The sequence below is a fragment of the Bacteroides cutis genome (assembly GCF_900241005.1).
In the GTDB taxonomy this organism is placed as follows: domain Bacteria; phylum Bacteroidota; class Bacteroidia; order Bacteroidales; family Bacteroidaceae; genus Bacteroides; species Bacteroides cutis.
The window spans coordinates 115,344-230,686 of the sequence record NZ_OEST01000001.1 but is presented as its reverse complement, the minus strand read 5'-3'; the positions used below and the strand labels follow the sequence as shown (position 1 = coordinate 230,686).

General features: G+C 41.7%; 73 protein-coding genes, 3 tRNA genes and 1 pseudogene (2 of these 77 cut by a window edge). 52 read left to right on the top strand and 25 right to left on the bottom strand.

The genetic code is table 11. The annotated features are described in order from the left end of the window. Positions 1-2,356 carry the 5' portion of a SusC/RagA family TonB-linked outer membrane protein gene (locus C1A09_RS00900; RefSeq protein WP_101541870.1) on the bottom strand. Its footprint begins 872 nt before the window's first position, so the window shows 2,356 of its 3,228 coding nt (coding positions 1-2,356); it begins with the start codon at positions 2,354-2,356; its stop codon lies off the left edge, out of view. A 514-nt stretch (positions 2,357-2,870) separates the two neighbouring features. Further along, positions 2,871-4,091 carry a DUF2264 domain-containing protein gene (locus tag C1A09_RS00895; RefSeq protein WP_101541869.1) on the bottom strand — a complete coding sequence of 407 codons (1,221 nt, stop codon included), beginning with the start codon at positions 4,089-4,091 and terminating at the stop codon, positions 2,871-2,873. A gap of 845 nt (positions 4,092-4,936) precedes the next feature. Between C1A09_RS00895 and C1A09_RS00890 the strand changes: the two genes are divergently transcribed. From C1A09_RS00890 to C1A09_RS00870, 5 genes are all read left to right on the top strand, one after another. After that, positions 4,937-5,146 (top strand): hypothetical protein, encoded by a 210-nt coding sequence (locus C1A09_RS00890; protein WP_233519838.1) that lies wholly within the window; start codon positions 4,937-4,939, stop codon positions 5,144-5,146. Next, a complete protein-coding gene (locus tag C1A09_RS00885) occupies positions 5,146-5,640 on the top strand; it encodes a 3'-5' exonuclease (protein ID WP_101541868.1) in 495 nt (164 codons plus the stop codon). Before C1A09_RS00890 ends, C1A09_RS00885 begins: the two co-directional genes overlap by 1 nt. A 92-nt stretch (positions 5,641-5,732) precedes the next feature. Beyond that, positions 5,733-6,185 carry a hypothetical protein gene (locus C1A09_RS00880; RefSeq protein ID WP_180949155.1) on the top strand — a complete coding sequence of 151 codons (453 nt, stop codon included), beginning with the start codon at positions 5,733-5,735 and terminating at the stop codon, positions 6,183-6,185. Between the two features lie 14 nt (positions 6,186-6,199). Then, positions 6,200-7,003 carry an inositol monophosphatase family protein gene (locus C1A09_RS00875; RefSeq protein ID WP_101541866.1) on the top strand — a complete coding sequence of 268 codons (804 nt, stop codon included), beginning with the start codon at positions 6,200-6,202 and terminating at the stop codon, positions 7,001-7,003. Positions 7,004-7,018: 15 nt separating this feature from the next. After that, a complete protein-coding gene (locus C1A09_RS00870; protein WP_101541865.1) occupies positions 7,019-7,723 on the top strand; it encodes a ComF family protein in 705 nt (234 codons plus the stop codon). Positions 7,724-7,800: 77 nt separating this feature from the next. Here the strand turns inward: C1A09_RS00870 and C1A09_RS00865 are convergent. Both C1A09_RS00865 and C1A09_RS00860 read right to left on the bottom strand, forming a co-directional pair. Next, a tRNA-Asn gene (locus C1A09_RS00865) sits at positions 7,801-7,874 on the bottom strand. A gap of 22 nt (positions 7,875-7,896) precedes the next feature. After that, a tRNA-Asn gene (locus C1A09_RS00860) sits at positions 7,897-7,970 on the bottom strand. An 81-nt stretch (positions 7,971-8,051) separates the two neighbouring features. Here C1A09_RS00860 and C1A09_RS00855 point away from each other — a divergent pair. Beyond that, positions 8,052-9,035: an adenosine kinase gene (locus tag C1A09_RS00855; protein WP_101541864.1), complete on the top strand. Its 984-nt coding sequence runs from the start codon at positions 8,052-8,054 to the stop codon at positions 9,033-9,035. 5 nt (positions 9,036-9,040) lie between these two features. Beyond that, the gene (locus tag C1A09_RS00850) at positions 9,041-10,711 is read left to right on the top strand and encodes a S41 family peptidase (protein ID WP_101541863.1); all 1,671 of its coding nucleotides are present in this window, start codon (positions 9,041-9,043) and stop codon (positions 10,709-10,711) included. A 115-nt stretch (positions 10,712-10,826) separates the two neighbouring features. Here C1A09_RS00850 and C1A09_RS00845 read toward each other — a convergent pair whose 3' ends face one another. The 5 genes from C1A09_RS00845 to rpoN all read right to left on the bottom strand — a co-directional run bounded on the left by C1A09_RS00845 (position 10,827) and on the right by rpoN (position 15,923). Further along, positions 10,827-12,686, bottom strand: coding sequence for a 4-hydroxy-3-methylbut-2-en-1-yl diphosphate synthase (locus C1A09_RS00845; RefSeq protein WP_101541862.1), 1,860 nt, complete (start codon positions 12,684-12,686; stop codon positions 10,827-10,829). Positions 12,687-12,688: 2 nt separating this feature from the next. Then, positions 12,689-13,198, bottom strand: a complete 510-nt coding sequence (gene purE / locus C1A09_RS00840; RefSeq protein ID WP_101541861.1) for a 5-(carboxyamino)imidazole ribonucleotide mutase — start codon at positions 13,196-13,198, stop codon at positions 12,689-12,691. 60 nt (positions 13,199-13,258) lie between these two features. Further along, positions 13,259-13,639: a glycine cleavage system protein GcvH gene (gene gcvH, locus C1A09_RS00835; protein ID WP_101541860.1), complete on the bottom strand. Its 381-nt coding sequence runs from the start codon at positions 13,637-13,639 to the stop codon at positions 13,259-13,261. Between the two features lie 72 nt (positions 13,640-13,711). Then, positions 13,712-14,380, bottom strand: coding sequence for a hypothetical protein (locus C1A09_RS00830; RefSeq protein ID WP_101541859.1), 669 nt, complete (start codon positions 14,378-14,380; stop codon positions 13,712-13,714). A 52-nt stretch (positions 14,381-14,432) separates the two neighbouring features. Further along, positions 14,433-15,923, bottom strand: coding sequence for an RNA polymerase factor sigma-54 (gene rpoN, locus C1A09_RS00825; RefSeq protein WP_101541858.1), 1,491 nt, complete (start codon positions 15,921-15,923; stop codon positions 14,433-14,435). Positions 15,924-16,096: 173 nt separating this feature from the next. Between rpoN and C1A09_RS00820 the strand changes: the two genes are divergently transcribed. Then, on the top strand, positions 16,097-17,470 hold the full coding sequence (locus C1A09_RS00820) for an aminopeptidase P family protein (protein ID WP_101541857.1): 1,374 nt from the start codon (positions 16,097-16,099) through the stop codon (positions 17,468-17,470). Between the two features lie 246 nt (positions 17,471-17,716). On the opposite strand, the gene C1A09_RS00815 is transcribed toward C1A09_RS00820, so the two are convergent. Continuing rightward, on the bottom strand, positions 17,717-19,222 hold the full coding sequence (locus C1A09_RS00815; RefSeq protein ID WP_101541856.1) for a sensor histidine kinase: 1,506 nt from the start codon (positions 19,220-19,222) through the stop codon (positions 17,717-17,719). 73 nt (positions 19,223-19,295) lie between these two features. Beyond that, positions 19,296-20,969 carry a nucleoside kinase gene (locus C1A09_RS00810; RefSeq protein WP_101542406.1) on the bottom strand — a complete coding sequence of 558 codons (1,674 nt, stop codon included), beginning with the start codon at positions 20,967-20,969 and terminating at the stop codon, positions 19,296-19,298. Positions 20,970-21,052: 83 nt separating this feature from the next. Here C1A09_RS00810 and C1A09_RS00805 point away from each other — a divergent pair, with 83 nt between their 5' ends. Continuing rightward, on the top strand, positions 21,053-22,750 hold the full coding sequence (locus C1A09_RS00805) for a Na/Pi cotransporter family protein (protein ID WP_101541855.1): 1,698 nt from the start codon (positions 21,053-21,055) through the stop codon (positions 22,748-22,750). On the opposite strand, the gene rd is transcribed toward C1A09_RS00805, so the two are convergent. Continuing rightward, a complete protein-coding gene (rd, locus tag C1A09_RS00800; protein WP_101541854.1) occupies positions 22,747-22,908 on the bottom strand; it encodes a rubredoxin in 162 nt (53 codons plus the stop codon). The genes C1A09_RS00805 and rd overlap by 4 nt on opposite strands. 110 nt (positions 22,909-23,018) lie before the next feature. Here rd and C1A09_RS00795 point away from each other — a divergent pair, with 110 nt between their 5' ends. The 10 genes from C1A09_RS00795 to C1A09_RS00750 all read left to right on the top strand — a co-directional run bounded on the left by C1A09_RS00795 (position 23,019) and on the right by C1A09_RS00750 (position 32,400). Then, positions 23,019-24,143, top strand: a complete 1,125-nt coding sequence (locus C1A09_RS00795; protein WP_101541853.1) for a sensor histidine kinase — start codon at positions 23,019-23,021, stop codon at positions 24,141-24,143. A 126-nt stretch (positions 24,144-24,269) separates the two neighbouring features. Beyond that, positions 24,270-26,951, top strand: a complete 2,682-nt coding sequence (locus C1A09_RS00790) for a calcium-translocating P-type ATPase, PMCA-type (RefSeq protein ID WP_101541852.1) — start codon at positions 24,270-24,272, stop codon at positions 26,949-26,951. 3 nt (positions 26,952-26,954) lie between these two features. Next, complete coding sequence (locus C1A09_RS00785) at positions 26,955-27,572, top strand: HAD family hydrolase (RefSeq protein WP_101541851.1); 618 nt, start codon at positions 26,955-26,957, stop codon at positions 27,570-27,572. Positions 27,573-27,605: 33 nt separating this feature from the next. Then, positions 27,606-28,532, top strand: coding sequence for a bifunctional riboflavin kinase/FAD synthetase (locus C1A09_RS00780; protein WP_101541850.1), 927 nt, complete (start codon positions 27,606-27,608; stop codon positions 28,530-28,532). Between the two features lie 392 nt (positions 28,533-28,924). Further along, positions 28,925-29,413 carry a DUF3836 domain-containing protein gene (locus C1A09_RS00775; protein WP_101541849.1) on the top strand — a complete coding sequence of 163 codons (489 nt, stop codon included), beginning with the start codon at positions 28,925-28,927 and terminating at the stop codon, positions 29,411-29,413. Between the two features lie 163 nt (positions 29,414-29,576). Then, entirely contained in the window at positions 29,577-30,374 is a 798-nt protein-coding gene (locus tag C1A09_RS00770; RefSeq protein WP_101541848.1) for a CPBP family intramembrane glutamic endopeptidase, read from the top strand. Beyond that, positions 30,371-31,036, top strand: a complete 666-nt coding sequence (locus C1A09_RS00765; RefSeq protein ID WP_101541847.1) for a DUF2975 domain-containing protein — start codon at positions 30,371-30,373, stop codon at positions 31,034-31,036. The genes C1A09_RS00770 and C1A09_RS00765 overlap by 4 nt, the downstream gene beginning before the upstream one ends. Positions 31,037-31,070: 34 nt before the next feature. Further along, on the top strand, positions 31,071-31,538 hold the full coding sequence (locus tag C1A09_RS00760; RefSeq protein ID WP_101541846.1) for a DUF2975 domain-containing protein: 468 nt from the start codon (positions 31,071-31,073) through the stop codon (positions 31,536-31,538). 19 nt (positions 31,539-31,557) lie between these two features. Next, entirely contained in the window at positions 31,558-32,160 is a 603-nt protein-coding gene (locus C1A09_RS00755; protein ID WP_101541845.1) for a DUF2975 domain-containing protein, read from the top strand. A gap of 18 nt (positions 32,161-32,178) precedes the next feature. Continuing rightward, positions 32,179-32,400: a helix-turn-helix domain-containing protein gene (locus C1A09_RS00750; protein WP_101541844.1), complete on the top strand. Its 222-nt coding sequence runs from the start codon at positions 32,179-32,181 to the stop codon at positions 32,398-32,400. 15 nt (positions 32,401-32,415) lie between these two features. Here the strand turns inward: C1A09_RS00750 and C1A09_RS00745 are convergent, their stop codons facing one another. Genes C1A09_RS00745 through C1A09_RS00735 form a run of 3 tightly spaced genes read right to left on the bottom strand, consistent with a single transcriptional unit; the run spans position 32,416 to position 34,849 of the window. Beyond that, entirely contained in the window at positions 32,416-32,838 is a 423-nt protein-coding gene (locus C1A09_RS00745) for a SufE family protein (protein WP_101541843.1), read from the bottom strand. Between the two features lie 50 nt (positions 32,839-32,888). Further along, positions 32,889-33,890, bottom strand: coding sequence for a M20 family metallopeptidase (locus C1A09_RS00740; RefSeq protein ID WP_101541842.1), 1,002 nt, complete (start codon positions 33,888-33,890; stop codon positions 32,889-32,891). Next, positions 33,887-34,849: a S66 peptidase family protein gene (locus C1A09_RS00735; RefSeq protein ID WP_101541841.1), complete on the bottom strand. Its 963-nt coding sequence runs from the start codon at positions 34,847-34,849 to the stop codon at positions 33,887-33,889. Before C1A09_RS00735 ends, C1A09_RS00740 begins: the two co-directional genes overlap by 4 nt. A 228-nt stretch (positions 34,850-35,077) precedes the next feature. Here C1A09_RS00735 and C1A09_RS00730 point away from each other — a divergent pair, with 228 nt between their 5' ends. After that, the gene (locus C1A09_RS00730) at positions 35,078-35,998 is read left to right on the top strand and encodes a phosphate acyltransferase (protein WP_101541840.1); all 921 of its coding nucleotides are present in this window, start codon (positions 35,078-35,080) and stop codon (positions 35,996-35,998) included. After that, entirely contained in the window at positions 35,995-37,056 is a 1,062-nt protein-coding gene (buk, locus tag C1A09_RS00725) for a butyrate kinase (protein WP_101541839.1), read from the top strand. Before C1A09_RS00730 ends, buk begins: the two co-directional genes overlap by 4 nt. Before the next feature lie 258 nt (positions 37,057-37,314). Here buk and C1A09_RS00720 read toward each other — a convergent pair whose 3' ends face one another. From C1A09_RS00720 to pnp, 5 genes are all read right to left on the bottom strand, one after another. After that, positions 37,315-38,964 carry a SusD/RagB family nutrient-binding outer membrane lipoprotein gene (locus C1A09_RS00720; RefSeq protein ID WP_101541838.1) on the bottom strand — a complete coding sequence of 550 codons (1,650 nt, stop codon included), beginning with the start codon at positions 38,962-38,964 and terminating at the stop codon, positions 37,315-37,317. A 13-nt stretch (positions 38,965-38,977) separates the two neighbouring features. Then, complete coding sequence (locus C1A09_RS00715; RefSeq protein ID WP_101541837.1) at positions 38,978-42,433, bottom strand: TonB-dependent receptor; 3,456 nt, start codon at positions 42,431-42,433, stop codon at positions 38,978-38,980. A gap of 184 nt (positions 42,434-42,617) precedes the next feature. Then, positions 42,618-43,553 carry a FecR family protein gene (locus C1A09_RS00710; protein WP_101541836.1) on the bottom strand — a complete coding sequence of 312 codons (936 nt, stop codon included), beginning with the start codon at positions 43,551-43,553 and terminating at the stop codon, positions 42,618-42,620. Between the two features lie 137 nt (positions 43,554-43,690). Further along, entirely contained in the window at positions 43,691-44,251 is a 561-nt protein-coding gene (locus tag C1A09_RS00705; protein ID WP_233519837.1) for an RNA polymerase sigma-70 factor, read from the bottom strand. 169 nt (positions 44,252-44,420) lie between these two features. After that, positions 44,421-46,565: a polyribonucleotide nucleotidyltransferase gene (pnp, locus tag C1A09_RS00700; protein ID WP_101541834.1), complete on the bottom strand. Its 2,145-nt coding sequence runs from the start codon at positions 46,563-46,565 to the stop codon at positions 44,421-44,423. Positions 46,566-46,842: 277 nt separating this feature from the next. On the opposite strand from pnp, the gene C1A09_RS00695 reads away from it, so the two are divergent. From C1A09_RS00695 to C1A09_RS00685, 3 genes are all read left to right on the top strand, one after another. After that, positions 46,843-47,994, top strand: coding sequence for a thioredoxin-like domain-containing protein (locus C1A09_RS00695; RefSeq protein ID WP_101542405.1), 1,152 nt, complete (start codon positions 46,843-46,845; stop codon positions 47,992-47,994). Positions 47,995-48,175: 181 nt separating this feature from the next. Continuing rightward, entirely contained in the window at positions 48,176-48,640 is a 465-nt protein-coding gene (greA, locus tag C1A09_RS00690) for a transcription elongation factor GreA (RefSeq protein WP_101541833.1), read from the top strand. A 55-nt stretch (positions 48,641-48,695) separates the two neighbouring features. Then, the gene (locus C1A09_RS00685; protein WP_101541832.1) at positions 48,696-49,088 is read left to right on the top strand and encodes an HIT family protein; all 393 of its coding nucleotides are present in this window, start codon (positions 48,696-48,698) and stop codon (positions 49,086-49,088) included. A 98-nt stretch (positions 49,089-49,186) separates the two neighbouring features. On the opposite strand, the gene C1A09_RS00680 is transcribed toward C1A09_RS00685, so the two are convergent. After that, positions 49,187-50,272, bottom strand: coding sequence for a mannose-1-phosphate guanylyltransferase (locus tag C1A09_RS00680; protein ID WP_180949154.1), 1,086 nt, complete (start codon positions 50,270-50,272; stop codon positions 49,187-49,189). A 159-nt stretch (positions 50,273-50,431) separates the two neighbouring features. On the opposite strand from C1A09_RS00680, the gene C1A09_RS00675 reads away from it, so the two are divergent. Next, positions 50,432-50,515: transfer RNA gene (locus tag C1A09_RS00675), tRNA-Leu, on the top strand. Here C1A09_RS00675 and C1A09_RS16450 read toward each other — a convergent pair. Beyond that, positions 50,481-50,798: pseudogene (locus C1A09_RS16450) on the bottom strand (recombinase family protein); the annotation flags it as partial. The gene C1A09_RS00675 and the pseudogene C1A09_RS16450 overlap by 35 nt on opposite strands. Before the next feature lie 322 nt (positions 50,799-51,120). Here C1A09_RS16450 and C1A09_RS00665 point away from each other — a divergent pair. Further along, entirely contained in the window at positions 51,121-52,281 is a 1,161-nt protein-coding gene (locus C1A09_RS00665; protein ID WP_101541831.1) for an acyltransferase family protein, read from the top strand. A gap of 41 nt (positions 52,282-52,322) precedes the next feature. Here C1A09_RS00665 and C1A09_RS00660 read toward each other — a convergent pair whose 3' ends face one another. Continuing rightward, positions 52,323-53,285: a FimB/Mfa2 family fimbrial subunit gene (locus C1A09_RS00660; RefSeq protein WP_101541830.1), complete on the bottom strand. Its 963-nt coding sequence runs from the start codon at positions 53,283-53,285 to the stop codon at positions 52,323-52,325. 116 nt (positions 53,286-53,401) lie between these two features. Here C1A09_RS00660 and C1A09_RS00655 point away from each other — a divergent pair, with 116 nt between their 5' ends. From C1A09_RS00655 to C1A09_RS00635, 5 genes are all read left to right on the top strand, one after another. Continuing rightward, positions 53,402-55,909, top strand: a complete 2,508-nt coding sequence (locus C1A09_RS00655) for a GDSL-type esterase/lipase family protein (RefSeq protein WP_101541829.1) — start codon at positions 53,402-53,404, stop codon at positions 55,907-55,909. A 212-nt stretch (positions 55,910-56,121) separates the two neighbouring features. Further along, positions 56,122-59,307, top strand: a complete 3,186-nt coding sequence (locus C1A09_RS00650) for a SusC/RagA family TonB-linked outer membrane protein (protein ID WP_101541828.1) — start codon at positions 56,122-56,124, stop codon at positions 59,305-59,307. Between the two features lie 3 nt (positions 59,308-59,310). Continuing rightward, entirely contained in the window at positions 59,311-61,011 is a 1,701-nt protein-coding gene (locus C1A09_RS00645; protein WP_245874946.1) for a RagB/SusD family nutrient uptake outer membrane protein, read from the top strand. Between the two features lie 42 nt (positions 61,012-61,053). Further along, on the top strand, positions 61,054-63,099 hold the full coding sequence (locus C1A09_RS00640) for a hypothetical protein (RefSeq protein ID WP_101541827.1): 2,046 nt from the start codon (positions 61,054-61,056) through the stop codon (positions 63,097-63,099). A gap of 16 nt (positions 63,100-63,115) precedes the next feature. Continuing rightward, a complete protein-coding gene (locus C1A09_RS00635) occupies positions 63,116-65,728 on the top strand; it encodes a hypothetical protein (RefSeq protein WP_101541826.1) in 2,613 nt (870 codons plus the stop codon). A 431-nt stretch (positions 65,729-66,159) separates the two neighbouring features. Here the strand turns inward: C1A09_RS00635 and C1A09_RS00630 are convergent, their stop codons facing one another. Then, positions 66,160-70,212 carry a hybrid sensor histidine kinase/response regulator transcription factor gene (locus C1A09_RS00630; protein WP_101541825.1) on the bottom strand — a complete coding sequence of 1,351 codons (4,053 nt, stop codon included), beginning with the start codon at positions 70,210-70,212 and terminating at the stop codon, positions 66,160-66,162. 252 nt (positions 70,213-70,464) lie between these two features. Here C1A09_RS00630 and C1A09_RS00625 point away from each other — a divergent pair, with 252 nt between their 5' ends. The 14 genes from C1A09_RS00625 to C1A09_RS00560 all read left to right on the top strand — a co-directional run bounded on the left by C1A09_RS00625 (position 70,465) and on the right by C1A09_RS00560 (position 96,284). Beyond that, the gene (locus tag C1A09_RS00625; protein ID WP_101541824.1) at positions 70,465-71,676 is read left to right on the top strand and encodes a glycoside hydrolase family 88 protein; all 1,212 of its coding nucleotides are present in this window, start codon (positions 70,465-70,467) and stop codon (positions 71,674-71,676) included. Between the two features lie 340 nt (positions 71,677-72,016). Further along, positions 72,017-75,181 (top strand): SusC/RagA family TonB-linked outer membrane protein, encoded by a 3,165-nt coding sequence (locus C1A09_RS00620; RefSeq protein WP_245874945.1) that lies wholly within the window; start codon positions 72,017-72,019, stop codon positions 75,179-75,181. Positions 75,182-75,199: 18 nt separating this feature from the next. Continuing rightward, complete coding sequence (locus C1A09_RS00615) at positions 75,200-77,032, top strand: RagB/SusD family nutrient uptake outer membrane protein (RefSeq protein ID WP_101541823.1); 1,833 nt, start codon at positions 75,200-75,202, stop codon at positions 77,030-77,032. A 34-nt stretch (positions 77,033-77,066) separates the two neighbouring features. Further along, positions 77,067-79,829 (top strand): SusC/RagA family TonB-linked outer membrane protein, encoded by a 2,763-nt coding sequence (locus C1A09_RS00610; RefSeq protein ID WP_101541822.1) that lies wholly within the window; start codon positions 77,067-77,069, stop codon positions 79,827-79,829. 22 nt (positions 79,830-79,851) lie between these two features. After that, a complete protein-coding gene (locus C1A09_RS00605) occupies positions 79,852-81,525 on the top strand; it encodes a RagB/SusD family nutrient uptake outer membrane protein (RefSeq protein WP_370448195.1) in 1,674 nt (557 codons plus the stop codon). 260 nt (positions 81,526-81,785) lie between these two features. After that, positions 81,786-83,333, top strand: coding sequence for a sulfatase family protein (locus tag C1A09_RS00600; protein ID WP_101541820.1), 1,548 nt, complete (start codon positions 81,786-81,788; stop codon positions 83,331-83,333). Between the two features lie 43 nt (positions 83,334-83,376). Further along, the gene (locus tag C1A09_RS00595) at positions 83,377-84,927 is read left to right on the top strand and encodes a sulfatase family protein (RefSeq protein ID WP_101541819.1); all 1,551 of its coding nucleotides are present in this window, start codon (positions 83,377-83,379) and stop codon (positions 84,925-84,927) included. A 12-nt stretch (positions 84,928-84,939) separates the two neighbouring features. After that, positions 84,940-86,838: a heparinase II/III domain-containing protein gene (locus C1A09_RS00590; RefSeq protein ID WP_101541818.1), complete on the top strand. Its 1,899-nt coding sequence runs from the start codon at positions 84,940-84,942 to the stop codon at positions 86,836-86,838. A 32-nt stretch (positions 86,839-86,870) separates the two neighbouring features. Continuing rightward, entirely contained in the window at positions 86,871-88,352 is a 1,482-nt protein-coding gene (locus C1A09_RS00585; protein ID WP_101541817.1) for a glycoside hydrolase family 30 protein, read from the top strand. 100 nt (positions 88,353-88,452) lie between these two features. Further along, complete coding sequence (locus C1A09_RS00580) at positions 88,453-90,522, top strand: hypothetical protein (protein ID WP_117737167.1); 2,070 nt, start codon at positions 88,453-88,455, stop codon at positions 90,520-90,522. 26 nt (positions 90,523-90,548) lie between these two features. Further along, entirely contained in the window at positions 90,549-92,879 is a 2,331-nt protein-coding gene (locus C1A09_RS00575; protein ID WP_101541815.1) for a GH92 family glycosyl hydrolase, read from the top strand. A 24-nt stretch (positions 92,880-92,903) separates the two neighbouring features. Continuing rightward, a complete protein-coding gene (locus C1A09_RS00570; protein WP_101541814.1) occupies positions 92,904-94,352 on the top strand; it encodes a sulfatase in 1,449 nt (482 codons plus the stop codon). 42 nt (positions 94,353-94,394) lie between these two features. Further along, entirely contained in the window at positions 94,395-95,912 is a 1,518-nt protein-coding gene (locus C1A09_RS00565) for a beta-N-acetylhexosaminidase (RefSeq protein WP_101541813.1), read from the top strand. A gap of 84 nt (positions 95,913-95,996) precedes the next feature. Further along, positions 95,997-96,284, top strand: coding sequence for an alpha-L-fucosidase C-terminal domain-containing protein (locus C1A09_RS00560; protein ID WP_180949153.1), 288 nt, complete (start codon positions 95,997-95,999; stop codon positions 96,282-96,284). 107 nt (positions 96,285-96,391) lie between these two features. Here the strand turns inward: C1A09_RS00560 and C1A09_RS00555 are convergent, their stop codons facing one another. Beyond that, positions 96,392-97,969, bottom strand: coding sequence for a glycoside hydrolase family 43 protein (locus C1A09_RS00555; protein ID WP_101542401.1), 1,578 nt, complete (start codon positions 97,967-97,969; stop codon positions 96,392-96,394). Positions 97,970-98,210: 241 nt separating this feature from the next. On the opposite strand from C1A09_RS00555, the gene C1A09_RS00550 reads away from it, so the two are divergent. The 7 genes from C1A09_RS00550 to bas-suc form a co-directional block, all read left to right on the top strand. After that, positions 98,211-99,725, top strand: coding sequence for a cellulase family glycosylhydrolase (locus tag C1A09_RS00550; protein ID WP_101541811.1), 1,515 nt, complete (start codon positions 98,211-98,213; stop codon positions 99,723-99,725). A 249-nt stretch (positions 99,726-99,974) separates the two neighbouring features. Beyond that, a complete protein-coding gene (locus C1A09_RS00545) occupies positions 99,975-104,042 on the top strand; it encodes a hybrid sensor histidine kinase/response regulator transcription factor (RefSeq protein WP_101542400.1) in 4,068 nt (1,355 codons plus the stop codon). 135 nt (positions 104,043-104,177) lie between these two features. Next, positions 104,178-107,060 carry a TIM-barrel domain-containing protein gene (locus C1A09_RS00540; protein ID WP_101541810.1) on the top strand — a complete coding sequence of 961 codons (2,883 nt, stop codon included), beginning with the start codon at positions 104,178-104,180 and terminating at the stop codon, positions 107,058-107,060. Positions 107,061-107,221: 161 nt separating this feature from the next. Next, positions 107,222-109,807: a glycoside hydrolase family 2 TIM barrel-domain containing protein gene (locus tag C1A09_RS00535; RefSeq protein ID WP_101541809.1), complete on the top strand. Its 2,586-nt coding sequence runs from the start codon at positions 107,222-107,224 to the stop codon at positions 109,805-109,807. Between the two features lie 62 nt (positions 109,808-109,869). Further along, positions 109,870-112,101: a beta-glucosidase gene (locus C1A09_RS00530; RefSeq protein ID WP_101541808.1), complete on the top strand. Its 2,232-nt coding sequence runs from the start codon at positions 109,870-109,872 to the stop codon at positions 112,099-112,101. Between the two features lie 75 nt (positions 112,102-112,176). Further along, positions 112,177-114,618: a glycoside hydrolase family 95 protein gene (locus C1A09_RS00525; RefSeq protein WP_101541807.1), complete on the top strand. Its 2,442-nt coding sequence runs from the start codon at positions 112,177-112,179 to the stop codon at positions 114,616-114,618. Positions 114,619-114,687: 69 nt separating this feature from the next. Further along, positions 114,688-115,343 carry the 5' end (the start) of a 3-succinylated cholic acid synthase gene (gene bas-suc / locus C1A09_RS00520; RefSeq protein WP_101541806.1) on the top strand. 850 nt of this gene lie beyond the right edge of the window, so 656 of the gene's 1,506 nt are visible here — the first part of the coding sequence; it begins with the start codon at positions 114,688-114,690; its stop codon lies off the right edge, out of view.

Below are 115,343 nucleotides of genomic sequence, written 5' to 3'. Positions count from 1 at the left end.
TGGTTTTGAAGCCGGCGATACTGGGAATATCGGCACGTTCTTGTAAAATGTTGGTTCTGCGTTCCTTGAAATATTCCGCATTTACTTCTAAGTCGTTAAATAGTGTAGTTTCAAAACCTACATTTAGTTTGTGTGAAACTTCCCATCCGATGGAGGGATTGGCATAACGTTCGATTTTAACGCCACTGTAACCGTTATTGAAACTGGTTCCGAAATTGATACCGCTACCGCTCATACTTACCTGGGACAGATAGAAAAATCGGTCCTTACCGATGTTGTCATTACCTACCAAACCATAAGAACCTTTCAACTTCAGTTTGTTCACAACTTTGGAGATGCCACCGTTTTGCCAAAAGTTTTCATTGGAGACAACCCATCCTAAACCACCTGAGGGGAAGAAACCCCAACGGTGGCTCTTGTCAAAACGCTCTGAACCATTATAACCGAAATTGAATTCGGCTAGATAACGGCTGTCGTAATCATAAGTGAAACGACCTGCTAATCCCATGTTACGTTTAGGTAGTGATTTGATTAATGAACCGGCATTGGCATTCTTTTCTTCACGTACCGTATATACTAACATGGAACTAATGTTATGGCGTTCTTTGAATTTACGATCGTAAGAAAGGGAAGCTTCCATATAAATAGAACTTTCCACGTTTTTACTTCCCGGATCGAATGACAAATAATCTGTACCCTTATCAGGATTTAGATCAGATAAAATGTATTGATCTGTAAACTTGTCATATGTACCTATAGAATACCAAAACGGGTTGTATGAACGGCTGGCGTCGTAAGAAGCCTTACGAGTGGCGTTTCCCATTAAACGGGCTCTTAAACCTTTTGTAATGAAATCAAGGTTTTGTTTTAATTCTAATTGGGCTATGATTGATGTGTTTTCTGATTCCTTGTATCCACGACACATTTCGGCGTATGGGTTTAGGTATTCACCACCTTCGCCATAGTTACCAAAGAGCACGTGCTTTGCATGAATATGGCTGGGCTGATTGTCCGGGAGGAATGTAGCGGGAAATAATACCGGGTTAGCGTTCAGTGTTTGGTTATACATGTCAGAACCACCTTTCAAAGGACCTTGATAAGAGTCAAATGTACCGCTGACACGCACTGCCAAGTCTGTCTTCTTGGTTAATTTAATATTTACGTTAGTACGTACCCCATATTTGTTATTGTTGATGTTATTGTTGAATTTGTTATTCTTATTCTGTCGCATGATACCATTGTCTTTTGCATAGGTAAGCGCAATATAATAACGAGCCACATTACCACCACCACTGATGTTTAAGTTAGCACGTTGATTGGTTGTAGACCTCTTGAATAACATATCTTGCCAATTTACCATCGGATAAACATATGGGTTCTTCCCTTCTTCGCGTGCAGCAATCGCACTTTCCAAATAAGGTAATTGGGCAAATGGGTCTCTGGTGCGTACTGCCTCATTGTGCAACTTCATGAAAGTAAGCGGATCAGCAATATCCACATCTTTGGCAGAACCAGAGAAGGAGTTTTCAATACGGAAAGATAATTTGGCTCTACCCTCCTGCCCTTCCTTGGTTGTTACTAAGATTACACCATTGGCACCGCGTGCACCATAAAGGGCTGTGGCTGTAGCATCCTTCAATACGGAGAAACTGGCGATATCGTCCGGATTTAATCGGGAGAGGTCGGAAGACTCAAGTTCTACATTGTCAATCAAGATCAATGGATTGGCACTACCATCACCAAAAGTTGTGATACCACGAACAAAGAATTCTGCATTATCCTGACCCGGTTCACCACTTCGTTGGTAAGCGATGACTCCCGCTAATTTACCGGCAAATCCAGTGGTAAGATTACTGCTGGTAGTTTTTAGTTCTGCCGGTTTAATGGTAGATACAGATCCTAATACTGATTCTTTTTTCTGTTTGGCAAAAGCAACGACTGTTACCTCTTCCAGTTGGTCTGCCTGATCTTCGAGAGTGATTACGAAATTAGTCTTTTTGTCTACAGAAATAGTTTGTGATTGCATTCCCAAGTATGAGATTTCTAGTTTGTCTGTTTTTTTACATTCAATGCTGAAGCTACCGTCTGTATCTGTAGTCACTCCTCGTGGAGTGCCTATTACTTGAATAGTAGCGCCTGGTAATGGCTCACCGTTGGTATCCAATACTTTACCTGTGACTTTTACTGTTGCTTGTTGAGTAGAAGAAACAGTAGCGTTTTCGTATTTATTATATATACTGTTATTGGTTGCTCGTGACAAGGAAGGTGTCAAGCATAAAGCACCGAATATCGTCATATATAAAAAATATTCCCTATGGGATAGTTTTACCCCATTTTTGATGTTTTTCTTATACATTTGTGTTTAATTAGTGTTAGTAATAACAGGATATTCTTACCTGTTTGATTTGATTTAAGATTTTGAGATCGTGGAATGCCTGCTCTCTCCATAAAAAGGTCATGTTTTCATACTGTGCATCATAAATTTTAAGGTTTAACATAGTTTTAATTCACTCTTAAAGTCCCTGCAGATTGTCACAATGTCGTGAAGGCTGGAGGTGTATTATTTTATTCAGAAATGAATTCGACTATTGAATTGGATGCAAAAATATACAATTATTAATATAAAACAAATAATTATTAAAAGAAAATTAAAAAGTATTAAATTATGGAGGGTTAAATAAAGTAAATAATGTTTATTTGTTTTAAAAATGTAAAGTGCAGTATTAAAGCTTTATAGTTATCATTTTTATGAAATACCCTCCTGTCACCAGATAAATGTAACAGGAGGGTATTGGTGCTTTTTTTAGGGAAAAAAAGTTATATTTTCAGATTATAATATTGAAATAACGAGATTTTTAAAAAGTAAGATACTATTTGAGTGCATGATCCGCTTTGACATCTTCTCCATTCCAAGCTTTCAATCCGGTCCATGGAGTAAAAGAATTACTCCAGAATTCATCGTTGGCAGGTAGTCCTAAAGCTACAAAACCTGACAGACAAAGGTAAGAACTGCCGGTATTGATATATCCTTCGGACATATTTATTTGACTACCTGCAAAACCGATACGCAGCCAGCCTTTATCATCAAAAGTCCGGGGGGCTGCAAATTGTCGTTCGATGACAGCAGATAGTGCACAACGTACCTGAGCTGGTTTTACAGTAGAAGGTAGTTTGTGTAATAATGCAGCTTGAGACAAAGCATGAAATGCACCGACACGGTATACGATAGATCTACCGACAACCGGATAAGCTCCTTCGGGCGAAATTATGCGTTCCAATTGTTCGGCATAACGGGTAAAACGTTTCTCCTGTACAGGCAGGAAATCCGAAACTTCAAGCTGGTGTTTATCCATAATCAACACAACGTCTGTAAGCATGGGGTGAATTACGAAGCTGTTATAATAGTCGGCGTGGTATTGTGGACCGTCACCATATATGGCATCTCCTTTGTACCACTCGTCTCTGAAAGCAAAAACGCCTTGAGTCAGACGTTCTATATCACATTCTCCTGTGAATTCCAGTAAAGCGGCTTCGACCATAGAAGCGAAGAGTAACCAGTTGTTCTGAAAAGGTTTGATATCCCTACTACGTTTGAGTTCGGTAATCATTCTTCTTTGGGTTTTCTCATCCAGTTGTCCCCATACTTGCTTAGGGGCACGTAGAAGTCCTTGTGCCAGGAATGCTGCGTCGACCAAAGGTTGAGAGGGTGTTCCAAAGTCAAGATAATCAGGAGAAGAAGGGTCTACGGCATTTGCTAATCCTTTCAATGCCAGTTTGATGTACTTTTTGCGGAGTTGTCCTTCTTGGCTATCATCGACTCCTAGTTCAAGCCAGGGGGCTATTCCACAGAATGTTCTTCCGACTGCTTCCAGATGTGCCGACCATAGGCGCTTATTGTTCAGGCCTTCTAACGGCATCTTTGCTTTTAGTGTTCCGTCTGCTAAGTTTGATAATACCGGATCTGCAATTTTTATGAGTGTATTCACCCATAATTCGCGTTCCTCTGTTCCACTCGCTGTTTGATTATTGTTCTTGGCATAAACAGCCGATAGCAATCCTGCAAATAATAAAAATAGAAATACTTTCTTCATAATAATATAGTTGTGTGTTATTGGTAATTATGTTAGTCAAAAAATAAACGGTAATTGTTTAATTGTAATGGTTGTGTAATTTGCGGTAAAGATATAACAAATTTGGGAATATTCTGAAGGTATGTCAAAACAGATTTTTCATTATCATTCTGCTCTGGCATACTTTTAATCACAGTTTATATTACTTCAATGAAACTATTATCCTAAGGGATTTTCATTTTGGTCTTCTCTCGGATCGTTACTGCTTCCGCTGTTATTTTCGTTTCCTGAACTTATTTCGTTTCCATTGGTTGAGATACGTGTGATTCCTACATCCTTAATCATTGTTGTCAATCGTTTTCCCGGGGTAAGGGTGATTTTCTGCCGCTAAATATTTTCGGAAGTTACTTCCTTGGCATTTGCAATTTCGTCCCGGACGAATAGTCCCGAAATCGTCTAACTTTACGATAGTTCCTATACTGACGTAGGTACAAAGCGCATCATTAATCCATCCATTACTATCTTTACAACGCCACGAAATGGACAGGTGCTTCAATTACGGATAGGGAAATAGAAAAATTGTAATGGTGATTAGAATAGTAATTATTATTAAGTGAACCAATATCCTTGCTATGATTGAGATTTAAAGCTATGCACCATTTATTCTGTTAACTGTTGTTTTTGATTTTAGATGTGTTAAATTGGGAGAAGAGAGAAAAAAATAAGAACAGATAAGTAGTTTAGCGACTTTTGGAAAGAATTACTTGATTTATTCAATTCCTTGGTATTTATTAGTACCTTTGACTGCAAATAAATTATTATTCTTTTGTTAAACAATTATCTAACAAAATAAATATAGCTGTGTAGTGGAAAAACAACATCTGTCTAACGAATTATTATTTGCAACTCCGATACTTAATATCAACGGATGTATCACCCGGACAGATTATGAGACAATGACCGGACAGACGAAGTATCAAGCTGTGGCCGATTTGAACCGTTATCTTTCGGAAGGATTGATACGCAAATATGGCAGTAGAAAGACAGTGGTATATCTCAAACCTAATATTTCCTGATGGATACTTTTGCTGCTATTGATTTTGAAACAGCCAACGAACAGCGTACCAGTGTATGTAGCGTCGGGGTAATTATAGTACGGAGTGGTGAGATCGTAGACAGTTATTACAGTCTTATTCGTCCTGAACCGGAATACTATACCTATTGGAATACTCGTGTGCATGGATTGACTCTGGCGGATACCGCCCGTTCTCCTATTTTTCCTACTGTATGGAAGGAGATTGCTCCCCGGATTGAGGGATTGACCCTTGTAGCTCATAACAAGGCTTTTGATGAGAGTTGTCTAAAAGCAGTTTTCAGGACTTATAGTATGGATTATCCTGATTATGACTTTTGCTGTACTTTGCTGGCTTCACGGCGTGTCATTAAAGGATTGCCCAATTATCAGCTACATACAGTGGCGGCTTACTGTGGATATCAACTGGAGCGACACCATCATGCGCTGGCTGATGCCGAAGCATGTGCTTGGATAGCAAGACGGGTTTTTCAATAAAAAGTTATCCTTGATTATAAGACCTAAAATGAACTTATTGATTATTTCTTTTTACTTTTGTGAGTAATTAGTAATTCAACTAAACTATAAGTATGAAAAAGAGATCTTTTTATTTAATGTGTGTTTGTTTTTTGTTGGTGAGTTGTGGCGGTAGCCGTGAGAAAAAGGTGGAAGCTGAAGATGCGGCGGAGAAAACAGCTGTAGTTGGAAATGATAAAGACGAACACGGATGTATTACTTCTGCCGGATATACTTGGTGTGAAGTACAGAGAGACTGTATTCGTTTGTGGGAAAAAGGTATTCGTATGACTTCGGTGGCCGATGCGCAGAGGACGTTATTCCTGGTATTCAGTCCAGACTCTACACAAGTGGAGTTGTTCTTCTCGGAAGAAAGTGTTCCAAATGAAATTCTGGATCGTCGTGGTCTTCCTTCCGGTGGATATGCTTGGAATGTAGAAGATGACGATACAAAGAATGTTCATCAGGAGAATGGTGAATGGACTGTCAGCCGGCGGGGTAGAGTTATTTATAAACAAGTTGAATAAATAGAGCCGGATATATGGAAGATTTCAAAGTTTTGACTGAAACGGTTTGTTGCATTGCCCGCGAGACGGGATACTTCCTGAAACAGGAGCGGAAAGGTTTCCGCCGGGAGGCAGTGGAGGAGAAACATGCACATGATTATGTTTCTTATGTGGATAAAGAATCTGAAAGAAAGGTTGTTGCGGCGCTTAAGGCACTACTACCCGAGGCCGGATTTATTGTGGAAGAAGGTTCGGCAGTTTATCGCGACGAACCTTATTGTTGGGTGGTAGACCCGTTGGATGGAACAACGAATTATATTCATGATAATGCACCCTATTGTGTCAGTATTGCCCTGAGAACTGAAAAGGAATTGTTGCTGGGTGTGGTTTATGACCCTTGTCGTGACGAATGTTTTTATGCTTGGCAGGGCGGAGGTGCTTATATGAATGGGGAACGGATGCGGGTGTCGTCAATACAGCGTATAGAAGAAGCTTTTGTAGTGACGGAACTTCCTTATAATTCCGGACAATATGCCCGTACCGGAGAACATTTGATACACGAACTATACGGTAAGGTTGCAGGTATACGTATGACAGGTTCGGCAGCATTGGCTATCTGTTATATAGCAGCGGGGCGTTTTGACGGCTGGCTGGAAGCATTTCTGGGTAAATGGGACTATTCGGCTGCGGCGCTTATCGTATTGGAGGCAGGAGGAAAAGTTACGGATTTTTATGGTAACGACTATTTTATGGACGGTCATCATATTGTGGCAACCAACGGACTGTTGCATCCGATATTTTTAAATCTTATCAAAGAGGTACCTCCATTGGATATGTAAATTGTATTCTTTGTTATGGAAAACGCATTTAAAACTTGGTTTTTGTCTTTTCTTCAACTCTTATTCCCACGTCACTGTGTTGTATGCGGCTCTCCTTTGCAAGAGGGTGAAGAGGCTATTTGTGTACGATGTAATATGGATATGCCACGTACAAACTATCATCATGTGGCAGATAATCCTGTGGAACGTATGTTCTGGGGGAAAATTCCTCTGGGACGTGCCACTTCTTATTTTTTCTATCACAAAGGGAGTGATTTTCGCCGTATTCTGCATCAGTTAAAGTATGGTGGGAGAAAAGATATTGGCGAGGTAATGGGGCGTTTCATGGCAACTGAATTAGCGCTTACGGATTTTTTCTGCGGGATAGATGTTATTCTGCCTGTTCCTTTACATCCACGCAAACAGCGGATGCGTGGATATAATCAGAGTGAATATATTGCCCGGGGAATCTCTTCTGTGACGGGTATTCTTGTAGATACATCTTCCGTAACGCGTAAAAGACATACGGAGACGCAAACTCGCAAATCGGCTTATGAACGATGGGAGAATGTAAATGGTATTTTCTGGCTTCGTTATCCCGATCGTTTTACGGGTAGGCATATTCTTATTGTGGATGATGTTTTGACTACGGGAGCTACCATAACCGCCTGTGCTGATACTTTCCAGGGGATAAACGGTATCCAAATCAGTATATTGACCCTTGCGGTAGCCGATGCCTGATCTTTCAGAAACGGTAACAATTTAAATAAGAGAAGATTGAAAATAAAAAAGGTTCATCATTATGATGAACCTTTTTGCTCTTCCTCTTGGACTTGAACCAAGGACCCTCTGATTAACAGTCAGATGCTCTAACCGACTGAGCTAAGGAAGAATATGCATTCAAGTTTCTTTTGCTCTTCCTCTTGGACTTGAACCAAGGACCCTCTGATTAACAGTCAGATGCTCTAACCGACTGAGCTAAGGAAGAATGTTGTTTTTTCTCAAATGCGCTGCAAAAGTAATAGGATATTTTGAAATATGCAATATCTTTGCAAAAAAAATATCAAGAATGGACAAAATAATAGGATTGGGTAACGCCTTAGTTGACGTGCTGGCAACCCTTGAGAATGATGAAATATTAGCGGAAATGAGGTTACCGAAGGGGAGTATGACTCTAATTGATGAAGATAAACTGTTGAAAATCAATGAGTGTCTTAGCGGGGTGAAGACGCATTTAGCTATCGGAGGGTCTGCCGGGAATGCAATTCGCGCAATGGCACAGCTTGGAGCGGCAACCGGATTTATCGGTAAGGTAGGTGATGATGCTTACGGAAACTTTTATCGGGATAGTCTGTTAAAGCGTGAAACGGAAGCAATTTTACTCCTTTCCGGTACTCTTCCTTCAGGTGTGGCTTCTACTTTTATTTCTCCGGATGGAGAACGTACTTTTGGTACTTATCTGGGAGCAGCCTCTACGTTGAAGGCAGAGGAGTTGTCGCTGGAAATGTTTAAAGGTTACGCTTACTTGTTTATTGAAGGATATTTGGTACAAGACCATGATATGATTCTCCGGGCTATTGAGTTAGCAAAGGAAGCAGGACTGCAAGTTTGCCTGGATATGGCAAGTTACAATATTGTTGCCGAAGACTATGACTTTTTTTCGTTATTGGTAAATAAATATGTGGATATTGTTTTTGCTAATGAGGAGGAGGCAAAGGCATTTACGGGTAAGGAACCGGAAGAAGCATTAGACGTTATAGCCAAAATGTGTAGTATTGCTATTGTAAAGGTGGGAGCCGATGGGTCTTTAGTACGTAAGGGTACTGAAGAAGTACATGTGAAGGCTGTTCCGGTGAAAAAGGTGGTAGACACCACGGGAGCTGGTGATTATTTCGCTGCGGGTTTTCTCTATGGCCTAACGTGCGGATATTCTTTGGAGAAATGCGGAAAGATTGGTTCCATTCTTTCGGGTGAAGTTATCCAGACGATTGGGGCGGAGCTTTCTCCTGCTAAATGGGATAAGATTAAGGAAGAGATAATAATGATAAACTAAGATATATGAAACGTTATTTAAAAATACGTTGGATAGCTGCTTTTCTGTTATTGATAGGAGTTACCTTCTTTTGGGGATTTAAGAGTGGTGATAACCGCAGTTTCCAGATTGCAAAGAATTTGGATATATTCAACTCTATTGTGAAGGAGTTGGATATGTTCTATGTGGATACAATCGATCCTAATAAAACTATCAGGGGGGGAATCGATGCTATGCTTTATTCGCTTGATCCTTATACCGAATATTATCCGGAGGATGACCAGACCGAACTGGAACAAATGTTGAAGAACTCATATGGTGGCATCGGTTCCATCATTCGTTACGATCCTAAGCTGAAACATACAGTTATAGCTGAACCGTATGAAGGTATGCCTGCGGCTAAAGCTGGATTGAAAGCCGGTGATGTCCTGCTGGAGATTGATGGAAAAGACCTTACTGGAAATACTAATGTGGCTGAAATGTTGCGTGGACAGGCTGGTACAGGTTTCAAACTTAAAGTGCAACGTCCCGGGGTAGAAAATCCCTTAATGTTCGATATTGTGCGCCGTTCCGTTCAACTGCCTCTTATCCCTTATTATGATATGTTGGATAATAATATAGGTTACATCAACCTGAGTACGTTCTCCGGTAATCCTTCCAAAGAGTTTAAACAGGCTTTTCTCGACTTGAAGAAGCGTGGTATAACTTCATTGGTAATTGATTTGCGTAACAATGGCGGTGGTTTGCTGGATGAGGCTGTAGAGATTGCTAATTTCTTTTTACCCCGTGGTAAAACGTTGGTAACGACAAAGGGAAAAATCAAGCAGGCTAGTAATACCTATAAAACTTTGCGTGAACCGTTGGATCTTGAAATCCCATTGGTCGTATTAGTGAACAGTGGTACGGCTTCTTCATCAGAAATCCTTGCAGGTTCTTTACAAGATCTTGATCGGGCTGTAATAATCGGTAACCGTACATTTGGAAAGGGGTTAGTTCAGACTACCCGCCCATTGCCATACGGGGGTACGATGAAGCTTACTACTTCCAAATATTATATCCCGAGTGGACGTTGTGTGCAGGCCATTGACTATAAGCATCGAAACGAGGATGGCAGTGTAGGGCGTATTCCTGATAGCCTGACGACTGTATTCCATACCGCAGCTGGACGTGAAGTGCGCGACGGTGGTGGGGTAACCCCGGACATCGTAGTGAAACAGGATAAATTACCGAATATCCTATTCTATCTGGTAAATGATAATTTGATATTCAATTATGCTACCGAATATTGTCTGAAGCATCCTGCAATTCCTGTTCCTCAGGATTTCAAAGTTACGGATGCCGACTATGCCGATTTCAAAGCGATGGTAAAGAAAGCCGATTTCAAATATGACCAGCAGACTGAGAAGATGTTGAAGAGTCTGAAGGAAATGGCCGAATTTGAAGGCTATTTGACGGATGCTTCCGATGAATTCAAAGCTTTGGAGAAGAAACTTTCCCATAATCTGGATCGTGACCTCGATCATTTCTCTAAAGACATTAAAGAAATGATTGCCATAGAAATCATTAAACGTTATTATTATCAACGCGGCAGCATCATTCAGCAGTTGAAGGATGATGATGATTTAAAGGAGGCGGTGAAAGTTCTGGGTGATTTGACGAGGTATAAAAAGATGTTGAGCGTATCGGAAACTAAATAAATAGGATTTAGGCACGGGTTACGCGGATTTCACAGATCTATAGTGCAGCTCTTAATCCGCGAAATCCGTGCCCAATCTTATAACAGCCTTTTAATTCTCAATATTCTTTTATTCCTCATTTTTCAGTATAGTCTCCGTTTGCTTTTATCAGTTCAATCAGTTTTTCTACAGCTTCATCTTCGGGAATATTTTTTTCAATACATTCTTTTTTCTTATAAAGGCTGATTTTACCACGTCCGGCACCTACATATCCATAGTCTGCATCGGCCATCTCGCCGGGACCATTGACGATACAACCCATAATACCGATTTTCAATCCCTTCAAATGGCTTGTTGCCGCTTTGATGCGTGCAATGGTGCTTTCTAAATCGTAAAGTGTACGTCCGCAACCGGGGCAAGAAATATATTCTGTCTTGCTGGTACGGATACGTCCGGCTTGCAGAATTCCGAAAGCAGTGGCGTCCACAACTTTATCACTTATCATCTTATCACCTTTTTTACTTCCTTGATTGAACAAGAAAATGCCATCGCAAACCCCGTCGAAGATAAGAGCCCCCATATCGGCAGCAGCCTTGATTTGTAGGTTCTCCGCTTCATTTTCGGTATAGTGCTGGAAGAAGATAACCGGATTTTTTAATCCCTCGTTCATCAACTGATGTACCAAAGCACGTTGTTCACCCAGCCGGTTGGGATGGTTACTTTGGGAAATCAGTACTACTTCAGGATGAAACTTCAGGCAGGCGATAGCTTCGTCATTCAAGCCCATATAAGTAATGAACAGGAATTTCAACGAAGCATTGCAGCCACTGATAAATGGCAGTTGCTCACTGCTGAATGCAGGCCAAGTATTGACTTTACCTTCCCAAATGTTTGCATCCACGATATATTGCATATCTTCAATGGGCTGTTCCGTTAGTTGATGTCCCACATATACATAGTCCGGCATGAATTGCGGATCAAATTCCATTGTTCCGTCTAGCCGTGCGGCAATGACTACAGGTAAATGTTCTCTACCGATATTGTGTACAGCCACCGTCTTCCTGCGGGTAGGTGATAAGTAATTGAATTCTGGTGCCACTGCTCCCGGAAGATAGGGATGATCATGGCGTTGAGCGATGTAATCGACCAATTTACGGGCAACGGGTATTTCAGCCTCCGGCGCCTCACTCAAAGAAACACGGATGGTGTCACCCAGTCCGTCGGCTAGCAGGGCGCCGATACCCAAGGCTGATTTGATACGTCCGTCTTCACCGTCACCGGCTTCCGTTACGCCAAGGTGCAGTGGAAAATGCATACCCTCTTTCTCCATAATATCAGCCAGCAAGCGTACGGTTTTCACCATCACTACCGTATTGGATGCTTTGATGGAGATAACGACATCAGTAAAGTTTTCCGCAACACAGATACGAAGAAACTCCATACACGATTCTACCATTCCTTCCGGGGTATCGCCATAGCGCGACATGATACGATCGGACAGCGAACCGTGATTAACACCGATACGGATGGCGGTATGGTTTTCCTTACAGATGTTCAGGAATGGAATGAAACGGTCACGAATTTTCTGTAATTCTTGTGCGTATTCTTCATCAGAGTACTCCAGATGTTTGAAAGTACGTGCCGCATCCACGTAGTTTCCCGGATTGATACGTACTTTTTCTGCATAGTGTGCCGCCACATCTGCCACTTTCGGGTTGAAGTGTACATCGGCAACCAATGGTGCCATATAACCGTCTTGGCGCAGGGCGGCATTGATATTCTTCAGGTTCTCGGCTTCCTTTATACCCTGAGTGGTGAGGCGCACATATTCTCCTCCCGCATCAACAATGCGTTTGACCTGTGCCACACAGGCATCTGTATCCTGCGTAAAAGTATTAGTCATACTTTGTATGCGGATAGGATTGGAGCCGCCCATAGGGGTGGCTCCAATATTTACTTCCGATGTTTCACGTCGGGAATAGTTGAATATGTCCATTATCAATTAACTTTATACTCGTACTTTACTTCTTTCAAATCCTCGTTAGCTTTAACAATTTTCTTTTTCAAGCCTTCCTTGTAGGCTGCAAAAGCTTCTGCCAGTTCGGCATTACTCAAAGCCAACATTTGTATGGCAAGGATGGCGGCATTCATCGCGCCGTTGATAGCTACGGTAGCTACAGGAATGCCCGGAGGCATCTGAATGATAGAATAAAGTGCATCTACACCGTCGAGTACGGAACCTTTTATGGGCACACCGATAACCGGTAACGTTGTATTGGCGGCGATTACGCCGGGCAATGCGGCAGCCATTCCGGCGGCAGCGATAATCACTTTGATACCGCGTTGGCGTGCGCCTTTGGCAAATTCTTCCACAGCTTCCGGGGTGCGGTGTGCGGAGAGAGCGTTCATTTCGAACGGTACATGTAAGTCATTAAGCAGTTGTGCAGCCTTTTCCATGACAGGAAGGTCTGAAGTGCTACCCATGATGATACTAACGATCGGAGACATATTGTTTAGTGTTTAAAGATTAGTGTTTAGCACTTGGTACTAAATACTGATTGTTAATAATTAATTATTGATCAAAGCTTTGTATGCTTCTGCATCCATCAAACTGTCAAAGTCTGCATCGGCAGCTGGTTTGATTTTGATAAGCCAGCCTTCACCGTAAGGATCTTTGTTCACCAGTTCGGGTTGGTCTGCAAGAGCTTCATTCTGTTCCAATACTTCTCCGTTCACCGGCAAGAAAAGATCAGAAATGGTTTTTACTACCTCAATGGTACCGAATACTTCGTCGGCAGCCAATGTTTCACCCTCTGTCTGGATGTCGACGAATACGATATCGCCCAGTTGTTCTTGTGCATAGTCGGTGATTCCTACATAAGCTACATCACCTTCCAAGCGGATCCATTCATGTTCTTTAGTGTACTTTACGTCATTTGGGAAATTCATAATTGTTAGTTTTAAGGGGTTAATACTATTTTGAATTTAAAAAATTAAAATTAATGCTGTACCGGAACTGACTCAAAAGAGGAAGATACGGAACATGATATTACTCAACGGATGAAGTACCAATAGGGAGCATATCAGTCCTACGGCAAAACCGCCTGTTACTTCTCCAAGTGTGTGATGCTGTAAAATGATACGTGCGGTTCCCAATATACCCGCAATGAGAATAAACACACACAACCACCAAATGGGGTTGTATCCGAATAAATCACTGAAAGCTACCAATCCGCCGATGACGGCGCCCGCCCCTGCCATGTGTTCACTGAGTTTCCACTTCAAATTCATCACAACACAAATAATCATCATCACGAGAGACGCAAAAATAATACCTGTCATGTACCATGGAATATTCAGCCTATACATCATAAGCAGGCAGAATACATATGAAGTGATAGTCAGGATAAAAGGGACAAACCTCCGTTTCCGTTCTATTAGATCATCAGGGCTGAAACCATTGATCTTACGAAAAAGAAAAATGGTCAAAGTAGGCATAAGGATGGTGAAACAATATACTACTCCCAATACGATGAGTTTGTATTGTATAGGCATAATACGCAAGTACGAAAACAAAAATAAGATAAGAAAAGCCAGGAACGGTATGGAAAACGGCGTGAATAAAGCCGAAATCACTTTGGCTGTCCGAATCAGAGTCTTATCTGCTATAATATGTTGCTCTCCTGTCATTTCCTTGTTCCCTTTATTATGTTAATCACCTTATCGTTTTACCCCTCTATCACTACTTTCTCAATCTTGCCACCGGGATATTTAACTGCTGACGGTATTTTGCCACTGTCCGGCGGGCAATCGGATATCCTTTCTCTTTCAGTATATCGGTGAGTTCATCATCGGTATAAGGCTTTTTCTTGTCCTCATTGTCGATACACTCTTTTAAAATTCTGCGTATTTCGCGTACAGACATCTCCTCGCCGTCTTCCGTGGTATACCCGTCACTGAAAAAGTATTTCAGAGGATAGATACCATAGTTGGTCTGTACATATTTACTGTTACTGACACGCGATATAGTTGAAATGTCAAGCCCGGTACGTTCGGCAACGTCTTTCAATATCATCGGACGGAGCAAAGACTCGTCTCCGTCAAGGAAAAATGGGCGTTGCAAATCTACGATGGCTTGCATGGTAGTCATCAGAGTATTCTGGCGTTGTTTTACGGCATCTATAAAACCTTGGGCTGCATCCATCTTTTGTTTCAGGAACATCATCGCTTCTTTAGACTCTTTGGATTGATTGGCCTTGTTCTTGGTGTGCTCCTCAACCATTTCAGTAAAATCCCGACTCATACGTAGTTCGGGTACGTTACGGTTGTTCAGGCTGATATTTATAGTACCGTCATCATAGGTATCTATGATGAAGTCCGGCACAATCTGTTGCATGTTTTTGCCGATAGTTTCACCCAATGAAGCGCCCGGACGTGGATTTAGTTTACAGATTTCTTTGATGGCCCGTTGGAAGGCGTCTTCTTCCAGATCAAGTTTCTGCTGTATCTTATCCCAATGTTTACGGGTAAACTCCTCATAGCATTCGGAGATAATGGCTTCTTCTATATAAAGCAGTGGATTGGGCGTGAAATGTTGTTGCTCTATTTTACGACGTATCTGGATGAGAAGGCATTCTTGCAAGTCGCGTGCCCCCAACCCGGCAGGGTCGAAATCCTGAATAATTTTTAAAGCTTCTTCCAGTTCCTGCGGAGTAGCTTCAATACCGGCGTAAATAGCCAGCTCGTCGCTGATACTGTCCAGAGATTTTCGTAACAAACCATCGTCATCCAGGGAACCGATCAGATATTCCGTCAGTTCGCGCTGATGTTCGGTAAGATTGCGCTCACCCAGTTGCTCTTTCAGGGTTTCGTAAAAAGAAGTGGCATCGGAGAAAGGTATTTCTTCGGCTTGCTCTCCCTTACTACGGTTGTTTTCCTGTAATTTATAGTCGGGTATGTCATCTTCTGACAGATAATCACTCAGAGAATCATAATCGGTATCTCCTCCATCTTCAGAACCCGCTTCATCATTGGAGGTATCAGCGTATTCGTCACCGGCAGCATCGTCTTTACCTTCTTCCAATGCAGGGTTTTCCAGTAATTCGGCACGCACACGGTCTTCCAACTCGATGGCCGGAAGTTCCAGTAGCTTTACTACCAGAATTTGCTGCGGCGACAACGTTTGTATCTGTTGTTGCGCCTGCGTTTGTATCTGTCGGGAACCTTGTGCCATATTGGGTTTGATTACAAATTATGAATATAAGAAAATTCTTGCTTTAATTCTACCGCAAAAATAGTGAATAGTTCGGGAACGTGAAATCTTCTCTTATTATATTTAACAAGAAAGCAGGTGTATGGTTGCATTTTTGTTATTATCTTTGCCTGTAAACTAAAAAACAAAGCGTTATGTTTGCTAAAGAAACGTATGTGCAGCGTCGGGCCCTGCTGAAGAAAAACATTGGCTCGGGAGTTTTACTGTTCTTGGGTAATGATGAGCAAGGGCTTCATTATGAAGATAATACATTCCGTTATCGCCAGGATTCTACTTTCTTATATTATTTTGGTTTGTCCTTTGCCGGATTGTCGGCCATTATTGATATCGACGAGGATAAGGAAATTATTTTCGGTGATGAACTGACTATCGATCATATAGTCTGGATGGGTACACAACCCACTTTGAAAGAAAAAAGTGAACGCGTGGGGATTAATGAAACCCGGCCTGCCGCCGAAATAGTCAGCTATCTGCATAAAGCGGTACAAAAGGGGCATACGGTTCATTATCTCCCTCCTTATCGTGCCGAACATAAGCTGAAACTGATGGACTGGTTGGGTGTTCCGCCTGTACGCCAGGAAGGTTCCGTTCCGTTTATCCGTGCAGTGGTGGCACAACGCAACTATAAGTCGATGGAAGAGATTGCCGAGATTGAAAAGGCATGTAATGTAACTGCCGATATGCATATTGAAGCAATGAAAGTGCTTCGCCCGGGAATGTACGAATATGAGGTAGTGGCGGCAATGAACTACGTCGCAGAATCTAATAACTGTGAACTTTCCTTTGCTACAATTGCTACAGTAAATGGTCAGACTTTGCATAATCATTATCATGGCAATAAGGTGAAACCGGGAGATTTGTTCCTGATTGATGCCGGTGCGGAAGTTGAATCTGGTTATGCCGGTGATATGTCTTCCACTGTTCCTGCCGATAAAACTTTTACGCCTCGCCAGCGTGCCGTTTACGAAATTCAGAATGCGATGCATCTTGAATCAGTAAAAGCGCTTCGTCCTGGTATTTCTTATATGGATGTTTACGATTTATCTGCCCGTGTCATGGTAGAAGGACTGAAGGAATTGGGCCTGATGAAAGGTAATGCGGAAGATGCTGTTCGTGAGGGTGCGCACGCTTTGTTCTATCCTCACGGCTTGGGACACATGATGGGACTGGATGTGCATGATATGGAAAATCTTGGAGAAATCTGGGTAGGTTATAATGGTCAACCTAAGAGTACGCAGTTTGGTCGTAAAAGCCAGCGCCTTGCTATTCCTTTGGAACCGGGTTTTGTACACACTGTTGAACCGGGCATCTATTTCATCCCTGAATTGATAGACCTGTGGAGAGGTGAAAAGAAATTCACCGATTTCATCAATTATGATAAAGTGGAGGGTTATCGTAACTTTGGCGGTATCCGTAATGAAGAAGATTATCTGATTACCGAAACCGGAGCGCGCCGTTTAGGAAAGAAAATCCCATTGACACCGGAAGAGGTGGAAGCATTGAGGTAATACTGTACAGACTTTTTTAGGATAGTATCTGTGAAGAGGAATGCTCGTTCCCCTTATAGGGAATGTCTGTTTCCATGAGGAGAAACTGTAGTTCCCATGATAGGAAACGCCCGTTTCTATGAAGGGAAACTACAGTTCCCATATAGAGGAATTCCCGTTTCCATACGTAGAAACGGGAATTCCTCTTATGGGAACAATATTATATTGTTTCTCTATCGGTTGCTATATGATTTGTTTCCGGATATTTTATGCGTGTAGTTCCAATATAAACCGTGCACCCTTGGTATAACTACTGTCCAATATCAGGCTACCATTCATCTTGGTTGCAATAAGTGAACAGATGGGCAAACCTAAACCGTCACCCTGCGTCAAGTCTTTTACTTCGGTAAAAGGTTTGAATATGTTTTCACGTTGTTCTTCGGGAATACCGGAACCTGTGTCGCTAATGATGAATTGATGGGTATGTGCTCCGCGTTTTTTGAAGTCCAACCAGATTTTTCCACCGGCAGGAGTATATTCCGCTGCATTTTCCAATAAATGTAATAAAATACGCTCTAAATGTTCCGGGTTGATTTTTACATTCAACTTGGGAGCATTGACTGCAAGGGTTACATCTTCCTGCGTCTTATTCCTGATTTTATCCATAACACTTTCACAGAAAGTCGATATATTCTTTTCCTGCATCTCATAAGGTTCGGATATTGTATTTTCCAATTCGGATAACTCTTGAATATGATTGGAGAAAGTGCGTAGAGCCTGTACACCGGGAAGTTTCGAATCAAGTGTATCCAATGTTGGCTCCATTTGGGTGGAAATGTTTTGAATAAATTGGGTCTTTAACTCGTTATGTTCGTTGGCAATACTGATAGCCTTCTTTTGCTTGCGTGTCAACAAAATGAAGCGCATTAAGATAATGGCGCCTAATACTAAAGCGACGGCAAGAATAATTACTAATACGCATAGTCCAATAATGATATATTGTTTGGAAGAAAGAGAATTGTCCTTTTCCTGAATGGTTACCAAACTTTCATCATATTTGTTTTTCAGCATATTCAGTTCATCCTGGGCTGTGAGAGCCTTTACAGAATCAGTCCATATGATATATTTGTCATAAGTACGTGCTACCAGTCCGGCATTACCTGCTTTACGTGCAATATCAATGAGGGTTTTATAGCATTCGTCTACTTTTGAATAATTCTTTTGTTGCTTGTACTGTTGTATTAGTTTCTTAAACGCGGCATCTCCTTGCGTATTCATACCGAAGGTATAGTAGTAATTGGCTTGAGTGTAGAGCAGATCATTGCTTAAAGAATCGTTGTGTACCGTTTTAGCTGTTTCTTCCAATTTGTTCAGTTGCTCTTTGGCGCGAACCGGATTTTTGGTTTTGATGTACATTTGTAGACGTTCTTTGTTGATACGGAAACGCAATTCGGGAAGTCCTTTCTTTAACTTTAGTTCACCTGTTCCTATTAATTGCTCGGAATTACGCAATAATTCAAAGGCCTCTTTGTAATAATTTTCTCGATGATATAGTGCGCTGGCATTTATACCGCACTCCACTGCCTGATTGTATTTTTCTTGGGCAGCGAATGCATTGTATGCTTGCAAGAAAAGATAACGGGCTTTGATATATTCTTTTTTTGCAAGATTTTCTTGCGCTTGTTTCATTAATTCATCGGCACGGCTTTGTGCATATGCTTGACTAAGAGAGCATAAAATGGCTAAAAAGAGAACGGTTGTTATTTTCTTCATTATGTAATTTCTGTTTGTTTTGTATACAAAGGTAAAAACATTCTTTCTGATTATACAAGAAAGAGGGCTATTTTTAGTATTTAAAGCTACTTCCTCCTAAAAATTCCCTGAGTAATGAGGTCGGAGGAATTTCTTTATCTTGTACGGGTGTAAAGTATTTAATGAACTTCATTAACCGGTAAGCTTCTGCATATTCGGGGCAGTTACGTGGTACGCTGGTGAGAATGGGTTCGGCATGGCAACGAAGTACGGCGAATTCAAATAGTAATGCGGAATTGAACATGACGTCGGCATTCTCCTGATAAGGGAATATCCATTTATCCTCGCCTGAGCGTACACTGGGCCAACGTGAAATCGTTTCTTGGGCAGAATAACCGCGATAATTGAAATCACGAATAATGCGGCGCAACAGACGGTTGTCCGTAGTCGGTATCCAGTTGTGATCGTCCAGTGAAATTGTTGTTAGGGCGGAAACATATATCTTATATTTGTTCTCAGCGGGAATTTGCGGTGTCAGTTCTGGATTTAGGGCATGGATACCCTCTAATATCAGAATAGTATGTTCGTCAATGCGTAATTTATCTCCCTTGTATTCTTTTTTGCCGATGGTGAAATTAAAACGAGGTAATTCTACTTCTTCACCACGGAGCAATGCCTGTAGTTGGTTATTGAACAACTCAAGATCGAGTGCATACAGCGATTCGTAGTCATAATTACCATTTTCGTCTCGTGGAGTTTCTTCACGGTCTACAAAGTAATTATCCAGAGAAATGGGGTATGGACGCAGTCCGTTGGTCATTAATTGTACAGAAAGCCGTTTGCTGAAAGTTGTTTTCCCCGAGGAGGAAGGACCTGATATGAGGACAAGCTTTACACGGTTCCCATTTTCTCCCCGGTGATAAATCTCATCGGCTATCTGGGCTATTTTTTTTTCTTGTAGGGCTTCTGCGACATTGATAAGATCGGTGGCATGTCCTTCTTCGCAAGCCAGGTTAAAATCGCCTACATTACTCAATCCCATAATGTAATTCCAACGTAGATGTTCTTTAAACACATCAAGCATTTTTTCTTGTTTCACCACTTCTTCCAGTACAGTAGGGTTCTCTTTATTGGGAATACGAAGGAGCAGGCCATCGTAATATTTTACGATATCGAACAGGTTGATAAATCCGGTGCTTGGAAGCAGGTTCCCATAATAATAGTCTACGGTATCTCCCAAAGTATAATAATAGGTATATAAGGAACCGGAAGTTTCCAACAATTTTACTTTATCGTTCATGCCCCGTTCACTAAAGACGCGTACAGCCTCGGTAGTGTGGCATTCAATACGGTGAAAAGGGATGTTTTCGGCTATAATTTCCTGCATTCGTTTCTTAATGGCGGTTACATCTTCCAGCTCGATAGGGCGCCCGATGCGCAGGTTGCAGAAATAACCTTTGGATACAGGATGTTCCACAAATAGTTTTCCTTCAGGAAATAGCTCGTTGACGGCCTTGTATAATATAAAACAAAGAGAGCGGACATATGTACGTATACCTGAAGAGTCGCGTATGTCCAAAAATTCTACATCCTTATTATTGTATACCCGGAAATTTAGTCCTTCGGAACGGTTGTTTACTTTGGCACTGACAACCGGATAGGGGAAATTTAGATTAAAACCGTAATAAATATCCAAAAGTGAACTTCCAATAGGGAATTCTTTAGAAATATTATTATTTTTGCAACAAATTTGTAACATGTGTTTCATGATGTCTTTTTTTGAGGTGATTAGCACGTTAAATATAGAGCATAATAACAAATGACACAAAGAAACCCTTTAATTAATTAGAGATGGAATACTCTTTTTATGATTTTTTAAAGTTGCTTGGCTCATTGGCCTTGTTCCTTTACGGAATGAAAATTATGAGCGAAGGACTTCAAAAGTTTGCTGGCGACCGCTTGCGGAAGATATTGACTGCAATGACAACCAACAGAGTGACAGGTGTGTTGACAGGCGTGTTGATTACGGCGTTGATCCAATCTTCTTCGGCTACCACGGTGATGGTGGTGAGTTTTGTGAATGCAGGCCTTCTGACCCTTTCTCAGTCTATCGGCGTAATTATGGGTGCCAATATCGGTACTACTGTCACGGCATGGATTATTTCAGCTTTGGGTTTCAAAGTGGATATTGCTGCTTTTGCCCTTCCACTTCTTGCGTTCGGCATTCCTCTGATGTTTTCTCAGAAGAGTTCGCGTAAGTCTATCGGGGAGTTTATTTTCGGTTTCTCTTTTCTTTTCATGGGACTTTCCCTGTTGCAGGCAAATGCGCCCGATCTGAGACATAATCCTGATATGTTGGCTTTTGTACAGGATTATACGGATATGGGTTATCTGTCTATTTTGTTGTTTGTGGTCATTGGTACGATCCTGACAATGATTGTGCAAGCCTCTGCCGCCACGATGGCCATTACACTTATTATGTGTGCTAATGGCTGGATTAGTTTTGAGTTGGGGGCGGCATTGGTTTTAGGAGAAAATATCGGTACTACCATTACGGCCAACCTTGCGGCATTGACCGGTAATACCCAGGCGCGGCGAGCTGCTTTGGCTCATTTAGTGTTCAATGTGTTTGGTGTGATATGGGTGTTGTGTCTATTCAAGCCTTTTACAGAAGGTGTGTCGTGGCTTATAGACAATATGATGGGTGCTAAGGATCCGGCTGTAGCGGTATCTTTTAAATTATCTGCGTTCCATACTTGTTTTAATATCTGTAATGTGTTGATATTGATTTGGTTCGTGAAACTTATAGAACGTACGGTTTGTGCCATCATTCCTATGAAAGAGCAGGATGAGGAATACCGTTTGCGTTTTATCTCAGGTGGTATGCTTTCTACGGCCGAGCTGTCCATAGTGCAGGCCAGTAAGGAAATCCATCTTTTTGCCGAGCGCACTCACCGTATGTTCAGAATGGTGCAAGATTTGCTGCATACGGAAAAAGATGATGATTTTAATAAGTTGTTCAGTCGTGTAGAGAAGTATGAGAATATAAGTGACAGCATGGAATTGGAAATTGCTAATTATCTAAACCAAGTGTCCGAAGGACGTTTGAGTTCGGAAAGTAAATTGCAGATACGTGCTATGCTTCGTGAAGTGACTGAAATAGAAAGTATTGGTGATAGCTGTTATAATTTGGCACGTACTATTAACCGTAAACGCCAGACCAATCAGGACTTTACGGAAAAGCAATATGAACATGTTCATTTTATGATGAAGTTGACGGATGATGCGCTTGCCCAAATGATTGTGGTAGTGGAACGTACCGAACATCAAAGTATTGACGTGAACAAATCGTTCAACATAGAAAATGAAATCAATAATTACCGTAATCAGTTGAAAAATCAGAATATCCTTGATGTAAATAATAAGGAATATGATTATCAGATGGGTGTTTATTACATGGATATCATTGCGGAATGTGAGAAGCTTGGTGATTACGTAGTAAATGTAGTGGAAGCCAGCTGCGATATAAAAGAAAAGAAAGCGTCTTAAGACGCTTTCTCAAACTCTTCTTTGCCTACTCCGCACAGTGGGCAAACCCAATCATCAGGAATGTCCTCAAAGGCTGTTCCTGGTTCGATACCATTCTCGGGGTCACCCTTTTCCGGGTCATAAACATATTCGCAAACGGTGCAAATGTACTTTTCCATAACGTTCTTTTTTAAGTTCTTTAAGTAAGAACAAATAATTTTGCCTTTTTGTTTTTTGTGTAGGCGGAAAAAGATAACTTTGTTGTCATATTACTTAAAAATATATCTTTATGAAGATGACCGATGAATTATTTCAGGCAATTATGCGGAATATTCATGCTTATGTCTTATTGATAAAACGTGATCTTACCGTGTTTTATACTAATTATTATGACATAACGGGAGCTGTAAAACCTGTAAAGTCACAACGTGTCGGTGATCTGTTGCAATGTACCAATGCTCTGTCTGCTCCCGGTGGATGTGGTACTCATAGTTTATGTAATCATTGTCCTGTGAGGAATGCAATAGAAGATGCTTTTCGTACCAAGCATAATTTTATTGATCTGGATACGGTACTGAATGTCAGGAAAGGTAATGGTGCTGCAGAGGAGTGTAAGGTACATATTTCAGGTGAATATATGTTGATTGAGGGAGAGGAGAGTATGGTAATCACCGTGCATGATATCACTCATCTGAAGCGTGTGGAAACGGAGTTGAATCAGGCTAGAAAAAAGGCAGAAAAAGCCGATAAGTCCAAGTCCGTTTTTCTGGCGAACATGAGTCATGAAATTCGTACTCCATTGAATGCGATTGTCGGTTTCTCTGAACTATTGTCTTCTGCAACTACTGATGAGGAGAAACGGCAATATATGGAAATAGTACGTACCAATAATGAGCTGTTGCAACAATTGATAGCAGATATATTGGATCTCTCTAAGATTGAGGCCGGAACATTGGAATTTGTATTTTCGGACGTAGATATTAATCAGCTTATGTCTGATTTGGAACAACTGTTCCGTATGAGACTGTTTGAACAAGGTATTTCGGTGAAAGTAATTCGCGAAGTATCCTGTGAACAATATTTTATACATACAGATCGTAACAGAATAGCACAAGTCCTCTCTAATTTTATGACAAATGCCATGAAGTTTACTTCACAAGGGAGTATCACGTTGGGATGTAAACCCAACGGAGATGGTCTGTACTTTTATGTGAAAGACACTGGAACCGGTATTGCCAAAGAAAAATTGGGACAAATATTCGACCGCTTTGTGAAATTGGAACGGGAGAAGAAGGGTACAGGTCTCGGGCTTTCCATTTGTCAGACTATTGTTCATAAATTGGGTGGTGAAATAGGGGTAGAGTCTGAAGTGGGTGTAGGTTCCACATTTTGGTTCACATTACCTGGAAATTGAAAGTAAGTCTTAAGCTTGTATTGGGAAAAGGACTGATATCACAAACTTATAAAAAGATTTAATAACTCGCCATATACCGGATTATTATCGTATTTTTGCGTTTCAAAATTAAACCTAAAGACTTGCATGATTGCATCAAAGGATGATTATCGTGTCGGACTAACCGACGAAGAGGTACGGAAGAGCCGTGCTGAGTATGGTGTAAATTTATTGACGCCTCCCAAGCGGCCGTCTTTATGGAGGCTATATCTGGAGAAATTTGAAGATCCGGTAGTAAGAGTGCTGCTGGTTGCTGCGTTTTTCTCCTTGATTATTTCCGTGGTAGAGAACGAATATGCTGAAACCGTAGGTATTATAGCTGCTATTTTGCTTGCTACGGGTATTGGTTTCTTTTTTGAATATGATGCCAATAAAAAATTCGACTTACTCAATGCCGTGAATGAGGAGACGTTGGTAAAGGTTATCCGTAACGGGCATATACAAGAAATTCCACGTAAAGATGTGGTGGTGGGCGATATCGTCGTGCTCGAAACCGGTGAAGAGATTCCTGCCGACGGTGAGCTACTGGAAGCTATCTCTCTGCAAGTCAATGAATCGAACCTGACAGGGGAACCTGTTGTTTCCAAAACCATTGTAGAAGCCGATTTCGATGATGAGGCTACGTATGCTTCCAATCGCGTGTTGCGTGGAACAACTGTGGTTGACGGTCATGGCACCATGTGTGTAGAGTGTGTGGGTGATGCTACGGAAATCGGAAAAGTGGCACGACAGAGTACGGAGCAAAGTACTGAACCTACTCCACTGAATATTCAGCTGACGAAACTTGCCAACCTTATAGGTAAAATTGGTTTCTCTGTAGCGGGACTGGCTTTTGCCATTTTCTTTATAAAGGATGTATTGTTGGTTTATAATTTTAGCTCTCTCCATACTTTTGAAGAATGGTTGCCTGCCTTGAAAGCAACCCTACAATACTTCATGATGGCAGTGACTTTGATAGTGGTGGCTGTTCCGGAGGGCTTGCCGATGAGTGTCACGCTCAGTTTGGCACTGAACATGCGCCGTATGCTCTCTACCAATAATCTGGTACGCAAAATGCATGCCTGTGAAACGATGGGAGCAATCACTGTTATCTGTACGGATAAGACTGGTACATTGACACAAAATCTGATGCAAGTATACGAGCCGAGTTTCTATGGATTGAAAAATAATGGTGAAATTGGTGAAGACGACCTCAGTAACTTAGTAGCGGAGGGTATCAGTGTCAATTCCACTGCCTTCCTTGAAGAAACGGCTCCCGATGAAAAACCCAAGGGGGTAGGAAATCCTACAGAAGTGGCTTTGTTGCTGTGGCTCGACAGTCAGAGACGTAATTACCTTGAACTTCGTGAAAGCGCTAAAATCATAGACCAACTGACTTTCTCTACCGAACGGAAATTCATGGCAACTCTGGTGCAATCTTCTTTTATGGGAAAACGCATACTTTATGTGAAGGGTGCACCGGAGATTGTTTTAAGTAAATGTAAAAATGTCCTTTTAGACGGAAAGCAAGTTGATACGGTGGAATATCGTTCGACGATAGAAACGCAATTGTTGAATTATCAGAATATGGCGATGCGTACACTTGGTTTTGCTTTTAAGATTGTGGATGAGGCGAATACGGAGGACTGCGTAGAACTGATTTCTAAAAATGACTTATCATTTTTGGGTGTAGTTGCCATTAGTGATCCTATCCGTCCGGATGTTCCGGCAGCGGTTGCCAAATGCCAGTCGGCTGGTATTGGGGTGAAGATTGTAACCGGTGACACTCCTGGAACTGCAACTGAAATTGCCCGCCAAATTGGTTTGTGGCAACCGGGGGATATGGAACGTAATCGCATCACTGGTGCGGCGTTTGCCGAACTGACCGATGAAGAAGCGCTCGACCGAGTGATGGATTTGAAAGTAATGTCACGTGCCCGTCCCACTGATAAACAGCGTTTAGTGCAGTTGTTACAACAAAAGGGTGCGGTAGTAGCTGTTACTGGTGATGGTACGAATGATGCTCCTGCATTGAATCACGCCCAGGTGGGGCTCTCTATGGGAACAGGCACTTCCGTTGCCAAGGAAGCGAGTGATATCACTCTGTTGGACGACTCTTTCAACAGTATCGGTACAGCCGTTATGTGGGGACGTTCACTTTACAAGAATATCCAGCGTTTCATTGTATTCCAGTTGACTATTAATTTTGTAGCATTGTTTATCGTGCTGCTTGGTTCGTTAGTCGGTACTGATTTGCCGCTGACCGTTACGCAAATGCTTTGGGTGAACCTGATTATGGATACATTCGCTGCTCTGGCATTAGCTTCTATCCCACCTAGCGAAAGTGTGATGAAAGAGAAACCTCGTAAAAGTACGGATTTCATTATTTCCAGATCTATGAGGAATTATATCCTTTCTATGGGTACCGTATTCCTTATATTACTGATGGGAATGCTATTCTGGTTTAATAATGAGGAAGGTGGTATGACTCCGCAACGCTTGACTATATTCTTTACCTTTTTTGTTATGTTGCAATTCTGGAATCTCTTTAATGCTCGGGTATTTGGAACCTCTGATTCTGCTTTCAAAGGTATCTCCAAGTCATACGGAATGGAACTTGTGATATTTGCTATCTTAGGAGGACAGTTCGTTATCGTACAGTTTGGTGGGGCAGTGTTCCGTACCGTGCCACTTGACTTGACTACCTGGATAATTATCATCGTCTCTACTTCATTGGTATTATGGGTAGGAGAGGCAATTCGTTTCATCCGGCGTTTAACTCAGAAATAAGAAATGAAGAGAAAAGGAATTAAAAACCTTATTATTGATTTAGGCGGTGTATTATTGGATTTAGACCGCCAGCGTTGTCTTGAGAGTTTCCGTAAATTAGGTTTAGCGGATGTGGAACATACGCTGGATTTCTGCCATCAACAGGATTTCTTTCATAGTTATGAGAAAGGTTTGATGACTAGTACCGATTTCAGGAATATTATTCGTGATAAGATTGGGAAGATGATTGATGATGCACGTATAGATGCTGCTTGGAACAGTTTTCTGGTGAGTATACCTACTTATAAGTTGGAACTATTGTTGGAGTTGCGTAAAGATTATGTAGTTTATCTATTGAGCAATACCAATGAAATACATTGGAAATGGGCTTGTAGCCATGCTTTCCCTTATAAGACTTTTCGTGTGGAAGATTATTTTGAACATATATTCCTTTCCTATGAAATGAATATGGCGAAGCCCGATACGGAGATATTCCAAAAAGTGTTGAAAGATGCCGGTTTAGATCCTAAAGAGACTTTTTTTATCGACGATTCTGCTGATAATTGTCGTGTAGCAGAAACATTGGGTATTTCTACTTATATGCCAAAGGCCGGAGAAGATTGGAGCCATTTGTTCAAATGATTTGTTATAATAGGTGAGATGGAGTAGGTGAATATGCAACTAATTGATGAAATATCGGATAAGGTTCTTCAGCCAAGTGTAGCAACTATCGGCTTTTTCGATGGAGTGCATTGTGGTCACCGTTTTTTGATAGAACAGGTGCGTGTGACGGCCGTTTCGCGTGGCTTGGCTTCATCTGTAATTACCTTTCCGGTACATCCTCGTAAAGTGATGCAATCCGATTTTCACCCAGAACTGTTGACTACTTGCGAAGAAAAAATACGTTTGCTGGCTGATACAGGAATAGATTATTGCGTTATGCTTGATTTTACTCCCAGTTTGGCACAACTTTCCGCCCAACAATTCATGGCTGTATTGAAAGAAAAATATGAAATACAAGTTCTTGTTGTGGGGCACGATCATCGTTTCGGACACAATCGTACAGAAGGATTTAATGATTATGTGCGCTATGGCCGTGAGTTAGGGATGGAAGTGCTGTTGGCACATGCATATTTTAATAAAGAGGTTACTGTCAGTTCTTCAGTTATCCGTCACCTTTTATTGGAAGGTAATGTATTGGAAGCTGCAGATTGCTTGGGGTATCATTATTTTCTAGAAGGTACTGTTGTAGGTGGCTATCGTGTGGGGCGTACCATAGGATATCCGACGGCCAACTTACAGGTGGAAAATCCCGATAAATTAGTGCCTGCCGATGGTGTTTATGCGGTATATGTCCATGTTGGCGGACAAAAATATATGGGAATGTTGAGTATTGGTTGTCGTCCCACTCTGAATAATGGTACCGACCGTAGCATTGAAGTGCATATTTTTCACTTTAATGCTGATATTTACAATCAGCCCATGCGTATTTCTTTTGTTCAGCGTACACGTCCCGAACTGAAATTCGATACGATAGAAGAACTTATTGCGCAACTTCGGAAGGATGAGGAAGAAATCGGGAGAATTTTTGCTTGTATTTAATAAGTGTATTTCAGAGATCCGTCTTCAAATCTAATTCATATCTGTAACTATCCACACTGACAGAACATTGTTTGTTCCTCTGATATTCTCTGTCCCTATATAAGGGATTACGTCATCATCAATAAGTTTTTTGCTACTTATTGCCCTGTACTAATTCTTATCCATATTACTGTTTTATTAGTCTTTTATTTCTATTTATGATATGTCAAGATAGACTTTGATTATATATAAAAAACTTGTTATTTATCGATAAGCATATTTTTTTTATTGTTTTTCGATAAATAATTATCGTTTTATTTGGTGGTATCAAAAAAACGTTCTTTCTTTGCATATCGAAAAACGATAAATGATTATCGAATAACAGAAGTAATAACCATTAAAACAATAAGAGTATGAAAACTTTAGTAATGACAACAATCTTTGTGATGACAGCAGTGGTAAACGCATTTAGTGCTAACATTCAGCAGAAATTTGCTTATAACACCATAACGAATGACACACAGCAGGTAGAGACGCAAATGGTATATAAGGTAGAAGAAGGTAAGTATCTGCACAATCATTTGAAGTATAATTTTAAGTACGATGCCAATAATCGTATTCTTCAGAAAGAAGTCTTGAAATGGAATGAAATAGAACAAGTATTTGAACGTTACTATTGCTTGAATTACAATTACTCTCAAGCCGGTGTAGATTTGGAATATGCTTTATGGGACAACAAGACAGGCGCTTATTCCGACGTAAAAGAGAAAGCCGTTTATCTGTTGGAAGGGGAGAATGTGAATTATCTCAGCTATAAATGGAATGAGGCAAAGGGTGACTGGAATTTACTGGTAGAAAATAGTTCTGCCGATGAAGAAGTACGGTTACTGGCAGGGAAATAATAAAATATAAAGGTGAACGCTATGAGACGAGCATTTATGAGTATTACATTATTGATATTGTCACTTTCTATGGTAATGATGATATTGGTAGGAGTTGTAACTGCCGGTTGACGATTTGACAAAAAACGAGTATCTTTGCAAAGATATTAAGAAAAAAGAAACTATGAAAACAGCTATAAAATTAGTCTTACTTTACTTTCTGATGCAGATACTGGCGGCATTGGTTGTTGGACCTTTCAGTATGTTGTACGTATATATCGCCGACGGTGCATTGAATTCGGATAAGGCGGAAGAGATAGGGTTGGCGCCTACCATGTTGTTAGGTTTCGTCTTTATGGGAATTTATCTGTGGCGTAAGAACTATCTGGCCGATGATAAGCGCCTATATTCTCCTCTGACTGCTTCTTATCTGGTGTGGAGTCTGCTTGCCGGGCTTTCTGCTATCTTCCTGATAAGTGCCTTGGCATCCCAACTTTCCTTTTTGCCCGATTGGTTGAACCAGACATTCAGTGTGCTTCAATCCGGTTGGCTGGGTATTGTCTGCATTTCGGTGTTGGGACCTATATTGGAAGAGCTGCTGTTTCGTGGCGCTATTACGAAGGCATTACTCCGGAAGTATAGTCCTGTAAAAGCTATACTGATTTCCGGTCTGATATTCGGACTCTTTCACGTAAATCCGGCTCAGGTAGTGAGTGCGGCCCTCATCGGTTTCTTTCTTGCCTGGCTCTATTATAAGACGCGGAGCCTCGTCCCTTGCATCCTGATACATATCCTGAATAATAGTTTGTCTGTTTATTTAAACCTGAAATATCCGGAGGTAGAAGAACTGTCCGACTTGATGGGGAACACCTCATTTCTTATTTTCCTGTTGGTTTCTGTCCTGTTGCTTTTCTTGTCCTTGAAGAAACTGAATGAATATAAACTTTCTGATATTAACATAAATACAACCACCGAAGTATGAAAAGAAGATTGAATGTCCTTTGTCTGATAGTGTTGCTTGTGCTGAGTTATTCGGTACTCGAAGCCGGTTACTATTTCTTTGTGGGTGCAAAAGCAGGTATAGAGGCGGCGACTGAAAAAGGTGTTTCTCCCATGAAACAGAAGGAACTGATGAATATGAAGTACATTAGTCTGGTGTCTCATAGTTTCACAATGGCGGGAGGTAACATTCTCCCGGATTCGGTTTACAATGAAAAGACCGGTAAATATCTTCCTGCCGTTTATGCTTCTATGGCAGTGAGCATTGACACTCATCCGGCTATGTGGGAGGTAATTACAGAGAAAGCATTAGGTTTCCTGCAAATAGGTTTATCCATTTGGGCTGCCGTGCTGTTTATACGCTTGATAATAGCCATCAATAAGTCCAACATATTCAACTGGAAAAATGTACGCCGTCTGCGCCGTTTGGGATTAGCGTTGATTGTCAGTTTTTGCTGTACGTTCTTTGCGGCATATCTTAGTGTCCTGAGTATTGAAGAGGTGTTCTCACTTCACGGCTACAGTTTGTGCCTTTCGGAGGTTGTCAGCATTACTACCCTTGTATTGGGGTTGTGTTCTCTGATTGTAGGCGAAGTTTTTGCCATCGGGTTGAAGATGAAGGAAGAACAGGACTTAACGATTTAGATTATCATATTAATATCTTATATAAAGTACTATTATGAAAAAAATATTGGGAAAATCAATAAACTCAAAGCAAGAACTTGAATTTATAATGACTTGTCTGGCAATAATATGCGGTTCTTGTCTGTTGATTGGTTTTTTGCGTAACCTGACTTTGAGCTATCAGTTGGGAAAGGACGACACGGATAATTTCATCTGGCAAATTCTTCCGGAAAACATAACGTTGACGGCAATGACGATTTGCAGTGTTCTCATATTCTTGCTATTGCGTAATGTAAAGAAAGGGCAGGTTTTTACAAAATGGAATTCTGATTTGATTATGCTTATCGGGATTGTTACTGAGTGTAACGGACTGGTACAGATGATTATGAGGACATTCATTTCCGGCGGTAGTGGAAATTCAACCTATATGATTTATGTTTTATTGGGGGTATTCATTCTTTTTATTGCCTGTCTGTTTAAGTTAGGCATTCGCATGCAGGAAGAGCAAGATTTAACCGTTTAGTTTAGAGGAGAGTATCATTATGAAGAAAATTAGGATATTGGCCGTATTATTAATCATTGTATTCTTATTTACAAGTTTAAGAAGCGGAATAAAAGGTTTTACCGAGGGTTGGAATGAGGCAGAAGATAGTAGAGAGTTTATTTATCCTACTGTAAGTGTGTCTGTAAAGGCGGATAAAGCATTGGTGACCGACTCAGTGTTTAATAGTGCGATCAAACAAAATGTGCCTTATCGGATTGAAACGTTGGAAACAGAAATAGATGAGTCTGCATGGTGCACGATTTTGTATATGCTGATAGTTCCCATAGGGCTGGTATGTTTGTATGGCATCTATAACTTGGCAAGATTGGTAGTAGCGGTTACCCGTAAAGAAGTATTTATCCGTAAAAATGTAAAACGTATGCGCATCTTTGTCTATACATTGATATTTACAGCAGTACTATTGGAATTGAACCGCTATTGCCAATATTGCGATATCGTTTCTCAAATTCATCTGACCGGTTATGAAATAGAAGCCTATTCACCTAAATATCCTTGGGTTTCTTTTCTGATCTTTGCTCTTTTTACAGAGATATTCGCTGTAGGAGTGAAAATGAAGGAAGAACAGGACTTAACCATTTAACCACTAATTAATGTACCTATGGCTATTATAGTAAACCTTGACATAATGATGGCTCGAAGAAAAATATCTTTGAGTGAACTGGCGGAGAAGATTGACATTACGCCCGCCAACCTTTCCATTCTCAAGACTGGAAAGGCAAAAGCTATCCGCTTCTCCACCTTAGAGGCAATCTGCAAAGAGCTGGATTGCCAGCCGGGGGATATTTTAGAATATCAAGAGGAAGACCCCTCGTCTTCCTAAAAGGGAACTGAGGGATTACTTTTCTTTTGCCTTATACGCCAGTGCATACATCCGCATCTGTTTTACCATTGACAATAAACCATTACTACGGGTAGGAGAGAGATGTTCTTTCAATCCAATCTTATCGATAAAATAAAGGTCAGCATTTAAAATCTCGTCAGGAGTATGTCCTGAAAGAACCTTAATCAGCAGTGATATGATACCTTTCACGATTAAGGCGTCACTTTCCGCTTGAAATATAATTTTCCCGTCCACATCGTCGGCTTGTAGCCATACTCGACTCTGACAACCTTCAATCAAATTTTGTTCCGTTTTATACTTATCGTCAAGCGCTTCCTGTTCATTGCCCAAATCAATCAGAAGTTGATACCGATCCATCCAATCGTCAAAATCATTGAATTCGGCAATCACTTCATCTTGTACTTCATTGATACTCATATTCTATTATTTTTTAGGTTATTGCATAATTTATTGTCTTTATCACTCTGTCACTTCTCCTTATATATCACCTCCATCACCGTCTGTCCCACAGCCTTTAGCGTGTTCCGGTCAATGCCATCCATATTATCCTTCAGAGTATGCCAATTCTCATAAAATCCGGTTTCTTCACTATATTGAATGATGTCTACAGTCGGTATACGTGCATACTTATAGACAAATAAATGATCGTCCGTAACCATAGTTCCTTTTTCTTTTACAAAATAACGTCCATAACCCAGGTCATTTGCCGCATTCCACACTTTGCGGTTAATGTTCTTGGCATATTGTTCAGAATATATTTCGTAAAAGAAAGTGGCATCCTTGGCACCGACCATATCCAGTAAAATACCGAAACGTGCGTTATAATTCTGTACATGAGGATTGCGTGCCCAATATTGTGCACCGAGCGCCCAATATTCCTCTCTATGGTCTCCCTTGTAATCCTGATGCGGTCCATAATCCTCGGCATCTACAAAAATAATGTCGATGCCCAGCTCCGGTTGCTGCTGTTGGATTTGCCGGGCAATTTCGAGTAACACACCTACACCACTTGCACCATCATTCGCACCTAGAATAGGAGTATAACGGTTCTTTGCATCTGGGTCGGCATCTGCCCATGGGCGGCTGTCCCAATGTGAAAAGAGAGCGATCCTCTTTTTGGCTTCCGGTTTATAGGCACCGATGATATTACGTGCCTTCAACATTGTACCGTCGTATGTTATTAAATCTACCTTTTGGTTATAAACTTTTGCACCGAATTGTTCCAATTTTTTCGCTAAATATTCTCCACAAGCCTTATGAGCCTCTGTATTGGGTACACGTGGGCCAAAATCTACTTGAGCCTTTACGTAATGATAAGCACTGTCCGCGTCAAATTGGGGGACATTAACGACTGTTTCGGGCTTTTTCCCCTCACTGTCGGCTGTTGTAGACTTACTGTTATTGCTACATGCCACTACTGCGACAAGCAGTAGCAGGAATAACGGGATGAATGTATAATTCCGTTTCATTCTTCTTTTATATTAAAACTCAATTTTACTTCTTTTCGTCCAACTTCAAGTACCACTTTAGCACCATTAATCAAAGGTATATTCATGTTGACATGTCCTACTGGGAACCCGAAACATACCGGATAATCATATTCTTTCACCAAGTCGGCTAATGCTCCATATAAATCTTTTCCTAACGAATGATTTTCCACATATTCGGTGAATTGCCCGATGATGAGTCCCGAAAGTTTTTCGAGTACACCACCCAGTTTTAGATTGTACATCATACGCTCTACGGCATGAGGACGTTCACCCACATCTTCAATGAAAAGAACGGTGCCTTCCGCCGGAATATCATAAGGTGTACCTCTCAACCCATAGAATACGGACAGATTACCACCTCGTAAAACACCTGTACCTTTACCTTTGTGATTTAATTTATGAACCGGACAAACATAACTGAATTTATCTTCCGAGGTTTCAACTGTTTCTGCCGTTTTCGGTGAAAGATGCCCGAATAGAATATCTTTCAATGCCAACGTGCAGAAATCATCTTCCGCTTCCACCGTCAGATGGCGTGCCATCAACGCATGTAACGAAGCAAATCCGTGCTGTTGAAATACGTTGTGCAAGGCAGTTATATCGCTGAAACCGATGAGCCACTTAGGATATTTGCGAAACTTGCTGAAATCCAGTTTATCTATTAGATGAATAGCTCCGTATCCGCCACGGCTACAAAGAATAGCTTTCGCTTTTTCGTCATCCATTGCATCTTGTAAATCCTCCAGGCGTTGCCGTATGCTACCGGCATACGTCCCGTGCGAACTTCCGGCATGTTTTGCCATGATAACTTCCAATCCCCAGGATTTTAGCCGTTTCTTGGCTCCTTTCAAGAAGGATTTGTCAATCTTGCTGGAAGGGGAAACGATAATTACGCGGTCACCTTCTTGGATATGTGGAGGAAAAATAAGATTGCTCATAAATAACTTGAGTGTATTCAGTGCAAAAATACACAATTCACCACAGATAATGCAGGGTCTCATGGAGTTTTTATTGTTAATCTGCGTTTAGTAACTTCCTTGGTTCTCTGTAAAACTTTGTATCCTCTGCGACGAACTTTCAAAATGATATTAAACATATAAAAAATCATATCCTGTTATCCTTTGTTTTTCGACTATTTTTCGGATATTTGCTAAAAATCTAACGTTATGGAACCAATCCGGAACTTCAGTCAGCTGACTGCCCACCTAAAAACCTTGAATAAGCGGAAACGTATCGTAGTGGTATGTGCTAATGATCCCAATACAGAATATGCTATTGCCCGTTCTTTGGACGAGGGTATTGCGGAATTTCTGATGATTGGCGACTCTGCTGTCTTAAAGAAATATCCCACTTTGAAGAAATATCCCGAGTATGTGCATACCCTGCATATCGAAGATCCTGATGAAGCCGCCCGTGAAGCTGTGCGTATAGTTCGTGAAGGTGGTGCGGACATTCTGATGAAAGGAATTATCAATACCGATAATCTGCTTCATGCCATACTTGACAAAGAAAAAGGATTGCTCCCTAAAGGTAAAATTCTGACTCATCTTGCCGTCATGCAGATACCTACGTATGATAAACTGTTGTTTTTCTCGGATGCGGCAGTTATTCCGCGTCCCACCTTGCAACAACGCATCGAAATGATTTCCTACGCCATCCGTACCTGCCGTCACTTTGGAATAGAACAACCGCGTATTGCGCTCATCCATTGTACCGAAAAAGTAAGCGCCAAGTTTCCCCATTCACTGGATTACGTCAACATCGTAGAGCTTGCCGAAGCGGGCGAGTTTGGAAATGTCATTATCGACGGTCCGTTGGACGTGAAAACAGCCTGCGAAAAAACGAGTGGGGATATCAAAGGAATTGTTTCCCCCATCAACGGAGAAGCGGATGTCCTGATTTTCCCTAACATAGAGTCCGGCAATGCTTTTTATAAAGCTGTCTCTCTATTCTCTCATGCAGATATGGCGGGATTGCTTCAAGGACCTGTTTGCCCTGTCGTATTGCCTTCGCGCAGTGATTCCGGTCTGTCCAAATATTATAGTATCGCTATGGCTTGCCTTACAAGCGGAGGGAAAGAATTATGAAAATACTTGCCATCAATCCCGGTTCCACTTCCACCAAGATTGCCGTTTATGAGGACGAAACTCCCCGTTTGGTAACTAATATCCGGCATTCGGTAGAAGAACTGTCCCAGTTCCCCCGTACTATCGACCAGTTTGAGTTCCGCAGGAATTTAGTCTTGGAAGCATTGGAGGCGAATGGCATTCCTTTTGAATTTGATGCCATCGTAGGGCGGGGAGGTTTGCTGAAACCTATCCCGGGCGGGGTATACGAGGTAAACGATGCTATGCTCGATGATATTGCTCATGCCATGCGCAGCCACGCATGCAACCTGGGATGTCTCATTGCTTCCGAATTGGCAGAACTTCTTCCCGGTTGCCGTGCCTTCATTGCCGATCCCGGTGTAGTGGATGAACTGGACGAGATAGCCCGCATCACAGGTTCTCCCTTGATGCCCCGCATCACTATCTGGCATGCTTTGAACCAACGCGCCATTGCCCGTCGCTATGCTGCCGAGCATCATACCCGTTACGAAGATTTGGATTTGATTATTTGTCATTTGGGAGGCGGCATATCCGTCGGCACTCACCGCCACGGTCGAGCCGTCGACGTTAATAATGCCCTCGACGGTGAAGGCCCTTTTTCGCCGGAGCGTGCCGGTACGCTTCCTGCCGGTCAGTTGATAGACCTTTGTAATTCCGGTCGTTTCACCAGAGATGAATTGAAAAAGCGTATTTCCGGTCGTGCCGGACTGACGGCACATCTGGGTACTACCGATGTCCCTGCCATTATCCGGCGGATTGAGGAGGGGGACGAACATGCCGAACTGGTACTGAATGCCATGATTTACCAGATAGCTCGTAGCATCGGTGCAGCTTCCGTTGTGCTTTACGGCAAGATAGATGCTATTCTCCTGACAGGAGGTATGGCGCATTCCGATTATATCATTTCCCGCCTGAAAGAGCGGATATCTTTCCTTGCTCCGGTTCACGTCTATCCCGGTGAAGATGAATTGGAGGCTCTTGCCTTGAATGCTCTCGGCGCTTTGCGGGGAGAATTGCCCATACAAGTCTATAGATAAAATTTATTTCCCTATAATTTGCAAGATATTCCCACCGTAGTGGGTATTTATTCTCGCTACGGTGAGAATGTGTTCCCGCAGCTTTGAGAATAAATACCCAATGCGGTGGGAATAAATTCTCAAAGCTTTGAGAATAAGTTGCAACTATAATATAAAGAAGGAGCAACGCCCCCCAAGACATTGCTCCTTACAACCTTTTCCCTCGTAAAAACTAATACGGAGAAAACACCACTAATCAAAAAATATACCTTGGTCTAATTAAAAATTATTCTTACCGGCATCCCACCAGAGACGGGTTGCTCCGTTATCTGCACCACCTAACTTGCTAACCAGTGCATCGTACAATGCCTTGTTACCAGTTTTGTAGTCCTGATTGAAGAATACGCGACGTATCATATCATCGGTACTGATTGCATTTTCTCCACCACTGTTGTTAACAACTACCTTAAAGAGTTTCGGGTAACCGGTGCGGCGTTGTTCTGCCCATGCTTCACAACCTTCGGGATAAAGTGCCAACCACTTTTGAGTGATAATTCTTTCCAGTTTAACTTCCGGTTCGGCAGATTCATCCCATTTCGGAGTGATAGCGGTAGTAGGCTGACCATCAAATTTCTTGTCGAAAGCATCTACATAAGGTGCAGGAGTATTTTCGCTTTCCAGATAATCACTGACGCCATTGGCATCCCATTGGGCAAAAGATGTGGTAACACCTTGCTTGTAACAGTTCTCAGCATTTTCTCCAAGGTCAGTTGTATAGCCTCTCAAAGCTGCTTCTGCACGCAGGAACCATACTTCGGCCGCACTCATCACGATAATCTTACTATTAACATTGATAGTAGTTTTTGAATGAGTAAGGTAGCGATTGTCGGCTACGCCTGTTCCTTGGCGTACACCTTTAAATTGGTCCTCGATACTGATTATTTGTTTTACCCCCTCTACTATTTGAGTGATTTTTACATTTTCACCTTCTCCTTCTCTACCATCTTTGGCAGTATTGAAATAAGAGCTGATACGTGGGTCATTATATCCTTTCAAGAATGATTCCAAACTTGCATTCATAAATACTTCATCCCAACCGGCAACACCTCCCAGCGGATTGCGGATACCATATTGACCTACGGTTTCATTAGCAGTTGTTAGTACACCGCCGTTCTCCGGTTTCAAAGCTTCTCTTGCCTGTTCTCTCGCTACCTCAGGTGCTACGTTAGATACACGCATTGCCAGACGCAGGCGGAGTGAATTGGCAAACTTCAACCATTGTGCAGGAGTACGTTTGCCTTCCGGCATCATGAAGTCGGCACTTTCAAAAGAAATTCCACCTTTGTAATCTTTTAATATATTGATGGCTTTTCCTAAGTCCTCGAAGAAACGTGTGTAAACTTCTTCCTGGGATTGAGGAGTTTGTGCGGCTGTACCGAATCCGTCATAAAGGATAGGACCATAATAGTCGCTGACCCGGTGAAGGACGGCTACCTTCAGGATTTTAGTGATGGCATGATATAAAGGCCAATCTTTCTCTGTGTTCAGTTCTTCGGAGTCTGCAATAGAAGGCATTATGTCTCCATAAGTATACGTCCACATGGCGCTTGTCCAACCATTGTTCAAGTTGTAAGTGGAATTGTTGGCATTGAATGAACCGTTCATATCGTGGAAGTATCCACAGAACATATCAGCTTCCAGGTTTTGTATAACCTGATATTGCCAGTCTGTCCCGTTCACTCCAGTTTGATAAATGATACCTTTTTGGATGGTAGAGAAAGGTACAAGGTTCGTTTGATTGTCATATTTTTGTAAATCGTCAGTATAAGCTCCTTTGGTATCATTGAATGCTGAGAAATTATCAGTACAAGATGAAAAGCTCAAGAGTCCGCCAAGAAGCAGTGCGGTAGTATATTTTATCTTATTCATATTATTCAGGTATTTAGAAAGTAAGTTTAATATTGAATCCTATGTTTCTCGTTGAAGGCATACCGAAGGTATCCAAACCTTGGTTATCGTTGCCTACAGACATGGTAGCATCCGGATCAAACGGAGCATCTTTGTAGATGAAGAACAAGTTGCGTGCTACCAATGAAAGGTCTACACCTTTGATGAAGCCGGTCTTTTCAAGCATCTGTTGCGGGAAAGAATAGCCTAATGAGATTTCACGCAAACGGATGTTGGTTCCGTCGTATCTATAGAACTCGGTAGTACCATTACCACGGTCACCTACCATCTGGAAGAACTTCTGTGACATGTCTACCACTTTACCATCTTTGTCAGTACGGTTTGCAATCTTATGACCTTCTAATGTATAGCCACCTGCCATACGGGCTTCACCCGTTACTTTACTAACACCTGCATAGTCTAAACCGGCTTGTGTCAATGAAATTACGTCACCACCTACACGTGCATCAATCAAGAAATAAAGAGAGAAACCTTTGTATGTCAATGTATTGCTCCATCCCAGTGTCCAATCAGGATTAAAGTTACCAATCTTGGTAGCTTTGTCGGTAGTTACCTGTGGAAGACCAGCTTTGTCATTTTCTGAACCGTCTTTATTAGTTTCCGACTCCATCATGATCTGACCGTTTGCATCACGTACAAATACGTTACCGTAGATGTCACCCAATGAACCACCTTCTACAACCATCATCTTGTATGGTATACTTACATCACCAGAAGCGTATTGGAAACTGGGAGTACCACCCAGAGAAACGATCTTGTTCTTATTGGTAGCGAAGTTGAACTGAGTTTTCCAACGGAAGTTGTCATTCATAAGCGGAGTGCCACCTAAAGTAACTTCAAAACCGGTATTACGGATTTTACCTGCGTTAATCCAACGATAAGCACGCTTTTCTGCGGTTGTTTTAACGCGAATCAACTGGTTTTTAGTATCTGTACGATAGAATGTGAAGTCAAAGTCCAAACGGCTGTTCAGGAATTTCCATTCAGTACCGATTTCAATAGAATTACTGATTTCTGGTTTCAAGTCTTCTGCGAAGTAATAATCGATAGGTTTCACAACACCACCTGCTGTAATTGTTTGAGCCGGACTGGTGATACCGATAGGAAGGTCATTACCTACTTGTGCCCAAGAACCGCGCAGTTTACCGAAGCTAACCCATTCCGGCAAGTTCAGAGTCTTGTTGATAATCCAAGAAAGACCTACTGACGGATAGAAGAAACCGGAGTTTTCGCTCTTTGTATTAGCCAGGGTAGAAGACCAGTCGTTACGAGCGGTTACATCCAAGTAGATGCTTTCTTTCCAACCAATCTGTGCAGTTGCGAATACAGACTGTATAGTGCGTCTTTGGTTGGCTATTTCATCGATGAAAGAAGTGCCTGCGCCAGCCAAGTTCATGTTAGGAACTGTAAATACATTTGCCTTGTATAAACCGGACTTACCGGAGTCGAGGCTTAAAGAATTAACGGTGGTAGTGTTGATACTGCTACCGATAGCTGCATTCAGTGACCAGTCGTTCCAGGTTTTGTTGAACATAGCCATAACGTCACCGTAAATCATGAATTCCTGACGGTTCATCTTGATATAACGTCCGTTTTCGTGGGCTACATCAGTAGCTGTACCGGCGTACATTTTCTGTTCATAGTTATCATTGATATAGTCTACATTACCACGTGCCTGAACACTGAACCAATCGTTAACCTTCAAATTAGCGCTCAAAGAAGCCAATGTACGGAAACGCTTGTCAATACTGTTTACTCTGTTTGTCAACCAATAGGGGTTTTGTGTAAATCCGCTGATTTTAGTATACCAGTTCTGAACGGGCATAGATCTGTCTGCATCGAATTTCTCAAAACCATTATTGTCACGATATACACTGAGGTCTTCGCCGCGTGGGAAAACATACAAACCTACCAATGGGTTCATATAATAACCACCTGAACTGGGACGGTCTTTGATTTTCTGGGTCATCAGGTTTACATTGGCATCCAATGTCAAACGGTCGTTGAATAAAGAAGCGGTTTCACGGAAAGTCATGTTATGCTTCTGCAATTTGTTCACTTCAACAATACCTTTGGCGGTGGTATTTGCATAAGAGAAGTATGTTTGCATTTTCTCTTTACCTGCCATTACAGACAATGAGTTGGTAGCAGTTACTCCGTTGCCAAAGTAATCACCTACATTGTCATAAACCTTCATTCCGGCATTTTCCGCACCCCAGCTTGTTTCACCACTGGCACCATATCTGTTCTGATATTCGGGCAGACAGATGGCGTGGTCTACTGTCAGGTTAGAAGAGAATGTAACGCGTTGCATACCGGCTTTACCTTTCTTGGTAGTAATCAAGATAACACCATTGGCAGCTTGTGAACCGTAGAGAGCGGCAGCGGAAGCACCTTTCAAAATGCTCATGCTTTCGATGTCATCGGGATTTAAGTTGGAGATACCATCACCGGAGTCACGGTTGCCTGCATCATTGTTACCACCCATAGCAGAAAATGCTTGTTCGGAAACGCTGTTCAGCATAGGAACACCGTCAATCACGTAAAGAGGTTGGTTGTTACCGTCAGAGTTAGCGGAACGGATACCACGGATAGATACCTTGGCAGAACCACCTAAACCGGAAGAGTTACGAGTGATAGATACACCGGCCGTCTTACCTGCCAATGCGTTAATCATGTTCGGGTCTTTGGCACGAGTCAATTCGTCACCACCTACCTGTTGGGTAGAGTAAGTCAAAGAAGCTTCTTTTTTCTTGATACCCATAGCCGTTACAACTACAGTCTCCAAAGCCAGTGCTTCTTCTTTCATTTGGATATTCAGGGAAGTTTTGCCATTGAGGGCTACGGTAACCGGTTCGTAACCGATATAAGAAATAACTAATGTAGCATTGGAGGGTGTGTTGAGTACAAATTCACCGTCCAGATTGGTGATTACACCATTGGTAGTACCTTTTTCCAAGACATTGGCTCCGATAATCGGTTCACCTTTAGAGTCGGTGACAATACCTTTAACAGTGTTTTTATCTTGTTGAATTCCGGAAATTTTGTCAATGTTTACATCGTTTTCCGTTAAGATAATATTTTTACCTTCCATCACGTATCTGATGTTCGTTCCCGCGAACATTTCATTGAGAAGTTCGGACACAGCTTTATTTTCTGCATTCACGTTTACGGTGCGGCGTACGTCTACGCTTTTCTTGTTGTACACAAACAAATACTCAGTTTGTGCCTCGATTTTAGCAAGTACTTGCCCTACTCTCAGTTGAGAATTGGGGATATTGACTTTTACATTTTGGGAGTAACTATTCCCGCAATAAGCTTGGAAAGTTACAAACAAGAGAAGGAATAGTGTGATCTTCATAGTTCGCAATAATTGCTTAAATTCTAAACTTTTTGGACAAAAAAGTCCATTCAAAGAAATATTTCTCATATCTTTGTCACTGTGTTAAGTTAATAAATTGATTAAGGTCGATTTTTGACTGTTTCGGATCGGGAAGTATGGGGGTACTTTCCGATCTTTTTTATCAAAAAGGGGGAAGTTGGTTTTTGACTGTTTCGTTTATACTTTCATGATATCGGAGGTTTTAAAGGGTTAGTACTAAATTTATAGGTTTTTATTTTTCATATATGACTATCGAATCTTTAGCCTCGTTGATGGTAAACCGGAATGGATGATCTTTGGAGATAGCCCGTAGGATATGTTCAATACCGTCTTGTTCTCTGAACTTACCGGTAAGACCTTCATGATTTAGTAACTTGGGACTGGTTACGGTAATTTTTACATTATAATATTTTTCCAGTTTATCCAGAATGCCACTGAACGGTACATCGTCAAAGCAATACAAACCTTCTTTCCAACGCAAATATTCGTATGAAGGGAGAACCGTTTTTTTTAAATGTCCATCATAGTTGGCAAAGAATTCATTCTTTTGCAAGCGGGTAATCGCCTGATCGTTACATGAAGGATAAATATCTACGATGCCTTCTACCAGAGTGGTTTCAAATTCTTTACTACCGTTATAGGCACAAACGTTGAAGCTGGTTCCTACTACTCTGACTTTATTCATTTCGGTATTTACATAAAAAGGTATGTTTTTATTTTTTGTAACCTCGAAATAAGCTTCACCATCTAAATTTACATTACGGTCTTTGCGACCGAAGTTGCTGGCGTAAGTCAAGGTAGACTTTGAATTCAGCCAAACTCGTGTACCGTCGGCCAGTATGATTTGTGCGCGTTGTCCGGCAGGAACAGTGATAGTTTGGAGTTGTGCTCCTTTATTATATAGATAGTCTATAGTCATAAAATAGCCGGATACGGCTACAATAATCGCTGCGGCGATGCGTACTGTCCAGCGGAATATCGGGATAAGGCGTGTTGTCTTCTTTTTTGTTTCTTGCTTTTCAGAGAACAGGGATATATCGAACAGCATACGTTCTTTCAGGAAGGCTTCGCGATTTTCGTCTGCGGCTTCTACCCAATCCAGAATTTGCTTTTCTTCTTCGATGGAAGTGGTTCCTTTGAAATATTTATATAATAATTCTTGGTTCATCTTTGAAAATGATTTGATTAAAATAAAGAAGTTATTTATCCTCTCTCTGTATATATAACCGACGAGACGAAAATAACCCTATCGGAAAATGAATTTTTTTCAGACTTTTTTTAGAAAAGATGGGAGAGGAGGTGATTTTATAGGAGAATAGATGCGAGATAATCTTTCAGTTCCAGCCGTAGGATACGCAGAGCCTTGGTTATGTTGGCCTCTACTGTTTTTATTGAAATATCCAGTTGTTCGGCAATTTTTTTATTAGGTAGGTTTTGATAACGGCTGAGAATAAAAATCTTCCGACTTTGTTCCGGCATTTCTTGCAGGGCTTTGTGAACGATATGTTGTATTTCAGTATTGAAAATCTGGTCGGGTTCGCAGGCTTTTAAAGTGGAGATACGCAAATCCAGTTCGCGCTGACTGTGGCTGTTGATGTCTTCTTCGGCGCGTAGGCGAATTTGCAGATGTTCCAGATGGTTGAGGGATTTGTTTTTAATGATGGTAAGCATTAATGCGTTCAGATTACTACCTTCTTCCCATCGTTCACGGTTTTCCCATAAAGCAATCATAGACTCCATTAATACATCTTCTGCTTCCGCCCTGTCCCTGAGGTACGAATAAGCAAAAGACAAAAACTTTTCTTGATTTTCTTGAAAAAAATGAGAGAAAAGATTCATAGTATGTAAATCTCCGGGCTTGGACATACTTTAAGGAGTTTTATGCTATTTAAGGTTTCATTTGGCAAAACAACATAATCTTTTTGGAATATGCAAGTAATATAAGTTGTTTTTCTGTACATCTCTTTGATCTAAAGATAAAAAGAAAGCCCGGAGATGTACTGCCGGGCTTTATCTTTTAAAGGAAAAAAGAGGTTTATTGCTTTTCCGGTCTTTCTTGCCTTTCCGGACGAGGAAGTAAAACTTTACGGGAAAGTTTAAACTTGCCTGTCTTAGGATCAATGTCGAGCAACTTCACATCAATTTCGTCGCCTTCCTTGATACCGGCTTCTTCTACAGTTTCCAGACGTTTCCAGTCTATTTCAGAGATATGAAGCAAACCATCTTTACCCGGCAGGAATTCAATGAACGCACCGTAAGGCATGATAGAACGTACTTTACCTTTGTAGACTTCACCTACTTCTGGTACGGCTACGATACCTTTGATAATGCGCATCGCATCATCAATGCATTTCTTATTGGTTCCGGCAATTTCAATTCTACCGATATTGTCAACTTCTTCAATAGTGATGGTTGCACCAGTCTCTTCCTGCATACCTTGAATAATCTTTCCACCCGGGCCGATTACAGCACCGATGAATTCTTTAGGAATAGTCATGGTCTCAATGCGGGGAGCATGTGGCTTCAGGTCGTCATGCGGTTCTGCGATACATTCGGTGATTTTATTCAGGATATATTCGCGACCTTCTTTAGCTTGTAACAATGCTTTTTCCAGAATTTCATATGACAGACCATCTACCTTGATATCCATTTGTGTAGCGGTAATACCGTCTTTTGTACCAGTCACCTTGAAATCCATATCGCCAAGGTGGTCTTCATCACCGAGGATATCGGACAATACGGCATATTTATCTTCACCGGCATTTTTGATTAATCCCATTGCGATACCTGATACCGGCTTCTTTATTTTTACACCCGCATCCATCAGTGCCAATGTACCGGCACATACGGTAGCCATAGAAGAGGAACCGTTTGATTCGAGAATATCGGATACTACACGTACTACGTATGGATAGTCAGCAGGAATTTGTCCTTTCAGTGCCCGCCATGCCAGATGACCGTGACCGATTTCGCGACGTCCTACACCACGCTGTGCCTTAGCTTCCCCCGTAGAGAACGGAGGGAAGTTGTAGTGTAATAAGAAACGTTCTTTCCCGTGTTCCAGTACATCATCGATAATTTTCTCGTCTAACTTGGTACCTAGAGTTACGGTAGACAAAGACTGGGTTTCACCACGTGTGAAGATAGCGGAACCGTGAGGACCTGGCAAGTAACCGATCTCACACCAGATAGGACGGATTTCGGTGGTCTTGCGTCCGTCAAGACGTTTACCTTCGTCCAGGATAGAACGGCGCATAGCTTCTTTCTCAACGTCGTGATAGTAACGGTCGATAAGCGGAGCTTTTTCTTCCAGCTCTTCTTCGCTGAACTGTGCTTTGAATTCCTCACGGATAGCATCGAAAGCATCCATGCGTTCGTGTTTGTTTTTGTTTCCGGAAGCAGCGATAGCATATGCTTTGTCATAGCAAGCATCGTGAACAGCTTTACGGAGTTCTTCGTCGTTTACTTCATGGCAATATTCGCGTTTTACGGTAGAACCAACTTCTTCTGCCAGTTCCATCTGGGCCTTACATTGTATTTTAATTGCCTCGTGAGCAGCCTTCATGGCTTCCAGCAAATCTTTTTCCGATACTTCGTTCATTTCGCCTTCTACCATCATGATGTTTTCATATGTAGCACCAACCATGAGGTCCATGTCGGCTTTTTCCAGCTGATCGAAAGTAGGATTAATAACGAATTTACCATCAATACGTGCTACACGTACTTCAGAGATTGGCCCATTGAAAGGAATATCTGAAACGGCAAGGGCAGCAGAAGCTGCAAGTCCTGCCAATGCATCGGGCATATCGACACCATCTGCTGAGAACAAGATGATGTTTACATATACCTCTGCATGGAAATTGTCGGGGAATAGAGGGCGGAGAGCACGATCAACAAGGCGGCAAGTCAGGATCTCATAATCAGAAGCGCGTCCTTCACGTTTGGTGAAACCACCGGGAAAACGTCCGAATGCTGAAAATTTTTCTTTGTACTCTACCTGTAACGGCATAAAATCTGTTCCGGGAACTGCGTCCTTGGCGGCACAAACAGTAGCTAAAAGCATGGTGTTACCCATACGAAGCATTACAGAACCATCTGCCTGTTTTGCCAGCTTTCCCGTTTCGAGCGTGATGGTTCTGCCATCAGGAAGCTCGATCGTCTTAACAATTGGGTTAATCATAAAAAATGTTTTATATCTATTTTTCTTTCAAAATTCGGGCAAAGATACATATTTTATTTATGCAATGCGGTGGAAATGAGATAAAAAGTTTATAATTAGTCGCTTTTTTCAATTTTCTGAGTGGAAGAAACGGGAAAATGCTTTGACTAAACTTGAAAAGAAGTATATTTGCAAGCGAATTGGACATTGCCTGAAATGTTTTCGTGGAACGAAAATCGGAAGAAATGACCAATTTGTACTTATAAAATACACCGGAAAAATAAAATTGAATGATAATATGAAGAAAATCTTATTTGTAGTACTTGTGGCAATTGTTTTGGGTGCATGTGATTCCGAACCGAAATTCAAAGTGGAAGGTGAAGTGTCGGGTGCTGACGGAAAAATGCTTTATCTGGAAGCTTCTGCTTTAGAAGGTATTGTTCTTTTGGATTCGGTAAAGCTGAAAGATGACGGTTCGTTCTCATTCAAACAAACACGTCCGGAATCTCCGGAATTTTATCGTTTGCGGGTGGATGATAAGGTAATCAATTTCTCTATAGATTCAACGGAAACGGTTCAGTTGAAAGCTCCGTATGCCGATTTTTCTACTGCTTATATTGTTGAGGGATCAGTAAATAGTCTTAAAATGAAAGAGTTGACTTTGAAACAGATGCAACTCCAGACTAAGGTGAATACTTTGCTTCAGAGTATGCAAGCTCATAAGATAGGTGCCGATGTGTTTGAAGATAGTTTGTCTACCTTGTTGAAAAACTATAAAGATGAAGTGAAGATAAACTATATTTTTGCAGCTCCTAATACGGCTGTTGCTTATTTTGCTTTGTTCCAAAAGTTGAATAACTATCTGATTTTTGATCCGTTGAATAATAAGGATGATATTAAGTGCTTTGCTGCCGTGGCAACCAGTTTGAATAATTATTATCCGCATGCCGATCGTTCTAAAAATCTTTATAATATTGTAATAAAAGGAATGCAGAATACGCGTGCTCCGCAACAGAAGGTAGTGGAAATACCTGAAGAAGTGGTGAGTGAAACCGGTATTATCGATATTAACCTACGTGATATGAAGGGGAATATGCGTAAATTGAGTGATTTGAAAGGTAAAGCCGTGATTTTGGATTTCACAATCTATCAGAGCGCAGTTTCCGCTACGCATAATTATATGTTGCGTGACCTGTATGACAAGTATGCAAGCCAAGGATTGGAGATTTACCAGGTTTCTTTGGATGCCGACGAACATTATTGGAAAACGACGGCCGATAATTTGCCGTGGATTTGCGTGCGTGATGCTAATGGAATTTATTCGACTTTTGCGGGTGCATATAATGTGAAGGCTGTTCCGGAACTGTTCCTTATCAATAAGAAAAATGAGTTGAGTGCGCGTGGAGAGACTATTAAAGATTTGGATGCAGCAGTGAAAGCTCTGCTTTAGTGTTATAAATTAGATACTTTTATGTAAAAGTGTTACAAAACAGCATTTTTTGCTTGACACGCATTATTTAAAAGCCTATCTTTGCAAAGGAAATAGGAAAGAGGGTTCCAGCATGCTGACCATGTTGGAATTCTTTTTTGTTTATAGTACCATTAAAAACTAATATAAGGAGGAAAAAACTATGGCTTATATGTCGGAAGAAGGCTACAACAAATTGATGGCCGACTTGAAACAACTTGAGACAGTGGAACGCCCTAAGATTGTGGCAGCCATTGCTGAAGCCCGTGATAAGGGCGATTTATCTGAAAATGCGGAATATGATGCTGCAAAAGAGGCTCAAGGTATGCTTGAGATGAAAATCAATAAATTGAAAGCGGTGATTGCCGATGCTAAGATTATTGATGAGTCTAAGTTGAAGACTGACAGTGTGCAGATACTGAACAAAGTGGAACTGAAGAATGTAAAGAATGGTATGAAGATGACTTATACCATTGTGTCGGAAAGTGAAGCTAATCTGAAAGAAGGTAAGATCTCAGTAAATACCCCAATTGCTCAGGGTTTGCTTGGTAAGAAAGTGGGCGATGTTGCTGAAATCAAGGTACCACAAGGTATAATCAATCTAGAAGTAGTAAACATATCATTTTAAAGGTAAGGCAGGTCCGTATGCGGGCTTGCCTTATTTTATATAAACTATATAAGTTATGGCAACAATATTCAGCAAAATTATTGCAGGTGAAATTCCCTGTTATAAGGTAGCGGAGGATGATAAGTTCTTTGCATTCCTTGACATCAACCCGTTAGTGAAAGGCCATACATTGGTCATTCCCAAGCAAGAAGTGGATTATATCTTTGATTTGAGTGACGGAGATTTGGCGGCAATGCATGTTTTTGCCAAAAAAGTGGCGCTCGCCATCGGTAAGGCTTTTCCTTGCAAGAAGGTAGGTGAGGCTGTTTTAGGTTTAGAAGTACCTCATGCTCATATTCATCTGATTCCGATGCAGAATGAAAAAGATATGCTCTTTTCCAATCAGAAGTTGAAACTGACGGATGATGAATTTAAAGCGGTGGCTGAAGCCATCCGTGCTGCACTCTAAACAATTTATTTTCCTCCTTTAGATAAAGAAAAGCGGGAATTGGATATTATCCAATTCCCGCTTTTCTTTATCTTCCACCTTTCAATTTTTTATTATTTTTAAATATACTCATCTCCAAGTTTGATTTGTGTATCATTTACGTATTTACGAATGGAATGCTCTTCATCCTTTTTACAAATCAACAGTACATTATCTGATTCGGCAATTAAATAACCTTCCAAACCATCGATAACGGCAAGCTTGTTTTGAGGAAGTACCACGATATTATCCTTACTATTGTAAATCAGAGATTGGCATTTTAAAGTTACATTACCTTCCCTGTCTTTGGATGAGAGGTCGTAGAGTGATCCCCAGGTTCCTAAGTCAGACCAACCGAAATCACCGAGTGACACATATACATTATCTGCTTTTTCCATAATTCCAAAATCAATGGAGACGTTGGGACATGCAGGAAAGTTCTCATCTATGAATTTCTTTTCTTCCGAGGTACCATACAGATCTTTTCCGGCTACTAATTTGGTTGTAAGTTCTGGGAGTAAAATTTCACAGGCTTTAATAATGCTGTTCACGTTCCACATAAACAAGCCGGAGTTCCAATAAAATTCTCCGCTTTCAACAAAAACCTTTGCCAACTCCAGTTCCGGTTTTTCTGTGAAAGTTTTTACTTTGTAGAAGTTATCACCGGTCTGTTCGGCAATCTGGATATAGCCGTAGCCTGTTTCGGGACGGTTGGGTTTGATACCGAGTGTCAGTAATTTATCCGATTGTGCAACAAAAGACAAGCCTTTCTCGATAGCTGTCAGAAATTCTTCTTCTTTCAAAATGAGATGATCCGAAGGAGCTACCACGATATTGGCATTGGGATTTAATGCGCGAATATGATAGGAAGCCCATGCGATACACGGAGCTGTATTTCTACGTGTAGGTTCTAGTAATATTTGTTCAGATTTTAACTCGGGAAGTTGCTCTTTTACTAAGTCGGCATACAAATCATTTGTGACAACGAGTATATTTTCGGTAGGTATCACTCTATTAAAACGATCGAACGTTTGTTGTAATAATGAACGTCCCGTACCAAAGAAATCCAGGAATTGTTTCGGAAGTGTTTTACGGCTGAATGGCCAGAAACGGCTGCCTATTCCCCCACCCATGATTACACAGAAATTATCCTTATTGGTTATCATATCAATTGTTTTAAAAGTTTCTGCTAATGTACTGCATATTTTACAAACAAGGAATGTTTACCTAATGTTTTCTCACTTTTTTCGCCTTTTTTTGTGAAAAGTATTGCAGGTTTCGAAAAAAGCCGTATCTTTGCACCGCAATTGAGAAATCAATTATGCGCCCAGATGGCGGAATCGGTAGACGCGCTGGTCTCAAACACCAGTGGATTCACTTCCATCCCGGTTCGACCCCGGGTCTGGGTACTGAGGCGGAGAAAGTTGAAAAACTCTCTCCGCTTTTCTTTTCTACTCCTCGTAACTCGTTGGTTTGCTGATAGATTAAATCAAAAACTTTATTGTAAGAATTGGTTCGATATGTTTTTCCGTCAAATTCGATTTTTTCGGGAAACATCGAACTTATTAGCTTAATTTTCACCCCTACAGACGCATTTCTTATATAGCTATCTATATTGTTTATCAGATTGATAGAGTAGTTTAGTTTGGGTTCGATATTGCCACGGTTAGGGTTTTCACGGATCATTATTTTTAGACATCTGTCTTTATATTAGAAACTCTATTATTTATAGGATATTATATCCTATAAATCCACTTTTATCTTTTACGCTTGTAGTATTATGTCTATTATGGTCAACAGTTTTGTGACAATTACCTTCTTATTCATATAAATTTGCATGATATAGATATGAGATTTATAATTGAATATTTTACCTGTTTATAAAGAGTAGTAAGAGTGAATTTCGGTATTTACATGCTTATAAAATATCTTCAGATAAGATATTGCTAGTATTTAATATATTTTCTTACTTTTGTCATTTTCTATATAAGAAACTTTCATTACCGTAAATATTATGCAACACATACAAACCTCTACAACGATTTTCGCAGATACAAAACCGCATTACGACCTTCTTGACGGACTTCGTGGCGTGGCTGCCCTTATGGTTATATGGTACCATATATTCGAAGGTTACGCTTTTGCCGGTGGGGGTATGATTGAAACCTTCAATCACGGATATCTCGCCGTGGATTTTTTCTTTATTCTGTCAGGGTTCGTAATCGGTTATGCATACGATGACCGTTGGGGCAAGAGTCTTACGATGAAAAACTTCTTTCAACGACGTTTGATACGCCTTCATCCTATGGTAGTGATGGGTGCTGTTCTGGGTGCCGTTACGTTCTGTATTCAAGGAAGCATGCAATGGGATGGAACACATGTACCCTTGTCAATGGTGATGTTGTCACTGCTCTGTACGATATTTTTTATTCCTGCAATGCCGGGTGTCGGTTATGAAGTCCGTGGTAATGGTGAAATGTTCCCGTTGAATGGGCCATGCTGGTCACTGTTCTTTGAATATATCGGTAATATTCTTTATGCTTTGTTTATCCGCCGTCTGTCAAATAAGGCGCTGGCTGTACTGACTGGGTTGCTGGGAATAGCATTGGCATTATTTGCTATTTTCAATGTCTCCGGTTATGGAAATATGGGAGTGGGTTGGACATTGGATGTGATAAACTTTACGGGAGGATTGTTGAGAATGCTTTTCCCTTTCTCCATGGGCATGTTGCTGTCACGCAACTTTAAACCTATCAAGTTGAGAGGTGCTTTTTGGATATGTTCCATTATGTTGATAGCTTTATTTTCCGTACCTTATTTGGAAGGTACGGAACCTGTTTGTACAAACGGTATTTACGAAGCTTTTTGTGTCGTCGTAGCTTTTCCTGTTCTTCTTTGGGTAGGGGCGTCAGGAACTACTACTGACAAGAAATCAACCAAGATATGTAAATTCCTGGGAGATATATCTTATCCTATTTATGTGATACATTATCCATTCATGTATTTGTTCTATGCATGGTTAATTAAGAACCAATTCTTTACTTTAGGACAGACTTGGGAGGTTGCTTTATGTGTCTACGCATGGAACATACTCTTGGCATATCTATGTCTGAAAGTGTACGACGAACCGGTACGAAGATATTTGGCTAAACGCTTCTTGAATAAAAAGCATTAGCCAAATAAATTTATATTTCTTTTTGTTCGAAATATCCTTCGTTACTCAATGGTTGGAACATCTATATTTTCGTTTTCCTCTTTCCAGTTGTCAACATTAAAATCACCGGAGGTTTGATCGGAGAAAATATCCCCCAAACTTAAAGTTAAGTTTAATCTTGTATTGGCTGTAAATGGAGAGGTCAATGTTTGCTTGAAACTTTTTACTGCACCATTTTTCAGGATTATCGATAACTGAAACTCTGATTTTCCCGCAGAAGGGAATAACATAACAGTGGCATTACTCATTTGTGTACCATCCGTAGAACGTACTAAAGGAAAGGCAATCGTGCGGGGAGTACCTTGGGCTTTTCCTGTGTAATAGTTTACACCGCTATATATATTGGTGATGCGTACAGCTACGCTATCTATGCTTGAACTCAGTACGCCATTATCCTTATCCTTTACGATAACCTTCAGTCCGGCTACTGCTCTGTTTAGGGAAGCTTTCAGATTTTCGGTACCGATTTTTACAGGTTGTACGGCATATACTAAATCAAATACCGGATAATAAATAGTATCTGTCGATATTTTGACTAAGGTAAGTGCTTGCCGGGACAAGTCTCCTCCGATAGTGAGTGCCGCTTCTCTTACTGCGGGATATGCATAAATAGGTTCTTTGTATTGAGGTGTGCCCCAATAAAGCATATTGTAAGTTCCGGTTGGTAAAGAAATCACCCGGTTGGTGGTATTCTCTAAGATAGCACCGTCTTTCACTTTGTAATATCCGTCGAAGGGTGTCAGTTTTTCGTTGATGTAGTTACCATAATAGATGGAACTGCCGGTTTCACAGGGGGCAACAGTTAGAATACCGGTCAGGGGGCTTTGTCCACTTGTGGTGCTTACACTCATCTCTAATGCAGGGCTGATAAGATGTGGATCGTCCGTTCCATTACAGTTGTTGTCATCGTCCGAGCAGCTTGTAATAAAAGCTGCAACAGTCATAAGTACTATTAATTTCTTCATTATCTGTTAAGTTTCAGGTTATTCTTTTAGAGAACATTTTTTGCTTCAAATAGTTCTCTATCCTAAAAAGAATGTATATTTGCAAGGATAAAACACAATGAGACAACACACAAATCATGAAAAGAAGAATTACTATTGGTTTATTTTTGTTGTGCATATCATGCCTGTGGGCAGTTGCACAAGAAAAGAAGATTGTTAAGATTGCCTGCGTTGGCAACAGTATCACTTTCGGTTCAGGAATTCAAAATCGTTTTCAGAACAGTTATCCAGGGATACTCTCGCAATGGTTGGGAGAGGGGTATGACGTGCGTAACTTTGGATTGAGCGGGCGTGTTTTGCTCAATAAGGGTGACCGTCCTTATATGCACGAGCCCAAGTTTCGGGAATTGTTGGCTTTTGAACCGGACATTGTGACTATTAAGTTAGGTACCAATGATAGTAAACCGTGGAATTGGCGTTACGGAAAAGATTTTAAGGAAAATCTGAATGAAATGTTGGATAAGTTGCAAGAATTGCCTTCGCAACCTAAAGTGTATCTCTGTTTGCCCGTTCCGGCTGTCTCTTCAAAGTTTGGAATAAATGATAGCGTAATCGTTAACGGTATTATACCTGTTATCCGCAATGTTGCAAAGAAAAGACACTTGCAGGTTATTGATCTTTATACGGCAATGAAACCTTATCCCAATTATTATACAGATGGTATTCATCCCAACGAATCGGGAGCGGCAGTAATTGCAGGTGAATTATACCGGATCTTAACGGGTAAAGAACCTTTGGCTTATATTCAACAGCCTTTTCCCGGTAAAAAAAGTAATTGGAACGGTTTCGATCGTTATGACTTTTTTTGTAATAGCAGACAAGCTACAGTCGTAGTTCCACATAAGGCTGCTGAAGGAAATCCGTGGATCTGGCGTCCGGCATTCTTCGGCGCATTCCCGTCGGTAGACAAGGCTTTGTTGGAAAAAGGTTTTCACGTGGCCTATTATGATTTGACACATCTGTATGGCAGTCCCCGTGCTGTACAGTTGGGCAATGACTTCTATAATATAATGTGCCAATTCTATCATCTTTCTCCGAAAGTAACGTTAGAGGGTTTTAGCCGTGGAGGACTGTTTGCATTTAACTGGGCTGTGAAAAATGTGGATAAAGTGGCTTGTATCTATGTGGATGCGCCGGTATGTGATGTATTCAGTTGGCCCGGGCAGGCAAGAAAAGATTTATGGAGTGACCTGTTGAGAGAATGGAATCTTACGGAAGACGCTATGAAAACATTCAACGGTAATCCGATAGATAATCTTGCTCCTTTGGCAAAAGCGCATATTCCGGTAATTGCTGTTTGTGGGGATAGTGATAAGACAGTGCCATATGCTGAAAATATGAAGATTGCAGCCGAGAGATACCGTGCTATGGGGGGGCTTGTCGAGATTATCCTGAAGCCGGGGTGTGACCATCATCCGCACAGCTTGGAAGAACCGGAACCGGTAGTTGACTTCATTGTACGCAATCAATCCGACTATCAAGAGAAACAATCTATCCATCGTCGTGGTAGCCTTGCCAATGCTTACCTAAAGTTTACGAAAGAGAAAAAAGGATGCGTTGCTTTTCTGGGTGGTTCCATTACTGAAATGCGTGGTTGGCGTGATATGATTAAGGAAGATTTGAAACAGCGTTTTCCCGATACCGATTTCAATTTTATTGAAGCAGGTATCTCGTCTACCGGTACTACTCCCCATTCTTTCCGGTTTGAGAACGATGTTTTGCAGAAAGGTATGCCCGATTTACTTTTTGTGGAAGCGGCGGTGAACGATAATACCAACTATTTTAATTATATACAGCAGACACGGGGTATGGAAGGGGTTGTTCGCCATGCACGTGCAGCCAATCCGGATATGGACATCATTATGATGCACTTTATCTACGATCCGTTTATCCCGTTGTTGGATAGGGGTATCCAGCCGGAAGTGATAATGAACCACGAGAGAGTGGCGAATTATTATTATGTTTCTTCCATCAACCTGGCCGAGGAGATAGCTCGTCGTATGCGTGACGGAGAATTTGACTGGAAATATTTTGGTGGTACGCATCCGCATTGGAACGGCCATAAATACTATGCCGCCGCCATAAACCGTCTCTTCGATCTGGAATGGAGCGGTAATGTGGATGAGAAACAGGTACGACCTCATGAAATGCCGGAGAAACCGATCGATCCTTATTCCTATGATAAGGGGAAATTTGTGGATATCCGTTCAGCCAAACAGCTTCGTGGTTGGAAAGTAGTGGATGACTGGACTCCTACCGTTAAGGGAAATACCCGTAAGGGTTTTGTACATGTACCTATGTTAGTTACTGAAACAGCTGGTTCCAGTTTATCCTTTGATTTCGAAGGAAGGGCTGTCGGCATTTTTTGCGCGGCTGGTCCGCAGGCATGTATCCTGGAATATAGTGTGGATGGAGCACCGTTTAAAAAGCTTGATACTTATACCGACTGGAGCCGGAAACTATACATTCCCTGGGTGTATTTATTTGAAACGGAACTTGTACCCGGACATCATAACCTGCGTCTGCGTGTGGCAAAGGGTGATAAAACCGGTTGTCAAATACGTAATTTTGTAGTGAATGAATAATTCTTTATCCCCCTCAGAGCCTATTTGAGGGGGATAAGAAACAAATTATACCTTTTTTAGTAACATTTCAGATACGTTGATTAACTAATCTGTCTCCTTTCCATAACAATATCTCTACCTTTCTTTTTCCTCATTTCATACATTTGTCATGGTTTTATTTCAAGTATTGAAAAAGAACAAAATCTTTGATATTAACCATTAAACAATGTACAATGAGAAAAACATTATTGGAAAAGTGCATAAATCTGCATTTATGCCGTGTTGCATGGATACTTCTGCTCCTGGTACCTGCAATCAGTAGCCTTCAGGCTAATCCTTCTCAAAACAGAACAGTTTCGGGTGTCGTGACGTCTGCCACGGACAATGAGCCGTTGATTGGCGTCAGCGTTCAGGTAAAAGAAGCCGGAACAGGTGCCATAACCGATATTGACGGTAAATACTCGGTGACAGCCCGACAGGGGCAGACACTGGTATTTTCTTATATCGGTTATCAATCTCAGGAAATAAAGGTAGGGACCTCCTCCACTGTTAACGTATCTTTGAAAGAGGATACTGAAATGCTGGACGAAGTCGTGGTAGTGGGTTACGGTGTCCAGAAAAAGAAACTGGTGACGGGAGCTACGGTTCAGGTGAAAGGTGATGATATTGCCAAACTGAATACGACCAATCCTCTTTCGGCTCTGCAAGGACAAACGCCGGGTGTGAACATTGTCTCCACTTCCGGTCAGCCGGGCGCCAATATGAGTGTGACTATCCGTGGTCTGGGTACGGTAGGCAATTCGCAGCCTCTCTACCTCATTGATGGAGTGGGAGGTGATATTTCCACTTTAAATCCCGCCGACATTGAGAGTATCGATGTATTGAAAGATGCCGCTTCGGCAGCTATCTATGGTGCGCAAGCCGCGAATGGCGTGGTACTGGTTACTACGAAGAGTGGTAAGGAAGGTACTTGCAGGATTAGTTACGATGGTTTTGCCGGTTGGCAGACCGTAGCCCGTAAATTCAACATGCTCAATGCGTCAGAGTATATGAGTATCATGGATGAGGCTCGTCTTAATTCGGGTATGTCTCCTGTGGATTGGGCTTCACTCAACTCCATATACGATGCCAATGGTAATATATATGATACCGACTGGATTGACCAGGCTATCAAGGACGGTGGATTGACAACCAGCCACAGCCTTTCGTTCACAGGCGGTTCCAAGACTTCCACTTATGCCATTTCGGGCGGTTATACCGGTCAGGATGGTCTGATAGGAGGTTCGGATGTCTCTTATTATAAAAGATATAACTTCCGTGCCAACTCCGAGCACAAGATGTGGAACGGACTGGTAACCATAGGCGAACATGTAGGTTTTGTCTGGAAAGACACGCGTGGCATGAATACCGGAAACATCTGGAATAATAACCTTCGCAGTGCTTTCTCCGTATCTCCTATTGTCCCTGTTTATGATGCCGATGGCAACTACAATTCTACGGTGAACTCCGATTGGAATGTAAACGACGGCAACCCTTACGGTAACATGATGGTGAATCGCTACAACAACACCAAGAATACTTCGCTCGATGCCAATGTATATATGCAGATCGAACCTATTAAGAACTTAAGGTTCAAGACCGTGTATGGCATTAGCTACGGTACTTCCGAATACCGTGCTTATACACCGAAGTATCAGTTTACTCCACAGACTGCCAACACCGTGAGTAAAGTGAACCAAAATCATGGTCACGGCTTGACGATGGTGTGGACCAATACCCTTGCATATGATTTCGATATTGCTGATGAACATCACATCAATGCCTTGATAGGTAGCGAATTGTCTACTTACGACGGCAGTATCACCGAAGGTTCCAATACAGGCCTTATTCCCGGATTTGACGATTGGGAACATGCCTATCTGGCAAACACCAACGGTACGGAGAACAAGACGGTGAAGGGTGCTCCTTATGATGCCAACCGCAGTATGTCCTATTTCGCTCGTTTGGGCTGGACGTGGAAGGAACGCTATATGTTGAATGCCACCATGCGTGCCGACGGTTCGTCGAAGTTTGCCAGTGGTCATCGCTGGGGATACTTCCCTTCGGTATCTGCCGGATGGACTATCTCCGAAGAGAAGTTTATGGAACCGATGAAATCTTGGTTTGATTTCTTGAAATTGCGTGTGAGTTGGGGGCAGGTAGGTAATGCCAATATCAACTGCTATCAGTATCTTGCTCCTGTGTCTACCTTGAATACCAACTATAATTTTGGTGCTACCGGAGGTCAGGATGGTTGGGTCACAGGTTCTTATACCAGTCGTTTGGCCAATGAGAAAGTGAAGTGGGAAACTTCCGAACAGTATAATGTGGGTATAGATGCCCGTTTTCTGAACGGTCGCCTGGCACTTACTGCCGACGGGTATATCAAGAATACCAAAGACTGGCTGGTACAAGCTCCCGTGTTGGCAACGGCAGGTACCAGTGGTCCCATTATCAACGGTGGCGATGTGCAAAATAAGGGTGTCGAATTGGGACTCTCTTGGAACGACCGGATTGGGAAGGACTTTACCTATAGCGTAGGTGCCAACTTGGCATACAATCACAACGAAGTAGGAAACATCCCCACCGAAGACGGTATCATTCATGGTGCTACCAATCAAATTTACAGCAATTCGGAAGAGTTTTATCGTGCCGAGAACGGTCATGCCATTGGTTACTTCTGGGGTTTCAAGACAGCCGGGGTTTTTCAGAACAATCAAGAGATTAAAGACTGGATTACTGCCGGAAATGGTGTATTCCAAAGTAATGTACAACCCGGTGACGTGAAGTATGTGGATGTAAATCACGATGGCGCTATTGATGCCAAAGATAAAGTGGATCTGGGCAACGGACTTCCCAAATACACATTCGGTCTTAACCTCAGCCTGGGCTATAAAGGTTTCGACCTTAGTCTGAACGCTACCGGTGCCGGCGGTTTCCAGATTGCCCAATCTTACCGCGACCCCAACTCCTCACAATCCAACTACAGCCGTCAGATTTTAAACCGCTGGACGGGTGAAGGCACCAGTAACCGTATCCCCCGTGTGACTTACGGCGATGTGGGCAACTGGCAATTTTCCGACCTCTATTTGCAAGATGGTGACTATATTCGTTTGCAAAACATCACTTTAGGCTACGACTTCAAACGTCTTATCTCCTGGAAAGGCTTGTCGAAGCTACGCCTTTATGTACAAGCTCAAAACCTCTTCACGCTGACCAAGTACGATGGTATGGATCCTGAAATCGGTTCTTTTAATGGTACAGACGGTAACAAACTGAATTCAGACGGTTCCAGTAACCAGACATGGGTATCGGGTGTAGATATGGGTTATTATCCACATCCCCGTACTTTCATCGTGGGACTTAATCTTGCGTTTTAAATCATGAAAAAGAAAAGTAATATGAATACAAAGCATATATTATTAACAAGTGCGCTCGTTGTGTCAGCCTTGGCATTCACCTCATGTGATGACTTCTTTGAAACTTCCTCAAAAAAAGACTTGAACACTGAAACGGCTTACAGCAATCTAGAATCGGCCGAAATGGCTTTGGTGGGCTGCTACGATGGATGGCAACGTACCATTTCCGATGCAGGCATGGGCATGTACCTATTGGCGGAATTTGCATCCGAGCAGGCTTTGGGCGGTCTTGGTTTCTCCGATGACAAAAACAACAACGTGGTTGACCAGTTCAATGCTGGTATCGCTCCTTCGTACAATGACCTCTTTAATGTGGATTGGGTGAACTATTATAAAGCCGTGTTCCGTTGCAACCAGCTTATCTCCCAAGAAGAAAATATCAATTGGGGCGGTGATACCAAAAGTCAAGGACGTGTAATGGGCGAGGCGCGTGCCCTTCGCGGTATCCTTTACTTTGATCTGACCCGTATGTTCGGCGATGTGCCTTTGCTCACGACTCCTTCCGAAGAGAATATTCCCCGTTCGCCCGCAAGTGATGTCTATAAACTCATTTTTGAAGACTTTAAATACGCCATCGAGCATATCCCTGCCGATGCCTATCCTCTGGATAATCGCAACAGTAACGATGGCCGCATCACTAAGTATGCCGTAGAGGCTTTACTGGCCCGTGCCTACCTTTACCATACGGGTTACTACGGTGCCGAACATCCCTCGTGTACCAAAGCGGAAGCTGTGGCTGCCATTAATGATGTGGTGGAAAAAGGCGGTTACGAGTTGGAGAAGAACTATGCCGACTTCTGGATGCCTTCCTGCACTACCGATGCTTCAAGCGGCAGTAACTATGGCTGGAAAACGACTTATGCCGGTAAGTGGTACGATGGTTCTGCCTGGCAGGCCGGACAAGGTAAGCTTTCGCAAGAAATTGTACTCAACCTGAAGATGAATACCACTCACGATTACAATGGCAATGGCGATGGAAATACTTTCTCTGTCTATCTGGGACCGCGTAACAGGAGTGCGGTAAACGTTTGTATTTCCAGTGGTTGGGGCGCTTGTCCGGTGACACCCGCTTTTGTGGAACAGTATAAGAACGACCCCCGCTTCAATGCGTGTGTATGGAGTTGTAAAGATGCCGGCTTCAATGCCGATATTACCGATTCATACGAATATACCGGTTACTACACCCGCAAGTATGCACCTATGTGTTTTGCCGATGGCACACGTCAGGAAGTGGGATTTAAGTTGGGCGAGCAACACCAGAACATCACCTACTATCAAGACTATACCATCATGCGCTATGCCGACGTCTTGCTGATGCACTCCGAGCTCAATGGTGACGCCTGGGGCTTAAATGAAGTTCATCATCGTGTATCTCCCGGTGAAACGTTATCCTACAGCATCGAAAACATCCGTAATGAACGAGCCATTGAACTGGCTTTCGAGGGTGTGCACTATTGGGACTTGATGCGCTATGAAAAAGACGGCGCATACGCCGCACGTGCCATTGCCGCCGCACAGAACGGTGCTAAAGTAATGAGTGGTGGAAACGAGACAACCACTTCATTCTCCGAAAGCAATTTCACCTCAAAGAAAGGTTTGATGCAGATACCTAATACACAAATCACCCTTTCGGGCAATGTGATAACTCAAAATCCGGGTTGGTAACCCCGAAGGTTTTAGATTGAAAAACATTAAAAACAATAAGATATGAAATTAAATCATTATATATATTCGCTCATTGCCGGCTTGGTGCTGATATTGTCGGCATGTTCGCCCGATGAGTACGACATGGGTAATAAAACCTATGTATCCGAGGATTTGGTGGAAGGTCTTGCCTACACTGTGACTATCGAAGGCAACCGGGTACACCTCAAATCGAACATTACAGGCTGCACGCCATTGTGGGTCACTCCCCAGGGACGTTCGCAGGAGAGCGAACTGTCCATCGAATTGCCTTTTGCCGGTTCCTATGAGGTGACTTTCGGTGCGGAGACTCCCGGCGGCGTTGTGTTTGGCGAACCCCATGCCTTCAAATTGGTCCAAAACGACTTCTCGTTACTGGGTGATGAAAAGTGGTTCCTGTTGTCCGATAAGAACTTTAAATCGGGCGATGCGCTTCCCGACGCCGAGACGTTGGCCCAAGGTATTAGCAAGAAATGGTATCCTTGCGATGCCAACTACGGTATCGGCCAGTGTTCGGGGCCTATGGTCTTTGTAGCTCCCTACGACCCTGACGGTGACGGCGCCGGTTTTACCGACAAGGAAAAAGAAGAATCGGTGTATAAGGGAGACTTTATTTTTGGAACAGGTAACTGGAAACCTAATTGGGATCCGGGCTTTCAAAGTTTCATTGTTCTGGAGAATGATCCTTACATGGGGTCGTATATGACTTTTAGCATGGATGCCGCCAGTGGTTGTGTGGCTACGATGTATCGTGGTGAAGCCGGTGATAAAAGCTCGAATACGGGTACAGACATGGTAGGTAAGTTTAATATGAACCTCAGCGAGAAGACTAAACCGACTATTACATTCACCGATTGCTATGCCATGCATCCCCTGAGTTTCGATGCTACTTGTTCCAATTATACGCAGGATATTCAAATTGCAGAACTCACTCCGTATATACTGCAACTGGTAACCAGACGTACCAATTCCGAAGGCAACTGGTATCTCGTATGGAACTTCGTGTCCGAAGAAGTCATCCAGACCCAAGGTGAGTGCATTCCTAAGGAAGAAAGCGGACAGATAGAGAAGGCGGCTCCCGTACTTCCCAAGTTCGATAATCTTCTTACCGACCTTTTCACTACCGAGATCAATGGTGTGACATACGTGGGCAGTCAGATGACATTCAACGTAGATACCGAAGCGCCCTACGACTGGTTGTGGTGGAACGGTTCTCCCAACGCACAGAAATGGGAAAGCGTGACGGGAGGTACATATAATAACTCATGGGCACCTGCTGCCGGTGATGAAGTGGCGGACTTTGAACTTATTTTGAGTAAGGCTTCCGATGGTACTTACAATTACGAAGCAGGTGAAGCCGGTGGCAAGGTAATGATTGCTGATGGTGTAATGACCTTCGACAAAGACATCACTATTCTTACCGCTTCAAGCGATCAGCGCACTGTTACTGTCACAGGCAAGGTATTTACGATACTTGGCGTTGAAGCCGCTGAAAAATTGGTAATCGGTGTTCCCGAATCAGTAGACGAGAACGGAGTGGTGAATTCTTATCTTGTAGCCAACCTGCTCTATAAGAAGATTAGTACCGGTCCGGCGGGTCCCACTGTGGTAGGTATCGATAACTCTCTTTTCGGTCAGGAAGGCATCACTTGGTTGGAAAACGGATGCATTCGTCTTGCTTTCCATCATTATGGTGCGGATGGCAAAGGCCTTTTCAAAGATGCCGCCTCGGTGAAGTTGAAGAAAAACCAGACCATCAGCGTAACCTTTAAGATTAATGGTGGAATAACTTGGACAAGGACTCCGAAGTGCGCACTGATTGACAATAACATCAAGACCACTTGGGAACCCGCCTGTTTCGATCTTGATGACGCTGTAACTGTCAATACTTCAGGTGAAACGACCGTAACTCTGACTAATACCACCGGAGCTACCGTAACCTTTGTCCCTACCTGTCTCGACCTTTCCATCCAATATGCCGATTACGGTGTTGCCGATGTACTGAACGGTGACGGTAATCCCGATTGGAGCACCGTTGGATTAGAGATTGTATCTTGCACCATTCAATAAATAACAGTATAGAAATATGAAAAACAAAATATTATTCGGAATAATGGCTCTCGTCATGAGTGTGTTTGTGACGGGATGCAATGATGAGGACGATTATGCCATCAATAAACAGCCGTTGCTCACCGACAACGCGGTGGTGACAGGCTCATCGGATGTGACTGCCACGTCGGCTACTCTGCATGGAACCGTATCGGGGCTTGAAGGTCAGTCTGTAAATGCTTATGCCACGGGATTTTATTACGGTGATGCAGCCGATGCGCTCACGGAAAGGGTTACCGCTACGGGCGGTGCGGAATTTGCTGCAACGGTAGCGGGCAGTGTAAACCAAACCCTCTATTATCAGGCATACGTTACCCTGCAAGGTAAGGTGACCTATAAGGGTGAAGTGAAAAGCCTTGTCCTTACCAATGCCCGTGCCGTTACCGGTGAGTTCAGTAACGTGGTTGCCAACAAGGCTACTTTGGCGGGTTCACTTGCCGATTTCCCCACAGGTGCGGAGTGCGGTATCATGGTATCGGGAGTGGAAGGTACGGAAAATGTACGTGCCGGCGTGCGCATTGCCGCTGATACCAAGGATAGCTATACAGTCAACGTGGAAGGCTTAGTGCCCAATACTACTTATTATTATGTGGCTTACCTCGACCTGGGTGCCGGGGTGGTGTATGGTGAAGAAAAGTCTTTCACTACCACGGCTCATACGTTCGATCTTGATAACGACTTGGTAGACCTCGGCCTTTCCACCAAATGGGCAAAGTATAACGTAGGTGCCACTTCTGAAACAGAAGTCGGCGGTCTGTTCGGTTTCGGCGATATGACAGGTTTCAAGACCAGTCTCGATCCCGCAGACTATGCTTCCACCGATATTTATAGAACGGTTAATGATATCGCTTACAAGGCCTTTGAGGGAAAAGTAACCATGCCTACCATTGCCGAGTTTGAAGAACTTTTTGCACTTTGTTCCAAGGAGTGGGTTGAGGTGGAAGGTGTTGCCGGATATAAATTCACCGGTCCTAATGGAAACTCAATCTTTATGCCTGCCATAGGTTCTCGTACGAAGGAAACTACTGCCGGCGCTGGTGTGGACGGATGTTATTTCTCTGGTTCAATCAATGTTTCCGATCCTCGTTTTGCCATGAGCTATCATTTCAATAGTGCTATGGCTACCCGTGCTACCACTCCGGTTTATCAAGCTCTCGCCATTCGTCCGGTATCTACGGCCAAGAATGTGAAATTCGACCGTTCGCTGCTTTATGGTAAATGGTATATAGACAATGGTCAGGATGGTGAATTGCATGTATTCCAAGGGCCGTTCACACAGTGGGGCGATACGGACAACTGGAGTACAGTGTCCAACGGACAGCCTAACATTAATCAGCAAATTCATTGGGAAATGGGTGTTGACAACGGTTGGGTTGGTTATACTTATGGCGTTGATTATGGTTACATGGAATTCTTTGAAGACGGAACAGTGAATATACACCGCTTGACCGATGATGGAACAGCTACCGATGAAACCGGTAAATATACCATTGATGAGACAAACAAAGTAATCGACATCGATGTCAATGTTCTTTGTGCTAATGCTTGGGCAGCGGTGAAGAGTGGCAAGTTGAATATTCTGTCTCTGACAAGTGACGGTCTACAGATTGCCCTTCCTAACAATGACGGTTATGCCTATTCTGTCAACTACTATAGTCAACGTAAGGCCGAGGCTGATGCCAAGATACCGGTATCGTTGCTTTGTGTGGATGCTAATTGGGCCGGTACTTGGGGCGAGGTTGTCGCTCGGATATCTCCGGCAGAATTGGCAGGGCAGCACACCTTTAAATATGAAGGTACGTGCAGCGGTGCTATGGTATTTACGCTTGATTTCCAAACTCTGTTAGCAAAGTACCCCAATGCATTCGTGCGCATCGACGAGATGAAGTGTGATGGCAATGCCATTCAATTCAACGCCAACAACTTCTTCTATGGAGATATAGAGAATAATGGTAACTATCGTATCGAATTATTCAATATTTGGGGTAAAGGTGCAGCCGGGGACAAAGTGCTTAACAGCGCTTTCAGTAACTCACAAAATGTAGGTTCTGATCCGGCTTTTAATTTCACTGGTAGTTTGGAGATTACTTATACTATCTTTACTGATGGCAATGGCGCGGGTGTCTATACTCCCAAACTTGCCACCGTGACTGATTGGGGACCTAACAGTGTATGGGATTACAATGAAGGGGCTACCCTGGAGGTACAATACAAGGACTTCCAGTACAGCATTGCCGGTACTAAATCGTTCGATATCAAATATGAGCCTACCGGGCTTGACTACAGTGCTGGTTCCATCATGACTTTTATTGAAGTAGCCGATATCTATGCCTATTTCCCCGGTATGCATGCCACACTGGATAATTTTTACCTTGATGGCTCCGAGATAACATTCGATGCTGCCAAAGTGCTCGATGCTAATGAGGCTCCGAAGTATCGTCTGGAGCTTTGGAACTGTTATGGAGCGACGGGGAAAGCCGGTTGTGCATTTGGTACGCGCGAGGGAGATGTAATCAAGGAACTTGGCTTCAGTAATTCTATGGAACTGAAATTCACATTCCACAATCTGTTTGCTGTTCCCGAATGGTAATTGAGATACTGGTTTGATAAAAAGTCCGGGGTGAACAACACTTCGGACTTTTTTGTGGGGCGATATAACCTCCTATAAAGGGGAAATGGCAGTACTTAACTCAATGCATCCCGTTTCCATGATAGGAAACGATGGTTCCCATTAGAGGAAACCGCCGTTCCCATTAGAGGAAACTGCCGTTTCTATGAAGGGAAACTGCCGTTTCTTGCAAGTGGAAACGGGCGTTTCTATTGTAGGAAACTGTCGTTTCCTACTTATGGGAAACTGCAAACGATTACTTATCAAGATGAAACAAGTATGGAAAGCTGATTGCCATAATGCGGATAGTGCCAGAATAAAGAAGGTTCGGGTTGTTTACCTTCTTTGATGATGGGTATCATGCTCATACACTTTGTGGATGGAATACAGGTTAATCATGGTATTATTATAATTTAAGTTTCTTGTTCGTTGACGCTTTCTTCCTCCTCTTCGGGGGAGTTGGTATCTCCTTTCCGGTAAGCTTGTGGAGTGACGTGGTATCTCTCCTTGAAGCATTTGCTGAAATATTTGGGAACATTGAAACCTACCTGATCGGATATTTCCGCTATATTCAGTTCCATGTTGTTCTTCAGTAAGAATGCCGCACGTCTCAGGCGGAGTGTCATAATGAAATCAGCAGGTGTCTGTCCTGTGATAGCTTTCAATTTGGAGAATAACTTTGTACGGGAAATACTCATCCGAGTTGCCAGCATATCTACATTGAAATTTCCATTCTCCATTTCTTGCTCGATGATCTCCAATATTTTGTCCATGAACTTCTGGTCCATTACATTGTTGGTCAGTATTTGTACGTTTTCTTGTGGCAGTTTACTGAACTTCTCTTGCAACATGATCCGGTTATTTACCAGGTTGTTGCAACGTGACAACAGGATGTTTATGTTGAATGGTTTGGTAATATAATCATCCGCTCCCATTCTCAATCCTTCCAGATTGTGCTCAATGGCAGTTTTAGCTGTCAACAGAACTACAGGTATGTGACAGGTATCAAAGTCGGTTTTTATGGCTTGACAAAGTTCCGTGCCAGACATCTCCGGCATAATGATATCGCTGAGCACGATATTGGGGCTTTCGGATCGTACTTTTTCCAGACCTTCTTTACCATTAGAGGCAGTGATGACAATATAGAATTCTTCGAATATTTTGACCAACATTTCTTTTAGGGAATCATTGTCTTCCACGATAAGGATTTTATATTCGCCTTCTTTTAGTCGGATATCGTTGTTTAAGGTAGCTTGTTCCAATAGTAGGGCTTGCTGGAATTCTGCGTTAAACTCATTAAATTCATTAGAAGTAAATGTATCTTTTGTCTCGCAGATTTGCTCAGATGTGAAATGCTCATTTCCGGTTCTAAGGTGTATGCAGAAGGTAGTTCCTTCTCCCAGTTCACTGGATACTTCAATGCTTCCATGATGCAGTTCGACTATACCTTTAGAGAGCGAAAGACCGATACCCGTACCTACATAGAACAGAGAGTCCAATTGCTCTGTTTGATAGAACCGGGTAAAGATATTGTTGATGTCCTTAGCTGCTATTCCCGAACCATTGTCCGTAACATCGATGAGAACTTCCTGATTCCTTTTTCGGATAGAGATAGAGATTATTCCTCCGGCTTTTGTATGTTTAAAGGCATTGGAGATAAGATTGTTTATTACTTTTTGCATTTGTTTGGTATCGTACCATAGGCTGATATTGTCACTGCTCTTTTCGAAGTTAAACGTAATCTGGCGCTGTACTGCATATTCCTGAAAGAGCAAATAATGCTCATATATAAAATCTACAATATTATGCTCGCTCACTTTAATAGTCATGTAGCCTTGTTCTTGTTTGCGGAAGTCGAGTAACTCTGTGATGAGTTCCCTCAACTGTAAACAGCTTTTGTATACACCCAATATTTTGTTATAAACGTTGGGAGCAAAAGAACGTACTTGCAACAACATTTCCATTTGTCCGATGATGAGTGTAAGCGGAGTGCGGAACTCGTGTGAGATGTTGGTAAAGAAACGTAATTTGGCTTGATTGAGCTTTTCGATATCTTTGGCATGCTTCTTTTCATATTTCAGTGATTCTTGAAGCTGGATGCGGCGGTAGTAGGTACGTATAAGGTAATATACAATACCTATGATACATATAGAATATAACAGGTATGCCCAGATGGTACGATAGAAGGGGGGCAAAATCTCTATTTGTAATCTGCTTGGCGGAACCAGGCTTTCGTTGATATCTTTGGCTTTGACAACTAATGTATATTTGCCGGGGTTCAGGTTGGTATAAGTAATTACATTCTGTTCCAGGCTATTCCATGTATTAGAAAAACCTTCCAGACGGTATATGATTTCGTCTTTGTTGAAAGGTATGTAGTCTGTTGTGGTATACTCGATACTGAATATATTCTGATTGGGTTTAAGAGTTATTTGGGGAGTATAAGTAATGTCTCTGGTCAATATACTGTCTTTATCTCCTACATTGATATCTTTCCCGTTTACGATAAGACGGAATGGATATATGCGGTAAGAACGGGGGGCTTCTTCAAGTTCTTTCTCAAAGAAGGAAATAATTCCGGTAGTTCCTCCGATGAATATTTCTCCTTTTTTGTTTTTATAGAGTGCATTCTCATTAATGCAACTTAGAGGTAATTCTTCGTAATTCTTGAATTTCTTTTGTTGGTAATCTAATATGGAGAACCCTTTATCGGTAGTTACAAGCAATCTGTTGGGCGATAATTCACAGATATTGTAGATGATATTACTTGCCAAGTTGTTTTTACTCATATCGAAGTTCTCGAAATCATCCGTTTCCCTGCGATATAAATCTAGCCCGTTTTCATTGGTGCAGAACCATAACCTGTTTTGACTGTCTTCATAGATAGAGTTGATACTGTTACTACTGATACTATGCTCGTTGGCACTTTTATATTTGTAGATTGAGAATTCTTGAGTATTAAAATTGTAAGCGCAAGCTCCATTGTTATTATTGGTTATCCATAAAATACCTTTATGGTCGAGGGTCAATCCAAAGGTAGATATGGTATTGTTGAGTGCCACTTCGTCATGGAACAACGGCTTACATGTTCCGGTTCCGGGATTGAAGAGTCCGATGCCATTGCTGGTTGCCAATATTAATTGCCCTTGATAGGGTAGGATGTCTTCAATAAGATTGGACGGAATAGATGTTTTATCGCCTTTTTTATGTTTATAATTGGTGAAACGGCCGGTTTTTAAATCCAATTTGTTAAGTCCCTCCAAATGAATACCGGTCCACACCACTTTTTGGAGGGAGTCGTAGTAGATTGTTCTTACATTTCCTCGTGTAAAATTGTTGGGAGTATCTTGGCCTATATACCATTGGTAGGTTTGGGTGACCGGATTATATTTATTAATTCCTCCCTTCTCTGTGCCTATCCATAAATTACCCTCGTCATCTTCGGTCATCCGTTTCACGATAGGAGAGCTGAGTCCTTCTTTTTCCTTTGTAGAAGCCTGGTATTCGCGATAAATTTGTTTCTGTGGATTGAAATAGTTAATTCCTCCGGAATATGTCCCTACCCAAATAGTTCCTTGCAAGTCGCAATACAGTCCCCAGATAGAAGAGTTGCTCAGGCTTTTGCTAATTTCTTTTTTTACGTAACGGGTGAATTTTCCGGTTTGTTTGTCATATTTATTGAGTCCGTTGAAAGTTCCTATCCATATATTTCCTTGTTTGTCTTCACAACATCTGTGTACAAAGTTGGAACTGATGGTAGTAGGATTATCCGCTTCATATAAGAAATTGTTGATTTGTTTACCCTGCATACAGTATACGCCATGTCCGGAATTGGCAGTTATCCAATAACAGCCGGAAGAATCTCTGAAGATGTCGGATATATTTCCTTCTTTGATAGGTTGGGTAAGTTCTTTCTGTGAGTTGAGTATATAAAGTCCTTTAGTAGTCCCTATGAAAACAGAATCATTATATATGTATAACCTCTGAATGACGCTACTGTTTTGAGGCATCTTATAGAACAAGTCGAATTTTGTCCCATCGTACTTAAATATTTGGTTTGAAGTGGCGGCATATAGATATTCAGAAAAGAATTCTGCCCGTATACTTTTTTTTATGATAGGGGTAAATTGGCCTTTTTCGATGTCATAAGCAGAAATACCTCTGTTGGTCATGATGTAAACATGCCCGTTCTGATCTCCTGTGATGTGATAAATATCATTATAAAGGATACTGTTCGGGTTGTCTTTCTCTTTTTGATAGATTTTGAAATTTTTTCCATTATATAAGCTGACTCCATTTCGTGTACCGAACCACATAAATCCTCGCTCATCCTGATAAATGGAGATAATAGAATTGTGTGACAATCCGTCATCAGTAGTTAAATGACGGAAGGATATATTTTGTGCGCTACATGCAAGTATGTGTACAAATAGGAGACAGCAGATTAGAAAGAGTCTGTTTTTCATAAATTTTAGGTTATAGAATCAGCATATTAGGATTTGCAAATATAGTTTTTTTGTCGTGAAGAGAAAATCCCAATTGTTTGTAGTTAAGTAGTTTTTTGTTCTTTTTATATGCCATTTTTGTACATTTTACTTTTCAGGGTCTATTTTGTATATTTAGAATTCTCTTAGTGTATAGATATCACCCCCTTCGTGTTTTTTCATTTTTTATTTTTGTTCGGTAAAGTTAGCAAATTAATGGAGTGTTAATTATTTATGGGAAATGATATTTTAACTCGTACATGTATTGGTCTTTTTCTCTTTTCTATGGTTGCTTGTGGAGGAGTTAAAGGACGAAAAGATTTTGTTTCAACGAACATAGAACATGCTGCAGCTCAATATGGCTTACAGGTAGATGCTCTTGAAAAGAATGATAAAATCTTAATCCCCCGTACGGTAAATGCTAAGGGGGATATGGTGTATGCACATCGTGGTTGGGACTGGACCCTAGGTTTCTTTCCCGGAAGCCTTTGGTATTTATATGATCTCACCGGTAATGAATACTGGCAACAGAAGGCAGAGAAATATACCGAATATTTACATAAAGAACAGTATAATACTTCGCATCATGACATCGGTTTTATTATAGGTTGTAGTTTTCTCAACGGGATGCGTATGGGAAGTAGGGAAGAATATAAACCGGTTGTGGTACAGGCTGCCAAATCCCTATCTACCCGTTTTCGTTCTAATGCAGGTATTATCCAGTCTTGGAATGCGGACAAAGGACGTCCGTTAAAGATGGGATGGAAATGCCCGGTGATTATTGATAATTTGATGAATTTGGAACTTTTATTTGAAGCCACCCGGTTGTCCGGAGATTCTACTTATTATAATATAGCTGTTTCACATGCTGACAAAACGTTGGAAAATCATTTCCGTGAGGACGGAAGTTCGTATCATGTGGTAGACTATAATCCGGAGACAGGTGAAGTACTTAAGCGATGTACGGCACAAGGATATTCCGATGAATCGGCATGGGCGCGGGGGCAGGCTTGGGCTATTTATGGGTATACAATGTGTTATCGGTATACACATAGTCCGGTATACTTGAAACAGGCGAAGAAAGTGTATGAGTTTATATTTACCAACTCGAACCTTCCCGAAGATTTGATACCTTACTGGGATTTCGATGCCCTGAATATTCCTAACGAATTGAGGGATGCATCAGCTGCTACTATTATGGCTTCGGCATTGTACGAATTAAGTGTCTTTTCGAATAATAAGGAATATAAAGAGACTGCGGATAAGATAATGGAAACATTGTCTTCTCCGGCTTACCGTGCCGAAATAGGTAAAAACCACTATTTTCTATTGATGCACTCTGTGGGGAGTTTTCCTGATCGTGCGGAGATGGATGTTCCTTTGAGTTATGCCGACTATTATTATTTAGAAGCTTTAAAACGTAAAAGAGATTTTGGAAAACACTAAATGTACTTAATCATGAGAATGTGTTTTTAACCTTTCTTTATTGTATCGAACTCATAGTTGTTCTGCGCTGACCCCATAATTCCTTCTTGTTTATGGTATTTTACGCAGAGCAACTATGTTCTTTTTATATTGGGGATAGGGAGGTTTTCTGATAGGATGGGATATTATTGTCCGTTTATGGAGCTTTTTTGTACACAAATGCCTTGTTGTGAGTTGTGTATAATATACTACCTTCTTCTGAATGATAGAGGGATTTCAATCTCTAAAATCTATTTAATTTTGTAAACGATTAATAGAACCTTTTTAATAATATATTTTATAATTCTTAAATTTAAAAGAGATGAAAAACTTCTTCTTTCCAATGAAGATACCTCAGAAGCAGGTATGGCTATTGGCGGCGTCTTTGTCGTTTGGGCAAATGGCTTTTCCTATAGGAAATAATGTGTCGGGAGAGGCTTCTGTTGCCAGTTCTATTGTGCAGCAGAATCGCAAAATGGTTACCGGAACAGTGACTGATAGTTACGGACCGGTGATTGGTGCCAGTGTAATTGTAAAGGGAACTACTAATGGAGTTATTACCGATATGGATGGTAACTTTAAACTGGAAGTCCCGGTGGGTGCTACTATCGTTATATCTTATGTAGGATATAAAGATAAGGAGATAAAGTATAATGGTGAATCTACCTTGAAGATCGAACTGAATGAAAATGTTCAGGAGTTGCAGGAAGTACAGGTGATAGCATATGGTGCTACCAAGAAAGTGACAGTAACGGGAGCAATGTCGTCTATTACAGCAAAAGATGTACTGAAAAGCCCGGTATCAAGTATTGGTAATGCATTAGCAGGTAAGATGCCTGGTTTGTCTGCTATTCAGACTTCTGGTCAACCTGGCAGTGATGATCCTACAGTATATGTACGTGGTGTGGGCTCATTGAACGAATCCATGTCTCAGCCTTTGTTTTTGGTAGATGGTGTAGAACGTAGTTTCTTCCAACTCGACCCTAATGAAGTGGAAGATATTACGATATTGAAAGATGCTTCTGCAACAGCTGTATTTGGTGTACGTGGTGCTAATGGTGTTATTTTGGTGACGACTAAACGTGGTCAGGAAGGTAAAGCGAAAGTCAGTTTCTCTACTTCATTTGCTTTGCAGACACCGACTCGTCTGCCTGATTTCGCTAACAGCTATGAATATGCCACAGCATATAATAATGCCCAGCTTCACGACGGATATACCGAAAACGAATTGGCATTCAAGCCGGAAGCCATTGAAGGATTCCGTACTCATAGTAACCCGATAGCTTATCCGGATATGGACTGGATGGACTATTTGGTACGTAATACAGCTTTGCAAACGCAACATAACCTGACTATTTCGGGCGGTTCGCAGAAAATACGTTATTTTGCGTCGCTTGGTGTGTTTACTCAAGACGGACTTTTCAATTGTTATCAAAAAAATTATGATGATAATTACAGCTATAATCGTTATAATTATCGTCTGAATTTGGATGTGGATTTGACAAAAACTACACAATTCCGAGTGAATATAGGTGGACGTGTCAATGATAAGCATACTCCGGGTGTAGATGGTGAATCGGGTTTATCAAATATCGAGACTATTTTTCGTGGTATTTATTGGGCAGTTCCATTTTCTGGTTCAGGTATTGTAGATGGAAAATGGGTATGGGCGGATGCACGTAATATTTCCAATTCTTTTGGTGACATGCGTGATGCCATGTATACTTATTACGGACGTGGTTATGATGTGACTTATGGTAATACATTGAATTTCGACTTTTTACTGGAACAAAAACTCGATTTTATTACTAAAGGTTTAAAGGCTCATGTGAAAGGTGCTTATAACAGTTCCGTATCCTTTACCAAGAAAAGACGTGGAAAGACTCCTCATTACGAGCCGTTGATACAATCCGACGGATCAGTAGTGCTTCGTCGTGTAGATGAAGAAACCGTATTGGGGTATGAGGAAGCTATCGGTCGTGGTAAGGACTGGTATGTGGAGGCTGCTTTGAACTATAAACGTGATTTTGGTAAACATCATGTTTCGGGACTTGTAATGTATAATCAGTCCATCACTTATTATCCTAACGGTCCTTCTGAGTTCTTGTCAATCCCGAGAAGTTATATCGGTTTGGTGGGACGTGCCACGTACGACTATAATACTCGTTATATGTTCGATGTAAATGTGGGTTATAATGGATCGGAAAACTTCGCCCCGGGCAAACGTTTCGGCTTGTTCCCTGCGTTTTCTGTAGGTTGGATAATATCAGAAGAGAGCTTCATGCAACCGGTAAAATCTTTTATGGACTACTTGAAAGTACGTGCTTCTTATGGTATCGTAGGTAATGACCGCGTGAATGACAATTCCCGTTTCCTCTATCTGCCGGACGTATATAATGCTTCCAATGGTGGTTTTTATTTCGGTAGTGGCAGTTCCATCACTACAGGAGCTAACGAAGCAAAAAAAGGAAATCCCAATGTGACTTGGGAAACAGCCGCTAAACAAAACTATGGTATTGATGCTTATTTCTTTAACAGTAAATTGAAAGTAAATTTTGACTACTTCATCGAGCACCGCCGTGACATTCTGACTTCTCGTGGAACTGATCCCGGTTATTTGGCTGTGACGCTTCCTACCGCTAATATTGGTAAGGTTGACAATAAGGGATATGAAATCAACGTAAATTGGAGAGATAATATAAACAAATTGAAATATAATATTGGTTTTAATATCTCACGTACCAAGAACAAGATTGTCTATATGGACGAGGTGACTTATCCGTATGCTTATATGCAACGTACCGGTAAATCTGTTGGTCAATATTTTGGTCGTAAGTTTGCTGGTTACTTCTCCGAGGAGGATGTGGCACGTTATGCTACCGAAGGACATGGAGGTATTCCCGACCACGGCATTACTCCCAAACCCGGCGATGTGATGTATATGGACTTGAATGATGACAAGAAGATAGACCAGAATGATATCACTGCTATTGGTAATACTAATTATCCGCAGTTATCATATGGTATTAATTATGGTATTTCTTATAAAGGATTTGATATCAGCATGACCTGGGCTGGTGCTGCCAAAACTTCGCGTATGTTGGACGACGTTTTCCGTTATCCTTTCGGACAGACTAACCAACGTTCGCTGATGAAATACTTTGTTACCGATACTTGGACACAGAAGGGTGATGCAGCCAAATATCCTGCTATCTCGTTTGTGAACAGAAGTAATAATTACTATGACTCCGATTTGTGGTTACGAGATGCGTCTTACTTACGTTTGAAAAACGTGGAAGTGGGTTACAGTTTCCCAAAGAAGACTTTGGATAAGATGCATTTAGGTAGTTTACGTGTGTATGCTACCGGCTATAATCTGCTTACATTCGATAAATTGGACGTGATAGATCCGGAATCGAAATCTGCTGCAAGAGCCAATTATCCGTTAGTGATGGTTGTCAACTTTGGTTTGAAAGTAGGTTTTTAATTTTAAAAATATAATGATATGAAATCACTTACAAGATATTTTCAAGGATTGATGTTGGGTACTTTATTAGCTACCACAATATCATGCGAGGACTTTGCGCTGGGTGAGAAATTCCTTCAGAAGCCGCCCAGCTCGGATGTCACTATTGATACCATCTTTTCTACGGCGGTATATGCACGTCGGGTATTGTGGAATAGTTATGGTAATTTGCCATATGCTTTTTGGGCAAGCAACAGTTATGGTTTCTCTACCAATATGTGGTTTGGCATTCAAGAAGATTTGACGGATTTGTGTAATTCCGCTTTAACTTGGGATGGTCCTAATAAAGTTTATTACAGTGGTGCTTACAATGCCGGTTCGGAAGAAGCATCCGATGGAGATGGAGGTACTAAATATGGTTTTACCCGGCGTAACAGTTGGAAAAGTATCCGTATGGCTTGGGTGTTTATAGAGAATGTAGACCGTGTACCTGATATGGATGAAGTTGAAAAGTCGCGTTTGAAAGCTGAAGCTAAAATCGTGATTGCTACTCAATATGCCGAAATGCTTCGTCATTTTGGTGGTCTGCCCATTGTAGACCGTGCTATTTCCGCAGAAGACGGTTTGGGATTTCCTGCTCGTGGTACTTTGCAGGAGACGGTGGATTTTATAGTGAAGTTATTGGATGAGGCTATTGCTTGCAAAGAACTTCCTTGGTATGTCACTGAAGATGAATCCGATAACTGGAGTGGTCGCCTGACCCGTGCTTCTGCTATGGGTTTGAAAGTACGTGTACTTTTGTTTGCAGCAAGTCCATTGTTTAATAATGATACGCCCTATTATGTGGGTGAAGCTTCCGAAAAATTGATGACATGGTTTGGGGGATATGATCAAAAGCGTTGGGAAGATGCTGCAAAAGCAGGTGAAGAATTCTTTAAGGCTTTGAATAAGGAAGGTTTTTATGGATTGGTGAAAGCAGGAGAGCCACGTATGGCGTTCCGCGACGCTTATTATACACGAGGCACTACAGAATCATTAATTTCTGTACGTCGCCATTATAAGACTAGTAATATTGGTGGTATCATGCAGAGTGCACGTTGGGGTGCTTGGGGAGTTACCAAGGAATACTTCGATATGTTTCCTATGGCAGATGGAAGTGATTTCGACTGGAATAATCAAGAACATACTAAGAACCCGTTTATGAATCGTGATCCTCGCATGTGTGAAACTATTTTGTTGGATGGTGACAAGTTTGGTAGCGGTGTCGCTGCTATATATCGACAATATTCGAAAGATAAGACCAATTATCCGAAAGGCGAACATTATAATAATAAAAGTGTCAGTCTGGATGATAAAGGTCTTACCACTAACGGTTTAACAGCCCGTAAATTTTTGCTTGATCGTCAAGGAGAATGGAGTGGACGTGTCATTCAATGGCCGTTATTGCGTTTGGCTGAAGTTTACCTCTCGTATGCCGAAGCATTGAATGAATGTAACCGTACTGATGAGGCTTATTCTTACATTAATGCGGTGAGAAATCGTGTTGGTTTAGGTAATTTGAAAACAGGTTTAAGTAAGGAAGAATTCCGTGAAGCGGTACTTCGTGAACGTGCTTGTGAATTTGGTTTTGAGGAAGTTCGTTTCTATGATCTTATTCGCTGGAAGCGTGAGGCAGATTTCACAAAGCATCTGCATGGCATTTATTTCTATAAACATAAGAAAACAGGAGAATATTTGTTTGAATTTCCACAACTGAAAGAAAGAGCTTGGCAGAAAGTCGGTGGCTTTTCTCCGAAGTGGTATCTGAGTGCATTCCCTCCCAAAGAGGTGAACAAAGGTTATGGATTGGTCCAAAATCCGGGTTGGGAATAACATAAATTATTATTGAATAAATCATACTATCCTTATGGAAAAGAGTATAAAGCTAATCATTGCAGGGCTGCTGTGTTCTTCCATTGCGGCGGCTCAGGTAGCAGACAGCATACAACATTACGGACGAGGAATCTCGTTCAACAAAAAGGAAGCGACTATCGCCGGTGGCATGGCAACCGCTGATAAACTGAGCCATCGTACCAGTACGGTAGCTTCCAACGCTTTGTTTGGACTGATTCCCGGTCTTCAGGTTCTACAAAATGGAGGAAATGAGTGGGAAAATGGTACTACACTTTATGTACGTGGTGTCGGTACTACCAGTAATAAGAGTCCGTTAATATTGATTGACGGTTATGAACGTAGTATTGATAATCTTGCTGTGCAGGATATTGAATCTGTCAGTGTATTGAAAGATGCCGCTTCACTGGCACTGTATGGTATACGTGGTGCCAATGGTGTGGTTCTTGTCACTACCAAACGTGGTCATGTGGGGAAACCGGTTATTACTTTTGATTATGAATTTAAGATGGGTACTCCGTACCGTTTACCTAAATTTGTGGATGGCTATACTTATGCACAGGCCATGAATGAAGGTTTGAAGAACGATGGTATTACGACCCCTCGTTATAGCCAACGTGAGTTGGACGCTTTTCGTAATCAGACTTATCCGGAGTTCTATCCTAATGTAGATTGGATGGATGAAGCACTTCGCGATCATAGTTTCGGTAATAATGTGAATTTCTCTCTTCGTGGAGGTGGTGATGTCGTACAGTATTTTACTCAGCTGAATTACCTGAACGACAAAGGTATTTTACAGCCTACCGAAGAGAATGAAGGATATTCTACACAGTTCAAATATTCCAAATTGAACTTTTTGACTAATCTTGATATCAAGTTAGGAAATACCACGAAATTGCAACTTAACATGCGTGGTAATTTTGCGGAAGATAATCGTCCTTATACTACGACCGCTGACATTTTCGATATGTTGTACAAAGTTCCGGCGGGTGCTATGCCTATTAAGACTTCTAATGGCCGATGGGGTGCAACTTCTATTTATGGCAGTAATCCGATAGCAATGATTTCCGATACAGGCTATGAACGTGGACAGACCCGTAACCTCTATGCAGACATCAATTTTGTACAGGATTTAAGTTTCATTACTAAAGGTTTGTCTGCTACTGCACGTTTGGGTTTTGATAATGAAGCACGGTATTGGGAACGTAACCAGCATAAGTATGCAACTGAACAGGCTACTATGGGTTGGGATGGTGAAAAAAACTCTTATAAGAAGTTGACTGAAGAAACAGCTTTGGATTTCAGTAGTAGTATCAAGGATGTAGTTCGTCATCTGACTATCAATGCGCAGGTCAATTATGACCGTACTTGGGGTACTGATCATAAGTTGAACGCTACTGTACTTTATAGTATGGACAAGATGATGAAGCGTGGCCAGAATGCAGGTAGAGCCTTTATGGATATTGTGGGGCATGCTCATTATACCTATAAAAATCGTTATTTGTTGGACTTCTCTTTGACGGGTTCTGCATCCAGTATTCTTGATCCGGATGACCGTTGGGGTGTTTTCCCGTCAATAGGTGCAGGTTGGATTCTTTCAGAAGAAAATGCTTTCAAGGCTGATTGGTTGAATATGTTGAAACTTCGTGCTTCGTATGGTATTGCGGGACGTGCTGACTATGGTGTACAGCTTTTCCGTGGTTCATATAGTGGTGGTGGCAGCTATTATTTCGGTGAAACACCGGCTTCTATCGGTGGTATGAAAGAATCTCGTCTTGCGGTAGATGGGCTGACTTATGAAAAATCACACAAATTGAATGTGGGTATTGATTTCATGGCATGGAACCGCCTTTCTTTATCGGTAGATGGTTATTATGACCATCGTACAGATATTTTAGTAGACGGCGATGGCGCTCTTTCTTCCGTACTGGGTATTGCAGCTCCTGATATAAATAGCGGTATTGTGAATAGTTATGGTGTGGAAGTTGCAGCTAATTGGAATGATAAAATAGGAAATGTTACTTATCAGTTGGGCGGTCAATTCAGTTTCAATCGTAATGAAATTAAAGAGATGAATGAGGTGTATCGTCCGTATGATTATCTGAAACGTACCGGACACTCTGTAAGTCAATATTTTGGTTATGAAGTGGAAGGTATTTACCAAAGTTGGGATGATATTGAAAACCGTGAAGTGAAACAGATATTGGATGAGGTTCGTCCCGGTGACTTGAAATTCAAAGACCAGAATGGTGATAAGGTGATTGACGAGTATGACCAGGTTGCATTGGGTTATAACAATGTATGTCCGGAAATTTATTATGGTTTCAATCTTGGTGCCGAATATAAGGGATTGGGATTTACCGCTTTGTTCCAAGGAATTGCCAATTATAGTCAAATGCTTGATACACGCAGTATTTATCGTCCGTTGGTGAGTAATAATACCGTTTCTCAACATTATTATGATAATCGTTGGACTGAAAGTAATCCCAATGGTAAGTATCCACGTCTCACTTATAATGGTTCCAAGAACAACTATAATACCAATTCTTTATGGGTAGCTGATGCTTCATATCTGAAGTTACGTACGTTGGAGGTGTATTATAATTTGCCACAGAAATGGGTGAATAAGTTGCCTGGTGTGAATTACATGAGGCTGTTCGCTCGTGGACATGATTTATTCAGCATTGACAAAATGGACGGTGTGATAGATCCTGAAATGACAGGTACCGGTCATCCGTTGATGACTCAATATACATTTGGCGTTAATTTACGTTTCTAATAATTTAAGCGAAATGAAACTTATGAAATTAAAACATATAGCATTACTTATGTCGGTCTGCATCTTGGGCGGATGCGACTTCATGGACTGCGATGAGTCAAACGACTACCAAAAGGAAGACATCTTTACAAGCTTTGAACGTTCTAAAAAGATGGTAACCAATATTTACAGTTATTTGCCTCAAGATTTTTGTAATACGGAAGGTGCTATGCAGGATGCGGCTACAGATGATGCCGTACATGTGTACAAATCCTCAGCCATTCATTATTTTGTAAATGGTACTTGGTCGGCTAATAGACTGGTTGATGATGTATGGAGTCAATACTATAAGGCTATTCGTGCAGCTAATCTCTATCTGAAGGAAGCTGACGGACAAACTTTCGAAGATTGGGAAAATGCCGAAAAGTATAAGGATATGATGAAGGAATTCAATAATTTTCCTTATGAAGTACGTTTTCTCCGTGCGTTTTATTATTTTGAATTGATTAAGCGTTATCATGATGTGCCGTTGGTTACTACTGTTCTTACTCAGGACGAGGTGAACAACTTGGAACGTGAGAGTTGTGACAAGGTGGCAGATTTCATCATAAAAGAGCTTACAGAGATTACTGCTGAGGATAAATTACCTATTACCTATACAGAAGGTTTTGCCAGTAAAGATATTGGTCGTATCACCCGGGGAGCTGCCTTGGCATTGAAGTCCAGAGTGACGCTTTATATGGCGAGTCCTCTCTATTCAGGCGATAATGCCGAGAAATGGAAAAAAGCCGCATCCGCTGCTTACGAAATCATTGGTAATGTTTCTGAGTTGGGTTATAAATTGGTGGATGATCTTACTACTCAGTTCCGTAAAGTGAACAATACATGCGCCGAAGTGATATTAGCCCGTGGTGTAGGTGAAACGGGAGATTTTGAAAAAGCAAACTTTCCTATGGGAGTAGAGGGTGGAAAAACCTCTACTTGTCCCACACAGAATTTAGTAGATGCTTTCGAAATGAAGGATGGATCCAAGTTTGATTGGAATAATCCTACTATGGCAGCTAATCCTTACAATAACCGTGATCCGCGTTTGGCAAGAACAGTAGCTTACAATAATATGAATTGGTGTGGCGCTCCTCTTCAGATATGGGAAGGTGGTGCCAATGGACTTCCTTTGACCAATGCTACCACTACAGGATATTATCTATATAAATATCTTAACCCAAATATTAGTTTTGTATCAGGTTCCACTACTACTAAAGCGCAACATAACTGGGTATTGTTCCGTTATGCTGAAATCTTGTTGAATTATGCGGAAGCAATGGTAAATGCTTTTGGAAATCCTGATTATAAGGATGCAGATTATCCAATGACGGCTCGCGAAGCGGTGAATATGGTGCGTGCACGTGGCAAGGTAGAAATGCCTCCTTATCCTGCTGGTATGACAAAAGCTGATTTCATAGAACGTTTGAAGAACGAACGTCGTGTGGAGCTAGCTTTTGAGGGACATCGTTTTTGGGATGTACGTCGTTGGAAGGATTTGGATAAAACTGCTGATATCTATGGTGTAAAAATCATTAAGAATGAAGCTGAGAAATTTGAATATACTAAGTTCCTGATGGAAACCAGAACCATTACAGATAACTTGTATTTCTATCCGATTTCTAATACAGAGAAATATAAAAATCCTAATTTGGGACAGAATCCTGGTTGGTAATAGTTCTTTGAATAGTATAGATAGGTAAGTAAGTTTGTTTTTGGGATATTAAAACAATATGTATGTTACACAGACCTACGCTACTTTTATGGAGCGTAGGGGCTGTGTAATTAGTTTATAGCATACACTTTTGTACAAATACCTCCACCTTTAGTACAAGTCGGGTTAAAAATCTGATTCGTATTCTTTTATAATACATTTTGTGGATATATTTGCAATGTGATGTTTATACCTTAAATAACCAATCAATAATATCAAAGATGAAAAACCAGTATGTAACTTTAGCTTTACTTTGTCCGGTCATCTTTTCAAGTTTACCAATTAGTGCAAAGGATACGAAAGGTAAGGTCGCTGATCGTGAGAAACCCAATGTTATCATTATTTACGCTGATGATTTGGGATATGGTGATTTGCAATGTTATGGTGCAAAAAATGTAGAAACGCCTAATGTCAATCGTCTGGCAACCGAGGGCATCCGTTTTACCAATGCACATGCGGTAGCTGCAACCAGTACTCCCTCACGGTATTCTCTGCTCACGGGAGAATATGCATGGCGTCGTCCGGATACAGATATTGCTGCCGGTAATGCGGGGATGATTATACGTCCCGAACAATATACTATGGCAGATATGTTTAAACATGCCGGATATGTTACTTGCGCCATTGGGAAATGGCATTTGGGGTTAGGAGACAAAACAGCAATGCAAGACTGGAACGCACCGCTCCCAGCCGCTTTAGAAGATTTAGGATTTGATTATCATTATATCATGGCTGCCACTGCCGATCGTGTCCCTTGTGTATTCATAGAGAATGGTAAAGTGGCTAATTATGATCCTGCAGCTCCTATTGAAGTCAGTTATATCCGCAATTTTCCCGGTGAACCGACCGGTAAAAGCCATCCGGAATTACTTTATAATTTGAAACCGAGTCATGGACATGACATGTCCATTGTAAATGGTATCAGTCGTATTGGCTATATGAAGGGGGGTGGTAAAGCTTTATGGAAAGATGAGAACATTGCTGATAGTATTACTACACATGCCATCGATTTTATTCGGTCGCATAAAGATGAACCGTTCTTCATGTATTTTGCTACCAATGATATTCATGTTCCTCGTTTTCCACACGAACGCTTCCGTGGTAAGAGCGGTATGGGATTGCGTGGCGATGCAATCGTGCAGTTTGATTGGGCGGTAGGACAGATTATGGATGTACTGGATAAACTGGGATTAGCGGAAAATACTTTAATTATTTTGTCTAGTGATAATGGACCGGTAGTTGATGACGGTTATGATGATAAGGCAGAAGAATTGTTGAACGGTCATAGTCCTGCTGGACCGTGGAGAGGGAATAAATACAGTGCTTTTGAGGGTGGTACGGCTGTTCCGGTTATTGTCCGCTGGCCTAAACAAATCAGGAAAAATGCAGAGTCGGATGTGTTGATGTCACAGATAGACTGGATGGCTTCTTTGGGGGCTATGATCGATGCACGGATGCCGAAAGGTAGTGCACCGGATAGTGAAAATCGTTTAGGTAATTTGTTGGGTACAGATATGACAGACCGTCCGTGGGTACTGGAATTAGCTGCTAATCATGTATTGTCTGTACGCAATAAAGACTGGAAATATATTGAGCCGAATGATGGACCTGCCATGATTACCTGGGGACCGAAAATAGAAACTGGTAATTTAAGTGTTCCTCAACTTTATGAAATGAATAAAGTGACAGAGAAAGAAAACGTTGCTTCTCAATACCCTGATAAGGTTTTTGAATTACAGAATGTTCTTCGCAGAGTACGTCTAAAGTAAAAGGAATGATGTAAAATAGTCTTTGTTTTAAATTAAAATAGAAATGAAACCAATTTTATACAAACTTATTTGTAGTTTTCCTGTAACTCTTTTTGCAGGAATAGGTACACAGGTCTTTGGACAGGAACAAAGACCGAACTTAGTCTATATTTTTCCTGACCAATATCGGTTGAATGCGTTGAGTATATGGAGTGATCCGGCATATCGTAATGTTCTGAATACGATAGGTGATCCGGTTCATACTCCTAATTTGGATAGACTGGCAAAGCAGAGTGTTATTTTTAATCGGGCGTGTAGTACTTGTCCGTTGAGTAGCCCTCATCGTGCTATGCTGATGACAGGCGCATTCCCGGAGAAGAATGGAGTACCGGGTAATTGCCATGTGAACAACCAAAACGGTATTCCCGATAGCTTGGTTTGTTTTACTGATGTACTTGCGGAAGCTGGCTATGAAACGGCTTATGTGGGAAAAACGCATTGGCATCGTACGGAGGCCTTGTTTGACAAGGAGAATAATTATGTGGGTACAACTGAAGCGCCTGGCGGACATTGTGTGTATCCATACGATACCTATATTCCTGAAGGAAGAGGGCGTAAGAGTAATAAGTACTGGTTTCAGCAATTGAAAGATAATCATTTTAATGCTACTGCTTATTCCAATCGTCCGGAACTGGTGGGTGGAAAGAAAGATGGTGAGTCGTTCCGTTATCGCCGATTTACTCCAGAGGTTGAAGCGGATGTAGTGATAGGTTATCTGCGGAATAAACAAGGACAGCGAGACGCTTCCAAGCCTTTCAGCTTATTCTGGAGTCTGAATCCGCCTCATACTCCTTATCATAGACTTACGGATTGTAAGGAAGAGGTGTTTGATCAATATTATAAAGATTTGAAACCGGAAGAAGTGTTGTTACGTCCTAATGTGAAGTTTGGCGAGGGTACACAAGTGAAAAACTTGGAGCAACTGACATTTCAGGCAAAAATATATTTCTCTTTGGTGAAGAGTGTGGATGATGAGATAGGCCGGGTATTGAAAGTTTTGGATGAAGAAGGATTGACGGATAATACCATCTTGATATTCGCCGCAGATCATGGGGAAATGATGGGTAGCCACGGACGTATGGCGAAGAGTGTGATTTATGATGAATCGTTTTCTATTCCGTTCTTTATACGTTATCCCGGTCAACTGAAACCGGGAGTGAACGATCTGATGTTGGGTGCTACGGATATTATGCCTACTTTGCTGGGGATGATGAACCTTGAAGACAGGCTTCCCGAAACGGTGAAGGGAAAAGATTATTCACAAGGTATTCTTACAGGTAAATATAAAACGGTGAAGAAACCTGTTTCTCAGTTTTTCTATCAGCAGAAGGAGAAAGGTGTACGTACTGACCGCTACTCGTATTTGGTGACAAAGGATGGAAATTATCAACTTTTTGACAATCTGAAGGATCCTTATCAGATGCATTCTTTGAAAATAGAGGAAATTCCGTCGAATCAGGCAAAGTTACTGAAAAAGGAGCTTGGAAACTGGTTGAAGGTATCGGAGGATGGCTGGGCCAAGGAGCGGAAATTTCCGGATAAGATAATTTATTAAATAAATGATACCATGAGAAAATTAATATTATTGATTTTTACACTTTTGTGTGGCGCTTCCACATTTGCTTATACAGAACGTAACTTGCTTCAGAAGCAAGCAGATCTGAACTACTTAAAGGATGTGTTGGTTTTGAATCAACAATGGGTAACATATCCCGATTACTCCGATCGTGATGGTTGGGATGCATTCTTAGGAACGTTTAAAGATGATTATATCCGCCGGGGAGAAAAATTACTCGATTATCAATGGCAGGTAGTGAAGGCCACTGATTATCTCGCTTTTGAACGTACCGGTGATCGCTCGATAATGGAAAAACCTTTTGGAGCAAATAATAATGCCATTGCCAGTCTGTTGATGGCGGAACTTGCAGAAGGAAAAGGAAGATTTATTGATCAGTTAATAAATGGTGTATTCCATACTTGTGAAATGACTTCATGGGCTCCTGCCGCTCATCTCGTTATACAGCCTTCTTCCCGTTCGTTACCTACCTACGATTATCATGTGATTGATCTTGTCTCTGGAGATCTTGGTGGATCATTGTCGTGGGTTTACTATTTTATGCGTGATTCATTCGATAAAGTGAACCCGGAGATCTCACGTCGATTACGCCATGAGTTACAAATCCGTATTCTTGATCCTTACATGAACAATGATTCGTTTTGGTGGATGGCACGTAATTATAAAGGGCGTATGCTTAATAACTGGAATCCTTGGTGTAACAGTAATGTCCTGATGTGTTTTATGCTTCTTGAAAATAATCGAGATACGCTGGCCAAGGCTGTATATTTGACAATGGAATCGGTAGATAAATTCCTGAACTACATCAAGGCCGACGGTGCCTGTGAAGAAGGTCCGTCTTACTGGGGACATGCTGCCGGAAAGACGTTGGATTATTTGGAACTTCTTTCTGATATTACCGGAGGAAAGATTAGTATCTTTCGGGAACCAATGATAAAAAATATGGGTGAGTATATTTCCCGCTCTTATGTGGGAAACGGTTGGGTAGTGAATTTTGCTGATGCTTCAGCCCGTGGTGGTGGCGATGCATATCTTATCTATCGTTTCGGTAAAGACGTAGGAAGTGATGAATTAAAAAGTTTTGCCGCTTTGATGCGTAAATCACCTTCGTTACCTTCGAATGGCAGAGACATTTTCCGTACCTTGGCTTCCATAGCCATTGCCAAAGAATTACAACGGGAGGAAGCTGGTCATGAGAACCGTACTTTCACTTGGTATCCTGAAACTGAGTTTTGTTATCTTTCTACTAAAGAGGGGCTATTCCTTGCAACTAAGGGAGGGCATAATGGCGAAAGCCATAATCATAATGACGTAGGTACTTGCTCGGTATGGTTCAATCAGACCCCGATATTGATAGATGCCGGAGTAGGAACTTATACCCGACAGACATTTAGTGGAGAGCGTTATTCTATTTGGACGATGCAGAGTAATTATCACAACCTGCCTATGATAAACGGAATTCCCCAAAAGAACGGAAAAAACTATAAAGCGACTGGCGTAAAAGCTTCTAAGAATAGTTTCTGCGCTGATATAGCAGCTGCTTATCCCAAGGAAGCAAAAGTAAAAAAGTGGATACGTTCTTACAAAGTAAAAGGTAATCAAGTTCAAATCAATGATGTGTTTGATTTGGAAGAAGCGGTCGCTCCCAACATCATTAATTTCATGACATGGGGAAAAGTAGACAATTCAGAAAAAGGTAAAGTTTATATTCAGGTAAATGATGTGAAAGCCCAATTATTGTATGATGCAAATAAGTTTGAATTGGATGTTGAACCAAAAGAACTGACTGATTTAAAATTGTCGAATGTATGGGGAAAAACTATTTACCGGTTATCATTCAAAGCAAAACAACAATCTGATAAAGGTAACTATACGTTTACGATAAAATAACTACCTTAGATTATTACTAAATAAAAACACTTATGAAAATAAATTTAAAGAAATTATGTGTGTTGGGAAGTCTTCTAGTGGAATTCTCCGGCGTATATGCTCAATCTTTTACATGGATTAGCAGTACAGATAATGATGTTTGGAAAGAGACTAAAACCAAATTACAAGCCAGTAGTCCAAATACGCCTTTATTGTCGGTAAATGGTACTGAGAATATCCAAGTATTCAAGAAGTGGGGAACTTGTTTTAATGAATTAGGCTGGGACGCTCTCAATATGTTACCTCTTGAAGAACAGGATGTAATTTTAAATAATCTGTTTTCTCCGGATGGAGATTTACGTTTTTCCATGGGACGTATTCCAATGAATGCCAACGATTATGCCCGTGACTGGTATAGTTGCGATGAAGTACCTGGTGATTTTCAGTTGAAATATTTCAATATCAATCGTGATAAAACAACACTAATACCTTATATAAAAAGAGTACAACAAGTTAATTCCAATATTACTTTTTGGGCTTCTCCTTGGTCACCTCCTTCGTGGATGAAAGTTAATCATTACTATTCCGTGAGAAGTAATGCTGAAGTAAACCAATTGCCGGCTAAGCATGAGATAGCTCTTTATGAAGGTACTGACAACGTGAATAAGAAGTTTTATCCCAAGCAAGTAGCAGTCAATGATTATTTTATTCAAGATCCCCGCTATTTGCAAGCCTATGCCAATTACTTTTGTAAATTCGTATCTGCTTATCAAGAAGAAGGAGTTACTATTTCCCGCGTGATGTTCCAAAATGAACCGTGGGCCTATTCTATTTATCCGGCTTGTGCATGGACTCCTGAGGGTATTATTCGTTTCAATGTGGAATATTTTGCACCGACCATGAAGAAACATCATCCCAATGTTCAAGTTTATTTGGGGACGCTTAATACAAATCGTATTGAACTGGTGGATAAGGTTCTTTCCGATCCTCGTATGAAAGATACCGTTGAGGGTATCGGTTTTCAATGGTGGGGAGGACAAATTCTTCCTGAAATTCGTAAAAAGTATCCAAATTATAAATATATGCAAACTGAAAACGAATGTGGTTCTGGTACATTTGATTGGAAGGCAGCAGAGCATACTTTTAATTTAATCAATCACTATTTAGGAAATGGTTGTGAGGAATATACTTTTTGGAATGCTATTCTCTGTGATGCAGGAACAAGTGGTTGGGGTTGGAAACAGAATGCATTAATCCGTGTAGACTCGAAGACAGGTTCTGCGATCTACACTCCGGAATATTATGCAGTGAAACATTTTAGCAACAAGGTGGTTGCGGGAACCAAAGTATTGCATTATAAGGAAAAAGGTGAAGATAAACTACCTGTTATTATATTCCTTACACCGGAGAATAAATATTTGGTGGTAGCCGGTAATTTCAATGATGAACCAAAGAGTTTGACTCTGCAATTGGGTGATAAGTATTTAGATGTAACTTTAAAAGCACACTCTTTCAATACGTTTAGTATGAAATAATTTTCTACATTTGTAGACGAATTTTGTTAATACATAATTATCGACAAATAAGGTTTTAAGGGGAAATAAAAAATTAAAGCCTAAAGTAATTAAGAATATTATGAAAAAGAAAGGAGCAATTTTGTTTCAGGGCATCTGTACCCTCCTAATTTTGTTTACCTTTATAGGTAGAACACAAGCACAAATTTACACTGTAGAAAATCGGTATATTGCACGTACACTTCAAGTGTCCGATGGGGTATTGTCTACTAAGGTTCTTTTAAATAAAGAAGCTGGGACTAAATTGCTTCCTATTAATTGTGATGAGTTTCTGTTACATCTAACCTTATTGGACCATACGGAAAAGGTATTGTCCAATAAGGATTTTAAGGTTATTTCGGTTTCTACATATACAAATCCGGTATATTCTCAAAGTAAAGGATATAAATTTCTGTTACAGGATAAGAAAAATAATATATCATTAATTGTTTGTTATGAATTAGCTAAGGAGGATACTTATTGCCGAAAACATATTGAGATTAATTCTGGGCAAGATATAATTTTGAAAAAAATAGATGTAGAGGCTATATCTTTTAAAGATGCTTACCAGAACTATACTCTCAAACAACTTACTGCTAAGGGGCCTTCTCAATGGAAGCCGGGATTGGGACAGCCGGTTTATACTACCCGGACTGCTACTTTCTGGGGAATTGAGTTTCCTGCTTCACGCAATGAGGTAAACAAGCAAAAGGTAACGTGTGGGTATTTGTCAGGAAAATCCATAAAAAAAGGTGAACTTTATATCTCTTACAATAGTGTAGTTGGTGTCAGTGATGATCCACAATTTATGGATGATGCTTTCTACTCTTACATTGACAAAATCAGAAAACGTCCTTTTCGGTTACAAATTCAATATAACAGTTGGTTTGACTATTCTAAAAGGGTGGCTAAAGAAAACTTTATCCGTAGTGTGGCTATTGTCAATGATGAGTTGGTGGTAAAAAGACATTGCCAACCTCTCAATGCTTATATCATTGATGACGGTTGGGAGGATGTTAGTAAGAATGCAGATTGGTCGGACAAAGTATGGACTATCAATGATAAGTTTCAGCCGGACTTCTCCGATTGTTTCCGAGCAGTGAGGCAGAGGAACTCCAAACTGGGTGTATGGTTAAGCCCGGGTTGTCTTTTTGGAGCACAACCCATCATTCCACGGATGAAGGATTTTGGTTACAAAGCGCTTTCTATGGGAATGTCTATGACGGATAAGAAATATATGCAGAAATTGGAAGAACGCATATTAGAGTTGGCAAAAATGGGTATATCTTATTTTAAGTTTGACGGTATATTCGGACATCTCAATATACGTGATTTTGATATCAACGATAATCCATTTCCATCGTCTAATGATGTAAGATTGAATGAGGCGCGCTTCGATGTGCAAAAAGAACAATACCTTGTTGACGGAACCGAACAGCTTATGCAAATATTCAATAAATTGCATGAAGTCAATCCTGAAATATTCATCGCTATAACTAATGGGGCTTATCTCAGTCCTTGGTGGTTACAATATGTTGATATTGTTTGGCTTATCAATGCCGGTGATGCCGCCAAAGGCGATGACCGTACTGGCGAATTGGTTTATCGTGACCGTATCTATCATCAGATATGGGAGGAAGAAAATACGAAATTTCCGATGAACGCTATCTTCAATCATGAACCGAAGAAAACGACATCCAATGAAGAACCTGAGGTTTTCAGAGACTATCTGTTTATGAATTTGAGTCGTGGAACAGGTTTTGTGGAGTTGTATATTAAAACCGACAGCCTTTCTTCTATAGACTGGGATATTTTGGCAGATGGATTGAAATGGGTTCGTCAAGTATATCCAGCTTTTAAACATGTACGTATGCATGGGGGAGTACCGCAAAAAGGGGAAGTATATGGATATACTGCTTGGACTGATAATCGAGGATATCTTTCTATTCATAATCCTTCGGACCGACCACAGATATATCATATAACGTTAGATCGAAAATTGGGTTTAAATCCTCAAAAACGAGGTAAATATCAGGTTAGTTCACCAGTAGTTAATTTGCCTGATAATTTAGCTAAAGAGTATAAGTATGGCGAAACCATTTCTTTGGCTCTTGCTCCGAAAGAGGTAATTCTTCTTGATTTTATACGTTAAACGAAGAAATGTTAAAACATTTTCAAATGAGAAAGATATTCTCTATAGTATGTTTATTTTCTCTTTTATTATCTTTTACAAAGGTTAAGATACAAGATACTGCTATATCTCATCTTTCATCTTATGTCAATCCGTTTGTTGGAGCAACCACGAATACTAAGGATGCTAAAAGTTATCATGGATTAGGAAAAACATTTCCAGGCGTAACGGCACCTTTCGGTATGGTACAAGTAAGCCCAAATACGATTACGGGTGGAGATAACGGAAGTGGATATAGTTATGAGCATACTTCAATAGAAGGGTTTGCTTTCACACAAATGTCTGGTATAGGTTGGTATGGCGATTTGGGTAACTTTTTGGTGATGCCGACAATTGGAAAACTGAAAACCTTTGCTGGAACTTTGGATAATCCGGATGAAGGATATCGTTCTCGTTATGATAAACACAGTGAAGTGGCTTTTGCTGGATATTATTCTGTTGCCCTAACTGATTATGGAATTCATGCGGAAATGACGGCGTTACCCCATAGTGGTATGCTACGTTTCACTTTCCCAAAAAGTAGAGATGCGCATATTCAAATAGACCTGGCGCGGCGTGTCGGTGGAACTTCTGTAAAACAATATGTTGAGGTGGTAAATGACCATACTATAAAGGGTTGGATGAAGTGTCCTCCCGAAGGCGGAGGTTGGGGAAATGGTAACGGTAAAGCAGACTATACGGTGTATTTCTTTGCTGAATTTTCTAAATCTTTCAAATCTCATGGTATCTGGACAGCTGATATACCTGACAGTTGTAATCGGAAACGTGAAGATATAGAAAGTGAAAACTATCGTAATTTAATACGCCAATCCAAAGTTATTCCTTCTGCGATTGTTTATGAAGGAAAGCATATCGGATTCTATGCCGATTTTGATACCCGGAAGGATGAAAAGATTATTCTGAAAAGTGGAATTTCATTTACTTGTATGGAGAATGCGGAAGAAAATCTGTATACAGAAATGAAAGGTTGGGATTTTGATAAAGTATATAGAACCTGTACCGAACTGTGGGATAAAGAATTGGCAAAGATAACTGTCGAAGGAGGTACTGAGGAAGAAAAAGCCATCTTTTATACAGCCTTATATCATACTTTAATCGATCCACGTATTTGCAGTGATGTAAATGGGGAATATTGGGGGGCTGATAATCAAGTTCATCGGACTGAAAGCTTTAATAAGCGTACGATATTCAGTGGTTGGGATGTTTTTCGTAGTCAAATGCCTTTGCAGACTTTGATAAATCCTGCCTTAGTGAATGATTTAATCAACTCATTGGTCGAGATTGGAGAACAAAGTGGAAAGAAATATTTGGAACGTTGGGAGTTTTTGAATGCCTATTCTGGATGTATGATTGGAAATCCGGCAATTTCGGTTCTATGTGATGCCTGTTCTAAGGGCATACATAATTACGATATAGAAAAGGCTTATCAGTATGCTTTGAATACTTCTAAATTGTTTGCTAATAATGAACATGGTTTTACTTCCGATAAAAAGAGTGTATCCAAAACTTTGGAATATGCTTATTCCGACTGGTGTATGGCTCGTTTGGCAGAATGGTTAGATAAAAAGGAAGATAGTGCCTATTTTGATAAACGTGCTCAATCTTATACTACCGTGTTTGATCCTGATTTTGGTTGGTTCCGCCCGCGTGATGTGGATGGTAATTTTATGCCATTGCCCGAAACAGATCGCTTAGATAAATGGTATGGTTATGGTTGTGTAGAAAGTAATGTTTTCCAGCAAGGATGGTTTGTTCCCCATGATGTGCCAGGTTTAGTCTGTTTATTGGGTGGTCGTGATAAGGCTCTGGTTAAATTGAATGAGATGTTTGAGAAGGCTCCTCGTGATTATCTTTGGAATTCCTACTATAACCATGCTAATGAACCAGTACATCACATGCCTTTTTTGTTTAATCATTTAGGGACTCCCTGGCTCACTCAAAAGTGGACGCGTGATATATGTCGGAATGCCTATCATAATTCAGTGAATGGCTTGGTCGGGAATGAGGACGTAGGACAAATGTCCGCGTGGTATGTTCTGGCTGCTGTTGGTATTCATCCGATATGTCCCGGTGATACCCGTTATGAAATAACCAGTCCAGTTTTCAATAAGGTAGATATAAAGTTGGACTCTCGGTATGCTTCCGGTACGCAGTTTACTATAGAGGCAGTCAATAATAGTCCTGAGAATATATATATTCAAAACGCCGTACTCAATGGAAAACCTTATCACAAGTGCTATCTGACACATGATGATATTGTACGAGGAGGAAAATTAATTCTCACAATGGGGGCATGCTCTACTGAGTGGGGACATTAATTATGGCTTAACTTTAAACTTAATATGATGTTAGAATCTTTTGTCTTTAAGCACTTGTCAGTCAGAACTGTATTACTTTCTACTTCTTTCCTGTATGTTTCTTTTGTACAAGCACAGGAAAAGAAGAATGTATTATTTATCATAGTGGACGATTTGCGTCCTGAACTGGGATGCTATGGTAGCGAAGCAGCTATTACACCCTTCATAGATGGATTGGCAGCTCAATCGGTTATTTTTCAGAATGCCTATTGTAATGTGCCTGTCAGTGGAGCTTCCCGTTCTAGTCTGCTTACCGGAGTTTATCCGGATATAACCCAAAAACGTTTTGTGGATGCCGAAACTTGGTCACAAAAAGATTTACCGGGTGTTATTACTCTTCCGCAAGCTTTTAAGAATGCCGGATACTATACAATGTCCGTGGGTAAAGTGTTTCATCACTTTAATGACCGTACAGACAGTTGGAGTGAATTTCCCTGGATTGTAAGTCCTGCCAGTGGAGACTGGGCGCTGTACAACAAGTGGCATGTGTGGAAAAATGAGATTCCTGAAGAAGAACTGCATCCCCAAAGTCATAGAGGTCCCTATTGCGAAGGGGCGGATGTACCCGATAGCTGTTATGAAGACAACAAAATTGCCAGGAAAGCTGTAGCCGAACTGGGCAGATTAAAAGAAAAAAAGCAGCCTTTTTTTCTGGCAGTAGGTTTCCGGAAACCTCATTTACCTTTCATTGCTCCCCAAAAGTATTGGGATTTATATGAACGTGAAGATATAAAGATAGCAGATAACCGTTATCGTTCCGAAAACTTACCGGAACAGGTCCAGAATTCCCGTGAGATTTTTCAGTATACTCATGTTGGTAATACTTCTGATGAGGGTTTCCATCGTGAAGCCCGCCATGCTTATTATGCTTGTGTTAGCTTTATAGATACGCAAATAGGTATTGTACTCAATGAACTAAAACGTTTGAATTTGACAGACAATACCATTGTCGTTCTTTTGGGCGATCATGGTTGGCATTTGGGCGAGCATGATTTTTGGGGTAAACATACTTTGTTTAATCAAGCTACGCATGCTCCTTTCATGGTAAGTTATCCGGGTGGTATGCATGGAAGCAGTAGTAGTATAGTGGAGTTTGTAGATATTTATCCCTCTTTATGCGAAGCTTGTGGCATTTCTCAACCCGGGCATTTGCAAGGTCGAAGTTTTTTGCCTACTTTGAAAGATCCGAAAAAGAAACATCGCGATCATGCCTTTATACAATGGGGAAAAGGGGTAAATTTAGTTACATCGGACTATAGTTATGCGCAGTGGTATGATAGTTCACAGAATATTGTAAGCGAAATGTTATTCGATCATCGGAATGATCCGGAAGAGAATAAGAATGTCGCTGGTGAAAATAAATACTGTAAGTTGATAAAAAAGTTTCAGACTGATATAAAGAAGGAACAAGAAGAAACTCTTCCTTTGAAATAGAAATCTAAAAGATCTTTGATTAAATAAAAAAACACAGATATCATGAAAATTATTAGAACTCATCTGTTGGCAGTAGTTCTTTTTCTGCCTGTGCTTACCTTTGCACAAAATATAATTCCTGAACCGGCACAATATCGTCCGGCAAAAGGACAGTTTACATTGACTCCTGCTGAAAATAAAGCATTTGAAATGCAAAATATTCTTCCTGGAAGAGTCGTGCAACGCATAACATCGAGTTGTACAACCAATACCGATGAGGCTTATCGTTTGGAGATCACTTCCGATTCAGTCTTTATTCAGTCTGCTACTTCTACCGGGGCATTTCGTGCGGAGGAAACTTTAAAACAACTCTTGCGCTCAGGAAAAGGTATTGCGAAGGCTTGTGTCATTAATGATGAACCTCGTTATAGTTGGCGTGGATTTATGCTTGATGAAAGCCGCCATTTCTTTGGAAAAGAGAAAGTCAAACAATTGCTCGATGTTATGTCTTCTCTCCGTCTGAATGTTTTTCATTGGCATCTGACGGATGAGCCGGGTTGGCGTATTGAAATCAAGAAATATCCGTTATTGACGAAGATTGGTGCAAAAGGCAACTGGCACGATCCGGAAGCACCTGCAACTTTCTACACACAGGAAGATATTAGAGAGGTGGTTACCTATGCTGCCGCACGTCATATAATGGTAGTACCGGAATTTGATATGCCCGGACATGCTGCTGCTGTTTGCCGTGCTTATCCAGAGTTATCCGGTGGCGGTGAAGGTCGGTGGAAAGGTTTTACTTTTCATCCCTGTAAAGAAGAAACCTTTCGTTTCATCAGTGACGTGCTGGATGAACTTATCACCTTGTTTCCTTCTCCTTACATTCATATTGGTGGTGATGAAGTACATTTCGGTAATCAGAGTTGGTTTACCGATCCACAGATACAGCAATTTATCAAAGACAAACAATTGTTGAATGAAACTGGGTTAGAGCAATATTTTGTGCGCCGTGTAGCAGATATTGTAGCTTCTAAAGGTAAAATCATGATTGGCTGGGACGAAATTGTAGATGCCGGTGTGTCGCCAGACAAAGCTGTAGTAATGTGGTGGCGTCACGATCGTCGTCATCAATTATTGAAGGCATTGGAGGCGGGCTATCGTGTCATAATGACTCCTCGTCGCCCTATGTATGGCGATTTTGTGCAATATTCCACACACTCAGTTGGACGCTACTGGGACGGATATAATCCGATTGTCGATGTCTTCTCTTTCCCGCAACCGATAGAACATCTGCTTAAAGGATATGAAAAACAAATTATGGGTATGCAATTCTCTCTTTGGACTGAACGTGTTGCTGATGTAAAACGTTTGGACTTTATGGTCTTCCCGCGTCTCATTGCCCTTGCCGAAGCTGCTTGGACACCTGGTGTACGCAAAGATTATAGTCGGTTTATGCGACGATTGCCCTCTTTCCTGCGTTGGCTCGATACCAAAGACATTTACTATTTCGATCCGTTTGCTCCTGAAAGACGGCCGGAACCCACCGCTCCCGAGAAAGAAGATGTGCTGCAGAATGGATGACAATCCTGGGAGGTTTACAGTGAAGACAATAATGAAAAAAGTTATCGGGTATCAGCTGAGTTTGCAGGTAAGCAAATAGATGCCGTGTATGATGATACACCTCAAAATCTGGTACAGGATATCCGCTTCACCCAAAAGGGGCAGACATTATATGTGATTGCCCGTAGCTGGAGAGATAAGGAAGTATTCGTAAAAACTTTGCAAAAGACTAAATATCCTGCGAAAGCGTTGTCTTTATTAGGGTGCGAGTCACGGATACAGTGGAAACAGGATAAGAAGGGCGTGAAGATTACGTTGCCAGAGTCAGTAAGGCAGCAGGACAATACAATTCCGGCTTATGTATTTACGGTGGAATTAGCGAATAATAAATGAGAATATAATAAGAAGAAGTAAAACTTCCTGTTTTGAAGCGAAGAACTCTTTTTCCGTGGAATATCGGGAAAGAATTCTTCGCTTTGTTTTATTGGTTGGGATATCTGTTATTCTTTCACCTTTTCATAATCAAAATACCTGAAGTCGGCAGTTCCCTTTGATGTCGTATCACCCGCCACGGCATACAACCCCAACAAGATACCTGTGAAACCACCTGCTGTTTCTGTACTGATGTAACGGGTATTTATCTTTCCCAATTCTCGGAAGTTTTTTCCGTCTGTGGCATATTCAAAGATATAAAGCTCATTGTTTCCTTTTACACGGAGTTGTACCTCTTTACCTTGAGGAAGAATAATCTCTTTCTCGGTGTGGGTAAGTATATTTAGTTGATAACGTAGGGATACGGCTTGCTTGCCGTCCGGTAGTTGTTTCACAAAGAGGTCGTAATGCGATGGTTCGAACATATAAACGGTGAGTCCGGCTTCATCACCTTCGATAGCTTTCTGTAATTGTACGGAAGTGGTGGCGATGAAGTTGATATCCTCTTGTCGGCGACCTATGAAAGTGGGGCTGTCATCATTGGCATTCAAGCTTACAGGGGTAGCTTTCAGCCGGAGTTTGTCTGAAGTGAACGTGTAGTTCTCAGGATGATAGTTACGGATATATATCCATTCAGGACTTAATTTCCCGTTTTTGAAATTAGTACGTACAGGTTGGGTCGTAAAAGGTTGTTGAGGCAGGGTAGGCACATCCATTTGTAACTTGATTGTTCCATCACCGTTTACTACAGGCCAGGCATTTGTTTCCCAACATACCGGGGCGAGGAAAGTTTCACGTCCCAAAAGATGATGCATACCGCTTTGCGGGCGGAAAGCGAGACATACCATCCACCAACTTCCGTCGGGAGCTTGCACAAGATCGGCATGTCCGGTGCCTTGTATCGGGTTGCTTTGCGCATTTTTGTTGATATGCGTTAGGATGGGATTTGCGGGATTACTGTCGTAAGGGCCTTCGATGTTACGGCTTCGGGCAATGGTGACTTTGTGCCCGTATTCCGTTCCGCCTTCCGATATCAGCAGATAATACCAGCCATCTTTCTTGTAGATATGTGGTCCTTCGGGATGGCGTCCGCCTGTACCGTTCCAGATACGTTTGGATGGCGTCAACTGTTCTCCCGTCATCGGGTTGATCTCACTTAACCAGATGCCTATGTCGGGATTACTGACCAGATAACATTTATCATTCTCAAAATAAAGCGAAGGGTCGATACCTTCTTGTTTCAGCCAGACGGGTTCAGACCATTCGCCATGCGGGTCGGTGGTATGAACAATGAAATTACCTTTATCCGAAACATTGGTGGTAATCATATAGAACATGCCGTCATTATACCGGATAGTGGGGGCATAGATGCCACCCCATGCACTGGCGCCATCAAGTTTTAATTGCGAAGGACGAGTCAGGCAATGTCCTATCTGTTCCCAATGGATGAGATCTTTGCTATGAAACAGCGGTACGCCGGGGAAATATTGAAAACTGCTGTTAACCAAATAGAAATCATCACCTGCACGGCAAACGCTCGGGTCAGGATGAAATCCGGGAATTACAGGGTTTTGAAAACCTTGTTGGCTTTGAGAGAAAACGGATAGGCTGATTACCAGTCCGAGAAATAACATCATCTTTCTCATAATGTACATTGTGTTTTTAATAGTTTATCAGATGAAAGGATAACTTCTTTTCTCACAAATATAGGGCATTTCGGAGGGATTGGCAAGTAGTTTGGTGGAGGTATCCCTTAATAATAACCATTTATCCCATACCGGTAACAAATGATACCCTTCCGGGTAACATATCATCGATCTGGTGTGTGGGTTTTCCGTTACCTTTGCCTTCAGTGAGATTAACCGTTAAAGCATAATACGTAAAAACATGAAGAATATCATTAAAAAGTCCAATGCCTGTCTGACATTTATAGCTTTCTCTTTTTTCTTATTAGTTGCGGCGTGTTCCAGTGACGATGAACAGGTGGAACCGGTAGTTAAAATTCCCGATACAGTATTAAGCTCCGGAATGACTTTTGCCGGAACAGAGGGTATGCAGATATTGAGTATACAAACTAATGTAACATTAGAAGTGACTTCTGATAAGGATTGGTGTACTGTAACCTATAAAAATACAACTGCCCATGGAATTGCTTCCTATCAAGTAAAGTTGGATGCTAATCCTGATGCGACGGAACGCACGGCTTCTATTATGGTAAAAGTGAATGATACAAAGATAGGGACAATCAATGTTGTCCAAGAAGTTGCTCTCTTGGAACCGACACCTGATCCGGAACCAGGTCCACTTCCTGATATCGGGATGAACAGTGATGCTAAGGTATTAGCTGCCAAGATGTATGCTGGTATTAATATAGGTAATACTTTGGAAGTACCCAAAGGTCAAGACTGGGGTAACAATGCAACCGTTTCGGCGGCTTATATCAATGGGTTGAAAAAACTCGGTTTCAATGCAGTCCGCATCCCTTGTGCATGGAGTTCTCATGCAGATGTATCTACTTATCAGATAGATGCGGAATGGCTCGATAAAGTGGCTGAGGCGGTAAATCTTTGTATCTTGAATGACATGTATGCCATTATCAATATCCACTGGGATGGCGGTTGGCTCGAAGATAATATTCTTGGTGGTTACAGTGAAGTAATCAATGCAAAGCAAAAGGCGTTATGGACACAGATTGCCACTAAATTCAAAGAGCATGATGAGCATCTGCTTTTTGCAGGATGTAACGAGCCGGGAATGAATGAAACCAGTAACGGGACAGGGTTTAAAGCGGCTTCCGTAGAGACTATTATGAAATATGAGCAGACATTTGTGGATGCCGTACGTGCCACAGGTGGAAATAACGCATCACGCTGCCTTATTGTGCAAGGACCTGCTACAAGAATATCAGATACTTGTAATGATGGATACGGTTTTTCAATGCCTACAGATGACGTCCCTAATCGCCTGATGCTGGAAGTTCATTTCTACGATCCCTATAATTTCTGTTTGATGGAGAAAGATGAGAGTTGGGGTAAAACATTCTGGTATTGGGGTGAACCGAATCGCGTAAGTGGATCGGAGCATAATCCTATCTGGGGAGAAGAAGAGTATGTGAAAGAGCAGTTCCAACTGCTGAAGATCCACTTTGTAGATAAAGGTTATCCGGTGATTATCGGCGAATACAGTGCGATGAAACGTACGGTCGCCGAAAATCAGGAGAAACATAATCAGAGTCGTGCCTATTGGAATGAGATCATTACTCGTGAAGCGAAAAATCATGGTATTGTGCCTTTTTACTGGGAAACAAATGGAGATATAAACCGTAGTACCGGCAAAGCGAGAGAAGTTTATGCCATTGATGGCATTATGAAAGGAGCTGTTGCGGGTACGTACCCTTATTGATTTGAAGATAATGGTATTAGTTCAATAAAGGTTTCATCATAAGTTATCTAAGGATTATAGATTGTTAATACAGGTTTTTTTTTGATTGGTTCGGGGGGGTATATCCGTGATGGAGGTGCTCCCTCATTTCGTCCCCCGGATAGTAAATATCCGGTATTGAATGATACTAAAAATAACATCATCTCTTGCTTATCCGCCTGCTTTTTGCTTCATTTGCAAGAGAATAGAATTGTTCCTATATCTGATATTATGAAGAGAATACAAATATTCATCCTATGGGTCATGGTGCTGTACTTACCTGTTGCAGCCCACGACTATATGTTCAAACATCTGGAAGTAAAAGACGGACTTTCCAATAATCAGGTTAATTCCATTTACAAAGATTCCAACGGTTTTATGTGGTTTGGTACAGCTTCGGGGCTGAACCGGTATGACGGTTATAGCATTAAAGTCTATCGTAGTAGGCAAGATGATGAGAAGTCCTTGCCGGACAGCTATATAGAGAAAATACAGGAAGATGCGGCAGGAAACCTTTGGTTGGAAACAGGAGCGGGTTATGCCATCTATAACAGTGTTTCGGATGATTTCAACCGTGATGTGGAAACGTGGATGTGGAATATTGGCATTGTGGGAAGACCTACTCTTATTTATATCGATAAGGAGAAAGACTTCTGGATATATGTGATGGGCAAGGGTGTCTATCGGTATAAAATGGGTGATAAGGATGCTGAAATCGTAAAAATAGCTGATAAGAAGTTCCTGTCGACAGAAATTACCGATATCATTGAATGTAGTGAAGGTATCTTGCTGGTTAATGTGAACGGTGTGATAGCTTGTATTGACAATGAGAAACTGGAACCTAAATGGATGAACGAGGATATTGCGGAAGAATGGGGTAATGGCCGGAACATTGTTTTTACTTTTTTCGTGGACCGTAACGAGCGGGTATGGATATACAGTATAGAAGGAATGTGGATTTATAGCCTTTCAGGAAAGGTTTGGGAGTCACGTTCCATCAGAGGAGATACTTACGATGCCGTGCGGGCTTTGGCGCAGGATAAAAACGGACGGATATGGGTGGGACGAGATCAGGATGGCATTGAAGTGATTGATGAGGATGCCGTTCACCTAAAATTGGTGAATGATGCCGGTAATGACCGTACCTTATCCAATAATACGATTACGGCGCTCTATGAAGATGCTTCAGGTACAATGTGGGTGGGTACTTATAAGAAAGGTGTTTCATTCTATAACGAGAGTGCCTTTAAATTCGGTAACGTCAATGTGGGAGACGTCAACTGTGTGGAAGACGGTAAAAATAATATTGTTTGGTTGGGAACCAACGATACGGGGTTGGTGCGTTGGAATATGGAGACGGGAGAGCGGAAAGTCTTTTCGCATATGGCCGATACAAACTCTATTTCCAGTAATGTGGTTGTTTGTCTGTTGCAAGGTAGTGACGGTAAATTATGGATAGGGACCTTTTGGGGTGGATTGAACTGTTACGATGGTAATCGCTTTATTCATTATCGTGCAGGTAAAGGGCATGGAGAAGAAAATACGCTGGTTTATGATAATGTTTGGGCTTTGGCGGAAGATGCCGAAGGCCATATCTGGATTGGTACACTGGGGGGAGGTATACAATGCCTGCACCCTACAACCGGTAATTTTGAAACGTATTATACAGGTAACTCTGATTTGGTATCTGATTATATCTCTTCCATTTGTGTGGGGCGTAATCATACGCTGATTATCGGAACCTCGGCAGGTATGGCTATCATGGATTTGAATACGAGGAAGATAACCAACTTTACGGGAACAAAGTCGGGGAAGGAACGGTTTTCCAATCAGAATATAAGCCAAGTCTATGAAGATAGTCGCGGTCTGCTTTGGGTAGCTACGCGTGAGGGACTCAATGTATATGATCCGAAACAGGATGAAATTTACGAAGTACCTATCAAACCGGATTTTTCTAGACTGTTTATACTGGGGCTTACGGAAGATGATAATAGAAGCATGTGGGTCAGTACGGGTGGGGAACTGATTAATGTCGTACCGTCTGCCGATGCAAAATCGGGACAACTCACTTTCCGCTGTTATACCTATAACGATAAGGACGGACTGCAAAGTTGTGACTTCAATCAACGTTCGCTTAAACGGTTACATACGGGAGAGATTGTGGTAGGTGGTTTGTATGGTTTGAACCGCTTCAATCCCGATAATATCAAGTATAACCATACTTTACCCAAAGTAATGTTTACCGGTTTCCAACTGTTCAATAGAGAGGTGGAGGTAGGTGAAGAATGTGACGGACGGATTATCTTGCCGGGAACATTGAACCATGTTCAAGAAATAATATTGGACTATAAACAGAATGTATTTACGGTTCTGTTTGCCTCGGATAATTATGTATTACCGGACAAGACCCGGTATTTTTATAAACTAGAAGGTTTTAATGAAGACTGGTTGGAGGAAACTGCGAATATGCACCGGGTGACTTATACCAATCTGGCTCCCGGCACTTATACATTGAAAGTAAAGGCTACCAATAGCGATGGGTATGCCGGGACGGAAGAGGCAAGTTTGAAGATTGTGATTTTGCCGCCTTTCTGGATGACTCCATGGGCATACACATGCTATGTCCTTTTATTTATCGGCATAGTATGCCTGTCGCTCTATGCCATACAGCGCAGAGAGCGTAATAAATTCAAAATACGCCAGATGGAACAGGATGCCAAGAAGAACGAGGAAGTCAACCAAATGAAATTCCGTTTCTTTACCAATGTCAGCCACGAATTACGTACACCGTTGACGTTGATTATTTCACCGTTGGAGGGTATTATTAAAGAAACTATGGATGAAAAGCGATTGGAAAAACTAAGACTGATGCACCGTAATGCATTGCGGTTGTTGACTTTGGTAAATCAATTGCTTGACTTTCGTAAAAATGAGATGGCAGGTCTGCATCTAAGCCTTTCGGAAGGGGATGTTGTGGCTTATGTTCGTAATATTTGTAGTTCTTTCCTTATGCTTTCGGAGAAGAAGAACGTACATCTCACTTTCTTTTCTGCCGTAGACTATCTGAATATGGCTTTCGATGAGGATAAGTTGGGAAAAGTGGTAATGAACTTATTGTCCAATGCTTTCAAGTTTACGCCGGAGGGCGGACGTGTGGATGTATCGATTGATGTCCTGAAAGAAACTCCTGAAATGCTGGAAATAAAGGTTTCCGATACGGGTATTGGTATCAGTGATGTAAATAAGGAGCGCATCTTCGAACGTTTCTACCAAATAGAACAGGAGGGAGAACATAATCAGTCGACGGGCAGTGGTATCGGCCTGAGTCTGGTACGTGATTTTGTAACCCTTCATGGAGGTACGGTACGGGTGTTTGATAATGTCGGTACAGGTAGTGTATTTGTTGTGGATATTCCTGTACAACATAAAGAGGTGGTTCAGGATACTAATAGTCTGTCTTCGCTAACTACTGTGTTTTCCGAAACAGAGGAGGGGGTACCTTCGGGACAAATCCGGGAAGATGTTCTGGCGGAGGCCGAAAAAGAAAAACCTTTGGCACTGATTGTGGATGATAACGAAGATCTTATTATCTTTATGAAAGATGCTCTCAGTCTGTATTTCCGTGTGAAATCTGCCGCTAACGGTCGGGAAGCATGGCAAATAATACCGGATTTGATGCCGGATATTATCGTCAGTGATGTGATGATGCCTGAGATGGATGGAAATGAACTTTGTCGTTGGGTGAAGTCGGACAAGCGTACTTCGGGTATTCCGTTCATCTTACTGACAGCTAAACAGGCGGTGGAGGACAAGGTGGAAGGACTGACTATCGGTGCGGATGATTATGTCACGAAGCCATTTAATGTGGAGGTGTTGGTACTGCGTATGCGTAAGCTGATAGATTTAAGTAAGAAAAATAAGTCACGTACTCATATAGAACCGGAACCGAGCGAGATTGTGATTACCTCGTTGGATGAACAATTGGTGGCAAAAGCTATCAAGTATGTAGAAGATAATATATCTCACCCGGACTTATCGGTAGAGATTTTAAGTCGTGAGTTGGGGATGAGTCGTGTTCAACTCTATAAAAAGCTGTTGCAGATTACAGGTAAGACACCTACGGAATTTATACGAATTATCCGGTTAAAGCGGGCGATGCAATTCCTGCGGGAGAGCCAGTTGAATGTATCGGAGATAGCGTATAATGTAGGCTTCAACAACCCCAAGTATTTTACGAAATATTTCAAGGAAGAATTTGGCGTTTTACCCTCTGTTTTTCAGGAAAAGGAAGGTAAATAACAAAAGATACCCATAAAAGAAACATATTGTCTTTTTATAAATCAAAAAAGCCCTTTCGTCTCAACATCGGAAGGGCTTGCTTATTGGGTATATTGTGTACTTTTACGACGGGAAAATAACTTTAAAAACAATAATATGAAATTGGAAAGCACTTTAATTTGTTTACTTGCCGGATGGTTTCTTACGGCATGTGCCGATAGTGGCTATGAGAAAACCGATAAAGGTATAATTGTAGAAGTGAAACAACAACAGTCTACTGATGTGCGGAAAGTGCGTCTGGAAGTAATGGGCGAGAAACTGATTCATGTATCTGCTACTCCGGAAAAGAATTTCTCGAAAGAAAAGAGCCTGATAGTTATTCCTCAGGAAAATGAAGTAGACTTCAACGTAGAAGACCATAACGATGCCGTTACGGTGAAAACCTCGCAGTTATCTGCCACCGTGTCTAAGGTGACGGGAGAGGTCTGTTTTACAGACGCTGACGGAAGTCAGATTTTGGAGGAGGATCGGCTGGGAAGAAGCTTTACTCCAATCGAGGTGGATGGAACGAAAGCATATACGGTTCGTCAGGTATTCCAGTCTGCCGATGATGAAGCATTCTATGGACTGGGACAGCACCAGGCGGATGAGTTCAACTATAAAGGAAAGAACGAGGAACTGTTTCAATATAATACGAAGGTTTCCGTGCCTTTCATTGTTTCCAATAAAAACTATGGTCTGCTGTGGGACAGCTATTCACTTTGCCGTTTCGGTGACCCACGCGACTATTCGCAACTGGGCAGTGTATTCAAACTCTATGATAAAGAAGGAAAAAAGGGTGCCTTGACAGGTACGTATATTCCTTCTTCTCGGAGCGATGCGGAAACTGTGGTACGCAGAGAAGACTCTCTCTACTTTGAACATTTGGATCGTGAGACACATCTGAATAATGTAGTGAATTTACCGGAAGATTTCCCGCTCATGGGGTCACAAGTGACGTATGAAGGCGAGATAGAACCGTCAGAGAGCGGAATATTCCGTTTTATTCTTTACTATGCCGGATATATGAAGGTATATATCAATGATGAATTGGTGGTTCCCGAACGTTGGCGTACAGCCTGGAACCCGAATAGTTATAAATTTGCCGTTAACTTGGAAGCCGGTAAACGGGTTCCTTTGAAAATAGAATGGATCCCCGACGGATATGTGTCTTACTGTGGACTTCGTGTATTGAGTCCGGTTCCGGCCGAAGAACAGAATAAACTGGCGTGGTGGGGCGAAATGCAGAATGAAATAGATTATTACTTTATTTACGGTGATAATATGGATGAGGTCATCAGCGGTTACCGCACCTTAACCGGTAAGTCCCCAATCATGCCGAAATGGGCGATGGGTTATTGGCAAAGTCGTGAACGGTACAAAACGCAGGATGAAGTTTTGGATGCTTTGAAAGAATTCCGCCGGCGGCAGATACCTATTGATAATATCGTACTCGACTGGAGTTATTGGCCGCAGGATGCGTGGGGTAGTCATGAGTTTGATAAAGCCCGTTTCCCGGATCCGAAAGCAATGGTAGATTCTATCCATGCGATGAATGCGCAGATTATGATTTCCGTATGGCCCAAGTTTTATGCAAGTACGGAACATTATAAAGAATTCGACCAAAACGGTTGGATGTATCAGCAGGCTGTCAAGGATAGCATTCGCGACTGGATTGGTCTCGGTTACATCGGTTCTTTCTACGATGCATATGCCGAGGGAGCACGTAAACTTTTTTGGAAACAAATGGAAGAACATCTTTATTCATTGGGTATTGATGCCTGGTGGATGGATGCCAGCGAACCAAATATACGTGACTGTACGGATATTGAATATCGTAAAGACCTTTGCGGCCCTACAGCTCTCGGTCCTTCCGCCCAGTATTTCAATGCATACGCTTTGATGAATGCCGAAGCTATTTATGACGGACAACGCAGTGTGGATAACGATAAACGTGTATTTCTGCTTACCCGTTCGGGGTTCGCAGGATTACAACGTTATTCTACCGCAACTTGGAGTGGAGATATTGCTACCCGTTGGGAAGATATGAAAGCACAGATTTCCGCAGGACTGAACTTTGCAGTCAGCGGCATTCCTTACTGGACAATGGACATCGGTGGCTTTTGTGTAGAAAAACGCTATGAAGACGGGCAACGTGAGTTTAACGAGACCGGTCGCGAAAATGCCGACTATAGGGAGTGGAGAGAATTGAACACACGTTGGTATCAGTTCGGAGCCTTCTGTCCGTTGTATCGTGCCCATGGCCAGTATCCTTATCGTGAAGTTTGGAATATAGCTCCTGAGGGACATCCTTGTTATAATTCTATCGTTTATTACACGAAGTTACGTTATCGTCTGATGTCATATATCTACTCATTGGCAGGTATGACGTACTTTAATGATTATACGATTATGCGCCCGTTGGTGATGGATTTTACTGCTGATGTGAATGTCAATAATATTGGTGACCAGTTCATGTTTGGTCCTGCTATTATGGTAGCTCCGGTTTATGAATATGGAGCACGCAGCCGTGAAATGTATTTCCCTGCCGGTAATGGTTGGTATGATTTCTATTCCGGTAAATACATTGATGGCAGGCAAAGGCTGACGGTGGATGCGCCTTACGAACGTATCCCGCTCTATATACGTGAGGGAGCTATTATTCCTTACGGTCCGGATATGCAATACAATAATGAGAAACCGGCTTCGGAGATTACTTTGTATGTTTACGGAGGCAAGGATGGCTCATTTACCTTGTATGAGGATGAAGGGGTAAATTATAACTATGAGGAAGGAGCATATGCTACCATATCGTTTATATATAATGATGCCGAAGGTGTTTTGACTATCGGTGACCGTACCGGTGAATTTCCAGGTATGCTGAAAGAACGTTCGTTCAATATCGTGAAGGTGGATAAGAACCGATCGCAGCCGTTTGACTTGGATGTGAAAGGTATTGTAGTTAAGTATGACGGTAAGCAGCGAACAGTGAAACTATAATCTCTTCCTGAAGGTGCTGTAGCTCCCGTTTGAGGAAACTATAGATGGCTCGTGAGGGATATTAAGATGTGTCGCGAGGGATCTATAGTTCTGTCACAAGGGAACTATATATCCCTCACGAGGGAACTATAGATATATCACAAAACCTATTTGACTATATCATGAACAGACTTTTAATCATATATCTTTTCTGTCTCGTCTTGTCTCTTGGAGGTGCGTGTACCTCTCCCGGACGAGTGGTGAACGACACCCGGCGCATGGATTTCACCGCTGACTGGACATTCCGTATCGGAGACGATACGGCGGCCATTCATCCCGAATATGACGATACCGGTTGGCGGCATCTGAATTTGCCCCATGACTGGGCGATTGAAGGAGAGTTTTCCAAAGATAATCTTTCGGGAACGGGAGGAGGGGCATTGCCCGGTGGTGTCGGGTGGTATCGCAAAACATTCGTAGCCGATAAAGCGGATGCCGGTATGCGCCTGATAATAGATTTTGATGGAGTTTACATGAATTCTGAGGTATTTATTAATGGACATCCATTGGGCGTTCGTCCCTACGGTTATGTTTCGTTTAGTTATGATATGACTCCCTATATCCGCTGGGGAGAGAAAAATGTGATAGCTGTCCGGGTAGATAATGCGGAACAACCTAACTCTCGTTGGTATTCGGGATGTGGCATTTATCGTAATGTCTGGTTGACAAAGGTAAATCCGGTACACGTGGCGCAATGGGGGACATACGTCACGGCAGAAGAAGTATCTAAAAACAGTGCTCGTTTGGTGATATGTACAAAGTTGCAGTATGATGCCGAGCCGATACCGGATACGATGATCATCAACGATACGATAGTGGCAAGCGGGGATGTGGAAATTCTTCCTATGGCGGAAATCAGATTGATATCCCGTCTGCTCGATGCCGGAGGAGAAGTGGTAGGCGAAACATCTTCCGAACTGAATATTACCGCTACTTATCCGAAAGAGGTGAAACAAGAGCTTGTGATAAAAAAACCGGAATTGTGGAGTGTGGATACTCCCTATCTCTATCAGGTAATGACTCTTGTTGAAGATAAAAGCAGTGGTAAGATACTTGATACTTATTATACGTCTGTCGGTATCCGTACATTCCGTTTTGATGCGCAAAAGGGTTTTATTCTGAATGGTGAGCGGATGAAGATAAACGGTGTCTGTATGCACCACGATCTTGGCTGTTTGGGAGCGGCAGTGAATGTACGTGCTATCGAACGCCAGCTGGAGATACTGAAAGAGATGGGGTGTAACGGTATTCGTTGTTCGCACAATCCGCCTGCACCGGAATTACTCAATCTTTGTGACCGCATGGGTTTCATTGTGATGGATGAAACTTTCGATATGTGGCGCAAGAAAAAGACCTCACACGACTATGCGCGTTATTTCAACGAATGGCATGAGCGCGATCTCACCGACCTTGTGATGCGTGATCGTAATCATCCTTCTATATTTATATGGAGCATTGGAAATGAAGTGTTGGAACAATGGAGTGATGCTAAAGCCGATACGCTCAGCTTGGAAGAGGCCAACTTGATACTGAATTTCGGTCATGATGAGAGTATGTTGGCAAAGGAAGGAGAAATATCCGTCAATTCGTTGTTGACGAAGAAATTGGTGGATAAAGTGAAAGAACTTGATACAACTCGTCCCGTCACGGCAGGTTGTAATGAACCGAACCCTAATAATCATCTGTTTCGTTCGGGGGCATTGGATATCATCGGTTTCAACTATCATGATAATTGGTTTGCGGGAGTTCCTGAGAACTTCCCCGGTAAACCGTTCATTGTGACGGAAAGTGTGTCGGGATTGATGACGAGGGGGTATTACCGGATGCCGAGTGACTCGATGTTTATCTGGCCTCGGCGCTGGGACGAACCTTTTTTCGATACTTCCTTCTCTTGTTCTTCATACGATAACTGCCATGTACCTTGGGGTAACCGGCATGAAGGGACGTTGCATGCAGTGAAAGATAATGGATTTATTAGCGGACAATACGTTTGGACAGGATTCGATTATATTGGAGAACCCACTCCTTATGGTTGGCCTGCCCGTAGCTCATATTTCGGGATTGTAGATTTGGCGGGATTTCCGAAAGATATCTATTATATGTATCAATCGGAATGGAATACCGATAAAACGGTTCTTCATCTCTTTCCGCATTGGAATTGGATACCGGGACAGGAGATTGATCTTTGGGCGTATTATAATCATGCCGACGAGGTGGAGCTTTTTGTGAATGGGCAGTCGCAGGGAACACGTAGTAAGGGGAAGAATAACTTTCATGTGGCGTGGCGTGTGAAGTTCGAGCCGGGTACGATAAAAGCCATTTCACGAATGAATGGAAAGGTAGTGGCTGAGAAAAGTATTCATACGGCGGGAGAACCGGCGCAAATTCGTCTGACTCCTGACCGGTGTACTATTCAAGCCGATGGCCGTGATCTTAGTTTTGTAACGGTAGAGATTATGGATAAAGAGGGCAATCTTTGTCCGAATGCAGAAAATGATGTAATCTTCACTCTCGAAGGTTCAGGTTTCATTGCAGGAGTTGATAATGGTAGCCCGATATCCATGGAGAAATTCAAAGATAATCATCGCAAGGCTTTTTATGGCAAGTGTTTGGTAGTGGTACAGAATAATGGAGAACATGGTGATATAGAACTGACCGCAACAGCAGAAGGACTGAAAGCAGCGGTGACGAAAATAGAAGCGAGATGATAATCTGCTGGAGTTACGTTTACGTTCATAGATGTCCATTTATAAAACTAATATTTTAAAATATGAGTAAGAAAATCTTTACAATCTTATTATTCGTTTTTTCAATGGGAAACTTATCGGCACAATCCCCAGTCTATTTAGATGACACCCAACCAATCGAAACACGTGTAAAGGATGCTCTCGATCGTATGACATTGGAAGAGAAAGTAGCTCTTTGCCATGCGCAAAGTAAATTCAGTAGTGCCGGAGTACCTCGTTTGGGTATTCCGGAATTATGGATGAGCGATGGTCCTCATGGAGTACGTGCAGAAATAAACTGGAACGATTGGGGGTATGCCAAATGGACAAATGACAGTATTACGGCCTTTCCTGCCCTGACTTGTCTCGCGGCTACTTGGAACCCGGCAATGGCAGCCAAGTACGGAAAGGCTATTGGAGAAGAAGCGCGTTATCGTGAGAAAGACGTTCTTCTAGGTCCGGGTGTCAATATCTATCGTACTCCATTGAATGGGCGTAACTTTGAATATATGGGCGAGGATCCCTATTTGGCGAGTGTAATGTGTGTACCGTATATTCGGGAATTACAGAAAAACGGAGTGGCGGCCTGTGTAAAACATTATGCTTTGAATAACCAGGAGTTATGGCGCGGACATATTGATGTGCGTTTGAGTGACCGTGCTTTGCATGAGATTTATCTGCCTGCATTTAAAGCCGCTGTAGAGAAAGGCGGTGCATGGAGTATAATGGGAGCTTATAATAAATTCCGGGGACAGCATGCCTGTCATAATGATTTTCTTCTGAACAAGATATTGAAAGAGGAATGGAATTTTGATGGTGCAGTCATTACCGACTGGGGGGGTGCACATGATACCTTTGAGGCTGCCGTCAATGGACTGGATATAGAAATGGGTTCTTATACCAACGGTCTGACATCGGAAAGTACTTTTACTTATGATGATTATTATCTGGCTCATCCTTATCTCAAGATGTTGAAGGAAGGGTTGGTGAAAGAAACTACCGTAAATGACAAAGCTTCCCGTATCCTTCGCTTGATATTCCGTACGGCAATGAACCGTCAGAAACCATATGGTTCCGTGGCTACGGAAGAACATTATGAGGTAGCCCGCGAGATAGGCAACGAAGGGATTGTATTGTTGAAGAATGCTCCTGTTATGAAAAAAGGTATTCCTCTTTTACCGATTGATGCGGCGAAATATCAAAAAATTCTGGTGGTAGGTGATAATGCAATTCGCCTGCTCAATCAGGGCGGCGGTTCTTCCGAACTGAAAGTGAAAGATATGGTATCTCCGCTGGAAGGCTTGCGTGCTGTTTATGGAGATAAAGTACAGTATGCCAAAGGTTATGTTGCCGGTCGCCCGATGTACGGCCGTACAGATGAAATACCGCGACCTGTAATGGATTCTTTACGTACTGAGGCTGTACGGATGGCGAAGGGTGCGGATCTGGTGATATTGGTAGGTGGATTGAATAAAAATCATTTTCAAGATTGTGAAGGGGGTGACCGGCTGCAATATGGTTTACCTTTCGGACAGAACGAATTGATAGAGGCACTGTTGGAGGTAAACAAGAATATGGTATTGGTTCTCCTTAGTGGAAATGCTGTAGAAATGCCATGGGTAAACAAAGTACCTGCCATCGTACAAGGTTGGTATCTGGGGTCAATGGGTGGCAAGTCTCTGGCCGATGTGCTGAGTGGTGCGGTAAATCCTAGTGGAAAACTCCCATTCTCTTTTCCTGCTAAGTTGACGGATTGCGGTGCACATGCTTTTGATACGTTGAGTTATCCGGGCGACAGTATCCGTGAAGAGTACAAAGAAGATATTCTCGTGGGTTATCGTTGGCACGATACTAAAAGAATTCCTGCTTTGTTCCCTTTTGGGCATGGATTGAGTTATACTACTTTTACATATGGTAAACCGATAGCTTCTGCCAAAACAATGGATTCGGACGGGACATTGACTGTAACTGTTCCCGTAAAAAATACAGGAAACGTTACGGGAAAAGAAGTTGTACAGCTTTATGTGGGTGATGAACAATGTGACGCTTTACGTCCTGTTAAGGAACTGAAACATTTCCGGAAAATTTCTCTTACTCCAGGTGAAGAGAAAGAAATAGTATTTACCATTACACCAGATGATTTGAAGTACTACCGGCCTTTGGTCAATACATGGCAGGCAGATGCCGGAAAGTTTACCCTTTATATCGGTTCTTCTTCTGCTGATATCAGGTGTAAACTGGCTTTTGAAATGCGTCAAATAATATATCCTCTTTAAAAAGTGAATAGGGAAGTGTTTTTTACGTTTTTACGATGATGTTTACTACATTTGTGATAATCAAATCGAGAACTCATGAAAACACTTCTTTTTTCCTTTTTACTTTTGATATCTGTACAACTTGTTGCAACTGAATTACCTGTGGACAGTTGTAATCATCAACTCTATTACGTTACTCCTGCAACGATTTGGGAAGAAACACTTCCCTTGGGTAACGGACGATTGGGTATAATGCCTGATGGCGGTATTCGGCAAGAACATATTGTCTTAAACGAAATATCCCTATGGAGTGGCATGGAAGCGGATTATGGTAATCCGGATGCATCACACAGCCTACCCGCTATTCGGCAATTGCTTTTTGAGGGAAAGAATAAAGAAGCGCAGGAACTGATGTATAATAGTTTCGTACCTAAGAAAGAGGAGACTGATGGCAGATATGGAACTTATCAGGTGTTGGGCGATTTGAATATTGACTTTACCTATAATACTCAATCTCCAACTCTCAATTCCCAATCTGTTGATTATCGTCGTTGGCTTGATCTGCATGATGCGGTAGCATATACCACATTTATGTGCGATGGAGTTAATTATCGTCGTGAGTACTTCGTGTCCCGTGACCATGATGTGATTTTAGTACATCTGACTGCTGATCGTAAGGGTGCTTTGAACTTCTCTGCCAAACTTAGCCGTACAGAACGGTGTACAGTGACCGCCGATGGGAATACCCTTAGGATGAACGGTGCTTTGGAAAGTGGTAAAGCCGGACAAGACGGCATGAAATATTCTGTTGCTATGCGGCTTATTTCTAAAAGTGGGAAACAGGCTGTATCGTCAGAACGGGGAATGACTTTGATTAAAGGAAAAGAAGCTTGGTTAGTCATTTCAGCTACAACCTCTTACGCGGCTGAAGGAACCGATTTCCCTGGAGAACGCTATGTAGAGGTTTGTGATAGCTTGTTGGAGGTAATGGAACCTTTGGTAACCTCTGCCAAACAGTCGCATATTGCTGCCCATCGTACTCTTTATGACCGTGTTTCTTTGACATTACCGGCTACAGAAGACGATGCGTTACCCACCAATGAACGTATACTTCGTTTTGCAGAAAAAGGCTCTCCGGCATTAGCTGCCCTTTATTATAATTATGGTCGGTATCTGCTTATCAGCAGTACCAGGCCCGGCAGTTTGCCACCTAATCTTCAAGGACTTTGGGCAACCGGTGTACAGACACCTTGGAATGGTGATTATCATACTAATATCAATGTTCAGATGAACCATTGGCCGTTGGAGCAGGCAGGACTTTCCGAACTTTATCAGCCTTTGACAACACTTGTTGAACGGCTTATTCCTTCGGGTAAGGAAACGGCACGTATTTTCTATGGGAATAAGGCGACCGGATGGGTATTGCATATGATGACTAATGTCTGGAACTATACCGCTCCGGGTGAACATCCTTCATGGGGAGCGACTAACACTGGTGGTGCATGGCTCTGTGCACATCTTTGGGAACATTATCTTTATAGCAGAGATAAAGAATATTTACGTCGTATCTATCCGATATTGAAAGGTGCTGCCGAGTTTTTCAGTTCCACTACCGTGCAGGAACCCCGACATGGTTGGTTGGTAACGGCACCTACTTCTTCACCGGAGAATGCTTTTTATGTAGATAATGATTCTGTAACAGCTGTCAGTATCTGTATGGGGTCGACTATGGATATACAATTACTTACCGAACTCTATATGAATGTAATTGAAGCTGCATGTTTACTGAATTGTGATGCTGATTATGCAACCCGTCTCCGGGCTGATCTAAAGAATTTCCCTCCCATGCAAATCAGTAAGGGGGGATATTTGCAGGAATGGTTGGAGGATTATAGAGAGCAGGATGTGCACCATCGCCATGTTTCCCATCTTTATGGCTTGCATCCGGGAAATCTGATCACTCCTGATCATACACCTGGTTTGGCTGAGGCTTGTCGCGTGACTTTAAATCGTCGTGGTGATGGAGGTACAGGGTGGAGCCGTGCCTGGAAAATCAATTTTTGGGCACGTTTGGGTGATGGAAACCGTGCCTGGAAATTGTTTAAAAGTTTGCTACATCCGGCTGTTGATGTAAAAACAGGTCGCCATGGTAGTGGAACTTTTCCCAATCTTTTCTGTTCGCACCCACCTTTCCAGATTGACGGGAATTATGGAGGTGCTGCTGGTATCGGAGAAATGTTGCTGCAGAGCCATGAGGGGTTTATCAATCTATTACCCGCTTTGCCTGATAGTTGGAATACGGGTAGTTTCCGGGGGATGCGTGTACGTGGCGGTACTGCTGTTGATTTGGATTGGAAGAATGGACGAACTGTAAAAGCAGTTTTAACTGCTTTTGCTTCGGGGACATTTACCATTAAAATGCCTGTTGGTGTAGAGCGTGCGGAAGTGAAGTACGGCAATAGAATAGAAGTGTATGCACAAAAGAAGTTTGATGTTGAACTGAAAAAGGGCAGAAGGTGTGAGATCCTTTTCTTCTGAGAATTTGTCTTTCGTATTTGAATATTGTATTTTTGTATCGTAAGTTTAATGAATGTTTGATGCAATGATATGAGGAATAGACTTAACATCTTTTTTTTACTATTTTGTCTGCTGGTTACCAATATAAGCCATGCACAGATAAATGAACTACAGCGTTCCACACCCGAGGCGGAAGGTGTTCCTTCACGTGCGGTGATAGCCTTGTTTGATTCTCTGACTGCATTACCCCAAACGGATATACACAGTGTGATAATATTACGTCATGGCAAGGTAATTGCTGAAACTTATCCGGTTCCATTTGCACCGGAATATAGCCATACGATGTATTCTTGCTCCAAGACTTTTGTAGGTGTTGCGATAGGTCTTGCTATTGCGGATAATCGTCTTCGCCTGACCGACCGTGTAGCAACTTTTTTCCCCGAGTCCCTTCCCGATACTGTTTCTGCGAATTTGGCTGCCATGACCGTTCGCGATTTACTTACCATGACTTCGGGAATTACGCCGGACTGGAATATGCGCAATATCTGTACTGACTGGATACGTACTTATCTCGCGAAACCTGTAAAAACTCCGGGTAAACAGTTCGAATATGATTCGATATGTACTTATCTTCTTGCTGCCATTGTGCAGAAAGTAACGGGAATGACTGTACTCGATTACCTGAAATTGAAAATCTTCAATCCGATGCATATTACTGATGTTGCTTGGGAACAAAGTCCTGAAGG

What these genes read in the sequence shown, in the direction of transcription:
- C1A09_RS00895 (WP_101541869.1), bottom strand. Translation starts at nt 4,091, where the DNA reads ATGAAGAAAGTATTTCTATTTTTATTATTTGCAGGATTGCTATCGGCT.
- C1A09_RS00885 (WP_101541868.1), top strand. Translation starts at nt 5,146, where the DNA reads ATGGATACTTTTGCTGCTATTGATTTTGAAACAGCCAACGAACAGCGT.
- C1A09_RS00880 (WP_180949155.1), top strand. Translation starts at nt 5,733, where the DNA reads ATGAAAAAGAGATCTTTTTATTTAATGTGTGTTTGTTTTTTGTTGGTG.
- C1A09_RS00875 (WP_101541866.1), top strand. Translation starts at nt 6,200, where the DNA reads ATGGAAGATTTCAAAGTTTTGACTGAAACGGTTTGTTGCATTGCCCGC.
- C1A09_RS00870 (WP_101541865.1), top strand. Translation starts at nt 7,019, where the DNA reads ATGGAAAACGCATTTAAAACTTGGTTTTTGTCTTTTCTTCAACTCTTA.
- C1A09_RS00855 (WP_101541864.1), top strand. Translation starts at nt 8,052, where the DNA reads ATGGACAAAATAATAGGATTGGGTAACGCCTTAGTTGACGTGCTGGCA.
- C1A09_RS00850 (WP_101541863.1), top strand. Translation starts at nt 9,041, where the DNA reads ATGAAACGTTATTTAAAAATACGTTGGATAGCTGCTTTTCTGTTATTG.
- C1A09_RS00845 (WP_101541862.1), bottom strand. Translation starts at nt 12,686, where the DNA reads ATGGACATATTCAACTATTCCCGACGTGAAACATCGGAAGTAAATATT.
- purE (WP_101541861.1), bottom strand. Translation starts at nt 13,198, where the DNA reads ATGTCTCCGATCGTTAGTATCATCATGGGTAGCACTTCAGACCTTCCT.
- gcvH (WP_101541860.1), bottom strand. Translation starts at nt 13,639, where the DNA reads ATGAATTTCCCAAATGACGTAAAGTACACTAAAGAACATGAATGGATC.
- C1A09_RS00830 (WP_101541859.1), bottom strand. Translation starts at nt 14,380, where the DNA reads ATGACAGGAGAGCAACATATTATAGCAGATAAGACTCTGATTCGGACA.
- rpoN (WP_101541858.1), bottom strand. Translation starts at nt 15,923, where the DNA reads ATGGCACAAGGTTCCCGACAGATACAAACGCAGGCGCAACAACAGATA.
- C1A09_RS00820 (WP_101541857.1), top strand. Translation starts at nt 16,097, where the DNA reads ATGTTTGCTAAAGAAACGTATGTGCAGCGTCGGGCCCTGCTGAAGAAA.
- C1A09_RS00815 (WP_101541856.1), bottom strand. Translation starts at nt 19,222, where the DNA reads ATGAAGAAAATAACAACCGTTCTCTTTTTAGCCATTTTATGCTCTCTT.
- C1A09_RS00810 (WP_101542406.1), bottom strand. Translation starts at nt 20,969, where the DNA reads ATGAAACACATGTTACAAATTTGTTGCAAAAATAATAATATTTCTAAA.
- C1A09_RS00805 (WP_101541855.1), top strand. Translation starts at nt 21,053, where the DNA reads ATGGAATACTCTTTTTATGATTTTTTAAAGTTGCTTGGCTCATTGGCC.
- rd (WP_101541854.1), bottom strand. Translation starts at nt 22,908, where the DNA reads ATGGAAAAGTACATTTGCACCGTTTGCGAATATGTTTATGACCCGGAA.
- C1A09_RS00795 (WP_101541853.1), top strand. Translation starts at nt 23,019, where the DNA reads ATGAAGATGACCGATGAATTATTTCAGGCAATTATGCGGAATATTCAT.
- C1A09_RS00790 (WP_101541852.1), top strand. Translation starts at nt 24,270, where the DNA reads ATGATTGCATCAAAGGATGATTATCGTGTCGGACTAACCGACGAAGAG.
- C1A09_RS00785 (WP_101541851.1), top strand. Translation starts at nt 26,955, where the DNA reads ATGAAGAGAAAAGGAATTAAAAACCTTATTATTGATTTAGGCGGTGTA.
- C1A09_RS00780 (WP_101541850.1), top strand. Translation starts at nt 27,606, where the DNA reads ATGCAACTAATTGATGAAATATCGGATAAGGTTCTTCAGCCAAGTGTA.
- C1A09_RS00775 (WP_101541849.1), top strand. Translation starts at nt 28,925, where the DNA reads ATGAAAACTTTAGTAATGACAACAATCTTTGTGATGACAGCAGTGGTA.
- C1A09_RS00770 (WP_101541848.1), top strand. Translation starts at nt 29,577, where the DNA reads ATGAAAACAGCTATAAAATTAGTCTTACTTTACTTTCTGATGCAGATA.
- C1A09_RS00765 (WP_101541847.1), top strand. Translation starts at nt 30,371, where the DNA reads ATGAAAAGAAGATTGAATGTCCTTTGTCTGATAGTGTTGCTTGTGCTG.
- C1A09_RS00760 (WP_101541846.1), top strand. Translation starts at nt 31,071, where the DNA reads ATGAAAAAAATATTGGGAAAATCAATAAACTCAAAGCAAGAACTTGAA.
- C1A09_RS00755 (WP_101541845.1), top strand. Translation starts at nt 31,558, where the DNA reads ATGAAGAAAATTAGGATATTGGCCGTATTATTAATCATTGTATTCTTA.
- C1A09_RS00750 (WP_101541844.1), top strand. Translation starts at nt 32,179, where the DNA reads ATGGCTATTATAGTAAACCTTGACATAATGATGGCTCGAAGAAAAATA.
- C1A09_RS00745 (WP_101541843.1), bottom strand. Translation starts at nt 32,838, where the DNA reads ATGAGTATCAATGAAGTACAAGATGAAGTGATTGCCGAATTCAATGAT.
- C1A09_RS00740 (WP_101541842.1), bottom strand. Translation starts at nt 33,890, where the DNA reads ATGAAACGGAATTATACATTCATCCCGTTATTCCTGCTACTGCTTGTC.
- C1A09_RS00735 (WP_101541841.1), bottom strand. Translation starts at nt 34,849, where the DNA reads ATGAGCAATCTTATTTTTCCTCCACATATCCAAGAAGGTGACCGCGTA.
- C1A09_RS00730 (WP_101541840.1), top strand. Translation starts at nt 35,078, where the DNA reads ATGGAACCAATCCGGAACTTCAGTCAGCTGACTGCCCACCTAAAAACC.
- buk (WP_101541839.1), top strand. Translation starts at nt 35,995, where the DNA reads ATGAAAATACTTGCCATCAATCCCGGTTCCACTTCCACCAAGATTGCC.
- C1A09_RS00720 (WP_101541838.1), bottom strand. Translation starts at nt 38,964, where the DNA reads ATGAATAAGATAAAATATACTACCGCACTGCTTCTTGGCGGACTCTTG.
- C1A09_RS00715 (WP_101541837.1), bottom strand. Translation starts at nt 42,433, where the DNA reads ATGAGAAATATTTCTTTGAATGGACTTTTTTGTCCAAAAAGTTTAGAA.
- C1A09_RS00710 (WP_101541836.1), bottom strand. Translation starts at nt 43,553, where the DNA reads ATGAACCAAGAATTATTATATAAATATTTCAAAGGAACCACTTCCATC.
- C1A09_RS00705 (WP_233519837.1), bottom strand. Translation starts at nt 44,251, where the DNA reads ATGTCCAAGCCCGGAGATTTACATACTATGAATCTTTTCTCTCATTTT.
- pnp (WP_101541834.1), bottom strand. Translation starts at nt 46,565, where the DNA reads ATGATTAACCCAATTGTTAAGACGATCGAGCTTCCTGATGGCAGAACC.
- C1A09_RS00695 (WP_101542405.1), top strand. Translation starts at nt 46,843, where the DNA reads ATGAAGAAAATCTTATTTGTAGTACTTGTGGCAATTGTTTTGGGTGCA.
- greA (WP_101541833.1), top strand. Translation starts at nt 48,176, where the DNA reads ATGGCTTATATGTCGGAAGAAGGCTACAACAAATTGATGGCCGACTTG.
- C1A09_RS00685 (WP_101541832.1), top strand. Translation starts at nt 48,696, where the DNA reads ATGGCAACAATATTCAGCAAAATTATTGCAGGTGAAATTCCCTGTTAT.
- C1A09_RS00680 (WP_180949154.1), bottom strand. Translation starts at nt 50,272, where the DNA reads ATGATAACCAATAAGGATAATTTCTGTGTAATCATGGGTGGGGGAATA.
- C1A09_RS00665 (WP_101541831.1), top strand. Translation starts at nt 51,121, where the DNA reads ATGCAACACATACAAACCTCTACAACGATTTTCGCAGATACAAAACCG.
- C1A09_RS00660 (WP_101541830.1), bottom strand. Translation starts at nt 53,285, where the DNA reads ATGAAGAAATTAATAGTACTTATGACTGTTGCAGCTTTTATTACAAGC.
- C1A09_RS00655 (WP_101541829.1), top strand. Translation starts at nt 53,402, where the DNA reads ATGAAAAGAAGAATTACTATTGGTTTATTTTTGTTGTGCATATCATGC.
- C1A09_RS00650 (WP_101541828.1), top strand. Translation starts at nt 56,122, where the DNA reads ATGAGAAAAACATTATTGGAAAAGTGCATAAATCTGCATTTATGCCGT.
- C1A09_RS00645 (WP_245874946.1), top strand. Translation starts at nt 59,311, where the DNA reads ATGAAAAAGAAAAGTAATATGAATACAAAGCATATATTATTAACAAGT.
- C1A09_RS00640 (WP_101541827.1), top strand. Translation starts at nt 61,054, where the DNA reads ATGAAATTAAATCATTATATATATTCGCTCATTGCCGGCTTGGTGCTG.
- C1A09_RS00635 (WP_101541826.1), top strand. Translation starts at nt 63,116, where the DNA reads ATGAAAAACAAAATATTATTCGGAATAATGGCTCTCGTCATGAGTGTG.
- C1A09_RS00630 (WP_101541825.1), bottom strand. Translation starts at nt 70,212, where the DNA reads ATGAAAAACAGACTCTTTCTAATCTGCTGTCTCCTATTTGTACACATA.
- C1A09_RS00625 (WP_101541824.1), top strand. Translation starts at nt 70,465, where the DNA reads ATGGGAAATGATATTTTAACTCGTACATGTATTGGTCTTTTTCTCTTT.
- C1A09_RS00620 (WP_245874945.1), top strand. Translation starts at nt 72,017, where the DNA reads ATGAAAAACTTCTTCTTTCCAATGAAGATACCTCAGAAGCAGGTATGG.
- C1A09_RS00615 (WP_101541823.1), top strand. Translation starts at nt 75,200, where the DNA reads ATGAAATCACTTACAAGATATTTTCAAGGATTGATGTTGGGTACTTTA.
- C1A09_RS00610 (WP_101541822.1), top strand. Translation starts at nt 77,067, where the DNA reads ATGGAAAAGAGTATAAAGCTAATCATTGCAGGGCTGCTGTGTTCTTCC.
- C1A09_RS00605 (WP_370448195.1), top strand. Translation starts at nt 79,852, where the DNA reads ATGAAATTAAAACATATAGCATTACTTATGTCGGTCTGCATCTTGGGC.
- C1A09_RS00600 (WP_101541820.1), top strand. Translation starts at nt 81,786, where the DNA reads ATGAAAAACCAGTATGTAACTTTAGCTTTACTTTGTCCGGTCATCTTT.
- C1A09_RS00595 (WP_101541819.1), top strand. Translation starts at nt 83,377, where the DNA reads ATGAAACCAATTTTATACAAACTTATTTGTAGTTTTCCTGTAACTCTT.
- C1A09_RS00590 (WP_101541818.1), top strand. Translation starts at nt 84,940, where the DNA reads ATGAGAAAATTAATATTATTGATTTTTACACTTTTGTGTGGCGCTTCC.
- C1A09_RS00585 (WP_101541817.1), top strand. Translation starts at nt 86,871, where the DNA reads ATGAAAATAAATTTAAAGAAATTATGTGTGTTGGGAAGTCTTCTAGTG.
- C1A09_RS00580 (WP_117737167.1), top strand. Translation starts at nt 88,453, where the DNA reads ATGAAAAAGAAAGGAGCAATTTTGTTTCAGGGCATCTGTACCCTCCTA.
- C1A09_RS00575 (WP_101541815.1), top strand. Translation starts at nt 90,549, where the DNA reads ATGAGAAAGATATTCTCTATAGTATGTTTATTTTCTCTTTTATTATCT.
- C1A09_RS00570 (WP_101541814.1), top strand. Translation starts at nt 92,904, where the DNA reads ATGATGTTAGAATCTTTTGTCTTTAAGCACTTGTCAGTCAGAACTGTA.
- C1A09_RS00565 (WP_101541813.1), top strand. Translation starts at nt 94,395, where the DNA reads ATGAAAATTATTAGAACTCATCTGTTGGCAGTAGTTCTTTTTCTGCCT.
- C1A09_RS00555 (WP_101542401.1), bottom strand. Translation starts at nt 97,969, where the DNA reads ATGAGAAAGATGATGTTATTTCTCGGACTGGTAATCAGCCTATCCGTT.
- C1A09_RS00550 (WP_101541811.1), top strand. Translation starts at nt 98,211, where the DNA reads ATGAAGAATATCATTAAAAAGTCCAATGCCTGTCTGACATTTATAGCT.
- C1A09_RS00545 (WP_101542400.1), top strand. Translation starts at nt 99,975, where the DNA reads ATGAAGAGAATACAAATATTCATCCTATGGGTCATGGTGCTGTACTTA.
- C1A09_RS00540 (WP_101541810.1), top strand. Translation starts at nt 104,178, where the DNA reads ATGAAATTGGAAAGCACTTTAATTTGTTTACTTGCCGGATGGTTTCTT.
- C1A09_RS00535 (WP_101541809.1), top strand. Translation starts at nt 107,222, where the DNA reads ATGAACAGACTTTTAATCATATATCTTTTCTGTCTCGTCTTGTCTCTT.
- C1A09_RS00530 (WP_101541808.1), top strand. Translation starts at nt 109,870, where the DNA reads ATGAGTAAGAAAATCTTTACAATCTTATTATTCGTTTTTTCAATGGGA.
- C1A09_RS00525 (WP_101541807.1), top strand. Translation starts at nt 112,177, where the DNA reads ATGAAAACACTTCTTTTTTCCTTTTTACTTTTGATATCTGTACAACTT.